Raw genomic sequence first — 114,552 nt, 5'->3', positions numbered from 1 at the left:
ACCGTGACAAAATTGCCCAAAGAAGCTTGGTATATCAAGGTTTTTATTTGTCCAATAGTTGGACTATTCAGGAAGTTTCTCCATGCCTTCTCCTGCTTTTTTGCATGGAACTGGGAAAAAGAGCATAGAAATGGAGCAAAAAGGCGGTGAAATCCATGATGGCAAAGGTATTTTCCCTGCTTTTTGTCCTGGCTCTGTGCTTTGGCGCGGCCGGAGGCAAGTTGGAGCAGGTATCGGCGGCGCTTCCCCAGGGAGCGGCAGGAGGGGTGGAGCTGGCGCTCTCCATCGGCGGGACGATGTGCGTATGGTCGGGAATTTTAGAAGTGATGGATCAGAGCGGGCTGACCGAAAAGGTCTCCCGGCTTTTGTCCCCGGTGATCCGGGGCATTTTCGGCAAGGCGGCCCAGGACAAACAGGCCCGTCAGGCCCTGAGCCAGAACATGGCGGCAAACCTTCTGGGGCTGGGCAGCGCCGCCACTCCGGCAGGACTGCGGGCCGCCCGGCGCTTGGCCCAGACTGGCGGCAGGCCGGACCATTCCGCGGTTTTGCGGCTGATGGTGCTCAATTCCGCTTCCCTCCAGCTGATCCCCGCCAATGTGGCGGCGGTGCGGGCGGCAGCAGGCAGCGTCCAGCCTTTTGCCATTCTGCCCGCCGTGTGGCTGGCCTCCCTGGGTTCGGTGTGCGCCGCCCTGGCCGTTTCCGCCCTGCTGGAACGGGTGTGGCGCCCATGACCGCTCTTCTCATCCCTCTGCTGGCCGCCGGTGTGATGGTCTACGGTCTTTTTCATGGCTGCGATGTATACGCCGCCTTTCTCAAAGGGGTGCGCCAGGGTCTGGACACCCTGCTTTCCATCTTTCCCGCCCTCTTGGCCATGCTCACCGCTTTGGCCATGCTGCGGGCCAGCGGCGCTGTGGAGGCGCTGTCCCAGGCCCTGGCTCCTTTGACAGAGGCCCTGGGAATCCCTGCCCCCTGCCTGCCCCTGGCCCTGCTGCGGCCCTTTTCCGGCTCGGGGGCGCTGTCCATCGGAAGTGACATCATCCGCAGCCAGGGCCCTGACAGCCTGGCCGGATTGACGGCGGCGGTGATGCTGGGCTCCAGCGAGACCAGCATTTACTGCATCGCCCTCTACAGCGCCGCCCTGGGAATCAAAAACACCCGCTGGGCCCTTCCGGCAGCCCTGGCGGGTGATCTTGCAGCCTTCTTTCTCTCGGCCCTCAGTGTGCGGTTATTCCTTTTGTGAGAAGCGCTCCAGCGCCTCGTTGTAAATGCTGTTTTTGGGCACTCCCAGCTCTTTTGCCGTCTGTTTGACGGCCAGGCTGATGGAAAGCCCCTCTTCCAGAAGCTCCCCTACCCGATCCATGGGGTCGATGGCAGGCTCCTTTTCCTCTTCCTCCTGCTTGCCTCCCAGGATGAGCACAAATTCCCCCCGGGGCGGCTCTTCTGTATAATGGGCGATGGCTTCCGAAAGGGTGGTGCGCCACACCTGCTCATGGACCTTGGTGATCTCCCGCACCAGGGCAATGGGACGCTCTCCCAGAGTTTTGTAAAAATCCTCCAGAGTGCGCAGCAGCTTGTGTGGGGCCTCATAAAAGACCATGGTGCGCTTTTCCTCCCGGATGTCCTCCAGATGCTCCCGGCGGCTTTTTTTGTTCACCGACAAAAAACCCTCAAAGCAAAAGCGGCCGCAGTCCATCCCGGCGATGGACAGAGCGGCGATAAGGGCGCAGGGCCCGGGCACCGCCACCACCTGGATGCCCTCCCGGGAGCAGATGTCCACCAGATCGCAGCCGGGATCGCTGATGGCCGGGGTGCCGGCGTCGGTGATCAGGGCGCAGCTCTCCCCCGCCAGGATACGCTGGGCGATCAGCTGGCCTTTCATCTTCCGGTTGTGCTCGAAATAGCTGATCTGAGGCTTTTTGATGCCGAATTTATTGAGCAGCTTGGCCCCCACCCGGGTGTCCTCGGCGGCGATGAAATCCACCTGGGACAACACCTCCTGGGCCCGGGGAGAAAAGTCCCCCAGGTTGCCGATGGGGGTGGAGACCACATACAATGTTCCTGCCATACGCTATTCTTCCTCCATGACGCCGTAGATCCGGCGGTATTCTTGGGTGTATTCCCCCATTTCATCCCGCAGCACAAGGGGCGGGAGAAACTGACTTTCTCCCCGGCCCCGACGGGCCATCACCAGGGCCAGCTGGGCTTCTTCTCCCGGTTTCCCGTGGACGAAGCGCACCTGCCGGGGGGAAAATCCATTTTCCTGCAAAAGCTCCACCGCCCGGAAAAAATGCCGGGCCGGCCAACAGAAATAAAACCGCCCCTTTTGTCCCAGCATCCCTTTGACCCCCTGAAAAAAAGGTTCCGGGGAACCGCTTCGGGCCAGGCGGCGTCGCTCATCGGGAGAGGAGGGTCCGGGGACGGCATAGGGAGGATTGGAAATGCACACATCATAATGGAACCCGGCAGGGCGAAAATCTGCCGCATCCCCCTGGAAAAACTGCCCTCTTTCCCAAAGGCCGCAGCGGGCGGCGTTCTCCCTGGCCTGCTCCAAACTCCGTGGGTCCAGCTCCAAGGCGTCCAATGTGGCCCCCGGATGCTTCAATAAAGTCAGCACCCAAAGTCCGCCCTGGCCGCAGCCCAGCTCGATGGCCCGTTCTCCCAGGCGAAGGGTGAGGAAATCGGCCAGAAGCACACTGTCCTGGGTCAGCCCCAGCCCGCCTTTTTGCTGAAAAATACGGTATCCGCCCCGCAGCTGCACCTGCTTCATATCCTTCCCCCTTTCTTCTGATTGAAGTATTGTACCATGATTTTTAAAAAAGGAGAATAGCCTTTCTCTCCCTGGGCACAATAGGGAAAACACACAAAGGATGGATCAGGATGCCACGAAACAAAAAACTTGCGGCGGCTCTGGCCGTTATTTTTCTTTTGAACATCGCCCTCATCGCCGGTTTTCAGTGGCTGGGCATTTCCTCCCAGGCCGCCGTCTACCAGCAGGGCTCCCAGGGGGAGACGGTGCGGCAGATCCAGGAAAAGCTGAAACGGTGGGGCTATTATGACGGTGCGGTGGACGGCGTCTACGGCAGCGGCACACGGAAGGCGGTGGAGTATTTCCAGCGGAAAAACGGCCTGACTGTGGACGGCATCGTGGGCCCGGCCACTCTCCAGGCCCTGGGGATGTCCTCCGGTTCCTCTTCGGGCAGCGAATCGGGCCGGGACAATGACCTGTATCTTCTCTCCCGCATGATCTCAGCCGAGGCCCGGGGAGAGCCTTACACCGGCCAGGTGGCGGTGGGGGCGGTCATCCTCAACCGGGTGCGCCACCCCTCCTTTCCCAATACCATCGCCGGCGTGATCTATCAGCCGGGAGCCTTTTCCGCACTGAACGACGGTCAGTTTGATGAGCCCATCGCCGAAAGCGCCCGCAGGGCCGCCCAGGACGCCATGAGCGGCTGGGACCCCACCGGCGGCGCCATCTATTATTATAACCCCCAGAAAACCACCAATCAGTGGATCTATTCCCGCCCGGTGATCGCCCAGATCGGCGACCATGTTTTCGCCAAATGATCCCCTTTGCCGTCCGGTATCCGGGCGGCAGAGCGCTTCGGAAAAGTGTCAAGAGCCACTTTTCCGAGTTTTGCAAGGGTCTGCGGCGAGCCGCCGCTCCCGTTCCTCTCTTTGCCATGGTAGGTTGTATCGACCAAGTCGAAGAAAGGTTGCCTGCCCAGGCACTGGGCTCACCGGTTTTTACAGATTGATGAGGTAGAAAAGCAAACTGTTTGTCTAATCAGATCGGTTTTTCCACAGTCTGTGCCGCCTGGTGTCCGGGCGGCATTTTTTTGCCATTTTTCCGCCTTGGGCGAAAAATCTTCGGAGGGCGCTTTTGCATCGGTTTCCCTTCTTGACACCGTCCCTGGCAGGATATAAAATATACATGGTATTTTGCCTTTTCTTCCGCCTTTTTTGGTGGATGCCCATAAAACAACGGAACCATGGCCCTGTCCAGCGCAATTTCTTTGCGCTGTTTTTGTGGTTGCCCCCTTTGGGTTTTCGGGAGAGGTTATGCCGAAATATAAGGAAAAGGAGGGAGCGTCTTTGCCTACCAACCCAGGTTTTTATATCGTTTTTGCTCTGATCGCCATTGTCCTTTGCGCCGCAGGCTTTTTCACCGGCGCCATTTACCGTAAAAAGATCGCCGAAAAGGAGATCGGCAGCGCCGAAGAGGAAGCCACCCGCATTCTGAACGACGCCATCAAGGCCGCCGAGACCAAGAAGCGGGAAGCTGTGGTGGAAGCCCGTGAGGAAGCTTTCAAGATCCGCACTGAGACCGACAAGGAACTGAAAGAGCGCCGCAGCGATGTGCAGAAGCAGGAACGCCGGGTTCAGCAGAAGGAAGAACAGCTGGACCGCAAATATGAAAGCATCGAGAAAAAAGAAGAAAAGCTCACTCAAAAACTGAAAAAAGCCGACGAATCTCTGGAAGAGATCGACGAGCTGAAGAAAACCCAGATGGCCGAGCTGGAAAAGATCTCCGGCTTCACCGCCGAAGAAGCGAAAAATTTCCTTCTGGCCAAAGTGGAAGAAGAAGCCCGTCACGACACCGCCCTCAAACTGAAGGAGCTGGATCAGCAGCTGAAGGAAGAGGGAGAGCGGAGAGCCCGGGAGGTCATTGCCCTGGCCATCCAGCGCTGCGCCGCCGACCATGCCAGCGAAGTCACCGTTTCGGTGGTGCCCCTGCCCAATGACGAGATGAAGGGCCGGATCATCGGCCGGGAAGGCCGGAACATCCGTGCTCTGGAAAACCTCACCGGCGTGGATCTGATCATCGACGACACCCCGGAGGCCATCACCCTGTCCTCCTTCGATCCGGTGCGCCGGGAGATCGCCCGCATTTCTCTGGAAAAACTCATTGCCGACGGCCGTATCCATCCCACCCGCATCGAGGAAATGGTGGAAAAGGCCAAGGCCGAAGTGGCCGCCACCATCAAGCAGGAAGGCGAGCGGGCCATGTTCGAAACCGGCGTCCACGGTCTGAACCCGGAGCTGGTGAAGATTCTGGGCCGGATGCGCTACCGCACCAGTTACGGCCAGAATGTGCTGAACCACTCCATCGAAGTGGCCCATATTGCCGGGCTGCTGGCTGCCGAGCTGGGTGCTGATGTGACCCTGGCCAAGCGGGCCGGTCTGCTCCACGACATCGGCAAGGCCATCGACCACGAGGTGGAAGGTTCCCATGTGGCCATCGGTGTGGACTTGGCCAAGAAATACCGGGAAAATCCCGAAGTCATCCACGCCATTGAAGCCCACCATGGGGATGTGGAAGCACGCACTGTGGTGGCTTGCCTTGTGCAGGCAGCCGATGCCATCTCCGCCGCCCGTCCCGGCGCCCGGAGAGAAAATCTGGAAGCCTACATCAAGCGTCTGGAGAAACTGGAAGAACTGGCCGAGAGCTTTGACGGGGTAGAGACTTCCTACGCCATCCAGGCTGGCCGTGAAATCCGCATCATCGTCAAGCCGGAGATCGTCAAGGACGACGATATGCTGCTTCTGGCCCACGACCTTTCCAAGAAGATCGAAGCCGAGATGAGTTATCCCGGCCAGATCAAAGTCCATGTGGTGCGGGAAACCCGGGCCATCGACTACGCAAAATAACATTTTCGAACCTAAAACCGGCTCCTTCGGGAGCCGGTTTTTTTGCGTCAAAAAACACATCAGGCAGTTGACTTTTCTTTAATGAAATAGTATATTAAAAATATAGCAACATTCGGAGGTGATGTGCTATGAAAAACACCAGCAAGCGCACCCCTCCGCTGCTTCAAGGAGCCCTGGCCCTGACGGGTTTGATCCTGCTTATTTTGGGCGGCTTCTCCCTGTGGCAATGGTATCGCACCCGCCCTCTCCAGGCCGCCCTGGACTCTTTCACTGCGGAAACGCCCCTGTCCTTCCGTATGTCCTATCCGCCTTTCAAGGTGGATATTCAGGATTTCTCACCGCAGGCACGGCAGCAGCTGGAAACGCTGGCGAAAAGCTACCGGTTTCCTCTCATCGTGAAAGCCCAGCCGGCCGGCGGATGGAGCCTGTCTTTTTCCGCTCCCCAAGGCGATGTGTCCATTACCCCCTCCCAAGTGGTGTTTCATGGGGAGGACGGCACCCTTTTGCGGGTGGAGTATTTTTTCTATGATAAAAAAGCCTTTTCCCGGGTATATGATGAAGTGGAGCGCCTGATTGACCAAGCCGCAGCAGAAATGGAAGCAGCGTAACGGTATCTCAAACAGAAAAATAAGTGACACCCTTCCATGGAGGTGACAGACGATGAAAAATCGCAGCAACCGCACGCCTCCCCTTTTCCGGGGTTTGGTCATCGTTGCAGGATTTCTCCTGCTGGTCTGGGGCGGTTTTCATTTGTGGCAGTGGGTCAAGCTCCGGCCTCTGAGAGCCGCCCTGGATTCTTTCACCACCGAATCCACCATGAAACCGATCTCTATTTATCCCGTCACCATCCAGCCCCAACAGCTCACTCCGAAGGCACGGGAACTGATGGTGCAGTTTGTCAAAAGTCTTGGCTCACCTATTATCAACAATCAGCCTTATGGTGGCGGATGGACTTTCAGCTATGCCGCTCCACAAGGCCAGGTGAGCATCGATGGCAACATAGTGGTTTTCATAATGGACGATGGTTCCCGATTGCAGGCCCGCTTCTACCGTTCCGATAAAGAAATTTACAAGCAGCTGGATGAGGAAATCGGCCGCCTGTTTGACGAAGAGGCAAAAAGCCAGGGACTGGATATCTCCTGATTTTCTGCAAAAATGCACAGTTTTCCCTGGGGAATTTCTCTATTCCCCAGGGATTTTTTCTGTCTCTGCCCCTTTCTTCCCATCCGGCCCATGGTATAATAACTGTGGAGCGGCTGTGATAGTCTCTCCCACAAACAGAAAAGGAGAAGATGCCTTATGATGAATCCCGATCGGGTGAAAGCCCTGAAAGAAATGGTGGCCTCCCAGCGTGAGCTGATGTTCGCCGCCGAGCGCCATATTTGGAAGCATCCCGAAACCGGTTACCGTGAGTGGAAGACCCACGAATATCTGGCCGCTGAATACCGGAAGCTGGGTTATGAACTGGTGGAAGCGGGCAACATCCCCGGTTTCTATACCGATATCGATACCGGCAAGCCCGGCCCCAAACTGCTGATCATGGGCGAGCTGGACAGCCTGATCGTCTCCACCCATCCCGAGTGTGATCCGGAGACCGGCTATGTCCACGCCTGCGGCCACCACGCCCAGTCTGCCGCCCTGCTGGGCATCGCTGCTGCGCTGAAGCAGCCCGGCGCTCTGGACGGCATGAGCGGCTCCATCCGCCTGATGGCCGTGCCCGCCGAAGAACTGATCGAAATCGGCTACCGGGCCAGCCTGCGGGAACAGGGCATCATCAAATATTTCGGCGGCAAAGTGGAGTTCATGTACCGCGGCTTTATGGACGACTGCGACATCGCCCTTCTGGTGCACACCTCCAACAGCGAGCACAAAGGCATCGGTGTGGGCGTGGGCAACAACGGCTGCCTGACCAAGAACATCAACTACGAAGGCGTTTCCGCTCATGCAGGCGGCGCACCTCATCTGGGCGTCAACGCTCTGTATGCGGCCAACCTGGGCCTCAACGCCGTCAACGCTCTCCGGGAGACCTTCCAGGAGAAGGATTACATCCGCTTCCATCCGGTGATCACCAAGGGCGGCGGCGCAGTCAACGCCATCCCCAACGATGTGCGGGTGGAAAGCTATGTGCGGGGCGCCAGCATCGAGGCCATCGTCTCGGCCAACAACCGGATCAACCGGGCTCTGGCCTCTTCTGCTGCGGCCATGGGCGCCAATGTGCATCTCCAGGACTTCCCCGGCTACTGCCCCCTGTACAACGACAAGAATCTGTATCAGCTGACCGTGGATGTGGTGAAGGAAGCTTTTGGCGAAGAATGGATCCAAGAGGACACCAAGTGGGGCACCGGCTGCACCGACATGGGTGATATTTCCTGTGTGATGCCCACTATCCAGCCCTATTGCTCCGGCGCCTGCGGCGTGGGCCACGGCTCCGACTACGGCATCAGCGATCCGGAAACCGCTCTGGTGGTTTCGGCCCAGTACCAGGTGCTGATGGCCGAGGCTCTGCTGAGTAACAACGCCGAGATGGCCCAGAAGGTCATCAAGGAAGCCGATCTCCTTTATCCCGACAAGAAGGATTACTTCGCCGCCGTGGACAAGATCTTCCTGGACAAAAAGGCCGTCACCCAGAACGAGGACGGCACCATCACTCTGGACTTCCAGAATATCTAACAAAATTTCATCGCAAAAGCGGGAGCATCATGCTCCCGCTTTTTGCAGATTGATGATATAAGCTTTGTTTTCTCAAATGTCCCCATTGCGGCTGCGACCAGTTTTGATTTTGGGCGGTTTCACCAGATTTTCCGGGGGAATTTCTCCATCCTCACCCCTGCATTTTTTTCGCAAGGGGCAGTATAATAAAAAGCGGAACAAATACAAAGGGGCGCGCCCCGGGAAAAGGAGAAGATCAAAATGATAAGCACCGAACGGGCAAATCAACTGAAAGAGATCGTGGCTTCCCAGCGGGAAGTGATGTTTTCCGCCGCCGATTACATCTGGAAGCATCCGGAGACCGGCTATCGGGAGTGGAAAACCCACGCCTACCTGGCCGAAGAATTCAAAAAGCTGGGCTATGAGCTGGTGGAAGCGGGGAACATCCCCGGTTTCTATACCGACATCGACACCGGTAAACCCGGCCCCAAGCTGCTGATCATGGGCGAGCTGGACAGCCTGATCGTCTCCACTCACCCCGACTGTGACCCGGAGACCGGCTATGTCCACGCCTGCGGCCACCACTGCCAGGTTTCTGCCCTTCTGGGCATCGCCGCCGCGCTGAAGCAGCCCGGCGCCATGGACAACATGAGCGGCTCCATCCGCCTGATGGCCGTCCCCGCCGAAGAGCTGATCGAAATCGGCTTCCGGGAAGAACTGCGCAAGCAGGGCGTCATCAAATACTTCGGCGGCAAAGTGGAGTTCATGCACCGTGGCTATATGGACGGCTGCGACATCGCCCTTCTGGTCCACACCGGCGTCGGAGATCATCCCTCCATCGCCCTGACTCCGGGCAACAACGGCTGCGTCACCAAGAACATCAATTTTATAGGCGTTTCGGCCCATGCCGGCGGCGCTCCCCATCTGGGCGTCAATGCCCTGTATGCAGCCAGCCAGGCCATGAACGCTGCCAACGCTCTCCGGGAGACCTTCCAGGAGAAGGACACCATCCGCTTCCATCCCATCATCACCAAGGGCGGCGGCGCTGTCAACGCCATCCCCAACGATGTGCGCATGGAAAGCTATGTGCGTGGCGCTTCTTTGGAAGCCATCAAGGAAGCCAACACCAAGATCAACCGTGCGCTGGCCGCTTCGGCTGCCTCCATGGGCGCCAATGTGGTGCTGAAAGACCGTCCGGGCTACACCCCTCTGGAAAACGATGAGCAGCTTTATGACCTGACCTGCGAAATCGTCAAGCAGTGCTTCGGCGAGGACGCTCTGGTCAAGCGGGGCCGCAGCACCGGCTGCACCGATGTGGGCGATGTGTCCGCCGTCATGCCCACCGTCCAGCCCTATGCCTCCGGCGCCTGCGGCGTGGCCCACGGCTCCGATTACCGCATTGCCGATCCGGAATCCGCCCTGGTCATGTCCGCCCAGTATCAGGTGCTCATGGCCGAAGCTCTGCTTTCCAACAACGCCGAGCTGGGTAAAAAGATCATCCAGAACGCCAAGCTGCGCTTCTCTTCCATGGAAGAGTTCTTCCATGCCATCGACGAGCTGTTTTTGGACAAAGAGGCCGTCAAACAAAACGAGGACGGCACCATCACTCTGGATTATCAGAACTAACAAACAAGCAAAAAGGACTGGGAATTTTCCCAGTCCTTTTCAGTGTGTCGAAAAAGTGGCCAAAGCCACTTTAGGGGGTTTTGCAAGGGTCTGCATGCAGCCGATTGACCGCTTTTCGTGGCCAATCGGCCACACTTGCCCCTTGAGAAGTGCAAAAAGCGCCGCACAGGTCACTGTTTTTTGCGAATTGGTGAAGGGAAGGGCAGCCAGCCCCTTTCCACCATGCAAGCTTTTCGACAGTTTTGTTTATCCGTTCTGCCGGCGGGCCTGCTCCTTCTCACAGGCCTGCCGGAAACACTGGCACATTTCGGTGCCGATGTATCCCTGGTCCTTGCAGTGAGGGCATTCGTAGGGCGGTTCCAGATAATCCTCCCCATGGCCCAGGCGAAGGAGGATCTGTCTGCGCCGGACCAAAAGCCGGTTGTTTTCCTCCCGCAGCCGCTGCACTTCTCCCGGTTCCTCCCCCAGGGCCGCCCGGGCCGCCCGGCTGGCGCACAGCCGCAATTCCCGTTCGTTCTGGGCAAACTCCCCGTCTTTTCGCAGTCCTTCCAGCCGGGCTTGCTGAAGCTGCTGCCGCTGAAGGCGCTTGCGTTCAAAGGCCTTTGTGACAGCGGCTACCACACCGCTTTCAAACTCACCCCGGCTGTGGACAGGCTGAGGCGAGGGGGCATTTTGCCGGGCCGGTGCGCTCTTTCCTTCGCCCTTTTCCACTTCATCCCGGGTCTTGTAGCCCGCCGTTTTCCAGCTTTCCAGAATACTGTCCAGATAGGCCCATTTCAGCCCGCCGGTGCGCAGCACCGTCCGGTCATAGGCCAGGGCAATGAGATCGTTGTCATAGCCGTGGGAAATCCACTTGTCCACCATCAGCTGTTCGCTTTCCGACAGCTTCCGGTCCCGGATGCCGAACAGGCTCATGATCTCCCCCTGGCGGCTGTGGCGGCGCTCCAAAGCAGCCAGGTATTCCTCGGCCTGGGCGTAGGTCTCCACGCCGTCCTTCTGCCACCGGTAGGCCTCCTGCTCGAAAAACCGGGAGGAAAGCCGGTTCCGTCCGGCGCAGTAGTTGATGAGCAGCATCAGCACCTCAGCGGGCATCCCCAGGCCGCTGTACACCGAATAGAGGATCTCCAGTTCGCTTTTGCGCAGCATCCGCCCCAGGGCGCCTTCATAATATTGGCACAGGCCGGAAAAAGCCTGATCATGCTGCCGGGCTTCCTTGATCTCTCCCGGGTCCCACTGGATTTCTTTCCGGGGTTTTTGCGGGCCTTCACTGTCGCTGCACACCCCGTAGAGCACCAGCAGACTGCGTGCCTTTTGCAGCCGGGTTTCGTCCAGCCCCAGCTGCCGGGGCTCCGGCAGAGCGCAGCCCTCGCCCCGGGCGGCAATATAGCAGAACAGCAGCGCCATATCCGGGTCCTTCACCGCCGCTACCTGGGCGCAGGCCTTGCGCACATCCTGGCGGATACGCAAAATCGGTTCCATGGCATCCTCCTTTCCCCACGGAAAAATGCCCTGCCTCTTTTGGAAAAAGAGGGGGCACTTTTTGGGGGTATTTTGTCTGAAAATATTATAGCAATTCTCTCCCGCCGGGTAAAGATTTATATTTTTCCCGAAAGGGTGGTGCTTTTTCGCTGTTTCTCTGCTATAATTAGTGTGTTATGGCCCTCCGGCCATGATACCTCCATTTTTTACGGCCCTTTCCTCTTCCCTTCGGGGGAGAAGGGAAGCACGGCCGACGGGGCTTTGTCCCCATCCCTGTGAAAAATTTCATACAGGAGGCGATCCCCATGGATGTATGCGCCCTGATCTATAACGATCCCGCTGATCTTTCCTCTCAGGCTGAGATCTTGTCCCGGCCCGCCTGCTCTTACCCGGTGACTCTGGCCAAAGCCTTCGGCTGTCAGCAGATCTATCTGGCGGGCCAGGCTTGCAGCGGTCTGGATGTTCCCGCCCTGGAAACCGATTTTTCCGGTGAGCCCTCTCTGTTTTCCCAAGTGGATGGGGCACAGCAGGGGCTGGTGTTTTTTGAATGTCTCCCCGCTTTGACCCGGGGCACTCTGGGCAAACTGATGGAGCAATCCTGCGGCCTTCTGGCTGACGAAAACCACCATCCCATGGCCCTGTATGCCCCTTGGGATGTATTGCAGCGCCTGTCTGGCCGCCGCATCACCCTGGTGGACGAGCTGCGGGCTCTGGGCCCCATGCTCACCGAAGTCTCCCTCTCTCCGGAAGACGGCTGCGCCATACAGAACGGCCTGGATGTGTACCGCTGTCAGGAGCTTCTCCGCCAGCGGATCAACCGGTCCCATATGGAAGCAGGGGTGATCATCGTCGACCCCGCCACTACACATATTTCTCCGGATGCTCTTCTGGAAAGCGGCAGTCTCATCATGCCCGGCTGCTATATCTATGGCCGCAGCCACATCGAGGCCACCGCCAAAGTGGGCCCCAACGCCATGATCGTGGACAGCGTCATCGGCTGCGGCGCTTCGGTCAACTCCTCCCAGGTGATCGAAAGCACCATCGGCGCCCAGACCACCGTCGGTCCCTATGCCTACATCCGCCCCGGCTGCGATGTGGGAGAAAAGGTGCGCATCGGCGACTTTGTGGAGCTGAAAAAGGCCAAGATCGGCACCGGTACCAAAATCGCTCACCTGTCCTATCTGGGTGACATCGAGCTGGGTGAGCGGTGCAATGTGGGCGGCGGCGTCATCGTGGTCAACTACGACGGCAAGAAAAAATACAAAACCATTGTGGGCGACGACAGCTTCATCGGCTGCAATGTAAACCTGATCTCTCCGGTGCATCTGGGGGATGATACTTATATTTCCGCCGGCTCCACCATCACCGACGATGTGCCCGCTGAGGCTCTGGCCATTGCCCGGGCCCGCCAGGTGAACAAAGAGGAATGGGTCCGCCGCCGCCGGGAAAAGGGCCTGCTTTAAAAGTGTGATTTATTATTTTGAAATTCTATAAAAAGGGGAATGTGCTATGATTCCGCACGGCAACAGCATCAAGATCTTCACCGGAAACTCCAATCCCAAGTTGGCTTCCGACATCTGCACCATGGTGGGCGTGCCTCTGGGCGACGCCAGCCTGAAACGCTTTTCCGATGGAGAGATTTCGGTCTCCATCAATGAGTCGGTGCGGGGCACCGATGTGTTCCTGATCCAGTCCACCTGCGAGCCGGTGAACGATCATCTGATGGAAATGCTCATCATGATCGACGCTCTGCGCCGGGCTTCTGCCGGCCGTATCACCGCCGTTATGCCCTATTTCGGCTATGCCCGTCAGGACCGGAAGGCCAAGGCCCGCGATCCCATCTCCGCCAAGCTGGTGGCCGACCTGATCACCGCCGCCGGCGCCGACCGGGTGTTGACCATGGACCTGCACGCTGCTCAGATCCAGGGCTTCTTCAACATCCCTGTGGATCATATGCTGGGCTCTTCGGTGCTGATCCCCTATTTTGCCAAGAAATTCGGCATTGGCAATCCGGATGTGATGATGGTTGCTCCCGACCTGGGCAGCGTGGGCCGCGCCCGGAAGTTCACCGAAAAGCTGGATCTGCCTGTGGCCATCATCGACAAGCGCCGTCCCCAGGCCAATGTGTCTGAAGTGATGAACATCATCGGCAATGTGGAAGGCAAGACCGTCATCCTGGCCGACGATATGATCGACACCGCCGGCACTCTGTGCAACGCCGCCAAGGCTCTGGTGGAAATCGGCGGCGCCAAGGAAGTTTATGCCTGCGCCACCCACGGCGTGCTCTCCGGCCCGGCCATCCAGCGGCTCAATGACAGCGTCATCAAAGAAGTGATCCTGCTGGATACCATCCCCCTGCCTGAGCACAAGAAGAGCGACAAATTCAAGGTGCTCTCCGTGGCCGAGATCTTCACCGAAGCCATCAAGCGCATCTATGACGAGTCTTCTGTGTCCGATCTGTTCAACTAAGCCCCTGCGAGGTGTATCCCCATTTTCAGACGAAAAAAAGAAACCCCTCCCCAAAAGGCCGACTATCTCATCGTCGGCCTGGGGAATCCGGGGCGGCAATATGAGACCACCCGCCACAACGCCGGTTTTATGGCCCTGGACCTTCTGGCCCGAGAGCTGGGTGTGGATCGGATCAATCAGGCCAAGCACCGGGCTCTCTACACCTTTTGCCAGAAGGATGGCAAGACCCTGCTTCTGGCAAAGCCCCAGACCTTTATGAACCTGTCGGGGGAAGCGGTGCGTGATCTGGCTCAGACCTTCCAGGTGCCCCCGGAGCACATCGTGGTGCTTTATGACGACATCAGCCTGCCTTCCGGACGGCTGCGGGTGCGCCGCAGCGGCTCGGCCGGCGGTCACAACGGCATCAAAAACATCATCTACCAGCTGTCCTCCGATCAGTTCCCCCGGGTGAAGATCGGTGTGGGCGCTCCCCAGAAAGGGGAGGAGGATCTGAAAGATTTTGTGCTGGACACCGTGGATTCCGATGCCTATGAAGGGATCAAGCGGGCCCCGGAAGCCGCCCTTACCCTGATCTTTCAGGGAGTGGACGCCGCCATGCAGGCGTTCAACGGCGCGCCTCCCGCCCCCAAAGAATGAGCAGAACGCAAAATTTGACATTTTTCACACCCCCGTTCCTTTGGGAACGGGGGATAGCCTTATGGAGAAAAACATGAAAGAACTGCTGCAAAGTCTCAATGCTCTGCCGGAATACAGAGGGCTGAAACAGGCCCTGGATGAGGGAAAAAAGACCGTTTCTCTCTACGGTGTATCCCCGGTGCACAAGGCTCATTTTGCCGCCGCCCTGCAAAAAGACACCGGCCGGCCGGTGGTGATGGTCAGCCGGGATGAAGAAAGCGCCCGGCGGCTGGCCGGGGATTTTTCCCATCTGTCCGGCCTGCCTGTCTCCCTGCTGCCCGGGCGGGAATATGTGTTCCACAATATGGAAGGCGCCTCCCGGGACTACGAACACCAGCGTTTGGAGGCCCTTTATACCTTTTCCCATGGAAAGCACCCGGTGATGGCGGCATCCATCGAAGGACTGATGATGGCCTGCATCCCGCCGAAAGCCCTGGAGCAGGCGGCCATCTCCCTGGAGCTGGATGGGGAAGTGCCCCTGGAAGAGCTGGAGCAGGCTCTGGTGGGAGCAGGCTATACCCGCTGTCTTTCGGTGGAAGGAAGCGGCCAGTTTTCGGTGCGGGGCGGTATTGTGGATATTTTCCCCGCCGGGGCCACTTTGCCGGTGCGGGCGGAATTTTTCGGAGATACCGTGGACTCTCTGGGCCAGTTTGATCCCCAGAGCCAGCGGCGGCTGCAAAATGTGGAAAAGGTACTGGTTCTCCCTGCCCGGGAAACCCTGCCCCAACTGTATGAGGGGGGAAAGGAAGGGCTGGCCCAGCAGCTTCTGAAGCTGGCTGGGCACAAAAACACCGCCCCCGCCTTGCGGAAAAACCTGGAACAGGACGCCCAGCGGCTCCAGCAGGAAGGACTGTTTCCGGCCTGCGACCGGTATCTGCCCCTGATCTATCCCGGCCTGCCCACCGCTCTGGACTATCTGCCGGAAAACACCCTGGTGATTCTGGACGATACTCCCGCTCTGCGGGAAGGGGGGAGCGGTTTTGCCTTCCGGGTCAGTGAGGATGTGGCAAGCCTTCTGGAACAGGGATGCCTGATCCCTTCCCACTGCACCTTCTCCCTCAGCTTTGAGCAGGCTCTGGCCCGGCTGGAAAGCCTGGGACTGGTGGCCATGGACTCTTTCCTCACTTCCTCCGGCGGACTGTCTCCCGACGCCATCTTTTCCCTGACGGCCAAGCAGCTGCCTCCCTACGGCGGCAGTCTGGAAACCGCTCTGGGGGATATCCGCACCTACCTTTCCCTGGGCTACCAGGTGTGCGTCCTCACCGGCGGCCCCCAGCGGCTGCAAAACATGGCCCGGCTTCTGGCGGAAAACGATGTTCCCTACACCACCGATTTTTCGGAGCGGGATCATGTGTGTCTGCTGGAAGGGTCTTTATCCGCCGGGGTAGAGTATCCCTCCATCGCCCTGGCCATTTTGTGCGACGGAGCCATTCTCCAGCGGCGGCGGGACAGCGCCCCCCGGAAAAAGGCCAGCAACCGGGACCGGGTCAAATCCTTCAGCGATCTGACCCCGGGGGATTATGTGGTCCACGAGCACCACGGCATCGGCCGGTTCGTGGGCGTGGAGCGCATCCAGAGCGACGGAGTCACCCGGGATTATCTGAAGATCGCCTTTGCGGGCACCGACTTTCTCTATGTGCCTGCCACCGCCCTGGACCTGGTGAGCAAATACATCGGCGCTCCGGAGGATGCCAACATCCGGCTCAGCAAGCTGGGAGGGACCTCCTGGGCCAAAACCAAGGTGCGGGCCAAGAAGGCCGCCCGGGATCTGGCCGACCAGCTGATCAAGCTCTATGCCGCCCGCCGCAGCACCCCGGGCTTTGCTTTCCTGCCCGACGACGACTGGCAGCGCAGCTTTGAAGAGGCTTTCCCCTACGAGGAGACCGAGGACCAGCTGACCTGCACCCGGGAAATCAAGAAAGATATGGAACAGCCCCATCCCATGGACCGGCTGCTGTGCGGGGATGTGGGCTTCGGCAAAACCGAAGTGGCTTTCCGGGCCATTATGAAATGCGTCATGTCGGGAAAACAGGCCGCCGTGCTGGTGCCCACCACCGTTTTGGCCCGGCAGCATTTTCTCACCGCCCTGTCCCGTTTTTCCGGCTATCCCATCAAGATCGACACCCTCAGCCGCTTCCGCACCCCCAAAATGCAGAAGGAGACTCTGCGGATGCTCCATTCCGGGGAGATCGACATCGTCATCGGCACCCACCGGATGCTCCAGAAGGATGTGCACTTCAAGGATCTGGGCCTTTTGGTGGTGGACGAGGAGCAGCGCTTCGGCGTGTCCCACAAGGAACAGATCAAGGAAATGGCCCATCAGGTGGATGTGCTCACCCTCACCGCCACCCCCATTCCCCGTACCCTGAACATGGCCCTGTCGGGCATCCGGGATATGTCGGTGCTGGAGGAGGCCCCCCACGACCGGCAGCCGGTGCAGACCTATGTGCTGGAATACGACCAGGGAGTGATCTGCGACGCCATCCGTAAGGAGCTGGCCCGGGGCGGACAGGTGTATTACCTGCACAACCGGATCGATTCCATGGACAAAGTGGTCTCCTTCCTTCAGCAGCAGTTCCCCGATGCCACCATCGGCATTGCCCACGGCAAAATGAGCGAGCACGAACTGTCCTCGGTGATGACCCGCACCTACAACGGGGAAGTGCAGATCCTGGTGTGCACCACCATCATCGAAACAGGCATTGACATCGCCAACGCCAACACCCTGGTCATCGAGGACGCCGACTATATGGGCCTGGCCCAGCTTCATCAGATCCGGGGCCGCATTGGCCGCTCTCACCGGCGGGCCTATGCCTACCTCACCTACCGGCGGGGGAAGGTGCTGTCGGAGATCTCCCAGAAGCGGCTTTCGGCCATCCGGGAGTTTGCCGAGTTCGGTTCCGGCTTCAAGATCGCCATGCGGGATCTGGAGATCCGGGGCGCAGGCAATGTGCTGGGGGCCGAACAAAGCGGCCATATGCTGTCGGTGGGCTACGATCTGTATCTGAAGCTGTTGGAAGAGGCGGTGGCAGAGGCCGGAGGCCAGAGCCGTCCGGCTTACACCGAATGCAGCGCAGACCTGCTTGTCAGCGCCTCTCTGCCCCAAAGCTATGTGCCCGATTCCGGCCAGCGGGTGGATCTTTACCGGCGCATCGCCCTCATCCGCAGCCGGGACGATTACGACGATATGGTGGATGAGATGCTGGACCGGTACGGGGATGTGCCCAAGCAGGCCATGAACCTGTTGGAGATCGCCCTGCTCCGGGCCCATGCCGGTCAGTGCGGCATCAGCGAGATCAACCAGCGGGAGGGCCGGTTGATGTTCTCCTTCTCTCCCCGGGACATTGCCATCGCCGGCATCCTTTGCTCCCATCCTTCCTTCAAGGGCCGGATGCTGCTTTCCGCCGGGGCCGCCCCCTATCTGTCTTTGATGATGGGCAAAACCCAGAACCCCCTGGAAGAAGCCAAAAAGGTGGTCTCGTCCTTTTTCGAGCTATATCAGGAACAAAACCGTGATACCATAGAGAAAAACAGCCCCACGGAGGATAAAAAATGAGGAAATACCGGAATATTCTGTGCTGTCTTGTGGCGCTCTGCCTTTTGGGCGGCTGCTCCCCCAGCCCCACCGCCGTTGTGGTGGGAAAAAACAAGGTGGATGCCGCTGAACTGGCTTTTTATCTGGAATACAACCGTCTCAATCTCCAGTCCCAGGACGGAAGCACCGAAGAGGAGGACGCCGACCCCTCCCTGGAGGAAGCCAAGGAAGCCGCTCTGGAACAGATCGTCACCGCCGAGATCGTGCGGCAGCAATGCGACAAGCTGGGCCTGGATCTTTCCAAAGAGGAAAAAGAGGATCTGAAGCAGAACAAGGACGAGCTGATCGAAGCCCAGGGCGGCACGGCGGGATACCTGAAATACCTGCGTCAGGCCGCTATGGCCGACCGGGTATATGACAAATTCCAGGAAAACACCCTTTACTATGACAAGCTGTATGATCACATGGTAGGGGAAGGGGGAGAGTATTCCTTCTCCGATGTGGATCTGCGGCAGTTTTTCTCGGAAAATTATGCCACCGTGCAGTATATCCGCCTGGCCTTTTCTTCCGCCCCTGAGCGGGGCATGGACCGGGCCCAGACCATCCTGGATCAGGCCCAGGTGCCCGGCGCCGATTTCACCCAGATGGTGGCCCTCTACAACGACGACCCCTATATGACGGAAAATGTGCAGGGCATCGTCATGACGGCTTCCCAATGTGCAAATTCCCCCCAGTTTGAAACGGTTTTTGAGCTGGAAGAAGGGGAGATCACCGGTGTGCTGGTGGGTACCGATGGCTATTACATCGTCAAGCGTCTGCCCCTGGCTGTGACCTATTACGACGAAAACCAGGAAGCCATTTTGCAGGAGGCCCGGGATGTGCAGTTCAATGAGCTTCTGGAAAAGTGGACCGAGGAAGCCAGCGTGCGCACCACCGACATCTATAAAAAGATGGATTTTGGCAACCTGTGGGACTATGTAGAGTAGTTTCAAGCCGCCCTTTTGGGGCGGCTTGCGTGTATCGAAAAAGTGGCTCAATGCCACTTTTTCGAATTTTTGCAAGGGGCTGTATGCACGCCTTTGGCGCACGCTTGCCCCTTGAGCGGTGCAAAAAGCCACGCACAGGTCGCGGCTTTTTGCGGATTGTTGAAGGGTAGGGCAAACCGTCCACTTCAACCACATGGGTTTTGACAGCCTGGAGCCGCCTCTTTTGAGGCGGCTTTTTTCTTGACAGCGCGGTCTACACATGGTAAACTAAAGCTACACAATGTAGACCAAGGAGGTTTTATCCATGCCCGATCTCACCATGGGGGCCATCGAGTCCCGCTTTGCCGATATCATCTGGAACAACGAACCCATTTCCTCCGGCCAGCTGGCCCAGGAGAGCCTGCGGCTGCTGGGGTGGAAAAAGAGCACCTCTTTCACGGTGCTGCGGCGTTTGTGCGAAAAGGGGATCTTCCAAAACCAAAAGGGAACGGTGACCTCTCTCATGTCCCGGGATGCCTTTTACGCTGCCCAAAGCGAAAAATTTGTGGAGGATACCTTCCAAGGCTCCCTTCCTGCTTTTCTGGCCGCCTTTTCTTCCCGGAAAAACCTGACACCGGAGGATGTGGAGTACCTGCGCCGCATGGTGGATGAATACCAGGAGGAGTAAACATGGCATCCTTTTTCTCCCAGCTGCTTTCCATCAGCCTGGCCGGAGCCGGCGGGGCCCTGGCCGTGATGGTGCTGCGCCTTTTTCTCAAAAAAGCACCCCGGTGGTGCACACTGCTGCTGTGGGCTTTCGTGGCCCTGCGGCTTTGGTGCCCTTTTACTCTGGAGCTTCCTTTTGCGCTGGCCCCATCCCCTTGGGCCCCATCGGAAAGGGAAGGGGCCATAGCCCAGCCTTCGCCCTTTTCCCCGGAAAACATCAATGGCATTCCGGATGTGACCTTTGATGTGCCATCTGCCACAGAAACTCCAGGGAAAAATGCCCCTTCCCCCATGACGGCCGCCTTTTTCCTGTGGGTGGCCGGATTGGGCGTGATGGCCGGTTACACCCTCTTTTCCTTCCTGGCGCTCCGGCGCAAATTGGGGGAAAGCGTAGTCTGGAAGGAAAACATCCGGCTGTGCGATCATTTGCCGTCCCCCTTCCTGCTGGGACTGTTCCGTCCGAAAATCTATCTCCCCTCCTCCCTCCCAACCGGGGACATTCCCTATGTGGTGGCCCATGAGCAGACCCATCTGAAAAGCCTTGACCATGTGTGGAAGCTGCTGGCCTTTCTTATTCTGGCCGTCCATTGGTTCAATCCGGTGCTGTGGCTTGCCTATCTGCTTTTTTGCAGGGATCTGGAGTTTTTCTGCGATCAGCGGGTGCTGGACAAACTGGGAACAGAACACAAAAAGGGATATTGCCAGGCTCTGATCCGGTGCAGCGTTCCGGGAAAATTCACCGCTCCCTGTGCCCTGGCCTTTGGGGAAAGCTCTTTGAAAAGCCGCATCCGGCAAGCTCTTCATTACCAAAAGCCCGCTGGCCGCTGGTACTTCCTGGGGGCCACCGCTTGCCTGCTGGCCGCCCTGTGCCTGTTTACTGCGCCCAAGGGCGCCCCAAACCCGGAAGATTCCGCCGTCTTGTCCCATTCTGGGGAGCAATATGTCTTTTCCTCTTCCCAGGACACCGCCCGCCTGACCCTCTTCCCGGACACCAAAGAATTTACTTTCTCTCCCAGCTTTTTATCCTCTGCCCTCTACACCGGCCGCTACCAGGAGCAGAAGGACGCCATCACACTGGAAAGCGCCCAGGGAACGGTCTACCGATTCCTCCCGCAGCAGGGCGGTCTTGTTTTCCAGGCGGAAGGCTCCGATCCCATGCCGTCCTTTCGCTACTCTCCCGGCGCTGCTCTTTCCTCCGCCGTGCCCGACGGCAGCCTGTTTGTCCCTGAAACCTGGACGCCCTATATGGACCAGGCTCTTCTGGATGTGGATGGGGACGGCGTCAAAGAGGTCTGCTATCTGTGCTGCGGTCCCACTTCCGGACTCTTTACCTTCGCTCTGGCCGCCTTGGAAGAAGATAAGGTGGAATATTTCAACATCTATTCCTGTGATTTTGCCATGTTCTCCTTCGGGGAAAATCGTGAAACTCCCATGGTGCAGGCCGTGTCTCAAGATGGCTCCGTATCCTTTTTCACCATCGCTTCTCAGGGAAAGGATCTGCTGCTGATGCAGGGTGATCAGTCTTTGTCTCTGTGGGGCGATGCCAAGGATCAGGGAGTGGATTCCCCTCATCTTTCCTATTGTATCCGCCGATAAAAACAGCCCCTTGGCATAAACACGCCAAGGGGCTTTATACTATCTGTATTAAATTTGCAAAACATCAATCAATGTGATCGGTATAGCCCTTTTCCTTGCGGAACTGTTTCCAGTCTTCCAGGCTTTCCCGCAGCAGCTGGGTGCAGTTCAGGCCATAGGGGCACTTGCTTTCGCAAGCGCCGCAGCGGCGGCAGTTTTCCACCTTTTCCATCTCCTTGCACCATTCCTCGGTCATGTACTGCTGCCAGGGAGAGCGGCGCAGCAGCTGGGGCAGGCGGGCGATGGTGTTGATCTGGATGCCTTCCCGGCAGGGCATACAATAGCCGCAGCCACGGCAGAAGTTCCCGGCCAGCTCCTTCCGGTCCTTTTCGATGACGGCCTGAAGCTCGGGGGTCATGGTGATTTCCTGCTGGGCGCAATCCAGAAATTGCTGCAATTCCTCTTTTTTCTGGATGCCCCAGATGGGCACGGCGTTGGGAATCTGCTGGAAGAAGGCATAGGCCGCCTGGGCACAGGTGATCAGGCCGCCGGACAGGGCCTTCATGGCGATAAATCCCACATCCAGCTTGCCGCACAGGTCGATGAGATCGATGTCCTCCTGGGGAGAAATGTGGGACACAGGGAACTGAACGGTGTCGTACAGGCCGCTCTTGGCTGCCGCTTCGGCCACCGGACGGCGGTGAGAGGTGATGCCGATAAACCGGCACTTGCCCTGCTTCCGCGCCTCTTCCAAAGCGGCATGGATGCCGTCGGGATCCTGGGGATCGGGGAGGGAAGCGATGTTGTGCAGCTGGAGAATATCCACATAATCGGTGCGCAGGTTTTTCAGGCTGGTGTCCAGATCGTCCAGCACCTGCTGTTTGGTCTTGCCCTGGCTTTTGGTGGAGATCACAATGGAGCTGCGGCGGTCATGGAAGGCCGCACCCAGCTTTTCCTCGCTGTCGGTGTAGGCCCGGGCGGTGTCGTAATAATTGATGCCAGCGTCATAGGCCATGTGCAGAAGCTCCACGGCGCTCTTCTGATCGATACGCTGGATAGGCAGGGCGCCGAAGGAATTTTCGGTGACCATCAGGCCGGTGCGCCCCAGTTTTTTCATCTTCATAGACCATCTCTCCTTTTCTGCTGTCCGGGTTTTAAGCCCGGTTTCTTCTGGATGTTGATATTATATCACCTTTTTGACCGGGAGGAAATGGGCAAGAAAAAAGGCGTGCCCCATGTGGGACACGCCTTCTGGCGCTTATACCAGCTTTTCAAAACTGGATGCAACGGCCGAGGCATTGCTGCCGATGACCATGCACACATAATTGCCTTCGGTGCGCACCACAGCTTTTTTGGCGATCTCATACTGTTCCGGATCGTATTGCTCAAAGGTGCGGGCAATATCATCGGCCCGCTGGCGCAGAGCTTTTTCCACGCTGGCTGTGCTGCCGCCGTCCTTCACCTGAAATACGGCGATCTCGGTGGCTGTGGTACCCATGGCCGGGCCTTTGATACAGTAGCTCTCCATCTGGGACAGGTCAATGCCGCCATAGAGAGTGCCCACCATGCCGTTATAATCGGCCAGGTCGCCCATGGAATGCTGGCCCAGCAGGTTGGAGACCACCTGACTGGCGGTCAGGGCAGGCTGAGGCTTCTCATCCGGTTTTTCCGGCTGCTGGGGCTGCTGAGGCTGCTGGGGCTGGGTTCCTCCCCCCTGGGAAGGCTGGCTGCTGCCCTGGCTGGAAGAGCTGCCGCCGCCCTGGGGCTTTTGAACCGAAGCAGAAGTATTTTCCGAAGATGTGTTGTTCTGTCCCTGATTGGACACCGGTGTATCGCCGTCGGAATTTTCCGGCTCATCTGTGGGGGCCTGGGTATCCTCCGGCTCCTTCTCCTCCTCAGGCTCCTTGTCTTCCTCCTGCTCCAGTTCCTCTTCCTGCTGCTCCTGCTGGTTTTGCTCCTCGCCCTCGTCTTTGGGGGCATCGGATGTGCATCCCTGCAAAGGGATCATCAGCGCCAGCATCAGCGCCATAATCCATGTCCATCGTTTCATCTGTGATCCTCCTTGGTTCCAGAAATTTTTTCTGGCCTTTGGACGAAGAAGGACAGAAAAAAGTTCCCCTTTTCCCATTCTTTTTTCAGAAAGAGGAAAAAGGGGAACAACGATTTTTACCAGCCGTAGGTGCGATAACCGGAGGGACTCATAAACTGATTGAACAGGGGGCTGGTGATGGACACTGCCTCCAGGGCAAATTCCAGAATAAAGCCGCAAAGCACGGCGCTCACTGCCAAAGAAAGGGCGAAGAAGAAAAGGGAGCACCAGCAAAAGCGGCCGCCCTGGGCGGGAGCACACAGATGATGCACCGTATGGAACATCAAAAGAATCCAGCTGAGGAAAGCCAGCATGACCAGGGCCGCCGACACCCACAGGGAAACATAGAGCAACGGGATGGCAATGATCAGCAAAACAGAGGGCAGAATGGAATTAAGAACCACAGTGAGGAATGCGCTTTGCAGATCCATGGGGCCTTTGACGGTCTTCCCCAGCAAAAACAGACCCAGGGCAAAGACCACCATCACACCCAGCGGCAGCAGAACGCCGCCCAGAATGGCCCGGGGCAGATCCAGAGTGATCTGGCCGCCGGCTCCGGCGATGGACAACACAGACGACAGCTGATTGAGATAATAAGCCAGCTCCCGCAGCCCCTGGCACAGCCCCAACACAAAGAAAGCGGCCGAGGAAACCAGGGGCAGGATCAGATAGAGCAGCCCCAGCGGCAGATCGTGATGACGGCAGGCGGTTTCTATCGTCTGGGCCGGCGCGCGGAAATAGGCCTTGAAAAAGGGAATGAAGTTTTCAAAGGCCAGAGTCAGCCGGGAAGGATACCGGGGCGCAGGCGCCGGCTGAGAAAAGGCGGGGTCAAACTCCGGCGGAGGCGCCTGGGCGGTGTTTTCTTCCCTGGGCTCATCCGGCTGGGAAGGGGAAGGCTCTCCCTCTTTGGCCCGGGGCTCCATGGCCTCGGGGTCGATCTGAGGGGCCAGGGGTCTTTCTTCCGGCTCTGGCCGGGGCATATTGGCCTCTGCCTCCTCCTGTTTCTTTTGATGTTCCAGCAGAACGCTCTGAGGACAGGTGCAGCTTTCCCCTTCCGCCAGAGTGCGTCCGCAGTAAGGACAGATATTTTCCATAAGGAACGCTCCTTTCCAGGTGCTTTCCAAAAAAGAAAAGCAACCCTTGCTTTTCTTATTATAATAAATTCCAGCGTTTCAAATCAAGAATAAGCTGTGAAACCCCTATGAAAAAACCGTGAACGAGGGTAGTTTTTTGGGAAATCCCCCCTCCGGCTCTTGCTTTTGACAAAGGGAAATGATATACTATGTATGTTTTATCCGTAGAGTGTAACGCTGAGAGTGGGGTGACCCACTCTTTCTTATTGAAAAGACCAAAATAGGAGGGATGGATATGCAGACAAAGGTGCTGCTGGAAAAGGTGAATGCCATGTGCCGTGAGCCTGTGGCCCATCGGGGCCTGACGCTATGGGATGTGACTTTCGAAAAGGAAGGGCCCCGTTATCTGCTCACCGTGGTGGTGGATAAGGAAAGCGGTGTGGACATCGAGGACTGCGAATATGTCAGCCGGGCCATCGATCCTCTGCTGGATGCGCCGGAATTTAACAGCCTGCCCCCCTATACCCTCTGCGTCTCCTCCGCCGGCATGGAGCGGGCGCTGCGCCGGCCGGAACACTTTCAGTGGGCTCTGGGCCGCCGGGTGGAGCTTTCTTTCTATAAGCCCCATGACGGCCAGAAAACCAAAGTGGGCGTTTTGGAAAACTATGACGGCGATTCCCTGACAGTGGACGGGGTCTGTTATCCCATGGGGGATGTGGCCGGCTGCCGGGAATATTTTGATTTTACATCCATCAAAGGTTGAAGGAAAGAAGGAGAAGGCAGAAATGAACGCTGAACTGATGCAGGCCCTGACCGATCTGGAAAAGGAAAAGGGCATCAAGAAAGATTATATGCTGGACCGCATCGCCCAGGCTCTGGCCGCCGCCTACAAGGCCATTTATAAAAAGGATGCCCAGAGCGCCGCTTTGGACAATGTGTTTGTGGAGATCCACCCGGAAACCGGCGCCATCGCCATGCACGCTGTCAAAACCGTGGTGGACGAAGTGCTCAATCCGGCCACCGAGATCTCTCTGGAGGAAGCGCTCCAGCACTCTTCCAAGGCCTCTGTGGGCGACGAGATCCGCATCGACATCGACGCCAGCAAATTCGGCCGCATCGCCACCCAGACGGCAAAGCAGGTGATCATCCAGGGCATCCGGGAAGCCGAACGGGGCATGGTGGCCGATGAGTTTGCCTCCAAAGAGCACGAGATCTTAAACGGCACCGTCACCCGCATCGATCCCCGCTACGGCACGGTGATCCTGGAATTGGGCACCGGAAGAGAAAAGACCGAGGCCATCCTCCCTGCGGCCGAACAGGTGAAGAACGAGACCATCCGGGAAGGCCAGCGGCTGAAGGTCTATCTGGTGGAAGTGCGCCGGGGCGTCAAAGGCCCTCAGATGATCATTTCCCGTACCCATCCGGGACTGGTCAAGCGGCTGTTTGAGCTGGAAGTGCCCGAAATCCACGACGGCACCGTGCTGATCAACTCCATCGCCCGGGAAGCGGGCAGCCGCACCAAAATCGCCGTATCCAGCACCGATGAAAATGTGGATCCCATCGGCGCCTGCGTGGGCCCCCGGGGCTCCCGTGTGGCCGGCATCGTGGAAGAGCTCCAGGGCGAAAAGATCGACATCATCAAATATTCCGACGACCCGGTGCAGTTTGTGGCCGAGGCCCTGTCTCCTGCGGATGTGCTGCTGGTCACCCCCATCGCCGACGGCAAAAGCTGCAGCGTAGTGGTGCCTGACGACCAGCTGTCCCTGGCCATCGGCAAGGAAGGACAGAATGCCCGTCTGGCCGCCAAGCTCACCGGCTGGAAGATCGACATCAAACCCCAGTCCCAGGCCCTGGAAAAGGCCCTGGCCGACGCCGCTGCGGTGGCCGAAGGAACGGAAGAATAAAAAGCAAGACCTCCCGGGATTGTCCCGGGACAGAAGACAGGAGGAGGGTATCATGCCAAAAAAGATCCCGGTGCGCCAATGCGTGGCCTGCCGTCAGCAAAAGGAAAAACCCCAACTGGCCCGGATCACCCGCACGCCCCAGGGAGACATCATCTATGACCCCAAGGGAAAAGCCCCCGGCCGGGGCGCCTATCTGTGCAAAAGCGTCTCCTGTCTGGAAAAGGCCATCAAGAGCCGGGCGCTGGCCCGGGCACTTGACTGCCAGATCCCCGATGAGGTCTATGACACCTTGCGGCAGCAGCTGATGGAGGAAGGGGCCCAGGATGGAAAATAATCTTTTGGCCTTTATCGGCCTGATGAAAAAAGCGGGCAGCCTGGCCATCGGCGGCGAAAACGCCTATGATGCCGCCCGCACCCACAAGGCACGGCTGATGGTGCTGGCCCAGAACGCCGGAGACAACACCATGGGCCAGGCCCGGGCCGTGGCGAAGCAATACCAGGTGCCCCACATCACCCTCCCCTGTTCCAAAGAGGAACTGGGCGGGGCGCTGGGGATGCGGGAATGCGCGGCCTTTGCCGTCACCGACACCGGTTTCGCCCTGTCCCTGTGCCGCAAATGCCAGATGGAAGAGACCGCCCAGGCCCTCTCAGAGCGCCTGGCCCGGGAGAAAAAACGGAAACAGAAGAAGATCGACCGGGCCCAGGGCAAAGGCGCCGGTTCTCACAGACGCAAAGGGGGAATATAACCTATGATGATAAAATACCGGGTAAGTGATGTGGCCAAGGATTTTGGCCGCCCCAACAAGGAGATCGCCGAGATTCTGGGCGATTATCTTCAGGCGCCCAAAAGCAATGCCCAGGCCCTGAAGGAGCCGGAGCTGGATGTGATCTTTGAATACCTGACCCAGAAAAACCAGGTGGAGAGTCTGGATCAGGTCTTTGCTCCCGCCGCCGAAGCCGCCCTGAAGCGGCGCCAGGAATCGGAAAAGCGCATCCTGGAAAAGCAGCAGAAGGAGCAGCCCAAGGCCCAGAAGGCCGCCGAGCCGCAGAAGCAGCAGGGGAAAGTTGTCATCGAACAGCAGCCCACTTCCTCCACCAAAGGCCCCCGCACCACCCGTGTGGACACCCGGGGCAACTCGGTGGATCTTTCCAAATACGATGAGCGGATGGATCAGCTGGTTCCCGAGCGGGCCCAGAAGATCAACAACACCCCCCAGGGCAAGCAGAAGATCAAGCGCCAGGCCGACCGCCGGGGCTTTGTGAGCAACAAAAAGCGTCAGGAGGAGCAGGAGCGCCTGCGCCGCCTGCAGATGCAGGAAAAGGCCAAAAAAGTGCAGCTGAAGGTGCTCATTCCCGATGAGATCAATGTGGGCGAGCTGGCTGTGCGGCTGAAAAAGACCGCCGCCGATGTGATCAAGCAGCTGATGAAGCTGGGCGTCATGGCCAATGTGTCCCAAAGCGTGGACTTTGACACCGCCAGCCTTGTGGCTGAGGAATTCGGCGCCAAGGTGGAGCACGAAGTCATCGTTACCATCGAGGAAAAACTCATCGACGACAGCACCGACGACGAAAAGAACCTGCAGCCCAGACCTCCTGTGGTTGTGGTTATGGGCCATGTTGACCACGGCAAAACCTCCCTGCTGGACGCCATCCGTCATGCCCATGTCACCGAAGGGGAGGCCGGCGGCATCACCCAGCACATCGGCGCTTACCAGGTGCAGCTGGATGACCGTCTGATCACCTTCCTGGACACCCCCGGCCACGCCGCCTTTACCTCCATGCGGGCCCGCGGCGCTCAGGTCACCGATGTGGCCATTCTGGTGGTGGCCGCCGACGACGGCGTCATGCCCCAAACAGTGGAAGCCATCAACCACGCCAAAGCCGCCGGTGTGCCCATCATCGTGGCGGTGAACAAGATCGATAAAGAAGGCGCCAACCCCGACCGGGTGCTCCAGCAACTCACCGAGTATGAACTGGTTCCCGAAGAGTGGGGCGGCGATACCATTGTGTGCAACATCTCGGCCAAGCAGAAGATCGGCATCGAAAACCTTTTGGAAATGGTGCTGCTCACCGCTGACATCCAGGAGCTGAAGGCCAACCCGGACCGCCGGGCCAAGGGCACCGTCATCGAAGCCAAGCTGGACCGGGGCCGCGGCCCTGTGGCCACCATCCTCATCCAGAACGGTACCCTGCACACCGGCGATATCGTCATCGCCGGCAAGACCGTGGGCCGTGTGCGTGCCATGACCGACGACCGGGGCCGCAAGCTGGACAGCGCCGCCCCTTCCATGCCGGTGGAGATCATCGGCCTTTCCGAAGTGCCGGATGCCGGCGATCTGTTCTACGCCGTAGAGGACGAGCGCATGGCCCGCGAGCTGGCCGAACAGCGGAAGAACGAGGAAAAAGACGAAAAGGCCAAGATGCAGGAAAAGGTCACCCTGGAAAACCTGTTCAGCCACATCAAGGAAGGGGAAGTCAAGGACTTCAACATCATCGTCAAGGCCGATGTGCAGGGCAGCGCCGAAGCGGTCACTGCATCCCTGCGCAAGCTGTCCAACGAGGAAGTGCGGGTGCAGGTCATCCATTCCGGCGTAGGCGGCATCAACGAATCCGATGTAATGCTGGCCGCCGCCTCCGGCGCCATCATCGTGGGCTTCAATGTGCGTCCTGAACCGGCTGCCGCCGACAGCGCTTCCCGCCAGGATGTGGAGATCCGCACCTACCGGATCATCTACGACTGCCTGGAAGAGATCGAATCGGCCATGAAGGGCATGCTGGCTCCCAAATTCCAGGAAGTGGTCATCGGCCACGCCGAAGTGCGCCAAACCTTCAAGGTTTCCGGTGTGGGCACCATCGCCGGCTGCTATGTCACCGACGGCAAAGTGCAGCGGGCCGCCCAGGTTCGCATTGTGCGTGACAACATCGTCATCCACGAGGGCGTGCTGTCCACTCTCCGCCGCTTTAAGGACGATGCCAGAGAAGTGGCCTCCGGCTATGAATGCGGCATGAGCTTTGAAAAATACAACGACATCAAGGAAGGCGATGTGATCGAAGCCTTCGTGATGGAAGAGATCAAGCGGTAAAAAAACCGTTTTACACCCATCCCCGCGGGATAATTCTATCCCGCGGGGATACTGGAAAGAGGGGACTTTTCCCCGGAAATCTTTATCTTTACAGGAAAGGGGGCTTTTTTATGCCTTCCAACCGAATCGGCCGTATCAACGAAGAAGTGATGCGGGAACTGGCCCGGCTGCTGCCCACCGTCAAAGATCCCCGTCTGGGCGGCGGACTGCTCAGCATTATCCGGTGCGAAGTGACCAATGACCTGCGCTGGTGCAAGGTCTATCTCAGCACCTTGGGCCAATTTGATGAAAAAGAACTGAAAAAGGGCCTGAAATCCTGTTCGGGCTATCTGCGTCGGGAGCTGGCCCACAGCCTGAGCCTGCGCTATACGCCGGAGCTGGTGTTTGTTCTGGACGACTCCATCCAGGAGGGCGCCCACATCAACCAGCTGCTCCATCAGCTGCCCGAGCTTCAGGAGGAACGCCATGACGACGCTGACGCTGAATGAAGCCGCCGGGTTTCTCCGGCAGGGGGATGATTTTCTCATCCTCACCCATGGTCGTCCCGATGGGGATACCGTGGGTTCGGCCAGCGCCCTGTGCCGTCTGCTGCGGGGACTGGGAAAGCAGGCTTTCCTCCTGCCCAATGAGGACCTGACACCCCGATTAGGCTTTTTTTGCCAGGATCTGCTGGCGCCCGACAGCTTTGTGCCCGGGGCCGTGGTAGCCGTAGATGTGGCCACCCGGGAGCTTTTGTGCAAAAATGCCGCTCCCTTTGCAGAGCGGGTGGATCTGTGCATCGACCACCACCCCTCCAACACAGGCTACGCCAAAAATACCCTGCTGGAAGCTGGCTGTGCGGCCACCGGAGAGCTGATCTGGCTGCTGGGGGAAACGCTGGAATATTCTCCTGCCCCCTTGTTCTGCGATGCAATTTACACCGCCATTTCCACCGATACCGGCTGCTTCTGCTATTCCAACACCACCCCCCAGACCCACCGGATCGCCGCTTTGTGCATGGAAAACGGGGCGGATTTCTCCCGCCTGAACCGGCAGTTTTTTGAGACAAAAAGCTGGAAGCGCATCCAGGTGGAAAACCATGTATTCCAGAACATCCGGCTGTCGGCCCAGGGAAAGATCGCCGCGGTATGCCTGACCAAGGAAGCCCTGGACCGGCTGGAAGCCACCAAGGACGAGCTGGACAACCTGTCGGCTCTGCCCCGGCAGATCGAAGGGGTGTGCTGCTCCATTTTGCTCAGCCAGGTGGGCCCGGGCCGCTTCAAAGGCTCGGTGCGCACCGATGCGCCGGTGGATGCCTCCCGCCTGTGCGCCCGTTTCGGCGGCGGCGGTCATGCCCGTGCGGCTGGCTGCACCCTGGAAGGGGAGGGGGAGGACTGCCTTTCCCGGCTGGTGAAAGCCGCCCAGGAGGAACTGGGTTATGTATAATGGCATCCTGCTTTTGAACAAGGAGCCGGGTTTTACTTCCCATGATGCGGTGGCCAAGCTGCGGGGCATCCTGCGCTTCCGCCGCATCGGCCACGCCGGCACCCTGGACCCCATGGCCCAGGGGTTGCTGGTGATGCTGCTGGGGAAGGCCACCCGGGCCAGCGAATACGCTTCCGGCGCCGAAAAGGAATATATCGCCGATTTTATACTGGGAGTTGAAACTGACACCCAGGACACCACCGGCAATGTTTTGGCAGAAGCGCCGGTGGATGTGACAGAGACGCAGCTGCGGCAGGCCCTCTCTTCCTTTGAAGGAGGATACGATCAGGTTCCTCCCATGTACTCCGCCATTCAAAAGGACGGAGTGCGGCTTTACGACCTGGCCCGCAAGGGAAAGGAAGTAGAGCGGGAGAGCCGGTTTATCGCCCTGCCTCTGCTGGAGCTTTTGTCTTTTGAGGCGCCCCGTGGGAAACTGCGGGTGCGCTGCTCCAAGGGCACCTATATCCGCACTCTGTGCCACGACCTGGGCCAGCGCCTGGGCTGCGGCGGGGCCATGAGCGCCCTGACCCGGGTGCAGGCCGGGGATTTTTCTTTGGAAAACGCTCTGACCCTGGGAGAAGTGGAGCAGCTCACCAAAGAAGGAGCATTGCAGCAACACATCCTGCCGGTGGACAGGCTCTTTGCCTCCCTGCCGGCTGTCACACTGACAGAAGAAGGGGCCAAGCGGGCCCGCAACGGCGCCCATGCCGCCCAGAAGCATCTGCTCACCGGGGAGATCCCCCCGGTGGACTCCCTGTGCCGGGTGTATACGCCGGAAGGGAAATTTCTGATGACTGGCAAAGGCGGTCTGCTGGACATGGGGCCGCCTGCTATTTTCTGCCATAAAATCTTTGGGGAATGAGGGAACGGTATGTCCCGCCAAGAGAAAGTGATCTATGCCCTGGGCTTTTTTGACGGGGTACATAAAGGCCACCAGGCCATTTTGGAAACCGCCCGGCAGCTGGCCCGGGAAACGGGGATGCGCCCGGGGGTATTTACCTATGAAAACCACCCCCAGAGCGTGGTAGGAGGCAGCGCACCGCCTCTTCTCACAACGCCGGAGGAACGGCGGGCCCTGTTTGCCCATTATGGCATGGAGGAGATCGTCATGATCCCCTTTGATGCCCATTTTTCCGCCCAAACCCCGGAGGAATTTCTCCGGATGCTGATAGAGGATTACCGCTGCGGCGGCCTGTGCTGTGGGGATAATTTCCATTTCGGCGCCAAGGCGGCGGGAAACGCCTCTTTGCTTCTGGAGCTGTGCCAGAAACTAGGGCTTTTTTGCCGGGTGGCATCGCCGGTGCTGGAAAAGGGCAAAACGGTCAGCTCCACTTTGATCCGCACCCTTCTGCGGGAAGGGGATGCCCAGGAGGCCTTCCGCTGCCTGGGCCGGCCCTTTTCCCTGGCCGGGGAGATCGTCCACGGCGACGGGCGGGGCCACCGCCTGGGGATTCCCACCATCAACCTGACCCCGCCGGAAGGGGCTTTATGGCCCCGGGTGGGAGTCTACGCCACCCTGACCCAGATGGAAGACGGAGAGACCTGGCCCTCCCTCACCAATGTGGGGATGCGTCCCACCTTCCGCACCCAGGGAGAGGCCACCATGGAAACCCACCTCACCGGCTTTCAGGGGAACCTGTACGGCCGCCGGGTGCGGGTATGGTTCTGGGCCTATCTGCGGGAAGAGCAGAAATTCGAAAACGCCACCCTTTTGGTGGAGCAGATCGCAAAGGACACCAAACGCACCCAGCAGCTGCTCCAATCCTTAGACCGGAGTGATATCTATGACCTTCCTTAATGACCTGTGGGCTTCCTTTCAGATTTTTGCCGGCAACTTTACCGACCGCTATGGTCTGTGGGTCAACGGCCTTCTCCTTTTGTTGGTGCTGGCCGCTGTGGGGCTCTTCCTGTGGCGCAGCATCCGCCTGGGACGGCGGGTGCGCCACACCGAAGCCCACCTCAACCTGCCGGAGCCTTCCAAAACCCAAAGTGAGGAATGGTGCCGCAGGCTTTCCCAGGCGGTGAGCTTTCCCACCGTCACCGGGGACAAAGAAGCCATGTCCCGGTTCCGCAGCTGGCTGAAGGAAAGCTTCCCTCTGGTTTTTTCCCGGCTGCGGGTGCTTCCCTGCCCAGGGGATGGGCTTCTGCTCCAGTGGCGCTGTCCGGAGAAAGGGGAAAAGGGGCCGGTGCTGCTGTGCGCCCACATGGATGTGGTGCCCGCAGAGGGTCAGAACTGGACCCATCCTCCTTTTGAAGGGGAAATCAAGGAAGAGACCGTCTATGGCCGGGGCGCTCTGGATTGCAAAGGCACCCTTTGCGGCATTCTCCAGGCCGTGGAAGAACTTTTGCGGGATGGATTTACCCCGGGCCGGGATGTGTATCTGGCCTTTGGCTGCGACGAGGAGACCGGCGGCGCAGAAGGAGCCGCTCACATCGCCAAGCAGCTGAAGATGCGGGGGCTGCACTTTGACCTGATCCTGGACGAGGGCACCCCCATCAGCACCGCTCACCTGGGGAAAGAAAACTTCCCTGCCGCCCTGCTGGGCGTGGCGGAAAAAGGCCAGGCCACCTTTCGGCTCACCGCCCGGCAAAAGGCCGGACACGCGGCCATGCCGCCCCAGCACACGGCGGTGGGGTATTTGTCCGAAGCCATCTGCCGCATCGAATCAGCGCCCCTCCACAAGCGGCTGCTGCCGGTGATGCAGCAATGTCTGCTGCTTTCTGCCCCGGCTATGGGGAGTTTGCAGCGGGCCATGGTGGCCAATCTCCCCTTTACCCGTCCGCTGCTCTTCCGGGGCACCCGGCACAATCTGCAGCTTTCCGCTTTGTTCCATTCCACCTTTGCTGCCACCTGTCTGGAAGGGGGCAGCGCCCCCAATGTGCTGCCGGAAACGGCTTCTGCCCTGGTCAATGCCCGTATTCTCCAGGGGGACACCGGGGAAAAACTGCTGGAATATCTGCGTTCTTTGCTGGATGATCTGCCAGTGACCGTGGAAATGGTTTCCTGTCAGGACCCCTCTGCCATCACCGATACCGCCGGCATGGGCTATCAGCTGGTGAAAGGCGCAGTGGAAGAGACCTTCGGCCGTCTGCCCTGCATCCCCACCATCATGCCTGCGGGCACCGACACCAAGCATTATCAGGAACTTTCCCATCACATTATCCGCTTTATCCCTCTGGCGGTGAGCGATGCCACGCTGGGAGCCGTCCACGGCCCCGATGAGCATCTGCCCTGCCGCAGCTATACCGCCGGAGTGATCTTCTATGAGAACCTTTTGAAAAAATTATGAGAAAAAGACGAAGAAACAAACGCCCCGCCACTCTGTTGAGCCTGGCCTGCCTTGTGGCCGCAGCGGTTTTTTACGGAGGGATGCAGTTTTTGCCTTCCTCCACACCCCAGACCCCCGATGGAGAGCTGGCGGTGCATTTCATCGATGTGGGCCAGGGAGACGCCATCCTGCTCTCCTGCGATGGGGAGACCGCCATTGTGGATGCAGGTACGCCCCAATGTGAAGAAGATCTTCTTTCCTATCTCCAAAGCCAGAACATCGGCAAACCCAAGTATATTTTTGCCACCCATCCCCATGCCGACCACATCGGCAGCATGGCGGCGGTAGTGGACACCTTCGGCTGCGACAATTTCATCATGCCGGAGATGGTCAGCTACACCCAGACCTTTGAAAACATGCTGGCCAGTGTGGAACAGGCCGGGTGCCAGACGGCCTACGGTGTGGCCGGGGACACTTTTGCGCTGGGAGATGCCCAGCTGAAGCTTCTGTGGCCCTCCGAGGGCTTTGACACCTCTGATCCCAATGAAATTTCCCTGGTGCTCCAGGTGACCTATGGAGAATATTCCTTCCTGCTCACCGGCGATGCAGGCGAAACGGCCGAAGAAGGATTCCTTTCTCAGGTGCAGCCGGTGACAGTGCTCAAAGCCGGACACCATGGCAGCGATACTTCCAGCACAGAAGCCTTTTTGCAAAAGGCCCAGCCGGAATATGTGGTCATCAGCGTGGGGGCCGGCAACAGCTACGGCCATCCTTCTCCTGCCATGCTGGAGCGGCTGGATGAAAGCTGCCAGGTGCTGCGCACCGATGAAAAGGGCTCCATTGTCTTTACGGTGAAGGAGGGCCAGCTTCATGTGTCTGCCGCCCGCTAGCTATGTGCTGGACCGGCTGGAAGGGGATGTGGCCGTGCTGGAAGGGCAGGGCCGCACCTGGGATGTACCCGCTTCCGCCCTGCCGCCTGATGCTCAGCCGGGGGACACCCTCCGGTGGGACGGGACCCATTTTCACCGGGACACGCAGGACACCCTGGCCCGAAAAGGGCGCATCGACAGCGCCATGAGCCGGCTGTTTGGCAAAAAAGATCGTTGAGACCCCTTTTTCTCCTTGACAAAGAGAGAATAGCGTGGTACAGTAAACCCACAATCAAACAAGAAAAGACTTTGACAGAGACAGTACGCTTTGGCAGGAACGGCCCAGCGAACCGGGGACAGTGGGAGCCCGGTGCAAGTAATCCATAGCGGAAGATCCCTCTGGAGTCGCAGGCTGAACAGGGTTTCTCCCTTAGTAAGTGATGCCGGTTTCCCGCCGTTATCCGGGGCGCATATGTTGGTATGTTGTAATGGGTGGTAGAACGAAAGCAAAGCCTTCGTCCCGTTTCATACGGGTCGAAGGCTTTTTTGTTTCCCCTTTGCACATGACCGGAAAGTGAGGAAAAGAACATGAACGCTGAAACAGTCAATGTGAAGTTTGCAGACAGTCTGAAAAACTGGAACAAAGGGGAACGGTTGGAGGTGCCTTTGGTGCTTTCCCGGGAAAGCCGGGAACAGATCGCCCTGTTTGGTCTGGAGCCTTTTATCGACCAATGCCGCCAGAGCCTGGAAGGGATGCTGGGGCTGCGTGGATTCCAGCTGGCTCCCTGCGGCGGCCGGGGCCCCCGGGGCGAAAGACGGCTTTCCTTCCGCCTGGGCGAGCGGGAGGGCTATGTGCTCCTTTCCCCTCTGGAGGGCTGAGTCTCGGGACTGGTATTCTCTGCAGACTAACAAAAATGATATCGCAAAAGAGAGCGGTTTGCCCTATTCCTAATCGAGGTGCAAAAAGCTGCGACCTGTGCGCAGCTTTTTGCACCTCTCAAGGGTCAAGTGTGCGTAAAATCGTGCACGCAGACCCTTGCAAAACTCGAAAAAGTGGCGTCTTCCACTTTTTCGACACGCTCAAAGAGGGTGCTTTCCCAAAGAAAGCACCCTCTTTTCCTGATTGGTTACCGTCCGGCCCGGATGACCTGACCGGCGCAGGTTCCGTTGTAGATATTGTCTTCCACCACTTTCTGTCCGGCGATATACACCGCTTTTATTCCCTGGTTGGGCACGGTGGTATGATAATCGCTGGGACAGCCGATGGTAAGGGGATCAAAGACCACCAGATCGGCATCAAAACCCTCCCGGAGCAGGCCCTTGTTTTTCAGACGGAAAAACTGAGCAGGCAGGGAAGTCATGCGCCGGATAGCCTCTTCCACTTCCAGCACGCCCAGATCCCGCACATACCGGCCCAGGATCTGGGGGAAACTGCCCACGATCCGGGGATGAGTGATCTGTCCCGGCATGACCCCGCCGCCGTCGGTGCCCACCATGGTGCGGCGGTATTGCAGCACCCGGATCACATCCTTTTCACTCATCATGAAATAGATGCCGTCGGTGTCGAAGTTGTCCTCCAGCAGCAGATCAAAGGCGGCGTCAAAGGGATCTTTTCCCCATTTTTCCGCCAGCTCCGCCACCGTCAGCCCTTCCACCTCGGGATGGTTGGGGCTGCGGGAAATCAGCGTCCCGGCAAAACCGGCATTCTGGAAATTGCTCTCTTCCAGGGGATTGACCTGCTCCATGGCCTTCCGGATCTCCTGGCGGGCGTTTTTGTCCCGCAAAAGCTCCAGGGTATGGGCCCGGCCCTGGGCCTGGAACTTCTGAGGGATATAGACCCCCAGATAGGTGGCGCTGGCGGTATAGGGATACTGATCCAGCTCCACTTCCATCCCTTCCCGGTTGGCCTGCTCGATGAGGGGCAGGGTGAGGGTGGTCTTGTCCCAATTTGCACGGCCTTTGGCCTTATGGTGGGAGAGAAGGGCCCGGCAATCGGCTCTGCGGGCCACTTGGATCATATCCTTCACCGATTCCACCAGACGCAGGGACTCCGAACGCATATGTACGCTGAAGGACCGGTCATACCGGGCGGCCACCCTGGCCGCTGCCACCAGCTCATCCAGATCGGCATAGCTTCCCGGAGGATAGATCAGGCCGAAGCTGACGCCCATGGCCCCTTCCTCCATGGCCTCTTTCAGCAGGCCCTCCATGTGATCCAGCTCTTTCTTTGTCAAAGGCCGGTTCTGATTTTCCCCCTGGCAGACGATGGCGCGAATGGAGCCGTGGCCCACATACTGGGCCATATTTACTCCCAGTTTCATGCTTTCCAGCTGAGAAATGGTCTTTCCATAGCTGGAAAGATAGCCCATGGAGCCAGCAGGCCGCCCCAGCTTTTCCTCCTCATGACGAAGGCTGGCCTGATCCCGGGGGGCATTGGATGTGCCGCAATGACCGCTGATATCGGTGGTGATGCCCTGACCTGCCTTGTTGTGGCTTTGAGGGTTTCCGAACACCGTCACATCGGCATGGGAATGGGCATCGATAAAGCCGGGGGTCACATAATGGCCCTGGGCGTCCAGCACCTCCTGGGCCTGGGCCTCCGGGGGAAGGAGACCCACAAAGGCAATCTTTCCATCCTTCACCGCCACATCGGCCCGGAAAGGCGGGTTGCCCGTGCCGTCGATCACTTGGCCGCCGCAGATGATCCGATCATACATGGTTTTCTGCCACCTCTTTCTTATAGAATAAAAGGAATGTACTTACCAGGGGAGAATCTCATCTCCCTTGACCAAAAAGGCCTTGTCCGACACCTGGGCCAGAGGCGTATCCGACCGGGAATCGGAGTAAAACTCCAGCATATGAAAATCCGGGGCATATTCCCGCAGGCGGCGCACCTTCTCCGGCCCCCAGCAGTTTTCCCCGTGGATGACGCCGGTGTGCTTGTCCATGGGGGTGCCCATCAGCTTCTGCACCGGCAGGGTTTCAAAGACCGGCGCCAGGAGAAACTCCGGCGAGGCCGAAATGATCACATCCCGGCTGTGATCCTTTGGGAGATACCAGCTTTTCAGGTTTTTCCGGTGGCTCTTCCAGAAGTCGGCCACCGCCTTATCCACATCCTTCACATGGCGGAGATAGCCGAAAAGATGGGATTTGAACCGGGTCTTGGTGCAGATTTTCAGGCCGAACAAAGCGCCCCAGAACAGGATGGCCGGCAAATGCAGCCAGGTTTTAGGGTAATGCCCCAGGCACCAGAAGGTAAAGTGGGTGCTGCTGTCGCCCCGGTAAACGGTGTTGTCAAAATCATATCCGATGATATCCATAGTGTCCTCCCATTGATGGATGTCACCATTGTAGCACGGATCGCGCCAGGGGACAATGGGCCTTTATTCCGCCCCTTCTCCCCGAAGGAAGGGAGCACACAATATGGCAAAGTCCTCCCAGGCCGAAAGGGGAACGGTGCCCTGGCCCAAAGCATCGCTGCCGCCCCCTTTCCCCTGATGGGCAGGGAAAAATTCCTTCAAGGCCCGGCCCAGGGGCATCATCTTTTTGCTCTTCTTCTGGGCGGCCATGACCCCCAGGCTCTCGCCCTCTGCAAAGCCCAGGGCCACAAAGCGGACGCCCCGGTGCAAGAGATCATCGCACAGCGCCTTGCCGTCCTTTTTGTCCCAGCCTTCCAGCAGCTGAAGTACCGCCGGGAATGCTTCCTGCTCCGATGCCTTGCGCAGCAGATTTTCCGCTGTCTGCTCCAGAAGCTGCCGCCTCAGCTTCTGGACACTCTCTTCCAGCACAGGCAGGCGGTGCAAAGCGTCGGCGATGTGCTTTTCGCAATCCTCCGGGCTTTCCTCATCGGTGTATTTTCCCAGACGGAGGGTGCGCAGATCCTGCTCCAAAGCAAAGTCATGGGCTCGCTGTCCCGCAGCAAAATAAAGCCGGTAGGCTCCCCGCACCATTTTGCTGCCCACAAACCGTACCGGTCCCACAAGGCCGGTGGAAGGACAGTGGGTGCCGCCGCAGGCGTTGCGGTCAAAGCCCTCTACCTCCACCAGGCGGATGCGCTCATGGGGAGTGATCTTGCCCCGCACATCCATCTGCGCGGCCTGCTCCGGGGTATAATACCGGCAGAAAATGGGCAGATCGGCCTTTACGATTTCCTCCACCCGGCGCAAAAGAGCCAGAAGCTCCTCATCCTCCATAGGACGCTGAAACTCGATGTGGCCCCAAGGGTCCTCCATCCGGGCGATGATGGTGGGGTTCTGAAACATCTGCCAGGCAGCGGCCGAGATCAGATGCTGGGCCGTGTGATGCTGCATGTGGGACAGACGGGTGCACAGATCGATGCGGCAAAGCACCTCATCTCCCTCCGGGGCCCGGGGAAGGATGTGACGGATCTCTCCCTCTTCTTCATACACATCCAGCACCGGGATTCCTCCGATGGTCCCCTCATCACATTTCTGTCCCCCTCCCCGGGGAAAGAAGATGGTCTGATCCAGAATCAGGCAGAATTCTTTTCCCTGAGGGCGGCACTGCTGCACATGAGCCAAAAGCCCCCCTTGCAGGGGAGCATCATCAAATATACGCTTTGTCATATCTCTCTCCTGTTTCTCTATCTGTATTTTTAAAGCAGCTGGGTGTCATTGATTTGCAGCTGGAACTGAAGCCCCAGAAACTCGGCAGCCTTGCGGCACATGAGCATCCGGGTGAGGAAAATTTCAAAATAATCCATCACCGCGCTGATTGCAGTGTCGATTTTCAGAGACAGGGTGATGGTCTTGCGGTCAGGGCTGATGGAAAGCCCGGAGGTATACACCGCATAATTGACCCGATCATGAATGTCGGTGGCCACGGTGCGCACAGCCCGTACCCGGGAGCGGCGCACATCGCTTTTGTCTGCCAGGATCAGGGCGGCGGACACCGGCGTGACAGCGGTACCGGTTCCTTCGTCGTGGTTGCCGATGGCGCAGATCACCTGGGCGATGTCCGAAGGGTCCATTCCCAAGCCCTTGAGGATCTGAAAGGCCATAATGGCGCCGGTCTGGGCATGGGAAGCCCGGTTGACACAGTTGCCGATGTCATGGAGATACCCGGCGATCCGGGCCAATGTAATGGTGTGTTCATCATAGCCCATCTGCATCAGGATCTGGGCGGCGGTGGCCGCACAGATGCCGGCGTGGGCAAAACCGTGCTCGGTAAAGCCGATGACGCCCAGGGCGTTGTTTCCCATCTGGAGATAGGTCTGCACCTCTTTATTTTCACGGATGTCTTCAAATGTAAGTTTCAAGCAAAAACCTCCTTTGGCCCCGAAGGCCGGGGCATCCAGAGTTATTGTACCATAGAAATCCCCCGGAGAAAGGGCAGGTTTTGTAAATTTCCCGAAAAGGCGGTAAAAGTGTCCAGTTATACTTTACTCCAAAGGAAGGAGAAACTGTGGAAAAAGCTGATTTTTTTCTCCTTTGCTATCCTCTTTTCTGGGAAAGGTATATAATGAATGTAAAGATTTCTGAGAAGGGATGAGGGAGATGGGAGTAAAAAAAGGCCGTATTTTTTACGGCTGGTACATCGTGGCCGCCGGATTTTTGGTGATGTTCTGTTCCATCGGCATCGTCAACAACTGCTCGGGGCTTTATATCAAGCCGGTGTGCGACGATATGGGCTTTTCCCGGGGGGCCATGGGGGTCAACATGACCATTCTGTCGGCCTGTCAGATGATCGTGGCGCTGTTTGGCGGAAAGATCTTCGTCCGCTTTGATGTGCGCAATATCATGCGCATCAGCTCCATCGCCCTGGCGGTGAGCTATTTTTCCTATTCCTTTGTCCAGTCTTTGCCCATGTATTACGCTTTGTCGGTGGTGCTGGGCTTTGCCATGGGCGGCATTGCCGCCATGCCCCTTTCCATCCTCATCGGCAACTGGTTCCGGGAAAGACGGGGCTTTGCCATCGGGGTGGCCTTTATGGGCAGCGGCATCGGCGGAATGCTTTTCAACGCCCTGGCCGGTCAGCTGATCACCACGGTGGGCTGGCGCCAGACCTATCGGGTGCTGGGAATCATCGCCTTTTTGATTCTGGTGCCGGTGTGCTGGCTGGTGGTGCGCACCCGGCCTTCCGACCTGGGACTTTTGCCCTATGGCCAGGAAAGGGAGAGCAGCACCGCGTCCTTTGACGACCGGGGCATGACGGTACAGGAAGTGGTGCACACCGGCCGCTTCTGGGCCTTGTGTCTGGTCACCGCTTTGGGCAACATCAGCCTGTGCGCCCTCAATCAGAATGTGACCCCCCATCTCTCCGATGAAGGATACAGCCTGCAAACCGCCGCCAATATTTCCGCCGTCATGCTGGGCGGACTGGCCTGCGGCAAAATGTTTTTGGGCTGGCTCTATGACAAGCTGGGAGCCCGCCGGGCCACGCTTCTGGCCAACTGCTGCACCGTTCTGGGGGTAACAGGCGCCTTTTTCTGCCGCTTCCCTGTGATGATCGCCGCCATTGTGGCGGGATTTTCCCTGGGCAACGCCTTCGGCTCGGTGGCCAACCCCATCATTGTGCAAAGCATCTACGGCCGGAAAAATTACAGCGCCATTCTGGGTCTGGTCACCGCCTGCAACAACCTGGCCGGTGTGTTTACGCCGGTGATGATCGGTTCGGTCTATGACTATTTCGGCTCTTACAGCCCGGCCTTCGGGGCCATGATGCTCATTTCTTCCTGCTGCACCCTGGGTTACTTTATCCTGCTGGGCAAACGGGTGGAATACGATTAAACCAGGTGTTGACAAAGTTTCTTCCTTTTTGTATACTCAGAACACAACGAAACAAAAGGCAGGCCTCCATCGCCGGATGGGGGCCATGGGCGCCAGGCTTTCCATCGTAGGCCGTTGAAGATGGAAGGCTCTGGCGTCCTTTTTTGCAAGCAATGGAGGGAAAACGATGGACAAACACAGTGCAAAGCGGGAGTTTGCCCGGTATGCCAGCCTGAATATGCTGGGGATGCTGGGGATCTCCTGCTATATCCTGGCGGACACCTTCTTCATTTCCCGGGCCACCGGGGCCCAGGGACTGGCCGCCCTCAACCTGGCTTTGCCGGTTTACAGCCTGATCCACGGCCTGGGGCTGATGCTGGGCATGGGCGGCGGCATCCGCTATTCCATCGGCAGGGGACAGGGGGACAAACAAAGCGGCGACGGCGCTTTCACCCAGGCGTTGTGCCTGGCCCTTTTCCTGGGCGCGCTTTTTTCCATTACCGGTCTGACCTTCGCCCGGCCCCTGGCCCAGATTTTGGGCGCCCAGGGGGAAGTGCTGCAAATGAGCAGCTCCTATCTGCGGGTGCTCATGGTCTTTGCCCCGGCCTTTATGCTCAACGATGTCTTTACCTGTTTTGTGCGCAATGACGGCGATCCCCGCCGGGCTATGGCCGCCATGCTGGGAGGAAGCCTGTCCAATATCCTTTTGGACTACATCTTCATTTTCCCCTGCGGCCTGGGGATGTTCGGCGCCGCCCTGGCCACCGGCGCCGCCCCTCTGATCGGCATCGCCATTCTGTCCCCCCACTGGCTGAGCAAAAAGAGCGGCTTCCACTTTTGCTGGCAGGAAGGGAAAAAAGCTCCCCTTTTGCAGTTGGTTTTGCTGGGCATTCCCTCTTTGGTGCCCGAAATTTCCTCCGGTGTGGTCATCGCCGTGTTCAACACCATCCTCCTGTCTCTCCAGGGGGATGTGGCGGTGGCAGCCTATGGTGTGGTAGCCAATCTATCGCTGGTGGCGGTGGCCGTGCTCACCGGCCTTTCCCAGGGAATGCAGCCCATTCTCAGCCGGGCCTATGGCGCACGGGACAAGGACAATCTGCGCCATATTCTCTTTCTGGGGCTCATTTGGTCTCTTGCAGCCGCCTTGCTGATGGAAGGGGTTCTCACCCTGGGCGCCCAACCCCTCACCGGGGTATTCAACAGCGAAGGCAACGCCCTTTTGCAGCAAATGGCCTCCTTTGGTCTGCGGCTCTATTTTATCGCCCTGTCCTTCGTGGGCATCAACACGGTGGCCTCCACCTATTTTGCCGCCACCCAGCGGGCGATGCCGGCCCATGTGATCTCCTTGTCCCGGGGACTTGTGCTCATCGTGCCCATGGCCTTTTTGCTCTCTAAACTGTGGGATCTCACCGGGGTCTGGCTCACGTTCCCCGTCACCGAAGGGCTGGTGGCCCTGTTTTCTGTCACTTTACTGTGGAAAGGAAGGGACAGCTTCCCCCAGGAATAACAAAAAGGAGAGGGAAATCCCTCTCCTTACCGTGTCGAAAAAGTGGCTTCGGCCACTTTTTCGAGTTTTTGCAAGGGTCTGCATGCAGCCGATTGGCCGCTTTCCGTGGCCAATCGGCCACACTTGACCCTTGAGAAGTGCAAAAAGCCACGCACCGGTCGCGGCTTTTTGCCAATCAATAGGTGCAGGGCAAACCGCTCCTTCTGATCAGATCCGCTCCCTGATCATTTAAAAGCAAAGACCTCTTTATCCTTTTTGTTATATTATAATCAGTTTCTCCTGATGGTGATAAACATACTCACAAGTTTCACCGATGTGCACATCCTCTTCCAGGCTGATGCGCACCACCTGATCATCCCACTCCGGCACTTTTCCCCGCACATTCAGCTCCAAGGCGTGGCTGGAATGGAGACCCACCGGGTATTCTCCCCGGGGATAGATGCTGTCCTGGTGATCATAGCGGCCTATGATGGGGCCGGGGCCATGGCCAAACACGCCCAGGCCGTGGCAATAAAGCTGGGGACACAGCCCCTCGGCCTTGCCTTGGTCCACCGCCTTGTGGAACACCTGATTTCCCGGTATGCCGGAGAGGAAATGGCTGCGTGTGATGTCCTGGAACCGGCTGCACTGGGAGAAAAGCTGCTCCAGTCCCTGGGGCGGGACGGTTTCACCGGGGCGGCGCACATAGGCCATCCACTGCTTGTCGGTGAGCACCGGGATGTATTTCAGCATGACGCCGATGTCGCAATGGAGCAGATCCCCCGGCTGAATAACCCCTTCGCTTGCAAGGCTCTCCAGCCCTTGGCGCTGCAGGTCCACATCGGGACCAAACCAGAAGTCCAGCTGGCAGGCGGCCATCACATGGCGCATAAACCATTCCACATCCTGGGTGGTGGTCTTGCCCGGTGTGATCACATCAGGGGAATATGCGGCCTTGATGATGTCCTCGGTGACCTCCACCAGGGTCTCCATCACTTTGTGTTCTCCCGCTGTCATAGTCTCCAGGAAGCGGGTGGACAGTCTCCCCGCCGAGCACAGCCGGTTTCTCCAGGGAGCAGGCAGCTCCTCCTCCAGCATCTGATAGAGCCCTGCGGAAAGGCCATCGCAGAAGCCGCCGGCCTGGGGCGCCATATTGACGCCGATCTGCTGGGGGTCGTACTGTTTCAGCAGCCGGGCAAGGCCCTGGCACAGGGTTTCATCCCCTTCTTTGGAGGGGGTATAGAACTTGGCCATCACCTGGGAAGGCATACCCCAGCTGAGTGCGCGCACCTGATCCCCTTGCCGGAAAAACAGCAGAGCGGTCTGGCGGCGGGCGGTGCGCCGGTCCCAGGTCATCAGAGCCTTCATGGCCGGGTCCTCGTTGTTCTCCTGGGCCAGCACCAGCCAGCAAGAAAGCCCGGTCTCCTTCATCAGATCTGGCAGCAGGGCCAGACGCTCTTCCAGCAGCTTTTCCTCCAATGCCGCCTGCTTTTCCAGGGGAAGCAGTCCCCGGCTCTCCAGCTTTTCCAGAATACGGCCGATCACAGGATGATCCATCACGATTCCTCCTTCTCTCTTTCTCCCAGGGTGACGCTGGCTTCAAAGCAGCGCCGCCCCCTTTTTTTGCCGCAGATATAATAGGTGTCTTTTCCGGTCTGTCCCAGGAAAAGTTCCATGGTTTCTCCCAGCCGCAATTCCTCATGGTAGGAAATGGCCATGCGGCAGATGGAGCGTTTGCACAAAACCTCCGGCGGCAGCACATCACAAACCAGATCGGCATAGCAGGCGTTGTTCAGATGCCCATTCCGGTCGGTGCGGGAATAGGCGGCGGTATATTCCCCGGTGGACTGAAGCTCTGCGCTCCGGGGGATGGACAGATCCAGGGTACGGTTTGCTTCCTCTGAAAAGGGGAAGGCCAGTGCCTCAGGATGAGCGCGGAGAATATGCCGCTGCTTCACATCGATGAGCACCCACCGGGCATCCACCCGGCAGACCTCCCGGCCCGCTTCGTCGGTGATGGTGGTAAAGCGGCGATACACCGCCCGCTGGGGAACGGCAGGCTCGGTGACAAGGCGCAGATGGCTTCCGGCGGCAATGGGATGGACATATTCCAACGCCAGTTTGGCCAAAAGAAAAGCCGTGCCGGTTTCCTGGAATCGGTCTGCGGTCAGGCCTTCGGCATCACAATGGTCGGTGCTCACCTGCTGCACATGGCGGAGAATGGCTCCCACCGGCCATTCATCGTGGATATCACATTCATATTGCTGTGCAATGATCTCTTTTTGGTATGGCATGATAGAACTCCTTTGTGCAAAGGGCCTGTGGCCCGGTCTGATGTCATTATACTCTTTTTTCTCCCCCAGGGCAAACGGCTTGTCAGCCAAAGGGGAGCAGGATATAATAAAAGAAAAAACATTCCCCCAAGGGAAAAGGAGAACGATCATGGAGGAAATCACCATTGTCCAAGGGCTCCAGAATGCCCCTTTGGCCCGGCCCATCCGGGAGGAAATCTTTTTGCAGGAACAGGGCTTCAGCACGGAATTTGACGAAGAAGAAGAACGGGCCTGGCATCTGCTTTTGTTTTTGGATGGCGAGCCGGTGGCCACCGGCCGTCTGTTCCCCAAGGATGGGGAAGATGGGGTCTATGTGATGGGCCGGGTGGCAGTGCGCAAACCCTACCGTGGCCGCCATCTGGGCCAAAAGGTGGTACGGGCTTTGGAGGAAAAGGCCCGGCAGCTGGGAGGAAAGGGCATCTGCCTGGGCGCCCAGACCCATGCCCAGACCTTTTATGAACAGCTGGGCTACCATCCCTGTGGGGAAGTGTTTTACGACGAACACTGTCCCCACATCCCTATGGAAAAGTCCCTATGAGCTGTCTGGAAGCGGTATTTTCCCAAAGCGCCGCCGGAACCCTGGCCTATGCCATGGCCGCTTCAGGGAAGGATCACACCCTGGCCAGTGCCATTGGCGTGATCTGTTCTCCCGGGGAAGAGCCCCTTTCTTCCGCAGAACAGGAAGTTTTGCTCCGTAAGGAAGAAGCAAGACGGCAGGCGTTGTGGAAAAAGGCCGTCCCGTTGGCAGGGGACCGGCGGAACATCTGCCCCCTCTCCCTGGCCCTCACCATGGGGGAGATCGACGAAGAGGGAGCCGGCCCCAAACGGCAAAAGGTCCTTTCCCGCCTGATGAACATCTTCCCCCAGGGGAAAGATGTGGCCGAAGAGCTGATCCTCCAAAACCAGAAGAGCCTGTGTGCCCTGAAAGAAGGCGCCAAAGCCGGTCAACCCATCCGGGTATGGGTCAGCCAGAACCCAGAGGAGCTTTGCGCTTTTCACTGGCTGATGGAACAGCTGGAGCCCTTTTCTCCCCAGGTGGATGCGGTATGGCTGCCCCCGCTTCTCCAGGGAGATGCCGGAGCTTTTGCTCCCACCGGCTGGGGTGAAGTGCCGCCCTGGCTCTGGGGATCGCTCTCTCAGAAAACAGAAGCGATGGAACCCTGGCAAGGGGCGGCTTTTTCCCGAAAATGGAAAGGGCTGAAAAAAGAAAACGCCCCGCTGCGGGGTGTCATCGCCGGGCAGCTTTTCAGTCTGCCGGAAGATTTTTACGATGGTTTTCTCCGCCAGGAGCTTTTTAAACTGCCGGAGCGATTCCAGGAAGCTCTCCTGATCGGCCGGCTTCTGGGGCAATATCCCACGGGTATGGGGGATACCTTCTGGGCCCTGCGTGTGGAAGAGTGGATCGCCCAGGGCCGCCTGGAGCCTGTGACCGTGCCGGAAGAGGGAAGCCCCCTCTATCACCGCACACTGGCAAAAAAAGCGCAGAGCCTTTGACGGCTCTGCGCTTTTTTACTCTTCTGCCTGAGGGAGATAGGACAAAGTCAGGTAATCCTCATCCAGGCACACCGCCGCCTGGGCCCCTTCCTTCTGGAACAGGATCCCTTCCCGTCCCTCCAGCAAAATGGTTTCCCCGGTCTCCTCATAGCCGGCGCTTTTCAACGCATCCTGCACCCACTGGCTGGCTCCGGCCGGCAGAAGCCCGGCGTCATACCATTCAGTGGCATAGCGCTGCCCCTCCGGCCCTGTCAGAGGCAGAAACCGGGAAGGCGCCATTCCTCTTGTGAAAAAGAGCATCCGACATCCCAGGCTCTGGCAGAAAGCCGCATAGTTTTCCGCCCCGCTGGTCTGCTGCCACAGCCCTGCGGTGAGAGAGGGGAGACCGGTATCTCCTTCCTTTTCCCGCAGCACCAGAAGCAGGCACTGACTTCCCCGCAAATCGGCAAAAAGGAGGGACCATACTCCATTTCCCCGGCTTTCCTCCACCAGGGTATATTGCTGATAGGCCAATACCCGCTCATATTCCTTCAGGCCTTCTTCCAGCGTTTCTTCCTCCCAGCCCGTCAGAGTATGACGGTACAGGGACAAGGGCCGCCCTTGGTATTCTCCCTGGCCGGAGACCTGGCTGTTTTCCACCACAGGGAAAAACTCCGCGGCCTGGGGGATGGTGCGCGCTTCCCCGTAAGCGGACAGCCCCGCCACCGATACCGTTGCAAGGGGAAGCGCCCGCTGGAACATCACGGCAGCCTGAGCCCGGGACAGGGGATAATCCGGCCGGAACAAACCGTCGGAATAGCCCTGGATCAAACCGATCTCCACAGCCTTTTCACAATAATACCGGTCTTCTGCGTTCAAAGAGACCAAATCGGGAAAGCCGCTTTCCTCCCAGGTGTCCGAAGGGGTAAATCCCAGCAGCCGCAGAAGCATCCGCACCATCTCCAGCCGGGTGAGCTTCTGGTTGGGGCCGTAGTCTGTGCCGTAATCCTCCGGCTCTATGATCTCTTCCACCAGCAGCTGCCGCACATATTTGGCCGACCAATGGCCGTTCAGATCGGCAAAATCGCCCTTTCCCGTCTGAGGCAGGGTATAGGGCAGCTGGCCCACGGCCTGGGCGGTCATTTTGGCCCCTTCTCCCCGCTTGACCCAATCCCCCGGCCGGAAGGTGCCATCGGGAAAGCCGCCGATCAGCCCCCGCTGAGCCATTTCCTCCACCGCCGGTGCAAACCACTGATCCTGCACATCGGAAAAAGATGCATGACTCCCCTGGGGCAAAAAGGGCAGAAGCAGACATACCGCCAGCAAAAAAGCCGGCAGCCTTTTTCTTCTGTTTGTTCCCATCTGGTCATTCCTCCTGTTTTGAAACTCCCCTTATGGTATCATAAAACGCAAAAAAAGAAAACGCCCCGGCGAAAGCCGGGGCCCAGACTGTCGATAAACCGATATAGCCAGAGGAAAGGATTTTCTTTACCTCTTATCAATTCGCAAAAACCGGCGACCTGAGCGTCGGTTTTTGCACCTCTCAAGGGGCAAGTGTGGCCGATTGACCGCTAAAATTGGCCAATCGGCTGCATGCAGGCCCTTGCAAAAATTCGAAAAAGTGGCGGAAGCCACTTTTTCGACACGCTCCGCCCCGGCGAAAGCCGGGGCCATTTCTTACTCTTCCGCCTGCCAGAGGGTAAACCCTTCTTTGATGGTGGAAAGCACCTTGATGCCTTTCAGCTCCATGGGATCCACTTTCAGCGGGTCTTTGTCCACAATCATCAGATCGGCCCATTTGCCCTCTTCCAGGGAACCCTTGGTCTTTTCTTCGAAATACTGGTAGGCTCCGTTGATGGTCACGGCCTTCAAAGCCTCCAGCACCGGAATGCGTTCCTCTTCTCCCATGGTGACGCCGCCTTTGCTCTGACGGCACACGGCGCACCACACAGTGTGCCACATATCGGGAGGAACCACCGGAGAATCCTGATGGAAGGTAAAGAGCACACCCTTTTCCAAAGCGGTATGGGTGGGGCTGATCTTCATGGCCCGCTCGTCCCCGAAGTTTTTCCGGTGCACATCACCCCAATAATAGGTGTGGGCCACAAAGAAGGAAGCGATCATCTGCAAAGCGGCCATCCGCTCCAGCTGATCGGCCCGGACGGTCTGGGCGTGGACCATCACCGGACGGATGGACTCCTTCTGCCGGCAAGTGCCCAGTGCTTTTTCATAGGCGTCGACAAACTGCTGGGATGCAGCATCGCCGTTGCAGTGAGCCAGAAGCTGTATGCCCCGGCGAAGAGCTGTGGAACAAAATTCCTCTACCGCCTGGTCGGTATAGATGGGATAACCCTTATAGCCCTCCTTGCCTCCCAGATAGGGCTGTGTCATCCAGGCGGTACGGCCCTGAGGGGACCCATCCAGAAAGATTTTGTAGCCTCCCAGCCGCAGATTCCGCTGATAGGTGCGGTACTGGGCATATTGATCCATCAGTTCTTCGTTGTTTTTCAGATCGGCATAGGCCACCACATCCATTTCCAGCAGGCCGCTTTTGGCGGCGTTTGACAGAAACTCAAAATCGGCCTGGTTCACCTTGCCGTCCTGACAAGTGGTGATGCCGTTGCGGAGATAGACCTGCTGGGCCTTTTTCAGATTGCAAAGCCGCTGCTGCTGGGTGGGTCTGGGGATCTGCCGGGTGCGCTGGATCAGGGCATTTTCCTCCAGATAACCGGTGAGATTTCCCTCTTCGTCCCGGCCAATGCGCCCTCCCGGAGGATCGGAGGCATTGCAGCCGATGGACAGCTCCCGCAGACCAAGGGTATTGGCCACTCCCATGTGCCCCGAGGAATGGGTGATGAGCACCGGATGATCCCCCACCAGGGCATCCAGCTGCTTTGCCGTGGGATGGCAGCCGCCGGGCAGATCGTTGTGGTCATAGCCCGAGCCGATGATCCACTTTCCCGCTTCCAGATTGTTTTCCTCCGCCCACTGGCGCAGCCGCTCTCCAATCTCTTCCACGCTCTGGCAGCCGGAAAGATCGGCATAGTTCATGGCATCGGCCACATGGGACAGGTGGCTGTGGGCATCGATAAAGGCCGGCATCAGCGTCCGCCCCTTGAGATCCACCCGCTCTGTCCCTTCTTCGGCCAGGCTCTCCGCCGTTTTGAGGTCTCCGCAGAACACGATCTTGCTGCGGCGCACCAGCAGGGCTTCGGCATAAAGAGGCTCGGCCATGGTGAGGATGGGGCCGCCATAATAAAGAATATCCTTCAATTTCGTTCACTCCTTTGCTAGGAAAAGCCTAGGCCAGCTCCAAAAGCACCGGGCAATGGTCGCTGCCCAGCACCTGGGAATGGATCTCTGCTGTTTCGATCCGGTCTTTCAGCTCTTCCGATGTGAGAAAATAATCGATACGCCATCCGGCGTTGTTTTGCCGGGCATTGAACATATAGCTCCACCAGGAATAAGCCCCCACGGCATCGGGATGAAGAAAGCGGAAGGAATCCACAAATCCGCTTTCCAGAAGCTCTGTCATCTTCTGCCGCTCTTCCGGGGTGAAACCGGCATTTTTCACATTGGTACGGGGATTTTTCAAATCGATCTCCTTGTGGGCCACATTCATATCCCCGCACACCACCACCGGCTGCTCTTCCTTGAGACGGAGCAGATACTCCCGGAAGGCATCCTCCCACTCCATCCGGTAGGGAAGGCGTGTCAGCCCCCGCTGGGAATTGGGAGTGTACACATTCACCAGGAAAAACGCCGGAAAGCGGCAAGTGATCACCCGGCCTTCGGTGTCATGCTCCGGCCGCCCCAGGCCATAGGTCACATCCAGGGGCTCTTCTTTGGTAAAGACCGCCGTGCCGGAATAGCCCTTCTTCTGGGCGCTGTTCCAATATTGAAAATAGCCGGGGGTATCCACCTCCGCCTGTTCTTTCTGCATCTTGGTCTCCTGGATGCAAAAGATATCGGCCTTACTTTCCTTGAAATAATCCAAAAACCCTTTTCCCAGACAGGCCCGCAGGCCGTTTACATTCCACGAGATCAGGCGCATAAGCTCTTTCCCCTTTCCCGGCGGCCAGGCCGCCCTTTTCCGTTTTCTTATTATAGCACAGGAAGGAGAAGGATTTCCCACAGTTTAAAGAATGTTCACAGAAAAATTTGGACAAAATTTTTATGAATGAGCAAAAGAAAAGCCCGGCAACAATCTGCCGGGCTCCGAAAAAAATTATTTTCTTGTGGATCAATAGGCCAGAATCAGCCCCCGGTCCCCTGCATAGAAGGAGGCCAGGCCCCGCATTTCCAGCACGCTGATCTTGGCAAAGGGGTAACGGCGCTGGCAGGCCTTGCGCAGCATTTCGGCGTCTTCCGGGTTGTTGCACTGGCTGATCACCAGATGCCGTCCCTGGGTTTCTCCCCGCTCGCCCACCATTTCCACCAGCCGGTTGAGGGCCTGGGTCATGCCCCGCACCTTCTGATAGACCTTGATGTTGCCGTCTCCGTCCTCGCCGCAGAGGGGATGGATGTTGAGCATGGTGGCCATCATCCCCACCGCCCGGTTCATCCGTCCGGCGCTGACCAGGGTCTCCAGCGAACCGATGAGGAAATAGAGGGTGTGGCTCTTGCGGAATTCCTCGATTTTTTCCACGATCTCCTCAAAAGGCAGGCCTTCCCGGCACAGTTCGGCCAGCTTGAACACCATCAGGGCCATGCCGGAAGAGGCGCTTTTGGAATCCACCACATGGATCTTCACATCGGGATTTTCTGCCCGGGCCATGTCGGCTGCCATGCAGGCGGTGGAATAGGAAGCGCTGAGCCGGGAGGAAATGGTGACCACGAAGATCTCCTCGGCGCCCTGCATCTCTTTCAGATAGGCGGCAGGGGAGGGACAGGAAGAACTCCACTGGCCCTTGATCTCCCGGGGTTTTTCCACGAAATACCGGGCCGGGGTGGGTTCCAGATCCAGATAGGACAAACCGCCGGGGCCGTTGATGGACATGGGGACCACTCCATATTCAAAAGCGGTCTCCCCAGAGAAAAAGGCCTGGGTCACATCGGAAGAACTGTCGGAGAGGATTTTGTATTTCATGGGAAACGCCTCCTGCAAAAAAGGATTGATAAAATTCCGCTTGTTTGTTATGAGTATACACGAATCTAGTTATAAATACAAGATGTCCCGGATACTCTGTGAAAAAATTTAAAATCCTCCCCCCATTTGAAACGAATTTGTGAACTTGATTTTCAGTCCTTGACATTTTGAAAGTTTGTGATAGGATTGACTTAGCACTCGGGGATGAAGAGTGCTAACGCACCGTAAGGCAATGAAAAAAGGCGGTGTTTTGGATGGACCTGTCGGAGCGCAAGAGGAAGATCCTCAAAGCGATCATTGAAAATTATATTGAAACCGCCGAACCGGTGGGCAGCAAATTGCTGGCCGCCGCGGCCAAGGGATCGGTTTCATCGGCCACCATCCGCAACGAGATGAGCGAGCTGGAGGAAATGGGCTACATTGAAAAGCCCCACACCTCCGCCGGCCGGGTGCCCTCTCCTCTGGGCTACCGGCTGTATGTGGATGAACTGATGAACCGCTGCCGCACCACAGCCCGGGAGATCGAGCAGATGCGAAGGGCGCTGGAAAACAAGATCCAGGAGCTGGACGACACCATGGAAGAGGCTTCGGCCATTCTTTCCGAACTCACCGGCCAGCCTACCGTTTCCCTTTCTTCCCGCCACAACCGCCGCCAGGTCAAGCGCCTGGAACTCATCCCCATCGCCGAAAGCAATTACGCTCTGGTGGCGGTGACGGTACCCCCGGCGGTGAACAACAAGGTGGTACACCTTTCCCAGGCTCTGGAGCCGGAGGAAATCGACGCTTTCTGCCGGGCCGCCAATCTGGTTCTGGCAAAAGAAGGCGGCTCTCTGCGGCTGGAGGAGCTGGGGCAGTCGGTGCCGCCTGGTTCCCCCCTTTATCAGCTCATTGCCCAGGCAGCGGAATTTGTATGGCAGATCGAGCAGCCTTCCGATGCCTATGACATGGTGGTCAAAGGCGTCTCCCGGCTGCTGGGCAATCCGGAATATTACGATGCCCAGAAGGCTCAGCCCTTGCTGGAGCTTTTGGGTGACAAGGAAAAGGTATTCGGCCTGGCCCGGGATTATAAACCCCAGATGCTCAACATCCGCATCGGGCCGGAAAACGGCCAGGGGCCCATGGAGGATGCCAGCTTCGTCTTTACCTCCTACGATCTGGGGGAGGATGTAAGCGGCATCATCGGAGTCATCGGCCCCACCCGCATGGATTACAGCAAAATCGCCTCCCGGCTGCTGCTTCTCAGCCGGACGCTGGGAGGACTGATGCCCATCCGTTTCCCTCAGGAACAGACCGGGCCGGATAAAAAAGACCAATAAACAGCAAACAACGAGCCCATAAGGGCAGATAGGTGGAACAGCATGGACAACATGGAAAAAGAAAAGGAAACACAGCAGACAGAAGCTGAACAGGAAGAGTGCTCCTGTCCGGAATGCCAGCAGGCCCCGGAGGCAGAATGTGCCCAACCCAAAGAGGACTGGAAGGAGCAGTATCAGCAGCTGAACGACAAATATATCAGGGTGCTGGCGGAATATGATAATTACCGCAAGCGTTCCCAAAAGGAGCGGGACAGCGTCTTTTCCGATGCTCAAGCCATGACAGTGGAAAAACTTCTGCCGGTTCTGGACAATCTGGACCGGGCACTGGAGCAGAAATGCGCCGACGAAGAATACCAGAAGGGTGTGGAGCTGATCGCCAAACAGTTCAAAGAGGCCTTGGAAAAGATGGGCGTCACCGAGATTGCCGCCCAGGATCAGCCCTTTGATCCCCGCTTCCACGACGCCGTCATGCACATCGAGCAGGAGGGCCTGCCGGAAAACACCGTTTCCCTGGTGATGCGCAAAGGCTACATCATGGGAGAAAAGGTCATCCGCCACGCCATGGTGCAGGTGGCCAATTAAAAGCCCCTTTTCAATATGTCAAAAAGGCACTGCCTTTTTCATAACAAAGTCAAAATAAACTCATATAGTTTGGAGGAATACACTATGTCTAAAATCATCGGTATCGACCTTGGTACAACCAACTCTTGTGTGGCCGTCATCGAAGGCGGCGAACCCAATGTGATCCCCAACGCCGAAGGCGCCCGGACCACGCCCTCCGTTGTGGCATTTTCCAAAACCGGCGAGCGCATGGTAGGCCAGGTGGCCAAGCGCCAGGCCGTCACCAACCCCGACCGCACCATCATCTCCATCAAGCGTGAAATGGGCACCGATCACAAAATCCATATCGACGGCAAGGATTATTCTCCCCAGGAGATTTCCGCTATGATCCTCCAGAAGCTGAAGGCCGACGCCGAAAGCTATCTGGGCTCCCCGGTGACCCAGGCGGTCATCACCGTGCCTGCCTACTTCACCGACAGCCAGCGCCAGGCTACAAAGGACGCCGGCAAGATCGCCGGCCTGGAAGTGCTGCGCATCATCAACGAGCCCACCGCTGCGGCCCTGGCCTATGGCGTAGACAAGGAAAACGAGCAGAAGGTCATGGTATATGACCTGGGCGGCGGCACCTTCGATGTGTCCATCCTGAACATTGGCGACGGCACCGTGGAAGTGCTGGCCACCGCCGGCAACAACCGTCTGGGCGGCGACGACTTCGACCAGCGGATCATCGACTGGATCGTCTCCGAGTTCAAGAAGGAGCAGGGTGTGGACCTGTCCGGCGACCGGATGGCCATGCAGCGCCTGAAGGAAGCTGCCGAAAAGGCCAAGATCGAGCTGAGCGGCATGCTCAATGCCAACATCAACCTGCCCTATATCACCGCCGATGCCACCGGCTCCAAGCATCTGGACATGACCCTGTCCCGGGCCAAGTTCAACGAGCTGACTGCCGATCTGGTGGAAGCCACCACGGGCCCTGTGAAGCAGGCCATGTCTGACGCCGGCCTGAGCGCAAACGATCTGGCCAAGGTGCTGCTGGTGGGCGGCTCCACCCGTATCCCCGCCGTGCAGGATGCCGTCAAGAGCATCACCGGCAAGGATCCCTTCAAGGGCATCAACCCCGATGAATGTGTAGCCATGGGCGCTGCCATCCAGGGCGGCGTGCTGGGCGGCGAGGTCAAGGATCTGCTGCTGCTGGATGTCACCCCCCTGTCCCTGGGCATCGAAACCCTGGGCGGCGTTTGCACCCGGATTATCGAGCGCAACACCACCATTCCTATCACAAAGAAGCAGGTCTTCTCCACCGCCGCCGACGGCCAGACCTCGGTTGAGGTCCATGTGCTCCAGGGCGAACGGGAGATGGCCGCAGACAATAAAACTCTGGGCCGGTTCCATCTGGACGGCATCCCTGCCGCTCCCCGGGGCGTGCCTCAGATCGAAGTGACCTTTGACATCGACGCCAACGGCATCGTCAATGTGTCCGCCAAGGATCTGGGCACCGGCAAGGAGCAGAAGATCACCATCACTTCTTCCACCAACCTGTCCAAGGAAGACATCGACAAGGCTGTGAAGGAAGCCGAGCAGTTTGCCGAGCAGGACAAGAAGCGCCATGAAGAGATCGACATCCGCAACAACGCGGAGAACCTGGTCTATTCCACCGAAAAGAGCCTGAAGGACCTGGGCGACAAGGTGACCGAGGAAGAGAAGAAGCCCATTGAAGAGCAGGTGGAAAAGGTGAAGGAAGCTCTGAAGGGCGAAAGCGTGGAAACCATCAAGCAGGAGACCGAAGAGCTGACCAAGCGGTTCTATTCCATCGCCGAAAAGCTGTATAAGGACGCCGCGCCTCAGGAGGGCCAGCAGGCCGGGGCACAGTCCGATGCAAACAATGCCGAGGGCAATGTGTATGACGCCGACTACAAAGTGGTTGACGAGGACGAAAATAACAAATAAGCAAGGGATGATAGCCTGTCGGGCGGCCGCAATGGCGGCCGCCTGACGGTGGTTTTGCCAAAGGAGAAAAATTCTATGCCCGAAGAGAGAAGAGATCTCTACGAAGTGCTGGGCCTGCAGCGGGGCGCTTCGGAGGATGAGATCAAAAAAGCATACCGCAAGCTGGCAAAAAAATATCACCCGGATTTGAACCCCGGCGACAAGACCGCCGAGGAAAAGATGAAAGAAGTCAACGCCGCCTATGAGATCCTCTCCGACCCGGAGAAAAAGGCCCGGTACGACCAATTCGGCCATGCCGGGGTGGACCCCTCCTATGGGGCCGGGGCCGGATATGGCGGCCAGTACACAGGGTTTGAAGATTTTGACCTGGGAAGCATTTTTGACAGCTTTTTCGGCGGCAGCCAGCAGGCCCGCCGCACCAGCCCCCGCCGTGGGGAAAACATCCAGGTCAGCCTGAACCTGAGTTTTGAGGAAGCGGCCTTCGGCTGCGAAAAGAAGATCACCCTGACCCGGGTGGAGAAGTGTCCTGACTGCAACGGTTCGGGAGCCAAGCCGGGCACCTCTGCCGAGACCTGCCCCGACTGCCATGGCACCGGCCAGGTCAAGACCACCCAGCGCACGGTGTTCGGCGTCTTTTCTTCCTCCAGCCCCTGCCCCCGCTGCCGGGGCACAGGCAAGATCATCAAGGAGCCCTGCAGCACCTGTCATGGGGCGGGTACTGTGCGGAAAAGCCGCACCCTCACCGTCAAGATCCCGGCGGGCATCGACCACGGCCAGACCATCTCCATGCGTGGGGAAGGGCACATGGGCCAGAACGGCGGCCCGGCGGGGGATGTGTACATCACCGTCAGCGTCAAGCCCCATCCGCTGTTCAAGCGCCGCGGGCAGGATGTGATGATCGAAATGCCGGTGACCTTTGTCCAGGCCACCCTGGGCGCCGAGCTGATCGTGCCCACCATCGACGGCAAGATCTCTTACAATATGCCGGAAGGCACCCAGCCGGACACCATTTTCCGCTTGAGGGGGAAGGGCATTCCCAATGTGAATGGCCGTGGCCGGGGCGATCAGTTTGTCAAAGTGAAGATCGAGATCCCCCGCAATCTGACCAGCGAGCAAAAGGACATCCTGTGCCGCTTTGACGACAGCGCCGAGGAGGCCCAGTACAAGGAGAAAAAAGGCTTCTTTGAAAAAATGAAAGACCTGTTCAAATAACCGGGTAAACAAAGGCCTGGGACGGATTCCGTCCCAGGCCCTTTTTGTGTGTGGTTTTCAGGCAAACTTCTTTTTTATTGTGCCATTTGTTCTGCTACTTCCAAAAGTTTCTGGCTGATCCGTGTCTGCACCTCGATATAGTACGCCGTTTCCGCCGTGTTCAAATCTTTATTTTCCCACGCTTCAAAGGCTTCCATTGTCTCTGTATATTGGCTCATATAATCGGCATAATCGGCCAGCAATGTCAAATCGGTTCCATCCGACTCGGCATATTTCTTCATAAATGCGATGTATTCATCAAAAAATGCCTCGTAGGTATCCATTGCTTCTTTAAATTCCGGGTGCATGCCATCAATCAGTTCCGGCGTTTCCGGTGCAGAAGGCACAGGCTCGCTGGAGGATTGGTCATCTTCCTCTTCCGGTGTTGCAGAAACATCAGGCTCATTGGATTCGTCAGCAGAAGGAGCATTACCAGAAGTTACATCATTTTTCTCCCCGGAAGCAACCAAAGAAGAAGACAAATCATCAGAAGGGGCCGAATTGTTGCCGCCGCCTGCGACAGCGCCAGCCGCAATCAGGACAATAATAAGCCAGAACCACCATTTTTTATAGATTGGCTTTTTATTTTTTGCCCCGCACGACGGACATACCTTTGCTTTCTCCGGAAGTGGATTGCCGCAATTCTTACATACACTGATTTTGGACTTTTTCACCATTACTCTCTCCCTTTTTTAACAGTTATGACCATTTTCCCAAAATTGTTTTCTTTTGGGCATCAAACTCGTCCTGGGTCAATATCCCTTCATCCAACAGGCCTTTCAATTCCCGCAGTTGCTCCACCATGCTCTTGGAGGCGGCGGGATTTACAGTTTCCTGAATCCCCTGCGCCATTGTATTTCCCAAAGCCACGCCAGCTCCCAGTCCTGCCAGACCACCTTCCTGTTTGGAGGCATCCCGCATTGCTCTTGCGGTCTGATACTGCATAAAGGATGCCATATCCTGCTTTGCCATACCAATCCCGGATTGCTCATCGATCAGCTTTTCGACCTCATCGGGCAGGGAGATATTTTCAATGAGAATATCACTGAACTGCACACCGATTTCCGCAGCCTGTATGTTTAATCTCTGTTGAAGCTCTCCGGACAGCTTTCGGTATTCCGTGGCCAGATCAAGCACAGACATCTCGCTTTCACCTACTGCCACAGAAAAGGTCTCTGTGACCATGGAAGAAAGATATTCCACAATATCATAGGTCATCACAATTCCCTTCGTCCCAAATATCTCCCGCATAAAAGTTGGAACATCGGTGATGCGAAAAGCGAATTTGCCAAAAGAGCGGATACGAACCATATTAAAGTCCTTATCGCGCTTCATAATGGGGTTTTTAGTTGCCCACTTATTGTCGATAAACTGTCTGGTGCTCACAAAGTACACATCGGCAATTACCGGGGAAACAAACAAATAAGGGAATGCCTTCAGGCTGGACAACACCGGAAAATTATTTGTTGTCAGCGAATAGGTCCCAGGCGGTAGAATATCGGCAAGTTTCCCGCCTTTCAGAAAAACAGCACTCTGGCTTTCCCGAACAATCACCTTGGAACCCTGTTTCAGTTCATTGTTTCCGCTTTCGCGCTGATATTTGGAAACAATCAGCTTATTGCTCTCGTCCACATATTCAATTACATCAAGGAATTGATCTTTTACTGCATCCAACAGTCCCATATAATCACCACCTCTTACTGACGCAGCGGCAAATCAAACTGATCTTTGAAGGAACCGGCCGCAATCAAAATGATGTCAATGACCCATCCAATCCCAAACAAGCCGCCTGTAAGCAGGTAGAGGATGCCGCTTCCAATCTTCCCCACATAAAACCTGTGTGCACCAACCCCTCCTAAAAAGATACAAAGCAACAGTGCAACCATCTTATTTTTGCTACTGACTCCCGGCACTACAACTGGATTGGAAACGGTTTGATTGTTGATGATAACCTGCGGTTGGACAACGGGCTGACCTGATGGAGGCGCTATTGTTGCAGCATTGGAGGTGTTTTCCTCTTTGTACCCGCAATATCCACAACTGCCATTTTCCATTGGTGCTCCGCATACCGGACATTTTGCTGCCATGGTTGATTCCTCTCCCTATCTTAAAAATTGGAAAATACTCTCGCTGAGAGTACAAATGCAGAATGGTGTAGTTTTTGGCAAACTATCCAAATGAAAGAAAGCGCTAGACTTTTAGGCATTTCCAATATATAATGGTTTCCGACAGGAAGAAAATCCCGTTTTGCAAGAAGGTACACCTTTTTGTAAAAAATTTTGTTCCTATTTGATCATTTTTTGCCCCTCTCCCAGCGTTCCGCCCGGTAGCGGAAGGTGGAGAGGGGCATTTTGCATAGTCTGGCAGCCTGGGTGCCGGTAATCTCGCCCTTTTTCCATTTGCTGAGCGCCTCCTCAAACCCAGAGGGCAGGGGAGTGGCCGGGCGGCCCAGGTGTACGCCCCGGGCCTTGGCTGCGGCGATGCCCTCGGCCTGGCGCTGACGGATATTGACCCGCTCGTTTTCCGCCACAAAAGACAATATCTGCAGCACAATATCGCTTAAAAAGGTGCCCATCAGGTCCTTGCCCCAGCGGGTGTCCAGAAGGGGCATATCCAGCACCACAATGTCCACCCCTTTCTCTTTGGTCAGGATGCGCCACTGCTCCAGAATGTCCCCATAGCTCCGCCCCAGACGGTCGATGCTCTTCACATAGAGCAGATCGTCTTTTTTCAGCTGCTGCACCATTCTTTCATACTGGGGCCGGTGAAAATCCTTGCCCGACTGCTTGTCCACAAACAGGTTTTCCCGTTGGACGGAAAGCCCCTTCAGGGCCAGCACCTGCCGCTCCTCATTCTGCTCTTTTGTGCTCACCCGGATGTATCCATAAATGTTTCCCATCCCTCTTTGCTCCTTTCTGCCTTTTGTTTTCAACATGATAAACTTTCCGAGGCGTTTTTGTCGTAAAAATACGCAGAAAGGTATAAAAACGCCTATTCCCCTTGACAAAACAGGTATTTTATATTATGATATGACCTGTTACCGATTTGTAATCAAAACACACCGATTTGTAATCTTCGGATTTTGACTATCATTTTTACGAAAGGAGGCCTGCTTCTTGAAGATCAAGAACATGGGATCTCTCAAAAGCAGGGTCCGCAGGCAGCAGGTGAAATGCAGGACCCATCTGGAGCGTTTGTGCCGCATCGGCGCCAATCGTCCCGGCGCCCAAAACGGCAAGGAACTGGTCCGCACCCTGGCCGGCAAAACCGCTCAGGCTGCAGAAGGGATGTTCCATCTGGCGGGTATGGCCGGCGTCATGGTGGGAGAAGGACTGCAAAAGACCTTCGGCCGCACCGTCTCTCACCTGGCTCAGCAGGGCCATAGCGTCCTGGGCCGCCTGGAAGAAGCCCGTACCCAGTATCTCCTCTCTGCCCGGAAGGAAAAACGCAGCCGCGTGCCGGCCTGTGCCTTCCTGGCCACCGCCACCATCATGCTCTTCTCTGCCACCTATTTCGGCATTGGCGTGGAAGTATGGCTGGACGGCCAGTCCCTGGGCTTTGTGTCCAGCAAAGAGGATATGGAAGCCATTATCAACAAGGTGGAAGAACGCACCGGCGGCTATCTGGGCCATCCTTATACCCTTTCTGCCGATCTGACTTATTCCTTGGGCTATATGCAGCCTGACCGGCTGCTGGACGAAACAGAAGCCGAAGAAGCGCTCTTTGCCCAGGTGGAAGAGGTCTCCACCCAGTATGTGCTGTCGGTGGACGGCCAGGTCATCGGCGTCAACCCCAGCAAAACCGCTTTGGAACTGCTGAAGCAGCGGCTGCTGGCCTCCCAGGTGGGGCAGGATGAAAACGCCCAGGCGGAATTTGTTCAGGAAGTGACCATCGAGCAGATGACCGTTCCCACCAGCGCTGTCAATTCCATTGAAGAGATCGAGCTGGCGCTCTCCGGTGAAAAAAGCGGCACCAAGGTTTATGCGGTGCAGCAGGGAGACACCCTCAGCCAGATCGCCGAAAATTACGGCATGACCCTGGAGCAGGTGCAGGGACTCAATCCCCACATCGATCCGGCCCGTATCCATGTGGGCGAGGAGATCACCTTGCAGAACAGCCAGCCTCTGCTGTCGGTGAAAAAGACCACCACAGTGGAATACACCCAGGCAATCGCCTATGAAAGCGAAGTCCAGTACAGCGACGAGCTGTATGAAAACGAAAGCAAGATCGTCACTGAAGGGCAGAACGGCGTGGCCCAGGTGGTGGCCAATGTGGTCAGCATCGACGGTGTGGAGCAGGAACGCACCATCCAGAGCTGGGAGGTCGTTCAGCAGCCCCAGAACGAAGTGAAGGTGGTCGGCACCAAGGAGCGTCCCACCACAGCTGCCAAGGGCTATTTCATTCAGCCTTTCCGCGGCATTCTCACCTCTCCCTATGGCTACCGCAGCCGCGGCTTCCACACCGGTGTGGACTGGGCCGGAACCAAGGGCAGCCCGGTGGTGGCCGCTGACGGCGGCACCGTCATCCAGTCCGGCTGGAACGGCGGCTATGGCTATTGTGTCATCATCGACCACGGCAACGGTCTCCAGACCCTCTACGCCCACAACAGCGCATTGTTGGTGCGGGTAGGGGAAAAGGTGGCCCAGGGCCAGCAGATCGCCAAGCTGGGCTCTACCGGCAACAGCACCGGCCCCCATTGCCATTGGGAAGTACGGGTGAATGGTTCTCCGGTGAACCCCATGCCCTATCTCTCCTAGTGTTGTTTTCCCAAACTCAAAACGGACGCCTTCCCGGCGTCCGTTTTTCTCATTTCAAGGAGGGTGCATCCATGGATCAACCAGCACCAAACAAAGAAACTCTGCGGCAGCAGATGGAAGAACACATCTGGCAGCTTCTTCGTTCTTTCCGGGAAGAATATCACCTGCCCCCGCTCTGGCGGCGGCCTCTCATCGGATTTGCCTCAACAGACCATCCCGGCTTTCTCAAATTGCGTCAGGCTGTACTGCCGGACCATGCTTTGCCCCAGGATATTCTCCCCGGCTGCCGCACAGCCGCAGTTTGTTTTCTTCCTTTTTCCCTGGAGGTGATACAAAGCAACCGGGAAGGACGCTATGCCTCCCCTCTGTGGGTGATGGCTTACCAGCGCTCGGCCCAGGTTTTGGCCCCTGTGGGCCAGCTGATCCAGACGATGGTGGAAAAAGAGGGTTTTCAGGCCGTCATTCCCGGAGACACCGGCTATGCTGCCCCAGGGCTATACAAAAGCCGCTGGTCTCACCGACACATTGCCTTTCTGGCCGGCATGGGCACCTTTGGAAAGCACAACCTGCTCATCACCACCAAAGGCTGCTGCGGTTACTACACCTCTTTGGTGACCACCCTTCCCCTGGCCGGAGACCCTATCCCAGACAAACAGGCCTGCCTTTTTTACCAGGGAAAAGACTGCGGCCTGTGTATCCAGCAGTGTGTGGGGGGCGCTTTGACAAAGGAGGGCTTCTGCCGGGAAAAATGCTATGCCATGTGCATGGAAAACCAACCGGTACAGCAAAAAAGGGGCCTGGTCCTTCCCGCCGATGCCTGCGGAAAGTGCGCCGTTTGTCTGCCTTGTTCCTTTGCTTCCCCCTGTGCGGAAAAATAAAAAGCCGCCGAGATATTCTCGGCGGCTTTTTTATGGAAGGTTTCTGGTTTTTCTTACTTCACATCGGCCCAGGAAGTGATCTCACCGGTGTAGATGCCCTTGATGGAATCGGTGGAGATGTCATCCAGGCTGTTGTCCTTGTTCACCACGATGGCGATGCCGTCCATGGCGATCTGGGTGGCTGTCAGTTCGGACAGTTCGGTATCCTTCAGCTCACGGGAAGCCATGCCGATGTCGCAGGTGCCTTCGATGGCGCCAGACATACCAGCACTGGAGTCACTCTGCTGGATCTCAATGGTGGCATTGGGGTTGACCTTCTCATAAGCTTCCTGGAGCTTTTCCATGATGGGGGTGACAGAGGAGGAACCGGCTACCACGATCTTGCCTTCGGGCTGGGTGCCTTCGAAAGCGGCAGCGGCATCATCCACAGGGATGTAGCCGTCGGCCACCACTTCCTGGCCTTCCTTGCTCATGATGAAGTTGATGAAGTCCTGGGCCACCGGGCTGGGATCGCCCTTTGTGGCGATGTTGAAGGGACGAGCCACTTTATAAGAACCATTCTTCACATTCTCTGCGCTGGCTTCGGCGCCGTCCACCTTCAGGGCCTTGACAGTGTCATTGAGGGAACCCAGGGAGATATAGCCGATGGCGCCCGGATTGCCGCTGACCTGAGTCATAACCGCTTCGGTCTGGTTGGCTACCACGGCCTCTTCGGTGGTCTTGTCCTCGCCGTCCTCTTCCACACCGGTCAGTTCCACAAAGGCGCTGCGGGTGCCGGAACCGTCTTCACGAGTGACTACGGTGATGGCGTCATCGCCATTGTTGCCGCCGCCACCGTTGCCGCTGTCAGCTTCGTCCTGAGCGCAGCCAGCCAGCAGGGAAGCGGTCATCAGACCAGCCAGAATCAGAGAAAGTTTCCGTTTTGTGTTCATTTCAGTTTCACCTTTCGTTTTCACTTTATATTGTCCGTTCGCTACGGCCATATAGTAAAACAAGTTTGTAAAGTCGTAAGCCGCCATGGGTAAAATGAAAGTAAAATGGTCTCTTGCACTGTAAAGTCCCCTGTGATAAGATGCCCCCAAAGGAGGAACGCCTGATGAAAGCCATGAAATGGATCATTCCTGCCCTTTTCCTGGGTCTTGGGATGCTGGGTCTTTGCTTTTTTCTGGACACCCGGCCTGTCCCGCCCCCTGCTTCCCCTGTAAAAGAGGAAGAAAAATCCCCAAAGGCCGAAACGGAAAACGAAACGACAGACACACCCTCACCGGACCCTCCTTTGTCTCCGGCCCAACAGCGGCTTTCGGAAATGACTCTGGAAGAAAAGCTGGGGCAAGTCTTTTTGGTCCGCTGTCCTTTGGCCGAAGAGCGTCCGGAAGTGGAGGCCCTGGCCCCTGGCGGCGTGCTGCTCTTTGGCCGGGATTTTGAAGGAAAGGACGCTGCCCAGGTGAAAGCGGACACCGAAAGCTGGCAGCAAAATGCCAAAACGCCCATTCTCTTTGCCGTGGATGAAGAAGGTGGTACGGTGTGCCGCGTCAGTGGAAACCCAGGGCTGCGGGCGGAAAAATTTCTCTCCCCCCGGCAGGCCTATGCCCAAGGAGGCTGGGAAAAGGTAGGGCAGGACACCCGGGAGAAAAGCGCCCTTCTCAACGCTTTGGGCATCCGGCTCAACCTGGCTCCTGTGGCCGACCTCTCCGATGATCCCCAGGACTTCATCTATTCCCGCAGCTTTGGCGGGGATGCAGGACAAGTCGCCCAGTTTGTGCGGCAGGCGGTCACCTGGGCCAGGCAGGAAGGGGTGGCCTCGGCCCTGAAGCATTTCCCCGGCTACGGCAGCAATGTGGACACCCACACCGGCCTCAGCTGGGACAGCCGCACCCTGGAAGAGCTGGAAAGCCGGGATCTGATCCCCTTTCAGGCGGGTATCCGGACGGGAGCCGCCTGCGTGCTGGTCAGCCACAATGTGGTGGATGCTTTGGAAAGCGGCGTCCCCGCCTCCCTTTCTCCCCAGACCTACCGGTACCTCCGGGAGGAAATGGACTTTTCCGGCGTAGCCATCACCGACGATCTGGTGATGGGGGCCATCCAGGATTACTGCGGCGGAGAAAGCGCTGCTCCCCAGGCCCTGACGGCCGGGGCCGATCTGCTCATCGTTTCCGACCTGCCCGCAGACTACGCCGCCCTGCGCCGGGCGGTGGAAGAGGGCCGGGTCTCCATGGAGCGGCTGGACGAGGCGGTTTTGCGGGTACTGGAATTGAAAGCGCAGCTGGGGCTTTTGTCATAACCATTGTTCCCCGTTCCATGGTTTTCTATGCCTCCTATGAAAAAGAGATGGGCCGGACTGCACTTTTATGGTATACTATTTTACAGCCATTTTCCCCTCCCCTGCGGGGGGCCGGGGAAAACACAGCCCATCATCCCCACCCCGGAAAGGCGGAACAACATGAAAAAACAAATCCTGGCGGCCCTGGCTCTTCTTCTTTTTTTGCTCAGCGCCTGCCATCGGGAGGAGCTGCAAAAGCAGCAAGAGCCTCCCCAGGAAGATTCTCCCCAGCTGGAAGAAAATCCCCAAGAGCAGGACAATGGCATCACCGCGACTGAGGATGTGTCCTCGGGAGAAGAGAACGCCCAGGACGGCACTTTGCTTTTGCGCTATTCTCTTTCCTCTCCCCAGGTGCTCTATCAGGGAGAGCCCATGATGAACATTGGCAATTACTACGATAACAATAAAGAAAAAGCCCTGCTGTCCATCACAGAAGAGCTTTTGCCCATGGCCCGCCAGCGGCAGCAGGCCGGGGACTTCCTGGGCAATTTCCAGTGGGACGAGGAATTTGCCGTCATGCGCAACAAAGGCAGCTACCTCTCCATCCGCCGGGACCGGAGCCAATACACCGGCGGCGTCCATGGCTCCCTTCAGATCATGGGGGACAACTGGCTTTTCCGGGAGGGGGACTGCTATCTGCTCTCCCTGACCGATATCCTCCCCGGCGCGGAAGACCCCCGGTCTCTGGTGATGGAACAGGCTTTGGAGCAGGCCAGGCAGCAGGAAGAAGCCCAGCCGGGCCTGTTTTACGAAAACTATCAGGAGACCATGGGGGATGTGTGGCAGGAGGACTGGTACCTGACCGAAGAAAGCCTGGTGGTGGTCTTTCAGGAATACGCCCTGGGGCCCTACACCTCAGGCCCCATGCTTTTCGAGATCCCCTTCACAGAGCTGGGAGACAATCTGACGGAGGAACTGCGGCCATGAGTTTGGAAAAAAACAGCATACACGAAGGAATCATCACCGGCTATGAAAGCGGCGGTATGGGAGTATGCCGCCTGGACGGCCAGGTGGTGTTTGTGGAACGGGGCGTGCGGGGAGACCGGTGCCGTCTGCGCATCGTCAAGGCCCTGAAAAACAAAGCCTACGCCCGTATCGAAGAACTGCTGGAGCCTTCTCCCCACCGGCAGGAGCCAGATTGTCCTGCCTTTCCCAAGTGCGGCGGCTGCGACTTCTGGCACATGCAATACGAAGAAGAGCTGTTCGCCAAGCGCCAGCGGGTGCAGGATGCCTTAGAGCGGCTGGGTGGCCAGAGTGTTCCGGAGCTGGAAATCGTGGGGGGCGAAAACTTCCATTACCGGAACAAGGCCATGTACCCCTGCGCCATAGAAGAGGGGAGACCGGCGGCCGGCTTTTACCGGCGGCGCAGCCATCAGGTGATCCCTCAGAAAAACTGTGCCATCCAATCCCCCCTGGCCGATCAGCTGAAAGAGGGGGTGCTCCGGTGGGCGGAACGCTGCGGCGCTTCCATCTACGAGGAAGAAACCGGCCGGGGCCTTCTGCGCCATATCTATGTGCGCACCGGAAAGCAGGGCGCTTTGCTCACATTGGTGGTCACCTCCTGGAAGGTGCCCCAGCCGGAAAAGCTCGTCGCCCTTTGCCGGGAAAGCTGCCCCGCTCTGGTGGGCATCGTGCTGAACAAAAACACCCGTCAGACCAACCGGGTGCTGGGGGAGGAATGCCGCACCCTTTGGGGCGAAGGGCGGCTGAAAGACAGCCTGTGCGGTGTGGAGTTTTCCCTTTCCCCTCTGTCTTTTTACCAGGTCAACCAGCCCCAGGCCCAGCGGCTCTATGAGCAGGCGGTGGAATATGCCGCCTTTTCCCCTGAGGATACTCTGCTGGATCTGTATTGCGGTACGGGCACCATTACCCTGGTGATGGCCCGGCACTGCCGGGAAGCGGTGGGGGTGGAGATCGTGCCCCAGGCTGTGGAGGATGCCCGGGAAAACGCCCGGCAAAACGGCATTACCAACACCCGCTTTCTGTGTGCCGATGCAGGACAGGCGGCCCAGCAGCTTCTGGAAGAGGGATTCCGTCCCACAGTGATGGTGGTGGACCCTCCCCGGAAGGGCCTAGACGAAAAGGCCCGGGAGATTCTGCTGCGCATGCATCCCCGCCGGGTGGTCTATGTTTCCTGCGACCCGGCCACCATGGCCCGGGATATCCGCCAGCTGACAGACGGGGGCTACCGCCTGGAAAAGGTCCGGGCTTTTGATCTGTTCCCCCGCACCGCCAATGTGGAGACGGTAGTCTTGCTTTCCAAGGGAGAGGTCGAGTCGAAAAAGATTCGGGTTGAGTTCTCTTTGGAAGATATGGATATGTCCGAATTTCAGGATGGGGCAACCTATCCGCAGATTAAGGAGTATGTTTTGGAGCATACCGGATTGAAGGTGTCCAACCTCTATATCTCACAGATTAAAGGGAAATGTGGGATAGAAGTTGGCAAGAATTACAATCTGCCGAAATCCGAAGATTCCAGACAACCCCAGTGTCCGCCGGAAAAAGAGAAAGCAATCCGAGAAGCATTTGAATATTTTAGGTTGATTTGATGGTGAGTGTGATGGGCAAATTAGAGATTCATTTTGATGAAATAGATACAGCAATTTCTGTCATGCGTGAGGTCGCAGCTTGGGGACGGGAACAAGGATACCGTGTATGGCTCGATGAATGGCTGACAAAGGAAGAATTGGTTACTCCCGATGCCCAACCAGAGAATTTTTGCATTGGAACGATTGAAGGAGAAATTATAAACAGAGGTTACTTACATGGAAATTAGAGAATACAAAACATATAACGAGCCGGAGATCCTACGACTGTATGCAAGTGTAGGCTGGACGGCCTATACTGACCACCCAGAGGTATTGCGGCAGGGGGTTGAAAATTCTATGCTGACCCTTGCAGCTTACAAGAATGATCAACTTCTTGGAATCATTCGCACCGTGGGCGATGGGCATACCATTGTGTTTGTTCAAGATATTTTGGTGTACCCGGAGCATCAGCGAAAAGGTATCGGCACCGCACTTCTGCAAGCCATTTTGGATAGGTACCACTATGTGCGACAGATCGAGTTGGCAACGGACAATACAGAAAAAACCATTGCATTTTACAAATCTATGGGTTTCAAAGAAATGTCCGAAATCGGTTGCTGTGGATTTATGAAAGTGTGATCATTTCAATAAAAACCGCTGTAATTTTCATCCCCATGCAGGATGGAAGTTGCAGCGGTTTTGTGCTTTTTGGATATTATTATTGGCGAATTGCAAAGTCAGATACGCAGTATCCAGCAGGAGAAAATATCCGGTGATAACATTTATCGGTTCTTACTGGCATTTGATGAAGTCTACCATTCCGCAACAGAAGCGGAACAGAAAGAGTTTATGAAAGCCTTTATCGAGCGAATTGAGATGTTCCCGGAAAAGAGAAAAGACGGTAGCTGGATAAAGAAGATTGTGTTCAATTTCCCGGTCCCTGTGAATGGGCAGGAAGTGAAAGAGTTGCCCTTGGAATCTGGGACAACGCTCGAGACGGTGGCTCTTTTGGTGAGGGCCTGAGGCTTTCTGTTCAGATGGGAATGATCTTCCGTCCTTTTCCCTGGCATAGCTTACCGTATAAGCCGTCCCACCGGTGTTTTTGTATTGATAGCACAGACAGACGGAAGAAAAATCCACCAAGTAACGATTTCTTTGATAATAGCAGCCCACACCATAAGCCTTTCGGGTATAGATTACCTGGGAGGCTCTTTTTTTCTGCTCTTCGTGCCGCCGGATGTCCTCCTGGGTCCATCCTCCCTCCCGCACATAGGGTCTGGGAAAAGGCAGAACCAGGATCAGGCGGATGTGCGGATATTTTTCTTCCAGCTTCAACACGGCCTGGGCCGCAATGGCGTCAAAGCCCCGGGCGCCTCCTGCGGCAAAATAAACATACCCTTGCCGGATCAGCTGTTCGGTTTTTTCCAACACTTTATGGAATAGGAGTTCTGGGCTTTCTTTCAATTCTCTGTGCCCTGTAAAGCAGGCCATCTTGTCCGGCAATGCCATAAAATCACCTCTATTACATATAATTATATTATATGTAATAACTGGTTTTGTCCAGTAATACCTCTGTTTAAAATAGAAGCAGGACGGAGGTGGCTTGGTGAAAAAGGATATCAACATCACGGTGGGCAAAAATATACGCACATACCGAGAACACTATGGATATACTCGCGAAAAATTTGCTGAGCTGCTGGGTGTCAGTGCAAAGTTTTTGTATGATTGCGAAGTAGGCAGTGTGGGGGTTTCTCTTTCCACTTTGAAGCGAATCTGCGAAGTGCTGGGGATTTCCGCCGACCGGCTGCTTTGGGAGGAAAAAACAGAAAAAGTGGAGCTTTCGGAGCAGCTTTCCCATATCCCTCCCCAATATCTGGACAAGGTCCAGGAACTTCTTCTGAAACAGCTGGAGATCCTGGCCCTGGCCGACCAAGGCACCAAAAAGAAAACAAGAAGCTGAAAGCGCCCTTTTCCGGGCGCTTTTCTTTTTTCAAAAATCACAATAGGAATTGCATCCTCCAGAAATATCCTGTATGATATTGTTAAGAAATAGGGTGTTTTTTCACACAACACCCAAGGAGGAATGCGACATGACCAGAAAACCTCTTTGCATCCGTTTCCTTTGTTTTTTGCTGACCCTTCTGCTGCTCTGTCCCATGATTCTGCCAGGGCTCCCGGCCCGGGCCGCTTCTTACAGTGCGGAAAAAGCCCTGGCCTACGCCAAGGCCCACTGGAATGACGGCCAGGGGCTGTGCGCCGAGTTTGTGGCCCGGTGCGCCATCGCAGGCGGCGCCAACATCTCGGTGATCAAAACCACCACCAGCTGCTATAACGCCATTTCCAAGGCCACCGGCGTATCCGGTCAGACGCTGCGCCTGGCCTCCGATGGCTATGCCTACAAAAAGGACAACAGCAGCATCCTGGCCCCTGGCGATGTGGTGCTCCAGTGGTGCAACACCCATCAGAAAGGCCCTCACATCCTGCTGTGCGGCGGCTATGACAGCAAAGGCCGGGCCACCTTCTATGCCCACAACGCCGCTATGAACAACCAGCCCTACCGCCTGAGCGTGAACACCGCCTACGAACACACCCTGGATTGTGATATGGGAGCAAAGGTGCTCCATCTTTCTTCCGGGGGAACGACCACGCCCGAGACCCCGGTGGAAGTGAAATTTCTCTCCACCACCGACCCCAACTACACCAGCAAGTATTTCGTCACCGAAACCAATGCCTGCCCGGTGATCCTGTGCAAAAAGACCGCCGGAAGCCATGTGTCCACCGCCGGCATCCGCATCTACCAGGAAAACGATCTGGTGGATGAATTTGAAATGAATGTGACCAATGTGTCGGACAGCCTGGATAAGTTCCACATCTGGTTCGACTTGAACGAGGAATGCGGCATCACATTGCAGCCCGGCACCACCTACCGGTATGTCTTTTTCGTCACGGTGAACGGGAAAGAATATGCCGGAGCGCCTTTGTATTTCACCACCTTGGGAACCAGCATCAAGCCTGTTTCCGTGCTTCTCAACGGAAACGGCGGCTCGGTGTCGCCCGGTTTCATCTCGGTGACGCTGGGAAAAACCTATCCGGCCCTCCCCACACCGGTGCGGGACGGCTACATCTTCACCGGCTGGTATACCGGCACTTCCTCCAGCGCCCAGCGGGTTTCTGCCGGAGATGCGGTGCCCGCCACGCCCCCATCTTCCCTCTATGCCCATTGGGAGAAAATCCCTGTTGTAGATTACACCGTTACCCTCCATGTATATGTGGATGGGAAAGAAACCGATGTGAGGGAATATGAAAATGAAAGCCCCAATTTCCGCATGAATCTGGAGGGGGCCATTTCCGGCTGTATCCTGGATGGGGCGGAATCCAACTTCGCCTTTACCCGGGAAGGGGATACCCTGATCTTCCAGGGGATCACCGGCCCCTGTACCATCACGGCTTATTTTGTCTCCCAGGAAGAGGAGGAAGAGCTTCCCTCCGGCCTGCTGCAAAACTTCGTCTATGACAACTGGGCCTGGGAAGGCTATGGCGATGTGGTTTCCGATCAGTGGTTTTATGCCAATGTGCGCTCCGCCACCCGGTTGGGGCTGATGCAGGGGGCCGAAAAAGGCCGCTTCTATCCCAGCAATCAGCTGACAGTGGCCGAAATGCTGGCCCTGGCCTGCCGGGTCCATCTGCGCTACCACACCGGCGAAAGCGATCTGCCCAGCACCGGCAGCGGCCCCTGGTATCAGAAATATGTGGACTACGCCATGGAAAACGGACTGATCGACCGCTATTATGCCATGAATGCCCCGGCCGACCGGGACCTGTTTGCCCTGGTGTTCAGCCGGGTGCTGCCCCAGAGCGCCCTGGAAGAGCGGAATCCGGACATCTCTTTTGCGGACATTTCTTCCTGCCAGAATCCCCAGGCGGTCAGACTGCTGGGGAAGGCGGGGATCATCGTGGGAAGCATCACCGAAAAAGGCCGGGTCTACCAGCCTGCTTCTCCCATTCTCCGCTCGGAGGCCGCGGCCATCCTCACCCGTATCGCCGACCGTGACCTGCGCCAGATCATCTGAATATGCTGCCCCTCCGCTTTCCGGAGGGGCAACTTTTTTCCGGGAACTTTTCTCTTCCCTTTTCGTCTAATAAATCAGAAAAGAGGTGTTCTCTATGAATCTTGCAAAGAAACGGATACTGGCCCTGATGGGCTGCGCCCTTTTTCTGGCCCTGGCCGCAGGTTTCATTTTCTTTTTCCGGGGCCGCTCGCCTTCGGATGCCTACGCCCTTCAAAAGGCCGATTATCCCCAGATGGCTTCCCACCCCAAAGGCAGCGCCTCCTCCCGGAAATGGGATGCCTGGCAGGAATCTCTCCAGGCTCTTCAGCCGGAAGAGGGCTATGAGCAGGGGATGGAGGGATTTTTTCAAAAAAGCATCCCTCTGTTTCTCCAAAACGAAGAGGGAGAAAACCAGCTGTATTCCCCTTTGAATGTGTATATGGCTCTGGGGATGCTGGCCGAAACCACCGGTGGAGAAAGCCGGGCGGAAATTCTGGCTGCACTGGGGCATGATTCCCTGGAAGACCTGCGCACCCAGGCCCGGAAGGTGTGGGAAGCCCACTACCGGGACGACGGCCTGGTGACCAGCATTCTGGCCAGCTCCCTGTGGCTGGACGAAAGCCTCCCCGCGGAGGAGGATACTCTCAAACAGCTGGCCCAGACCTATTATGCTTCTTCCTATCAGGGAAAAATGGGAACGGAAAAAATGAACCGGGCCATCGGCAGCTGGATCGACGAGCAAACCGGCGGCCTGCTCTCCCAGATGACCAAAAACATTTCCTTCAGCCCCCAGGATGTGCTGGCCCTGGTGACCACGGTGTATTTCAAAGCCCCTTGGGCACAGGAATTTGACCCATCCAGCACCACCTCCGGCACCTTTTATGGCTTGGAGGAAGAACTTCCCGCCCAGATGATGCACGACACCTATACGGGGACCTATATCTGGGGAGATCACTTTTCCGCCGTGGGGAAAGCCTTGGAAAGCAGCGGGGGAAGTATGTGGTTTGTGCTTCCCGACGAAGGGATAACGCCCCAACAGCTGCTGGAAGACCCCCGGACAGCGGCGTTTCTCTCTGCGCCCCAGGCATGGCCAGAGGGGAAGGACATCACCGTCCACCTGACATTGCCCAGGATAGACATTTCCTTTCAGACCGACCTGCTGGATAAACTGGAAAAGCTGGGTATCACCCAGGTGCTCTCCCCGGATACCGCTGATTTTTCCCCGCTCACCTCCCAGGAAGGGCTTTGTCTCACCCAAGCCCAGCACAGCGTGCGGGTGAAAGCCGATGAGGAGGGAGTGGCTGCGGCGGCCTACACCACCATGGCCGCAGGCGCCGGAATGCCCCCGGAAGAAGAAGTGGAGTTTGTGCTTAATCGGCCTTTCCTTTTTGTCATCACCAGCAATGACGGTCTTCCCCTTTTTGTGGGTGCGGTATACCGGCCCTCCTGATAAATAAAATATGGCCTGCCCTCGCATAGAGGGCAGGCTTTTTTTCTTTTATATGTCCATAAGCAAACTTCCCGAAGGCCAGTCCTGGCAACTGGCAAGAAAAATTTTGTTTCTCCCCCTAGGATTTTTCTCCGGCCTTTGGTACACTGTAAGAGCGCAAGCAACAGAACTTCCATTGGAGGAATGCTATGAACCTTTCCATCGAAACAGGGATCCCGGCACTGACGGTATTTTTGCAGGGACTTTTCAGTTTCTTTTCTCCCTGCGTGCTGCCCTTGGTGCCTTTGTATGTAAGTTATCTGGCAGGCGGGGCCAAGACAGGGCCTGACGGCGCCCTCTCCTATCCCCGGGGAAGGGTGATGATCAACACCTTCTGCTTTGTGCTGGGGGTCAGCTTTGCCTTCTTTTCTCTGGGGCTGGGCTTTTCCGCCCTGGGCCGGTTCTTCTCGGGAAACCGGATGCTCTTTGCCCGCATCAGCGGTATTCTCATGATCTTCCTGGGCATTTATCAAACAGGTTTCCTGGGCAAAAGCCAGAAACTGGAGCAGGAAAAGCGGTTTCACCTCCGGCTGGACAAACTGCCCATGAACCCTTTTGTGGCCTGGCTTCTGGGCTTCACTTTCAGCTTTGCCTGGACCCCCTGTGTGGGCCCGGCCCTGGCCAGCGTGCTTCTGATGGTCTCCACCGCCGCTTCTCCTGCCTCCGGCTATCTTCTCATCGGAGTCTATACCCTGGGCTTTGTCATCCCCTTTCTCCTGGTGGGTCTTTTCACCTCCCGGGTGCTGGAGTTTTTCAAGCGCCACGGAAAAGTGATGGCCTATTCGGTGAAGATCGGCGCTGTGCTCATGATCCTGCTGGGTGTGATGACCCTCACCGGCTTCATGAACGGCATCACCGGCTATCTTTCTTCCTTCACCGGCAGCAGCACATCCCAGACCCAGCAGCAGGCTGCATCCCAGGAACAGGAAAAAGAAGAGGAGGCCGGAAATGCGGCAGAAGAGGAGAAAGAAAACCAGGATTCTGCTGCTCGGGAACTTCCCGCTGCCCCGGATTTTACCCTCACCGATCAAAATGGCGTGCGCCATACCCTGTCTGACTACAAGGGGAAAGTGGTATTGCTCAACTTCTGGGCCACCTGGTGCGGTCCCTGTAAAATGGAAATGCCCGATCTTCAGGCGGTGTACGAGGATTACGGCAAAAATCAGGAAGATGTGGTGATTCTGGGCGTGGCCAATCCCAAGACTCCCTCCCGGCCTCAAAATTCCGATGTGACCACAGAGGAAGTGGCGGCCTTTCTTCAGGAGGGAGGATACACCTATCCCACCGCCATGGATGAGACCGGCCAGGTTTTCCTGCAATACGGCGTCTCTGCCTTTCCCACCACTTTTATGATCACCCCGGAGGGAAAGGTCTATGGCTATGCCACCGGCACGCTGACCCGAAGTACAATGGAAAATTTTATCTCCCAGACCAAACAGGCCGGGGAAAAATAAGAAAAAGAGAGAGTGGGGGAGAATGTTTTATTTGCTTTTGGCGGTGTGCTCCAGCGCCTCCATCGCCCTTTTGTTCAAGGTGGCTGCCCGGGTGGGGGCCAGCGGCAGCGTCATCACCACCGTCAATTATCTGACGGCGGCTATGTGTTCCGGGGCCATGGTGCTTTATCAAGGACCGGATCTGTTCCTTCCTGACCTGTCGGCCTTCCTGGGCTCCCTCAGCGGAAAAACCCCGGAAGGCAGCATGGCTTTGGCCATCTGGCTGGGATGCTTTACCGGCGGGCTGTATCTGGTGAGTTTTCTCGCCTACCAGCGGGCCATTCACCAAAGCGGCGCTTCCCTTGCGGGAATGTTCAGCAAGCTGGGCATCCTGCTGCCTATGCTGGTATCGGTGGTGGCCTGGAAGGAATATCCCACTCCCATGAAATGGGTGGGCATCCTGCTGGCCTTGGGTTCTATTGTGCTTTGCAATCTGGGAGGCGAACGAAAAAGCGGCGGTATGCTGTGGCTGCTGCTTACCTTCCTCTTTTCCGGACTGGCCGAGTTTATGACCAAGATCTATGAGCGCTATGGCCTTTCCGATTACCAGAACCATTTCCTTTTGGTGATCTTCCTGGTGGCGCTTCTGCTCAGTCTGCGGACACTGGTGCAGAAGCGGCCCCGCTGGGATAAATTTTCCATTTTTCTGGGGGTATGCATCGGCGTGCCCAATCTGCTCTGCCCCTTCTTCCTGCTGCGGGCTCTGGCGGCGCTGCCCGCCGCTGTGGTGTTCCCGGTGTACAGCGCCGGCTCTGTGGCGGTGATCCTGCTGGGAAGCCTGCTGTTTTTCCGGGAAAAGCTGAAAAAAACCGAGCAGGCCGCTGCACTTCTGACCCTGTGCGCCATGGTGCTCATCAACCTGTAACGGCGGCTTCTTGCTGAAAGAAAAAAAATCCGGTATACTATACCATAGAAGGCTGAAATACTGCCCCCTTTTCCACCATGGGAAAGGGGGCATCATTCAAAAATATCAAAAGAAAGATTGGTAAAAAAACAAATGGAATTTAAAGAATTTGACCTGGCGCCGGAAATCCTCCAGGCCATAGAGGAAAAGGGCTACACGGCCCCCACTCCCATTCAGCAGCAGGCCATTCCCGCCCTGCTTTCCGGCCAGGATCTTCTGGGCTGCGCCCAGACGGGCACCGGCAAAACCGCCGCTTTTGCCCTGCCCATTCTGCAAAAGCTTTTTGCCAGCTGGGACTACAAGCATCAGATCCGGGCGCTGATCCTGACCCCCACCCGGGAACTGGCTCTGCAAATCCACGAAAACTTCCTGGACTACGGCAAGCATCTGCCCCTGCGGTGCTGTGTCATCTTCGGCGGCGTCTCCCAGAATCCCCAGACCCAGCAGCTGAAAGAAGGTGTGGATGTTCTCATCGCCACCCCGGGACGGCTGCTGGACCTGATGGGCCAGGGCTTCATTTCCCTGAAACACACGGAATACTATGTGCTGGATGAGGCCGACCGGATGCTGGACATGGGCTTTTTGCCCGATGTACGCCGCATCACCGGCAAGCTTCCCCAGAACCGGCAAACCATGCTGTTTTCCGCCACCATGCCTCCGGAAATCGCCCGGCTGGCTCAGAAATTGCTCCACAGCCCTGTGGAGATCAATGTCTCCCCGGTGTCCCGTCCGGTGGAGCTGATCGCCCAGCGGGTCTACCTGGTGGACAAGGGCAACAAATCCAAACTGCTGGCCCATCTGATCCACACGCTGCCCATTCCCCAGGCTCTGGTGTTTGTGCGCACCAAGCATGGGGCCGACCGGGTGGTGCGCCAGCTGAACCGGGAGGGCATCACCGCCCAGGCCATCCACGGGGACAAAACCCAGAACAACCGTCAGCGTGCGCTGCAAAATTTCAAAGACTGGAAAATCCAGGTTCTGGTAGCCACCGACATTGCCGCCCGGGGCATTGACATTGAGGAAATGCCCTATGTGATCAACTACGATATGCCCTCGGAACCGGAGACCTATGTGCACCGCATCGGGCGCACCGGCCGGGCCGGCGCGGCGGGCACTGCCATCTCCTTCTGCGACGAAGAGGAAAAGGCCATTTTGCGGGATGTGGAAATGGTCATCGACAAATTGCTGGACATCGATTACGACAATCCCTATCCCCTGGGGAGCTATGTGCCCGACCCCAATCAACCGAAAAATCCGCCCCGGCCCCGGAAAAAGGGCAGCGGCGTCACTCCCAAAGCCCCCCGCCGGAGCAAGAAGGAAGAAAAGCCCGCCCCCGCCGGAGAGCAGGCTTCCGCCCCCACAGAAAAGCAGCCGGAAGGGGAGCCGTCCCAGGCGCCCAAGCGCCGCCGCAGAAGAAGACGGAGAAAGCCCTCTTCTGCCCCTTCCACCCCCAACCAGGAATCGTAACATGGAAATCATCACCCTCCCACGCCTGACCCTGCGGCCCTTTCGCCTCACCGATGGGCAGGAGCTTTGGCAGCTTCTGAACCAGGAGGCGGTACTCCGGGAGTGGGGAAGGGCGGAAAGTCTGGAGGAATGCATCCATCTCAGCCTGCTGTGGGAGAAGGCCGGGGACATCCGGGCCTGTTGTCTGGGAGACCAGGAAGTCCCCCTGGTGGGCCAGCTGCGTCTTTGCCCTCTTCCCGAACGGGGCAAAGGGGTGCGGAAGCTGAGCTATGCCTTTCACCCCGCCCATTGGGGCCATGGCTATGCTCTGGAAAGCTGCCGTGGGCTGCTCCGGTATGGGTTTGCAAATCAGCAGATGAGGCAGGCCGTGGCTTTCTGCGGCTTTTCCAATGAGCCCAGCATCGCTCTTCTTGAGAAGCTGGGCATGAGACGGCAAAAAGAGCCCCGCCCGGGGCTTTTTCTCCGGGAAGGGCAATGGCAGGCAGGCTGGGAATACACCCTTTCCCGCCGTCAATTTGAAAGGAGATGGAAACCATGAAAACCACCCTCATCACCGGCGGCAGCCGGGGTATTGGCCGGGCCTGTGTGCTGGCCTTTGCCCAGGCCGGCTGGCAGGTGGCCTGGTGCTACCGGAAGGAAAAGGAGCAATCCCTGGCCCTGGAGCAAGAGCTGAAAAGCCGGGGGCTTTCCGGTCTGGGTTTCAAAGCCGATGTGGCCGACTCCGGACAAGTGGAAGCCCTGTTTTCCCACATGGAGCAGGTTCTGGGGCCGGTGGATGCCCTGGTATGCAACGCTGGAGTGGCCTATCAGGGTCTTCTAAGCGATATGACCGATGAGGACTGGCGTCGGGTGATGGGGGTGGATCTGGACGGGGTCTTTTACTGCTGCCGCCGGGCCATTCCCTCCATGATTCGCCGGCAAAAGGGCAGCATCCTCACCATTTCCTCCATGTGGGGCCTGACAGGCGGCAGCTGCGAGGCGGCCTATTCAGCCGCCAAGGCGGGAGTCATCGGCCTGACAAAAGCTCTGGCCAAGGAACTGGGCCCCTCCGGCGTGCGGGTCAACTGCATTGCTCCTGGGGTGATCCATACCCAGATGAACGGCAATCTGACCCAGGAGGACCGGCAGATCCTGGCTGATGAAACGCCCCTCTGCCGCCTGGGAACGCCGGAGGAAGTGGCGGGGGCCGCCCTTTTTCTTTCCCAGGAGGATGCCAGTTTCATCACCGGCCAGGTGCTGGCGGTGGATGGCGGCATCGCCATATCATGAAGCACTTTCAAAAAGGCTCTCCCCAAAAGGGAGAGCAGCGTATCGCAAAAGTGGCCCAGGCCACTTTTGCGAGTTTTGCAAGGGTCTGCGTGCACGGCCATGGCGCACACTTGCCCCTTGAGAAGTGTAAAAACCGACGCACCGGTCGCCGGTTTTTACGGATGAATGAGGGGCAGGGCAAATGGTTCCCCTCCATCGAACAAGTTTTTTGACAGTCTGAGGCTCTTCCCAGAAGGGAGGGCCTTTTTTGATCTGTTCTTCCAGCTGCGCTCCCTCGCCAAGCAATCCCGCAACATCCGGTTATATGCCACAGAGCAAAAAAAGGACGGAAACAACGCCAGACTGCGTCACTTTCCCAAAGCCCCTTTTTCAACCTTTTCCGCAAAGAAAAGCCGGTATAATGAGAGCAAAACCGGAAAAAGCGGAGGGATGGACATGGAAAAACGAAAACGGGCGGAAAGAGCCCTTCCCCTGGGGGACAAGCTTCGCCGGTGGGGTGCGGACCCACGGCTGCGATGGGCGGTGTGCCAAGGAATCCTGGCCGGGGGCGGGTATGTTTTTACATCGGCTGCTCTTTTCGGCCAGGCCCATCCCTTTGCCCTGGCCTTCGGCGCGGCCTTCTGCGGCGGGAAGTGGGGCTTCGGCGCCATATTGGGAGCCTTTGCAGGATATGCTCTTACCTTGGGCAGCAATGGTCTTCACTACTGCGCCTCCCTTTTGGTGTGTGCCGCCTGTGCTCTGGTCTTTTCCAGCACTGGCTCCGACGGTCTGCGCCCTCTGATGCCTTTGTGCACCGCCTTCACTCTTTTGTGCACCGGCAGCGCCCTGCTCATGACTCAATTTACCCCTGAGGGCCTGGCCCTCCTTCTGGGAGAAGCCGGAGTGTGCGGCGCCATGGTTTATCTATATAGCCTTGCAGCCCGGCCTTCTCCTTCTCCCGGAAAGGGACAGGCTCTGCTGCTGGCCGGACAGGGAGCGCTGCTGCTCTCCTTTCTCTTGGCTCTGGAGCCCTGGCGGGTGTTTCACACCCTCTCCCCGGCCCGGGCCATCGGCCTGCTGGCTGTGATGACGGCGGCCTATTGTGCTCCCGGAGCCGGAGGCGCTGGAGCGGGAGTGGCCTTTGGCGCAGCCTTTGATCTTTCCGGCGGCATGGAGCTGCACTTTACCGGCCTGTATGGGGTGGCCGGGCTGATCGGCGGGCTGTGCCGGAAAAAAGGCCGGTTGGGCTTTGGTGTGGCCTTTGTACTGGCCCACTGCGCCGCCACCCTCTGGGCCATCCGCTCCCCCCAGGCGGCCTCCGGCCTTTATGAGTGCTTCTGCGCCTCGGTATTTTTCCTGGTGCTTCCCGACGGGCTGCTGGCCCGGGTGAAAAGCTCCTTGGGAAATGGCGAAGCCCAGTCCTTTGCCCCGGCCGGCCCGGGACAGATGGGAAAATACGCCCAGCAGAAGCTGCGCCAGGCCTCCCGGGCTTTGGAAGCCCTGGCCCTCAGTCTCACCGATGTGCCGGTAAAAAACCAGGAGGACATCACCCAGGTATTCCGCCGAAGCGCCGACAAGGTATGCCGGTTCTGTCCGGTGCGGGAGGCCTGTTGGGACAAAGAGTATGTGTCCACCATGGGGGTGATGAACGATGTGACCCAGCCCTTGCGGAAAAAAGGCAAGATCGAAGCAGAAGATTTTCCTGCCTACTTTGCCGCCCGGTGTCTGGAGATCCATCGGTTTGCCCAGGCGGTGAGCCTGGAATACGCCGCCCTGCTGCGCCGCCGGGGCGAACTGGCCCGCCAGGGAGAAAACCGCAAGCTGCTGCGTCGGCAATACGAAGGGGTGGGCGGGCTGCTGCGGGATATGGGGGCCACTCTGCTGGAGGGACCGGAATACTACCCCGCTTTGGAAAACCGGGCCAAAAGCGTGGCCGAAGCCTATTTCCGCCGGCCTGCTGTGGCTCTTTACACAAACCAGGGGCGGATGCGCTGCGAAGTGCGGGTGGCCGCCCCGGAAGATCTGCCCGAAGATCATAGTGCTTTTGTCCGCAGCCTCTCCCTGGCTCTGGGCCGGGATTTCTGCCCGCCGGAGCCGGTGGAGGAAGACAAAGGCACTCTGGTGCGGTGTGTGGAGCGGCAGCAGTTTGCCGTTTCTGTGGCAATGGCCCAGCGGAAAAAAGAGGGGGAGACGGTAAACGGCGACCAATACATGGATCTTACTACCGACGACGGCCGCCACCTGACCATGCTGGCCGACGGCATGGGTTCGGGAGAAGGCGCCGCCCAGGTGAGCCTGGAAACCCTGTCTCTCCTTTCCCGCTTTGCCCAGGCGGGCTGCTCCCTGTGGGAAAGTGCCCGTGCTGTGACCCCTATGCTCTCGGCCCGTCTGGAAGAGAGGGGCTTTGTCACCCTGGATCTGCTGGAAATCGATCTGTATTCCGGCCGGGGCGCCGTGACCAAGTACGGCGCCGCCCCCACCTGGCTTTTGTCCGGGGGACGGGCCCGGAAATTTTCTTCCCGGGCCTTGCCTGCCGGTCTGGAAGGAGGCGAAAGTCCGCCGGAGCCGGAATATTTTCAGCTGAAAGATACCTGCACCATCGTCATGCTCAGCGATGGTGCAGCCGAGCCCATCGACGGTCAATGGCTTTTGGATGCCTGCCGCCGTCTGCCCTCCCCCCAGGCCCTGGCCCAGGAAGTCATCCAGGCCGCAGAACAGGGAGAGCGTCCTCTGGATGACCGCACGGCGCTGGTGATCTCCATCCGGCATATCCCCAAGGAACCGGTATAAAGATGCCATGATGGGGCCACACTAAAAAAAGACGCCATGGCGTGAAGGAGGAATGACAGATGGTGAAAGGCGCAGCTCGTCGGGCCGTGATCGTTCGCCCCGCCGACACACAGCATTTTGAACAGGCCATCTTCATCGTGGCCGAAAGCGAAAAGGGAGGCATGACCCAGGGGCAGCTTTTGCAGGAAGCCCAAAGGCTGACCGGCTGTTACGCCCCTGCACAAAAACTCCAGCGCATCAAAGTCCCTGCGGCCTTTGCCGCCGGTATGGCTTCTGCCGGGGGATTGTGGATGCTGGGCACGATGCTTTTTTGAAAAACAGGAGCAATGAATGGTTTTGGCCGTCTTGACCCCGGAGGGACAATTTCCCTCCGGGGTTTTTCTTTGTTTTGGGGAAAAATCTGTGAATACCATTTGCACTTTTCCGGAAGATTGAATACAATAGAAGAAGGAAAACCATCGAAAAAAGGAGAAAAGATGAAACAGAAAAATTTTCTGCGCCTGATGGCGCTGCTTTTATCCCTGGCCGTTTTTGCCGGGTGCGCCCTTCAGAAGGTCCCTTCGGAAAACAGTGCTTCTCCCCAGGAAGAACAGCAGGAAGAGCAGGAGGAGCCGCTCCCTCAGCAGCCGGAACCGGTGGAAGAAGCCTCCGCCACGCTGGTGGCCGTGGGGGACAATCTGCTCCACAACACCATTTCCTGGGATGCCCAGCAAAGCGACGGCAGCTATGATTTCACCCCGGTCTATCAGCCGGTAAAGGACCTGATCCAAAGCGCCGACATCGCCTTTCTCAACCAGGAAGTGCCCCTCAACGGCACCGTGGGCCGCTATCCCAGCCTGGACGCACCCCAGCAGGCCGCCGACGCCATTGTGGACTGCGGTTTTGACATTGTCAACGAAGCCTCCAACCACTCTCTGGACAAGGGGATCGACGGGCTGATGAATACCCTCAGCGCCTGGAAAGCCCGGAATATGCCGGTGATCGGCGCCTTTTCCACGCCGGAAGAGGCGGCCCAGCCCTGCATTCTGGAGAGGAACGGCATCACCTTTGGCTTTTTGGGCTATACATACGGCACCAACGGCATCCCCATCCCGGAGGGGAAGGAATATGCCGTTTCTCTCATTGACAAAGACAAGATCGCCCAGGATATGGCCGCTCTGCGTCCCCAGTGCGATTATCTGGTGATCTCCATGCACTGGGGCACCGAATACCTGCTGGAGCCCACCCAGGAGCAGCAGGAGCTGGCCCAGTTTGTCTGTGACCAGGGAGCCGACCTGATTCTGGGGCACCATCCCCATGTGCTGGAAAATGCCCAGTGGCTTACCCGGGCCGACGGAGGCCAGACCTTCTGCATCTACTCCCTGGGCAATTTCGTCTCTTCCCAGAACACCAAGGAAACCATGCTGGGTGGCATGCTCAGCCTGACCGTTCACCGCCGCACAGACGGCACCGTGGAAACCCTGGCTCCGGGAGTTCTGCCCATCATCACCCATTTTGAAAACGGAGGCAAAAACTACCGGGTCTATCCTCTGGAGGATTACACCCAGGATCTGATCTCTCTCCACGCGGTGAAAAAGTATGACAGTCCCATCACTCTGGATTATTATAACGGCCTCGCCCAGCAGGTACTGGGAGAATTTTTGCAGACAAAGGAGAGTTTCGCGTGCCATCCATAGGAAATATCTCTTTCGAAACCCCTCTTTTGCTGGGCCCCATGGCCGGGGTCACCGATTCGGCCTTCCGCTCCATCTGCCGTAAAGAGGGCGCGGCGGGATGCTATACCGAAATGGTCAGTGCCAAGGCCTTGCTTTATCAGGACAAAAAGAGCCGCCAGCTGCTGTTCATCGCTCCGGAGGAACATCCCTGCGGCGTGCAGATCTTTGGTTCCGAGCCGGAGGTCTGCGCCCAGGCGGCCCAGCTGGCCCTGGAAATTTCCGGAGCCGATTTTGTGGACATCAACATGGGCTGTCCCATGCCCAAGATCACCGGCAACGGAGAGGGCAGCGCGCTGATGCGCAACATTCCCCAGGCGGAAAAGCTGATCCGGGCGGTGCGCCAGGCGGTGCAGGTGCCGCTGACAGTGAAATTCCGCAAGGGCTATGAAGCAGATGAGGACACCTGTGTGGAATTTGGCCGCATGGCCCAGGCCTGCGGCGTGGATGCCGTGTGCGTCCACGGCCGCACACGGCAGCAGATGTATGCGGGAAAAAGCGATCTCTCTGCCGTTTTGCGGGTGAAGGAAGCCCTGAGCATCCCGGTGATCGCCAGCGGAGATATGTTCACCCCGGAAGACGCCCAGCGTGCTTTGCAGGGGGGCGCCGACTTCGTCATGGTGGCCCGCGGCGCCCAGGGGGACCCCCAGGTCTTCCGCCGGATGAAACGGGCCCTGGAGGGCCTTCCCCCGGAAAAGGAACCTGCCCTTTCGGAGAAAATCGCCCTGATGGACGAGCACATTGCTCTGATGTGCCAGCGGAAGGGGGAAAGCCGGGCCATGCCCGAGGCCCGCAAGCATATTCTGTGGTATCTCAAGGGCGTGCGGGGTGCCAAACCCTTTAAACTGGAGTTCAGTCATGTCAACACCCTGGCCCAGTTCCGGGCGCTATGCCGGAAAATGGAAGAGCAGCTGGGATAAAACAACGGGGGAAGGAGGGACGCCTGTGAATGAGCATATGGTCATCAGCAGGGCCAAACAGGGAGATCACCGGGCTTTTGAAGCCCTGGTCACCGAATACGAGCAAAAAGTATACAGCCTGGCCTATCACTATGTAGGCAGCGAACAGGACGCCATGGACATCTGCCAGGAAGTATTCCTGCGGGTCTACCGCTTCCTGCCCCAATTCAGCGGAGAAAGCCGGTTTTCCACCTGGCTCTACCGGGTGACCTCCAACGCCTGCAAGGATTTCCTGCGGAAAAAAGGCAGTCGGATGGAAGTCTCCCTTTCCCAGGAGGGTGAAGAAGAGGACTACACCCTGGAGGTTCCCGACCTGCGCTATCACCCAGAAAATGTGATGGAGCAAAAGGAGATGCGCCGCCAGATCGAAGAAAGCCTGCACCAGCTTTCCCCCGATCACCGGGAGATCCTGGTGATGCGGGATGTGTTGGGGCTGAGTTACGAGGAGATTGCAAACAGCCTGGATCTGGAAGAGGGCACGGTGAAATCCCGTATTTCCCGGGCCCGAGAAAAACTGCGGATCAAACTCACCGAAACAGGGAACTTTTTCGGAAAGAAAAAGTCTAAAGGGAAGAAAGGAGGGAAACCATGACGGGCTGTGAAAAATACATCCAACAAATGAACCGGTATCTGGACGGTGACCTGCCCGCTTCCCAGATCTCCGATCTTCTGGAGCACCTGGAATCCTGCCCCTCCTGCCGCAATCGTTTTGACGCTTTGAAGATCATCGCCTTTGAAATGCGGCATATGCAGAAGCAGCCGCCGGCCTCCCTCCATGAGCATATCATGGGCGCTGTGCGCCGCACCCCTCAAAAGCGAAGCCAATCCTATCTTCGCTCTTTCGGCATGCTGGCGGCCTGCGCCGCTCTGCTGGTGCTCACATTGCAGCAGGGATTTTTCCGCACCATGGGGGACTATCTCTTTCCCCAGGATGGCGTCTATTCCGGCGGCGCAATGGAGGATACCACCGGCCAGGCGGCAACGGGCAGCACCCAGGATTCCCTGAACCAGGAAAGCAATCCGGAGACCGAAACCGACCTGCAAACGCCGGCCGATGCCCAGGATCAGGCAGAGGATACCGGGGATGTCTCCCAATACGGCATAACAGCCGGAGCCAATGAAACCGGCTCTTCCGGTTTGCAGATGGAGGGCCGCAGCCAGACAGTACCGGCAGACAGTGAGACAAATTCTTCCACACCCCGAACAGAGGAAGTCCCCGCTTCCCTGGAGCCTTCCGAATCTTCCCAAGGCGCATCCAATGTGACAAACGGGCCGGAGACCGACAGCACAGAGTCCAGCCAGGGCGATGTGCAGCCAAACACGGCTGACCTTGACAGTTCTTCCGATGCTTCCGGGAAATCCACATCCAATTTCATGGTGCCTTTTCTGGACACCGATGAAGTCTTTGCCTTTTACTGCGTAGCTACCGGCAAAGGTGAGATTCCCAATGCCTTTGAGGAAGACGAAATCGTCCGCTATCCGGACAAAAACTGCGTCTATATCTATGTATCCACCCAGCATTTCACCCAGACCGGCTGTGAAAACCTGCTGCGGTTGGGCGGCTTTACCATTCATAACCCCATCAATCTGCCAAAGACCGATGCCGGTATGCCCTATGGCCTGGTGGTCATCTACCAATACCAGCAGCGGTAAAAGTTTTTTTACAAAACAGAAAGCCATGGAAAGAACTTCTTTCCATGGCTTTTTCTATTTCCCGGGTTTTTCTTTTCCTTTTTGGGTGATACTACCCAGTATGAAACATGGAGGGAAAGGAGAAACGCCAATGGAAAAATCCCTCACTTCCTCTTTGGAAAAAAACATCCGACTGTTCCAGGAGATCTTCCAAGGGGACAGCACCATTATCTGCCGCCGTTTTGTGTCCGCCGGAGCTTTGCCCCTGGAGTGCTGTATTTTTTACTGCGACGGTATGGTAAATAACCAGATCATCAACGAAAATATCCTGCGCCCTGTCACCTTATGGGACAGAAACCAGGAAACCACTCTGGAAGATACCCTGAAAACAGTGCTTCAGATCAACGAAGCCAAACAAAGTGGGGATGTATCCTCCATGGTGCGGGATATGCTCTATGGAGACACCCTTTTTCTGTGCCAGGGAAGCGATCAGGCCCTGATCCTCAACACCAAAGGCTTTTCCATGCGTTCCATTGCCGAGCCCCAATCGGAACAGGTGCTGCGGGGACCTCGGGAGGGCTTCACCGAAGGTATTCTGATGAACATCTCCATGATCCGCCGGAAGATCCGCTCCCCCCATCTGAAATTCGAATTTTCCCAGGTGGGCGAAGAAACCAAAACCACCCTTTGCATCTGCTATGTGGAAGGGGTGGTGGAACCCCGGGTTCTAGAGCGGCTGCGCCGCCGTTTGAGCAAAGTGAAGATCGACGGCGTGCTGGATTCCAACTATGTACAGGAATTTATCCGTGACAGTCCCCGCTCTCCCTTTAAAACGGTGGGGGGCACAGAAAAGCCCGATGTGGTGGCTGCCTGCCTGCTGGAAGGCCGGGCGGCCGTGCTGGTGGACGGTTCCCCGGTGGTGCTTACCATGCCCTATATCTTCATGGAACAGTTCCAATCAGGGGAGGATTACTATGTGGGCTGGCATTTTGCCGCCATTTCCCGGCTGATCCGTCTGGCCGGCTTTCTCTTTGCCATCTCGGTGGTGCCCGCCTATATCGCCTTGATCACCTATCACCGGGAAATGCTCCCCGCCCCATTGCTCTTCAGCATTTCCGCCGCCCGGGAAGGGGTCCCTTTCCCCACTCTACTGGAGGGAATCGGCCTTCTCATCGCCTTTGAGATCCTGCGGGAGGCGGGCGAGCGCACCCCGGCGGGCTTTGGCCAGACCCTATCCATTGTGGGAGGCCTTGTGCTGGGCCAGGCGGCGGTGGAAGCCCGGTTTATCAGCGCTCCCATGGTCATCGTGGTGGCCTTTTCCGGCATCACCGGCCTGATGCTCCCCCGGCTGAAAGGCCCTGTCATCTGGTGCCGCCTGGGACTGATCTTCCTTTCGGCCTGGCTGGGACTTTACGGCCTGTTCGTGGGGCTTTTGTGGCTGCTGCTCCATTTGTCCACCCTGCACTCCTTCGGGGTGCCTGTGCTGCGGGAAGCAGCGCCGGGCGGCCGCGGACAGGAGGATTCCTATTTCCGCACCCCCTGGCAAAAAATGCGCCGGGCCGGCCGGTTCATTGCGGAGGAAACCAATGAAGAATAAACTTTGTGCTGTTCTTTTGTCCCTGGCTCTGCTCTTTACCGGCGGCTGCTGGGATTATCAGGAGCTGAATACCCTGACCATTGTCTCGGGCATGGCCCTGGATGTGAATCCCGAGGGCCAGACCCTGTTCACCGCCGAGCTGGCCCATGTGGAAAGCGGCCAGAAAGATGTGGAAAGCCGTCTGGTAGAGGGGGAGGGCCCCAGCTGCATAGCAGCCAGCCAGGCTGCAGCGGGAAACACCGGACGGCGGCTTTATCTGGGCCACACCCAGACGGTGGCTGTCAGCGCCGAGCTGGCCAGCCGCGGGATGGAGCAGGTGCTGGATTATCTGGGGCGCCAGCACGATATGCCTTTGTCCCTGGCCCTGGTGGTATCCCGGGAGGGCACAGCGGCAAAACTGCTGGAAACGCCCCCTGTCACCGAAATCCTGGCAGGCTATGAAATTGCCATGCGGGCCTCGGAAGAGGGCCAGCAGGGGCCTTATATGCCCTTTTATCAGTTTTGCAGTGAAGTACAGGAAAAAGGCATCGACCCCTACCTGCCTGCGGTAGCAGCCGGGGAGGAGGGCACCTATTCCCAGGGAGCGGCTCTTTTCCAGGACGCCCATCTGGTGGGTTTTCTGGATGAAGAGGAAACCGACACCCTGCTGATGCTCCGGGGCAAAAAGCCCTCGGGAGCCATCACCGTCCTCCGAACCCAGGAAGAGGGGGGGAATGTGACTTTCACCTTGGACACCTGCCGCCTGACTCTTCATACCGCCCTGACGCCCCAGGGGCAGGTGCAGGGGACGCTGTCCCTGCAGGCCGAGGTGATGGTCAGCGAGCTGGCGGGGGATCAGCCCTTGCTTTCGGAGGAAGGGCGCCGCCAGCTGGAGAGCTTGTGCAGTGCAGAACTCACCCAGCGTGGACAGGCGCTATTACAAAAGCTGCAAAAAGAATTTGCCTGCGATCCCCTGGGACTGGGTCGGGATCTGAGCTGGCGGCAGCCCACAGAGTGGGAACAGATCAAAGACCAGTGGCACACATTCTTCTCCCAGGCCGATCTGAATCTTTCGGTACAGGTGCAGGTCACCGGCACCGGCCGGATGTATCTGCCGGCGGCCAGAGCAAATTAGGAGGCGCTATGGAAGTTTTACTGTCGGTGCTGTTATTCTATCTGTTTTTCGCCTTTTTGGACCAGAATCTTTGGAAAAAGAAAGGGAAGGCCCTCTTTTGGTACGGCCTGTTCTGGCTGGGAAACCTGGGGGCTACGCTGGCAGCGGCCTGGGGCGCCCATCTGCCTTTTCCCGCTCAGCGGGTGGAAGCATTTCTCCGGGCTCTGCCCGGACTGTGGCGGGGGGCGGGCGTATGAAAAAAGCCACAGTTTCCGGGCGGGGGTATTTTTCCCTGCTGGTGCTTTCCATGCTGGGCAGCGTCTCCCTCATTAGCGGGGCCAGCGAAGGGGGACGGGATACCTGGATCACCATTTTATTGGCCGCCCTTTTGTATCTGCCCCTGCTTTTCTGCACCTTATCTCTGCTTCCCGGCGAGCGCAGTGTGGAAGGGGTCTTTTCCCGGTGTGCCGGAAAGGTGGCAGGACGCCTGTTTTGCCTGTTCTACGGCCTGACGGCCTGGTATCTGGCCGCCGTCACCACTGGGGTCTTTGTGTTCTTCCTGTCGGAAACCACCTTGTGGGCCACGCCCCGCCCTGTACTGGCCCTGATGATGGGCTGCACCCTCTTCTTTATGGCCCGGGCGGGCTGCGCCGCTCTGGGGCGGACCGGCGAAATGCTGCTGCCCATTGTGATGGCCTTTGTGCTTTTGTCGATGCTGGTCACCCTGCCCCAGTGTGACTTCCGGGCCCTTCTTCCCTTGCAGGAAAAATGGAACAATCTGTTTCAAGGCACCTTTACCGCCCTGATCCTCTCTTTTGCCGAGTGCTTTTTCCCGCTTATTGTGCTGGGCGTCTGCCTGACGGAGGAGCCGAAACGGCGAAAAGGGGCACTGGGTGCAGTGTTTCTCACCGCCCTCACTTTGTGCTCAGTGTTTATCAAAAACCTGGCCGCTCTGGATTATCATGCCGTTTCTTCCTATTACTTTCCTTCCTTTGCCGTGGCCAGTCTGGTGTCCCTGGGTTCCTTTTTTCAGCGGTTTGAAATTTTTGTGGCGGTGAATTTTCTCTTCTGCCAGTTCTGCAAGGCAGGTCTTTGTATCCTCTTTGCCCAGAAGGCCCTGGCTCCGGTATTTTCCTGCCGGGAAAAGATGCTGACCATGCCCCTGACGCTGTCAGCCGTCAATCTGGCTCTGCTGTTTTTCACCAGCGAAATGGAGCTTTTCACCTTTCTTGGCCTGGAAAAATATATTCTTGCACCGGCTCTTCTTCTTTTCCCCCCTCTTTTGGCCCTGGGGAGGTTCTGGCGCAGCTGCCGTGCCTCCTTGCAAAAGAAGCGGTGATGCCCTATAATAAAATGAAAATCCAGAGGAAAAGGGGAAAAGCCATGACGCTGCGCCATTTCCGCATTTTTGCCGCGGTATGCAAAGAGGGCGGGGTCACCAAAGCGGCCAAAAGTCTGTATCTGGCCCAGCCTGCGGTGAGTCTGGCGGTGCGGGAGCTGGAGGAACACTATGGTGTGCGTCTGTTTGACCGGATCGGCCGCCGCCTCTATCTTACCCAGGCCGGCAAAGAATTTCTCCGCTACACCGAACGAATCCTGGCCCTGTGCGACGAACTGGAGACCGGCGCCCGGCAGTGGGGCGACCGGTCCCCCTTACATATCGGCAGCAGTATGACCATCGGTACAAAACTCCTGCCCGCTTTGGTGCAGGACTTCCGCCGCCGCTATCCCTCGGTGAGAGTGACGGTGGAAATTCAAAATTCCGGGGTCATTGAAGAAAAACTGCTGGAAAATGCCATGGATTTCGCCTTGATCGAAAGCGCCCCCCGCAGCGGGAAGCTGGTCTGCCGCCGCTTTTCCGGCGACCGGATGGTGGCCGTCTGTTCTCCCAAAGACCCCCTGGCCAAAAAGCAGGGAGTGACCCTGGCCCAGCTGATGACAAAGCCCCTGCTTTTGCGGGAAAAGGGCAGCGGCACCCGGGATCTGTTTGACAGCGTGGCCCGCTCCCACAATCTGACGGCGGAACCCATGTGGGAAAGCGTCAACACCCAGGCCCTCATCGAAGCGGTGGCCATGGGGCTGGGTGTATCGGTGCTGCCCTGGCGGCTGGTGCAGGACAGCGTAGGACGGGGACTTTTGCAGGTGGTACCGGTGCAGGATGCCCTCTTCCGAAGGGATTTCAACATTCTTTATCACCCCGACAAATACCAGACCAAGCCGGCCCGGGATTTTCTGGCCCTGTGCCAGGAGGCCGGAGAAGAGCTGGAAGAATAAAAAAGGACAGGCGTTGCCTGTCCTTTTTTATTACCGAACCTGGCCCGAACCCAGGATCACATACTTATAGGAGGTCAGCTCCCGCAGACCCATGGGGCCCCGGGCATGAAGTTTCTGGGTGGAGATGCCGATCTCCGCTCCCATGCCGAACTCACTGCCATCGGTAAAGCGGGTAGATGCGTTGATATAGACGGCGGCCGAATCCACACTGCGGGCAAAGCGGCGGGCCGCTTCTTCATTGCGGGTGACGATGCATTCGCTATGGCCGGTGGAATAACGGCGGATGTGGGCGATGGCCTCATCCAGACCGTCGATCACTTTGCAGGAGAGGATATAGTCGTTGTATTCCGCAGCGTAGTCCTCCAAAGTGGCCGGAGCAATGCCGGGGAGAATGGCCACAGTGCGGGGACTTCCCCGCCACTCCACCTTGCATTCATCCAGCTTCTGTTTGGCCCGGGGCAAAAACTCCTCTGCCACATCCTGGTGCACCAACAGGCTTTCGGCGGCGTTGCACACCGAAGGCCGGGAGCACTTGGCATTATAGAGGATTTCCACCGCCATATCCAGATCGGCGTCCTTGTCCACATAAATATGGCAGTTGCCGGTACCGGTTTCGATCACCGGCACTTTGGCGTTTTCCACCACCGAGCGGATCAGTCCTGCGCCCCCCCGCGGGATAAGCACATCGATATACCCCCGCAGACCCATCATCTGCTGGGCGGTCTCCCGGGAGGTATCGTCCAGCAAAATGACACAGTCGGGGCACAGGCCTTCCTGTTCCAGGGCGCTGCGCATCACTTTGGCCAGCTGGGTATTGGAGAAGAAGGCTTCCTTGCCGCCCCGGAGGAATGCGGCGCTGCCGGCCTTGAAGCAAAGGACGGCGGAGTCCACCGTCACATTGGGCCGGGCTTCATAGATGATGCCGATGACCCCCATGGGCACCGACACCTTTTCAATGACCATGCCGTTGGGGCGATGGATGGTCTCCAGCACATTGCCTGTGGGATCGGGCAGCTGGGCCACCTGACGGGCCCCTTCCGCCATGCTGCGCACCCGGCCTTCATCCAGCCGCAGCCGGTCGATCATGGTGGGGCGCACGCCGTTTTCCTGGGCCGATTCCACATCCCGGGCATTGGCCGCCAGGATGGCAGGGATGTTGTCTTCCAGGGCCTGGGCAATGGCCAGCAAGGCCCGGTTCTTTTGTTCGGTATCGTAAAGAGCCAGCTGCCGGGCTGCTTCTTTGGCCCGTCCCGCCAGCTGGTGCAGATGATCGGTCATAGTTGCAAAACCTCCTGAGAGATGGATTATTTGGCGGGAAGGAACAGCGAACCCACCGGAATGCCATCCAGCAGATCATAAAGCAGATTGGGGTCGCTGCCATTGATGATGGCCATGGGAATGCCGTGGGAAGTGGCGATCTTGGCGGCCTGGATCTTGGTGCTCATGCCGCCGGTGCCCAGTCCCGAGCCAGAACCGCCGGCAATGCTCTCAACATGGCTGTCGATCTGATGAATCACCGGGATCAGGGGAGCCTTGGGGTTTTTCCGGGGATCTTCGGCATACAGGCCGTCGATATCGGACAAAATGATCAGCCCATCGGCGCCGGTGAGCACGGCCACCATGGCCGACAGGGTATCGTTGTCACCAAACTCCAGCTCTTCGGTGGAGACAGTGTCGTTTTCATTGACGATGGGGATGGCCCCCATGGAAAAGAGCCGCTCAAAGGTGTTACGGGCGTTCTGGGCCCGGTTTTCCAGCTCGATTACATCCCGGGTCAGCAGCACCTGGGCTACTTTGTGGCTTTTTTCCAGAAAGAGCTTGTCATAAAGATACATCAGCTCACACTGGCCCACAGCGGCGGCGGCCTGCTTGGAAGGGGTGTCTTTGGGACGGCAGGGGAGCCCCAGCTTGGCCACTCCCACGCCCACCGCTCCGGAGGAAACCAGCACCACCTCCCGGCCGGAATTTTTGATATCGGAAAGCACCTTGCACAGCCCTTCGAACCGGCGGATATTGATCCGTCCGGTTTCATAAGTCAATGTGCTGGTGCCGATTTTTATCACAATGCGTTTGGCCCTGGACAGCGTATTCAAAAAAAGACCTCCCGGCGCCTTTGGCGCGATGATTTTATTTCATCTTACTATACCAAAGAATTGCTCCTTCGTCAAAGGAAAATGGCATCAAAAAGGACGGCTCAAAGCCGCCCTTTTTTGTGCGTAAATTCCTGCTATATTTTGCGTTTTTTCGCCATGTGGATGGCCATGCCTTCCAGATCCTCCACAGCTTCGGTGACCGCTTCCACATAAGTGGGGTGGGGACGGATGACGGCAGCCAGCTGCTTCTGGGAAAGCCCGTTGACAATGGCGGTGGCCAGCTCGCCCACCATATCGGTGGCCCGGGCGCACATCAGCTGCGCCCCTACCAGCCGGTCCCCTTCCTCGTCATAGACCAGCTTGATAAAGCCCCGATCCTGGAGGGAGAGCATGGATTTGCCATTGGCCATCATGGACGCCTTGCTGGTCTTGACCTTCATCCCCTGTTCCTTGGCCTGGGCCTCTGTCAGGCCCACCGAAGCGATCTCCGGGTTGGTATAGATGCAGTCGGGGATCACATCCAGGCAAATGGAAGGCTCCTTGCCCAGCATATTCTCCACGGCCACAATGCCCTGGGCCGATGCCACATGGGCCAGCTGCACGCCGGGGATCACATCGCCGATGGCATAGACATTTTCCCGGTTGGTGCGGAAATGCTCATCCACCACAATGGCGCCCTTTTCATCCTGTTCCACCGAAAATCCCGGACCGAACAGGTCTTTGGTATTGGGGCTGCGCCCGGCGGCCAGCAGCACGCCGTCGCCTTCCACGCTCTTATATTCTTCCCCGTCCAGATACCAGCATTGCAGCTTGCCTTCGGGGCTTTGGGTGATCTTCTTCAGCCGGGCCTTGTGGACAAATTCCACCCCCCGCTTTTTCAGCACCATGGTCAGATTCTGAGCCAGCTCCTTGTCCACCTTGGGCAAGATCCGGTCCCGGGATGCCATCAGGGTCACTTTCTTGCCATAGGCGTTATAAAGGGAAGCAAACTCCATGCCGATGACCCCGGCCCCGGCCACGATCAGGTGGTCATAGAGGGTGTCCATGCTCAGCAGCTCATCGCTGGTGATGACGCCCGGCAGATCCATCCCCTCCACCGGCGGGCTGGAAGGCACGCTGCCTGTGGCGATGAGGATGTGCTCTGTGTGAAGGGTTTCCTTTTCGCCGTCGTCCAGGGGAGAAAAGGAAACGGTGTGCTCATCCAGGATGGTGCCGGTGCCCCGGAGATGGGCAATGCCATTGCTCCTAAACAGCTGTTCCACGCCGCCCCGTAGCTTGCCCACCACTTCTTCCTTCCGGGCCTGGATCTTGGCCGGGTCCAGCGTCACATGATCGGCATGCAGGCCCAGAGTTTCAAAGTTATGTACCGCTTCGTGATAAAGCTCGGCGGCATGGAGCATGGATTTGGTGGGGATACAGCCCCGATTGAGGCAGGTGCCTCCCACATCCCGGTTTTCAATGACGGCGGTCTTGAGCCCCAGCTGAGCCGCCCGGATGGCGGCCACATAGCCTCCCGGCCCGGCGCCGATGACCACCAGCTGATATTGTTGATCCATCTGGCTTTCCTCCCGTTCTCACAAAAATAAAAGAGGGCGGGGGCCTGTATGACCTCCGCCCCTGGGATTTTAAAAATCCTCCCCTTCCAGCAGAGAGCAAAAGTCCCGGCCCATCTGGCCGTCCATCTCATAGCCCAGTTCTCCCCCTTCTTGCGGCAAAAGAGGCCGTATGGCCTGCAAAAGAGCCACAGAGGAGTAGGGGAGCCCCATGAGGGCCTGTTCCAACTGAGGGAAACATTCCGAGTCCATGGCATCGGAGAAAATGCGGGCTTTCTCCACCCGTCCGCCGTTGATGCCAAGGCAGATCTTCACTCCGCCCCAGGGGAACCGGCCGGCGATCTCCTTGTCAAAGGGGATCTTTTTCCCCAGCCGCCACTGGAAGGAAGCATATTTTTCTTCCAGGGCCTCCAGGGCCTTTTGATCCAGATCCTCTTCCCGCAGCCTTTCCACAGGGCCGCCGTAGACCTTCTCAAAAGCCCCTTCCAGCCGCTGCTTCATGGTTTCCACCGTGATGTCCCGGGAAAACTCCCCCAGGTTTGCCACACGGCTGCGCACCGAACGCACTCCCTTGGATTGAAGCTTGTCCGGCTGCACATTGAGATAGCGGCCCATGGTGCTCATGTCCACATTGATGAGGATGGTTCCATGGTGGTAGGCGTTCTTCCCTTTTTTATAAAAGGCGTTGCCGGAAAACTTCCGTCCCTCCACCAGTATGTCATTGCGGCCCGACCGTTCCACAGTCAGACCAAAGCTGGTGGCCGCCTCCTCTATCACCTGGGTCTGCCGGGCCACATCGTAATCGGCCCGGGGAACAAGGAAGGTGAAGTTCAGGTTTCCCAGATCATGGAACACGGCACCCCCGCCGGAGAGACGGCGGGCCAGATGCCCGCCGTCTTCTTCCAGCTCTTTCACCCGGCATTCCTGCCAGGCGTTCTGATTTTGTCCGATCACCACCGTCTGCCGGTTCTGCCACAGATACAGAGTGCAGCATTCCGGCGGATTGCTTTCCATCAAAAGCTCTTCCAGCGCCAGATTATGATAGGGGTTTACAGAAGCGGTGGTAATGAGCCGGGTATGCTTGATCATTTGTCAAAATGATAGCAGATCACCGGCGTACGGGCGGCCTTCACCTCGTCGGGACGGCGAATGACGGTTTTCACCGGCAGCTCGTGCATGTGCTCCGGATTTTCTTCCGCCATGGCATGGATCCGCTTGAGGGCGGCCACCACTTCGTCCAGAGTGGTTTTGCTTTCGGTTTCAGTGGGTTCCACCATCAGATCTTCCGGCACGATGAGGGGGAAGTACATGGTGGGGGGATGGATGCCCTCGTCCAGCATGGCCTTGGCGATGTCGGTGGCGGTGACGCCCTTCTCCTTGTGCATCTTATCCAGGGTGATGATGAACTCATGCATGCAATGGCCCTTGGTGGCAATGTCATAGGTGTCCGACAGCTGGTGCATCATATAGTTGGCGTTGAGCACCGCATTGCGGGAAGCCTCGGGGATGCCCTTCTGGCCCAGGGTGAGCACATAGGTGAGGGCCCGGACCACCACCAGGAAGTTGCCGTAAAAGGCCTTCATCCGGCCGATGGACTGAGGCAGATCGTAGTCCATGGTATACCCATTCTCGCCGGCCACCGCATGAGGCTTGGGCAGGTAGGGGGCCAGCAGCTTTTTGCAGCCTACGGCGCCGCTGCCCGGTCCGCCGCCGCCATGGGGGGTGGAGAAGGTTTTGTGCAGATTGAGATGCACCACATCAAAGCCCATATCGCCGGGGCGTACCTGGCCCATGATGGCGTTGAGGTTGGCGCCGTCATAATAGCAAAGGCCGCCGGCATCCTTGATGATCTTGGTGATCTCCAGAATATTCTTATCGAAAATACCCAGGGTGTTGGGGTTGGTCAGCATCAGGCCGGCGGTGTCTTCGCCCACCGCTTCCCGCAGCTTATCCAGGTCAATGCCGCCTTCCTCATTGGAAGGCACATTGACACAGGTAAAGCCAGCCATCACCGCCGTGGCGGGGTTGGTGCCGTGGGCGGAGTCGGGGACGATGATCTTGGTGCGCTTTGTGTCTCCCCGCATTTTGTGGTACTGCTTGATGAGCAGCACGCCGGTGAGCTCGCCGTGAGCACCTGCAGCCGGCTGGAAGGTCATTTCATCCATACCGGTGATCTGGCACAGATACTCTTCCGCCAGGGCCATCACTTCCAGGCAGCCCTGGACGGTGTGCTCCGGCTGGAGGGGATGGACGCCGGTGAAACCGGGCAGAGAAGCCATCTCCTCATTGATCCGGGGATTGTATTTCATGGTGCAGGAGCCCAGGGGATAGAATCCGTTATTCACCCCGTAGGTCCGCTCGGCCAGTTTGGTATAGTGGCGGCTGATATCGGTCTCGCTCATCTCCGGGAGATGGGGGGCCTGCTGCCGGGTCAGGGAAGCGGGCAGCTGATATTCCGGCACATCACAAGGGGGCACCTGAACGCATTTGCGCCCGGCCACGCTGCTTTCAAAAATCAGATTCACTTCCCAGCCACCTCCTTGAGGGTTTCTGCCAAGGTGTCGATCTCTTCCTTGGTGTTCATTTCGGTGACGCACCAGAGGATCTGGCCCTTTTTGTCACCGGTGAGGGGCAGTCCGCCCAGGATGCCCTTTTCTTCCAGCGCCTGCATGACCTTCTGGGGGCACACCGGGCAGGAGGTGACAAATTCATGGAAGAACTCGCCCTGATAAACCATTTCAAAACCGGGGATGGCCGAGATCTGCTGGGCGGCATAGTGGGCCTTGGACAGGCACAGGTTTGCCACATCCCGCAGGCCTTGGGGGCCCATGGCCGCCAGGTACACCGAGGCGGTGAGGGCGCACAGAGCCTGGTTGGAGCAGATGTTGCTGGAGGCTTTCTCCCGGCGGATATGCTGCTCTCTGGCCTGGAGGGTGAGGACGAAGGCCCGGTTGCCCTCGGCGTCGGTAGTTTCGCCCACGATACGGCCGGGGATCTTGCGCATCATCTTTTCCGAGCAGGTCATAATGCCCAGGTAGGGTCCGCCATAGGCCAAAGGCATACCCAGAGGCTGGCCTTCGGCGGTGGCCACATCGGCGCCGCACTGGCCCGGGGTGGCCATCACCCCAAGGGCGATGGGATTGCAGCCCATGATATATTTGGCGCCCTTCTCGTGGACGATCTGGCCCAGCTCCTCACAGTCCTCAAACAGACCGTAATAGTTGGGCTGCTGCACATAGAAGCAGGCGGTGGTGTCGTCCAGCAGTTCTTTCAGGGCTTCCTTGTCGGTTTTGCCGTCTTTTTCCGGCACGATGACCAGTTCGGTATTTGCCGCCTGGCAATAGGTCTCCATCACCTGGATGGTGTCGGGCTGGGCGGTGGCGGACACCAGTGTCTTGGTGCGCTTCCGCTCCCGGCACATGGCGGCCCCTTCGGCGGCGGCTGTGGCGCCGTCATACACCGAAGCATTGGACACCGGCATATCCATCAGCTGGCACATATCGGTCTGGTATTCGAATATGGCCTGGAGCACCCCCTGGCTGATCTCTGCCTGATAGGGGGTGTAGGAGGTGACGAACTCCTCCTTGGCAGGAATATATTTCACAATGGAGGGGATATAGTGGCGGTAGGCGCCGGCCCCGCGGAACACCGTGGGGAACACCTTGTTTTTCCCGGCCAGCTTCTCCATCTTGCTCCGCACTTCCATCTCCGACAGCCCTTCCGGGATCTGGAGAGGACCCTGGAGCTTCACCGAAGAGGGAATGGCATCATAGAGCTCGTCCACCGACGAAAGCCCCATAGCCTGCAACATGGCCTGCCGCTCCTCCATGGTGGAAGGAACATAAGAGCCCATGTTATGCCTCCTCTTCCAGCAGCTTCTCGTATTCTTCCGGTGTGAGCAGTTCTCTCTTTGCGGTCACATTGCTGATCTCAGCCAGCCATACGCCATAGGGATCGCCGTTGACATCCCCCGGGGAATCCAGAGCGGCATCGTTGACAGCGGAAACTTCGCCGGTGGCAGGGCTGATGATGTCGGAAACGGCCTTCACCGACTCCACATCGCCGAAGGAGCCTTCGGCCTCCACCTGATCGCCCACTTCGGGCAGGTTGATGAACACCAGGTCGCCCAGCTGCTCAGAAGCATGCTCGGTCAGGCCGATCTTCATTTTATCGCCGTCGATCTCCACCCATTCATGGGAAGCCGTATACATCAGATTCTTGGGAACACTCATGGTTAAACTCTCCTTTTTAAATAATTGGAATATAAAGTGAATTTGTCTTTTTGAAAGGTTATGCTCTGTTATAAATGGGGGTAGCCACTACAACGGCCTCCACCCGGCGGCCGCGCACATCCACTTCCACCTTGGTATCCACCGCGTTATAGGGCAGATCCACAATGGCGGTGGCATAGGCGCCCTTCAGATAAGGACAATGGGTGCCGGAGCAGGTGAAGCCCACCTTTTTATCTCCCACATACACATCCTGGTGCTCCCGGGCAATGCCCCGCCCAGTCACTTTCAGGGTGCACATCTTCCGGGTGACTTCGCCCCGTTCTTCCAGGGCTTTTTTGCCGATAAAGTCGGGCTTTTTCATCTTGACGCAGAAGCCCAGGCCGGCTTCGATGGGGGTGATGGTGTCGTCCATCTCATGGCCGTACAGCGGCATGCCTGCTTCAAAGCGCAGGGTATCCCGACAGCCCAGGCCGCAGGGGAGCAGACCAAATTCCTTGCCGGCCTCCAGCAGCGCGTTCCAGATATGGGCAGCATCTGCCGGTGCGCAGTAGATCTCATAGCCGAACTCACCGGTGTAGCCGGTACGGGAAACCAGGCATTCCTTCCCAGCCACGGTGCACTTGGGCACAAAGGTATAATACTTGGTGGGCAATGTGCTCTCGTCAGCCAGTTTGCGGATGATGTCCAGGGACTTGGGACCCTGGAGGGCTACCTGGGCCACATCGTCGGAAATGTCTTTGAATTCCACATCGCCGAAAAGATGGCTGCGGATCCATTCCACATCCTTTTCATGGTTGGCAGCGTTGACCACCAACAGGATATGCTCTTCATCGGTTTTATAAACCAGCAGGTCGTCCACAGTGGTGCCATTTTCATAGCACATGGTGGTATATTTCACCTGACCGTCCACCATGTTGCCGCACTGGTTGGTCACCAGCATCTGCACATTGGCCATGGCGTCCTTGCCGCACAAGGTCATTTCCGCCATGTGGGACACATCAAACAGACCGGCCTTTTCACGCACGGCCATATGCTCGGCGATGACGCCGGCCTCATACTGTACCGGCAGCAAAAAACCGGCAAAGGGAACGATCTTGCCTTTGGCCGCCAGATGGCAGTCATACAAGGGGGTTTTTTGTTCCATAGAGATCTCCTTCTTTCTTTCTGACAGAAGTGGCGTATGCTCTCTGACCATCGCCGGAGAAATCCTCCGGACTACCTTTATTATATCAAATGCGCAATAATAATCAACCGCCTTCCCATCAGCAAGATTCACTATCTTTCGCATGGGATTGTTGTGATTTTAACGAAAATTCGTGGGAAAGTTTAAAATATAACGATTGTTTTTGAGATGCTTTTTTAAATATGCATAAAAATTTCGGAGTTTTTTTGCTTTGCGCTAAAATATTTAAATGGCAAAATTGAAAGAAAAATAAAGATCTTTCTTAAATATAGATTTTTTCTATAACAGAATCTTGCTATTGGCAGGTTTGTTTTCCAAAGTTTTTTATCCAAAAAGTCGAAGAAAAAAGATTGAAAAAGGATACTTTTAGTCATTTTAACAAGAAACATCCAGGCGCATTCGTAAAAGTATCCAGCAACTTCGGCACACTCCCATCCCGGCCTGCTTTTTTCCAGACAAAAACGCGCAAAAAAGCCCCGGCGGGAAATCCCGCCGGGGCAAAACCCGATCCAATATTGAATACAGGGAAAACCTTAGATCAGGCCTTCAGCCATCATGGCCTCAGCGACCTTCTTGAAGCCGGCGATGTTGGCGCCAGCCACCAGGTCATAACCCATGCCGCATTCCTCAGCAGCCTTGGCGGATTCGTCATGGATGTTCTTCATGATGGTGTGCAGCTTGGCATCCACTTCAGCGGGCTCCCAGCTGTAACGCATGGAGTTCTGAGCCATTTCCAGAGCGGAAGTCGCCACGCCGCCGGCGTTGACAGCCTTGGAAGGAGCAACGATCTTCACATTCTTCTGGAGGTATTCCAGAGCTTCGTTGGTGGTGGGCATGTTGGCCACTTCGATGTAGTACTGCACGCCGTTGTCCACCAGCTGCTTGGCTTCGGTCATGCCGATCTCGTTCTGATAGGCGCAGGGCATAGCGATGTCAACCTTCTCGCCCCAGACCTTGGCGCCGGGAACGAACTTGACGCCGAACTTGTCGGCATAGTCCTGAGCACGGTCGCGGCCGGAAGCACGCATCTCCAGCAGATAGCTGATCTTCTCAGGAGTGACGATGCCATCGGGATCATAGCAATAGCCGTCGGGGCCGGAGATGGTGACCACCTTGCCGCCCAGCTGAGCGACCTTTTCGCAAACGCCCCAGGCCACATTGCCGAAGCCGGAAACGGCAACGGTCTTGCCCTTGATGTCGTCGCCGAAGTGCTTCAGCACTTCTACCAGATAGTACACAGCGCCGTAGCCAGTGGCTTCGGGACGGAAGTAGCTGCCGCCGTAGGACATGCCCTTACCGGTGAGAACGCCGTTCTCCCAGCAGCCCTTGATGCGCTTGTACTGGCCAAAGAGGTAGCCGATCTCACGGCCGGCCACGCCGATATCACCGGCGGGAACATCCACATCGGGGCCGATGTGGCGATACAGCTCGGTCATGAACGCCTGGCAGAAACGCATGATCTCAGCGTCGCTGCGGCCGCGGGGGTCGAAGTCGCTGCCGCCCTTGCCGCCGCCGATGGGCAGGCCGGTCAGGCTGTTTTTGAAGGTCTGCTCAAAGCCCAGGAACTTCATGGTGTCCAGCTTGACGGAAGGATGGAAGCGCAGGCCGCCTTTGTAGGGGCCGATGGCACCGTTGAACTGGACGCGATAGCCCCGGTTCACATGAGTCTCGCCCTTGTCGTCAGCCCAGGTGACCCGGAACTCGATCACGCGGTCGGGCTCGCACATTCTCTCCAGCAGGCCGGCCTTCTCATACTCGGGATGCTGCTCCACGATGGGCTCGATGCTCTTGAAAACTTCTTCCACAGTCTGCAGGAAGAGTTCTTCGCCCTCATTGCGGGCCTTGACCTCGTCCAGGACTTTCTGCATATAAGCGTTCATTTTAACTGCCTCCTCATAGGTTTAAAAAATCTTTGGAGCCTAGTATTCTACCGTAAATATCTTAAAGCGCCCAGGGTAAAAAGTCAAGAACAGGCTTATTAAATATCATTAAGAATTTGTAATTGAGCAAATCAATTTTATGCAGGGTGCACAAAAACCCTTCATCCTGGAAAGAAGGATTTTTTGCCGGGCGGACACAGGAAGGGGGGAAACCAAAAAAATTTTGGAAAAACAGCAAAAAAGCGAATCAGACCCCCGTTTCTCCCGGTTCATTTGAATAAAAATGGCGGAAAACTGTCCCTTTTTCAGCTCTCCTTGTACCGAAGAGAGTGAAAAGGGAAAAGATTGGTAAAAGTCCATAAAAAGAGATGGAGGAAACAGGCGCTTTGCACAAGATGAACCAACCGGTGCTGCCGCCGATTGCGAAGAGGAAAGGGGTTTGTTATAATAAAGGGAAATTCCAAAGGGAAAGAGGAAGATGCGATTATGACACGCGCTTATGAAAAACTGTTGGAGTATGTGAAGTTTGACACGGCCTCCGATGCCGCTTCCCCCACCGTGCCCAGCACCATGAAGCAGAAGGATCTGGGCGAATACCTGGTGAAAGAGATGCAGGCCATGGGCATCCAGGACGCCGAAATGGATGAATACGGCTATGTCTATGGCTCCATTCCCGCCACTCCCGGTTATGAAAAGGCCCCCAAGATCGGCTTTTTGGCCCATATGGACACAGTGGCCGATGTGCCCGCCTGTGAAAATCCCCGCATCGTGGAAAAATACGACGGCAGCGATGTAGTTCTCAACGAAGAGCACAATGTAGTGATGCGCATGGCCGATTTCCCCAGCCTGGAGCAGCTCATCGGCGACGACATCATCGTCACCAACGGCCTGACCCTGCTGGGCGCCGATGACAAAGCCGGCATCGCCGAGATTCTCACCGCCGCCGAACACCTGCTGAACGACCCCTCCATCCCTCACGGTGAAGTGAAGATCGCCTTTACTCCCGACGAAGAGATCGGCCGGGGCCCCGACCATTTTGACATCAAGCGCTTCGGCGCCGATTTTGCCTACACCATCGACGGCGCTTTGCTGGGCGGTGTGGAATATGAAAACTTCAACGCCGCCAGCTCCAAAGTGACGGTCAGCGGCCAGAGTGTCCATCCCGGCTCTGCCAAAAACCAGATGAAAAATGCCAACTACATCGCCATGGAGTATAACTCCCTGCTGCCCCAGGAGCAAAAACCGGAATACACCGAAGGCTATGAGGGCTTCTATTTCCTGCACGGTATGGAAGGCTCGGTGGAAAAGGCCACCCTCCACTATATGCTGCGGGATCACGACGCCAAGAAGTTTGACGAGAAAAAGGCCATGATGGACAAGGCCGCTGCTTTCATCAACGAGAAATACGGCGCCGGCACCGTTACAGTGGAAACCACTGATATGTACCGGAATATGCGGGAAAAGATCGAGCCTCAGATCCATCTGGTCCACGCCGTCATGGACGCCATGCGGCAGCTGGGCGTGGAGCCTGTGGTTTCCCCCATCCGCGGCGGCACCGACGGCAGCAAGATCACCTATATGGGTACTCCTTGCCCCAACTTCTGCACCGGCGGCACCAACTTCCACGGCCGTTTTGAAACGGTTTCCATCCAGGCCATGGACAAGATCGTGGCGCTGATCGAAAAGATCCTGACAAACTACGCCGAACAGAGCAAGAAATAAACGATACACACCAAAAAAGCGGGGCTTCGGCCCCGCTTCAGACTGTCAAAAAACTTATCTAACTAGAGGGAACTACTTGCCCTACTTCTCATCAATCCGCAAAAAGCCGCGACCTGTGCGTGGCTTTTTGCACTTCTCAAGGGGCCAGTGTACGCCAAAGGCGTGCATGCAGCCCCTTGCAAAAACTCGAAAAAGTGGCCAAACCCACTTTTTCGACACGCTCAAGCAGGGCTTCGGCTCCGCTTTTTGTTTGTCCCAAAGGCGGCCTTTGCCCCCTGCCTCCGCTTGCGGGAAAACCGGGGGCTATGATACAATGAAGCCATCTGGAAACAACATCGGAAGGAGGAGAGCAGATGGAAAAGAAAGGCTATACCGGCACCCGCTCCAAAAGCAGCAGCAGCTTCATCTGGGAGATGATGGATGGCAGCTGGAAATATTTCTGGGGCTGTGTTGCAGCCATGACCGGCGGGGTGGCCTTTTCCTTTTTGTCCCCCGCCCTGGTGGGCTTTATCATCGACTCGGTGATCGGCACCGAACCCATCGTTCTGCCCGGTCCCCTTGCCTCCTTTGTGGAAAATCTGGGCGGGCGGCAGTGGCTTTTTGACCACATGACCCTTCTGGCCGGGCTGTTTCTTATCATCGTAGCCCTTTCCGGCCTGTTCAACATGCTGCGCCAGTATCTGGCCGCAAAGCTCAGCGAAAGCCTGGCCTTTGGCCTGCGCCAGCGGCTGTTCGACCACATCCAGCATCTGCCCTATGCCTGGCACATGAGTGTGCAGACCGGGGATATCATGCAGCGGTGTTCCTCCGATGTGGACATGGTGCGCAATTTTGTGGCCGGACAGCTGGCCGATCTGCTGCGTATCCTCACCATGCTGGTGGGCGCCTTTGCCCTGATGTTTTCCATCAATGTACCCCTGGCCGGGGCCGCTGCGGTGAGCGTGCCCATCGTCATGGGCTATTCCGGCGTCTTTTACCGGTATATCAGCCGCCGCTTCCTGAAAGCCGACGAAGCCGAAGGAGAACTGACCGCCATGACCCAGGAAAATCTCACTGGCGTACGGGTGGTTCGAGCCTTTGGCCGGGAACGGTACAGTCTGGACCGCTTCCAGGAGCAGAACCAGGAATTTTCCCGCCGGTGGATCAAGGTGGGAAACCTTCTGGCCATTTATTGGAGCCTGGGCGATCTGATTGCCGTGTGTCAGGGCGCTCTGGTGGTGATCTTCGGCGCTTGGCTGGCGGTCCATGGCCATATGACCAGCGGCGCCTTGGTGACCTTTATCATGTACAACGGCCAGCTGGCCTGGCCCACCCGCCGCCTGGGACGGATCATCGGGGAAATGAGCAAGGCGGGCGTCTCCATCGGCCGTCTGCGGGAGATCCTGCTGGCCCGGCCGGAAGAAGATTCCCCAAACGATCAGATTTTCCCCATCCAGGGAGCTATCGCCTTTTCCCATGTGAATTTTTCCTACGGAAGCCATCCGGTGCTCACCGACGTGTCCTTCTCCGTGTCGCCAGGGGAGACACTGGCCATTCTGGGGGCTACCGGCAGCGGAAAAAGCACCCTGATGTATTTGCTCACCCGCCTGTATGAACTGCCGGAAAAAGGCGGCAGCATCACAGTGGATGGGGTGGATATCCGGCAGATCCAGCGGGATCATCTGCGGAAAAACATCGGCCTGGTGCTTCAGGAGCCCTTCCTGTTTTCCCGCACCATTCTGGAGAATCTGCGCCTGGCCGCTCCCGATAAAAGCCAGGAAGAGCTGCAGCAGGCTGCGGAAACCGCGGCGGTACACCAGTCCATTCTGGGTTTTGCCCAAGGATATGACACCATGCTGGGCGAGCGGGGCGTCACCCTTTCCGGCGGCCAGCAGCAGCGTCTGGCCATCGCCCGCACTCTGGCCGGCGCTCCGCCGGTGCTTGTTTTTGACGATTCCCTCTCCGCTGTGGACACCGAAACCGACGAGCGCATCCGAAAGGCTCTCAAGGCCCGGAAAGAGAAGGCCACCACCATCCTGATCTCCCATCGGGTGACCACATTGATGGAGGCCGACCGTATTCTGGTGCTGGAAAAGGGGAGAGTGAAGCAGATCGGCACCCACCAGCAGCTGATCCGGGAAGAAGGCCCCTATCAGCGGATCTTCCAGCTTCAGAGCCTGGCGGCCGAAGAGGCGGAAAACGAAAGCGAGGTGGGCAAATGAAACAGAAAGAAGAATACGGCTACCCCACATCCTTTGATTTTGCCCAGTGGAAAAAGCTGTTCCGCTACATCCGGTTTCTCAGAACGCCCTTTGTGCTTCTTTTGTTTGCGGCCATGGCTACCGCTCTTTTCGACGCTATTTTCCCCTATTTCAGCCGGTACGCCATCGACCACTTCATTGCCCTGCAAACCACCGAAGGTCTGGGTGTTTTTGCGCTGCTTTATGCCCTGGCCGCCGGTTTGCAGACCGGCGCCAATGTGATCTACTGTCAGCAATGCATCGTCATTGAAATGAAGGTGGGCCAGGCCCTGCGGGACGCCTGCTTTGAGCACTTGCAAAAGCTGCCTCTGTCTTTTTTCAATGTGACCCCGGTGGGCTACCTGGTGGCCCGGGTGATGAGCGACACAAACCAGCTGGGCTCCATCTTCTCCTGGCGGCTGGCGGAGTTTGTGTGGAACGGCTGTTATCTGGTCTTCGTGGTCATCTCCATGTTCCTGCTGTCCTGGCGCCTGGCGCTGCTGGTGCTTATCGTGGTGCCGCCCATCGCCCTGGTGTGCTCCTTTTTCCAGCGGCGGCTGCTGCGGGCCAACCGGCGGGTGAGAAGAGCCAACTCCACTCTGACCGCTTCCTTCAACGAGAATATTTCCGGCGCCAAAACCATCAAGACCCTGGCAGTGGAAGACACGGTGTGCCGTGAATTCCGGGAAATCAACCTGGATATGCGCCGCAAGGCCATGCATGCCAAAACCCTTCACGCCCTGTTCCAGCCCCTGGTGATGTTTCTGGGCTCTGTGTCCCTGGCCCTGGTGATGGCCGCAGGCGGCGTGATGGTGGGTCCCTGGGGCATTCCTCTGGGCACCCTGGCTGTGTTCATCTCCTACACCATGAACATTGTGGAGCCCATCCAGATGGTGGTCAGCGTTCTGGCCGACGCCATTGCGGTGCAGGCCAATGTGGAGCGGGTCAACCGGCTGCTGGAAACCGTCCCTGCCATTCAGGACCCGCCCGCCATCCAGGCAAAATACGGGGACATCTTCCATCCCAAAAAAGAAAACTGGGAAAGCATCCAGGGAGACATCACCTTCCAGGATGTGACCTTCCGCTATCCCGATGGGGAGGTCAATGTGCTGGAGCATTTTGACCTGCACATTCCCGCCGGCTCCACCGTGGCCATTGTAGGGGAGACCGGCGCAGGGAAATCCACTCTGGTGAACCTGGCCTGCCGGTTCTATGAGCCCACAGAAGGGAAAATCCTCATCGACGGGGTGGATTACAGAGAGCGGAGCGTGGGCTGGCTGCACAGCAACATCGGCTATGTGCTCCAATCTCCCCACCTGTTCACCGGTACCATTGAGGAAAACATCCGCTACGGCAAGCTGGACGCCACCCGGGAAGAGATCCAGCAGGCCGCCAAAATGGCCTGTGCCCACGATTTTATCATGGCTTTGCCCGGCGGGTACCAGGCCCAGGTGGGCGAGGGGGGCAGCCAGCTGTCCACCGGCCAGAAGCAGCTGATCTCCATCGCCCGGGCCATTGTGGCAAATCCCCGGATCTTTGTGCTGGACGAAGCCACATCTTCGGTGGACACCGAAACCGAGGCACTGATCCAGCAGATCATCGGCAAGGTGCTGGAAAACCGCACCTCTTTCCTCATTGCCCACCGACTGTCCACGGTGAAAAATGCCCATGTGATCCTGGTGGTGCGGGATGGGAAGATCATCGAGCGGGGCACCCACGGAGAGCTTCTCCGAAAGCACGGCTACTACTATTCCCTCTACACCCGTCAGTTCCAGGAAGAACGGTTCCAGAATGCATTTTGAAAAAGGAGATTTTCCCATGAGCAAAATTGGTATCATCTGCGCAGTGGACCGGGAGCTTTCTCCCTTTCTGGAAAAACTCCAGCCACAAGCCCTTCCCACCCAGGCCATGCTCACCTTTTATCAGGGAAGCCTGGGGGATCATCAACTGATTCTGGTGCGCTGCGGCGTATGCAAGGTCAACGCCGCCATTGCTGCCCAGGCCCTTATCGACCGGTTCCAGGTGGACCTTCTCATCAACAGCGGCACAGCCGGCGGCATCGACCCTTCGGTGCAGCTGTTTGACACCGTTGTTTCGGAAAAGATCGCCTATCACGATGTGGCCCCCCACATCCTCACCCAATACCATCCTTTTATGGAAAGCGTCTATTTCCCGGCAGACCCCCGGCTGCTTTCTTTGATGCGCCAATGTGCCCCCCAGCTGCCCAACACTCTGCGTTTCGGCGCCACCGTCACCGGGGAGCAGTTTATCGACACCGGTATGCGGGAGGAGATCGACCGGCAGTTTGCCCCTCTCTCCGCCGATATGGAAGGGGCGGCCATCGCCCATGTGTGCCATGTGAACCACATCCCCTTTCTGATGATCCGCTCCATCACCGATACCCCCACCCACAGCGGCATGGACCATTTTGAGCAAAACTGCGAAAAGGCCTCCGGCCTTGCCTGCGAGGCCACCCTGGTTCTCATTGGAAAAATTCCCTCCCAGGGCATCTGAAAACATAAAAAAATCCCCCGACCCCGGGGGGATTTTTTCGTGTTCAGACTTTGTTTGCATACCACAGATAGGTCATCTGCTGCAAAAGCCACAGGCCGCCCACCACCAAGGCCCAGACAGGCTGCACCAGCTGGAAGCAGGAAAGCAGGCACATACCCACCATCACCAGAAGAAACCCTTTGCCGGTGGCCTGGAAAGCCCGGTAACTGCACTGGCCCATCTTCTGCCGTTCCGCTTCGTCACAGCTTTGGTACCAGTCCTTCTGAAAGCGGCTGCTGAGGGGATCTCCCTGTTTTTCCGGGAAGATAAACTTGGTGCGCTGCACCGCTTTTACCTCCAAAACAATGAGCAATGTGAGATAGACGATAGCCAATCCCATGGACCACAGTATGTTTTGCGTCTCTGCCGAATAAAAGCTGATGGTGATGGCGATGAAAAACAGGGGAGTGGCCCCGCCGGAGCAGAGCATACACCGCCCCAGAATCCGGTTGCACCGCTGGAAAACCTCATCATCCTCTCCGGTCTGAGCGATCAGCTTTTTCGTCTTTCCATACAGCACCCATCCCAGAAACAAAATGACGAAACCGGGGAGGAACCACCATATTCCCAGCTGCTGCACCAGCATTTTCCCCTGGTTCAGCACATTTTCCAAAGCATCGCCGTTGGCGGCCGCACAGTAACCGGCTACGCCGCCCAGCAGGGCACACAGCAATATGGTGCCCAGAAATTTTGCCGTGGATTTTCCACTTTGCTTTTCCCGCTTCATTTCCCTTCCTCCTCTGTGAGATAAAATACCTGCTCCACCGGCACCTGAAACACCTGAGAAATACGCAGGGCCAGGGTGATCGAAGGGTTATAATCCCCCCGTTCGATGAGGCTGATGGTCTGCCGGGAAGCCCCTACCAGGCTGCCCAGCTGCTGTTGGTTGAGCCCCTGTTTGGCCCGCAATTCTTTGAGCCGATTCTGAAGCCCCATGGACACCCTCCCTTGTGACTTATTTTCTTGTCATAATGACAACCATCTTTGTCATATCCAGCATACCATTGACAAGGATCTTTGTCAAGCATAAAAAATCCCGGAGGGACATTCCTCCGGGGTTTTTTGGTTTATTTACCAGCCGGTTCCCACCAGCTGCCCCTGCCACCCATCAGGGGTTCGGGTAATATAGCCGCAGCGGAAGTATTCATAGGCTCCCTGGGGCACATCGCTGTCCATGCCCCGGTATTCCTGGGTATTTCCTGCCATGGCAAACTGCATGGCCCGCTGATTTTCCGGCACAAATACCGTGGTCAGATAGAAGGGAAGGGTGTTTTCCGGCAGATCGTCAAACTGCGCTCCCCCTTCCAGGGCCGATTCCACCTGGCAGCGGACAAAGGTATAGGCTTTGGAACTGCCGGAAGAAGCCTTCAGATGAATGCTTTCAAACCGGGTGCAAAATTCCTCTGCTGCCTGAAGGGCATCCTGGCCCCGATCGGGGATGCGGACGGCATCCTGCTGTTGGTAGCCGCCGCCCAGGGCGAAAAACTCTTCCTCATCCAGCCAAAGGCGCAAAATTCCATAGGGTGTTTCCAATCCCCTGGACCACAGCCACCGCTTTTCCTCCCCTTCTTCTGCCAAAAGCAGAGGGGAGTCCTGAAAGGCGGTAAGGGTCGCATCGCCGCTTTTCAGAATAACCGAATCCCCTGCCGGGGTTTCGTCCGGCTCTTTTGCTGCCCCGAAGGGCATCTGGAGAAGGCTGTTATAGCAATATTCCCCATTGACCTCCCAGCCGCCGGTATAAGTTCCCGCCGCTTTCCCTTGCTGGAACAAGGTCAGCTGAATGTCCTCTTTTCCGATTTCCACCAGGCTGCCGAGCATTTCGCCTCTTTCCAGCAGGTCAATGGAGCGGGCATACTCTTCTCCCTCACCGCCGGTGAGAAGGGCATCCAGAGTCAGTTCAGTGCGGTTTTCCAGGGAGAGGGTATAGGTCTTGCCCGCCTCCCACGCTTCTCCCTCCAGCTCGTGGATGCTCATGGACATATCCCCATCTTCCAGCCGCCCGGCGATGTGGATGTTCCATCGTTCTGCCGGATAATCTTCCGGCAAGGTAAAGAACACCTGGTCACCTTCCCAGGCAAGGCTCTTTTCCAGATCGTCCAGGGCTTTTTCCTCCGAAACGCTGCCTGCACTGGGGTTGAGGGTGCAGGCGGCCAGGGCCAGGCAGACCAGCAGCCCGGCAGGCACGGCGGACCATCGGCCCCCGGGGCGGAAGCGCAGAATATTTTTGATCCTGCGCCGGGCATCGCCTTCCCCAAAATGAATGGGGGAGGGGAGGGGGAAATGGTAATGGGATGCAAAAGACAAAAGCAAGGTGCCATAGGCTTTGGGGCTGCCCCCTTTTCCCAGCACATACTCATCACAGCTCATCTCCATATCCCGTCTCATCAGATAAAAAGCCAGCCAGCACAAAGGGTTGAACCAGTGAAGAGCCAGCAGGCAAAAGGCCAACAGCTGGAAAAAGGGATCCTGCCGGCGAATATGATGCTGTTCATGCTGGAGCACATACCGCAATTCCCCACCCTCCAGCCAATAGGGCACATAGATCCGGGGACGGAATGCTCCCAGAATAAAGGGAGATGCTACCTTTTCACTGCGCCACACATTGCCTTCCAGCCGTGTGGCGGCAAAAAGGCGCCGCCGCAGACCGATATAGCGGAAAATGGCGATGGAAAAAAACACCGCCGCCCCCACGATCCATAGGGCCGCTCCCGCCGTCTCCCAGGAGAACCGGGGCGCAGGGCCGATTCCCTCCAAGGCGGCCTGAGGAACCGCCGGCCCCTGATCCATGGCAGAAGCCGCCCCGGAAGAGGGAAGTGGAGAATAGGAGATATACTCCAGGCCGCTGACACCGGAAGCCATGGACGATTCCGCCGGCCGCAGGGGCTGCAAGGCGAATACACTGAACACCGAGGACAGGCTCACCGGGCACAAAAGACGGAAAGCCACAGCCAGCCACAGCAGATAGGAGTACTTTTTCGGGGTCCTCCGCAGCAGCAGCCGGAAAAGCACAATAACAGCAATGACCACGCCGCCGGCTGCACTCATGTTGAGCACTTTCACGAAGATCTGTTCCATATTAACCCTCCTTATGCTGGTCGATGAGCTGCTTCAGTTCCTCCGCTTCCTCCCGGGACAGGGTCTTTCCCTTTAAAAAGGACACCAGAAAACTGGGCAGGGAGCCGGAAAAGGTCTGTTCCACAAACTTTTCACTTTCCTGGGTCTGTACCTGCTGCCGGGGCACCAGGGAGGTGACCAGGCTGTCCTGGTTCTGGGCCAGGCCTTTCTGGCACATCTTTTTCAGCATGGTATAAGTGGTGGATTTCTTCCACCCCAATCTTTGCTGGCAAAGGGTGACCAGCTGGGATGAAGAGAGAGGTTCACTGTCCCAGATCACTTCCATAAACCGAAAGTCACTTTCACAAAGCCGCTTGTGTTCCATTCGTTCACCTCCTGGGTCTATAATCATAAACCACTTTTCTTGTGCTTAGTTTATAATAATAGACCACCTTTGTCAAGAAAAAACTCTGCCCTTTTGAACAGAGTTTTATATACTGAAAAAGCGGCAGGGAGCCCCTGCCGCTTTTTATTTACAGTCCCACTTCTTCCATGGCGTCGATGCGCAGACCTTCTTCTGTTTTTACAAACTGGATCTGGCTGCGGCGGAGAGACTGGTAATTCATATAGTCCACTGTGACTGTCATCCGGTTTCCGTCGATCTTCAGGATATCAAGGGTATCCGGGGCCCACTGCTTATCCAGCGCCCCGCCCACGCCGATATCGATGCACAGTTTCCCATCCTCTTCCCGGTACCGGGGATATGTTCCTTCAAAAGCGCCCTGATAAAATTGCTGCTGGGCATATTCCGGAGTGAAAACCTCCTCCGTCAGATCCCGCAGCGCCTGGAGGGTATTGATCTCCCCATCGGTCACCGGCACAAAACACTGTCCATTTTCATCGGGCTCGTAGGGGGCGTTGGGAGCGGTGGCCAGACCGGCTCCCATGAAAATATCTTCGATCCGCCGCTCTTTTTCCATAATCTCCTCAATATTTGCATCGATTTCCTTCACCAGCTCCACATCGGAAGGCACTTTTTCTTCTTGTTCCTCCTGTTTTATGCCTTGCTGCGGTTTTTCTTCGGCCGCTTCCTGCCTCTGGCAGCCAGTCCACAAAACAAGGGTCAGAAGCATACACAGTGTGAGGCAGATCTTATTCATGACCGTTCACCCCTTTGTATTCCAGATATGCCCATTCCTTTCTTTTAGTATATCACAAAATCATCCCTCATTTCTCTGAAGAAAGGCTTTGGCCGCTTTCTTCAGATCTTCTATCAGCTCCTGCAAAAGGGGAGACCACTGGGTTTGCAGGAGGCATCTCAAACATCACAAGCAGCACTGGGATCAGAATGGCAGCTGGAATCCATCCCATCAGCAAAGATGCAAGCAGCCAAAGCTTCATATTATTTTTTCATCTTCCATACCACCTTTGCCAAAGCATTTTCGTATTTTCTTCCATTATAGCATGGAGAAAACCTCTTTGGCCAGACGGCCCAATTTTTTGCATAAAAAATCGGAGCAAGTGGTTTATCACTTACTCCGAGATGGTTGCGGGGGCAGGATTTGAACCTACGACCTTCGGGTTATGAGCCCGACGAGCTACCGAACTGCTCCACCCCGCGATATTCTGTTTGTTTGGTACTTGATTAGTATAGCACAAGGGGCGTCCTCTGTCAAGAGATATTTTTCCTTCCCCCTGGATTTGAAGCCAGGGGGGAAGGAACGGGGAGTTACCAAGCTGCACAGGCTCCTTCGCAGCGGGGCTCTGTGCCGCCAATGAGTGTACCGTAGGGGGTACGCAGGATCATCTGTCCTTTGCCGAAACCGCCCCGGTTGGTATCAAAGACGATTTTATGTCCGCGCTGGGCCAGAGAATCTGCCAGATAGGTGGAAAATTCCGTTTCCACATGAATTTCTTTTCCGGCCGTCCACAGCCAACGGGGAGCATCGATACAGGCCTGGGGGTTGAGACCGCAGTCGATGAGCTTGGTCATCACCTGTACATGGGCCTGAGGCTGCATAAAGCCGCCCATCACCCCGAAGGGGCCCACCGGTTTGCCGTCTTTTGTGAGGAAACCGGGGATGATAGTGTGATAGGGACGCTTGCCCGGTGCCGCGGCATTGGGGCTTTCCGGATCCAGAGAGAAACCCTTGCCCCGGTTTTGCAGAGCAATGCCTGTGCCGGGCACCACCACGCCCGAGCCAAAACCGGCGTAATTGCTCTGGATGTAGGAGATCATGTTGCCTTCGTTGTCCGCCGCGCACAGATAGACGGTGCCCGGATTTTTGGGATTGCCCGGCGCCGGTTCGATGGCGGTCTGGCCGATGAGCTTCCGCCGGGCGGCAGCATATTCCGGGGAGAGCATTTCCTCCGGGGATACTTCCATATACCGGGGATCGGCAATATAGCGCAGGCCATCGATAAAGGCCAGTTTGGTGGCTTCAATCTGCCGGTGTACACCCAGAGGATCGTCCAGGGAAGAGGGTTCAAAGCCATTAAGGATGTTGAGGGCCATCAGGGCAATGATTCCCTGGCCGTTGGGAGGCAGCTCCCACACCTCATAGCCATGATAGGGCACGCTGAGAGGCTGTACCCACTGGACTTCATGCTCCATCAGATCCTCTTTTTCCAAAAAGCCGCCAAATTTATGAGAGGCCGCCACGATCCTGTCGGCAATCTCCCCCTGATAATAGTCTTTGGCCTGGGTCTTGGCAATGGCCTCCAGGGTGTCCGCCAGATCGGGATTGCGGAACAACTGTCCCGGCCGGGGCGCTTCCCCTCCCGGCATAAAAATACGGAACCATTCGTCAAACTGCGGACCGCAATCGGTGTTTTCCCGCATACGGGATGCCATGCTATTGATGCTGCTCCAGGTGATGGTGCACAGGGCCTGGCCTTCCCGGGCATAGGATATGGCAGGGGCCAGCACTTCGGTGAGGGGCAGACGGCCAAATTTTTCATTGATGGCTGCCCAAGCGGCAGGAGCACCAGGCACGGTCACCGGCTCAAAACCATAGTGGGGCATCTCCTTATAGCCCTTGTCCCGCATTTTTTGCAGATCAAAGCCACGGCCCATGACGCCAGTGGAGTTCATGCCCTGCAATTTGCCTCCATTCTGGGTAAAGATGGCAAATGCATCGCTGCCTGCGCCATTGGTCTGAGGTTCCAGAACCACCAGACAGGCTGCGGCGGCGATGGCCGCATCGAAGGCGTTTCCTCCTTTTTTCAGCATATCCACCCCGGCCTGGGCCGCCAGATGGTTGGATGTGGCACACATTCCCCGGGCGGCATAGGTGACATACCGTCGGGAGGGATAGGGATAAAGCGCGGAAGTCTCCATGTTGTTTCCCCTTTCAAAAGAAATCTGTTGATATTATACCATGACGCCAATGCGGCATGGTATATTGGCCATGTTTTCGGTTGTCCCCCAAGGGACGAGAAAACGGCCGCAAAATCAGTATCATAGCCGCTTGCGGCTATGATACCATGACGCCAATGCGGCATGGTATATTGGCCATGTTTTCGGTTGTCCCGGAAGCGGGACGAGAAAACGGCCGCAAAAATCCGGTATAATAACCGCTTTGCGGTTA

The 114,552-nt window shown here is 57.3% G+C and carries 104 protein-coding genes, 1 tRNA gene and 1 pseudogene; 67 read left to right on the top strand and 39 right to left on the bottom strand.

Going from position 1 to position 114,552, the window contains the following annotated elements:
- The first annotated feature begins 155 nt into the window (after positions 1-155).
- Positions 156-731: a nucleoside recognition domain-containing protein gene (locus H6A25_RS02585; protein WP_204750454.1), complete on the top strand. Its 576-nt coding sequence runs from the start codon at positions 156-158 to the stop codon at positions 729-731.
- Positions 728-1,240 carry a nucleoside recognition domain-containing protein gene (locus H6A25_RS02580; RefSeq protein WP_204750453.1) on the top strand — a complete coding sequence of 171 codons (513 nt, stop codon included), beginning with the start codon at positions 728-730 and terminating at the stop codon, positions 1,238-1,240. Before H6A25_RS02585 ends, H6A25_RS02580 begins: the two co-directional genes overlap by 4 nt.
- On the opposite strand, the gene rsmI is transcribed toward H6A25_RS02580, so the two are convergent.
- The gene (rsmI, locus tag H6A25_RS02575) at positions 1,226-2,065 is read right to left on the bottom strand and encodes a 16S rRNA (cytidine(1402)-2'-O)-methyltransferase (RefSeq protein WP_204750452.1); all 840 of its coding nucleotides are present in this window, start codon (positions 2,063-2,065) and stop codon (positions 1,226-1,228) included. The two genes, H6A25_RS02580 and rsmI, sit on opposite strands and share 15 nt — an antisense overlap.
- A gap of 3 nt (positions 2,066-2,068) precedes the next feature.
- The gene (locus tag H6A25_RS02570) at positions 2,069-2,767 is read right to left on the bottom strand and encodes a tRNA1(Val) (adenine(37)-N6)-methyltransferase (protein WP_204750451.1); all 699 of its coding nucleotides are present in this window, start codon (positions 2,765-2,767) and stop codon (positions 2,069-2,071) included.
- 110 nt (positions 2,768-2,877) lie between these two features.
- Between H6A25_RS02570 and sleB the strand changes: the two genes are divergently transcribed.
- From sleB to H6A25_RS02540, 6 genes are all read left to right on the top strand, one after another.
- The gene (sleB, locus tag H6A25_RS02565) at positions 2,878-3,564 is read left to right on the top strand and encodes a spore cortex-lytic enzyme (RefSeq protein WP_204750450.1); all 687 of its coding nucleotides are present in this window, start codon (positions 2,878-2,880) and stop codon (positions 3,562-3,564) included.
- A 495-nt stretch (positions 3,565-4,059) separates the two neighbouring features.
- On the top strand, positions 4,060-5,649 hold the full coding sequence (gene rny, locus H6A25_RS02560; RefSeq protein ID WP_204750449.1) for a ribonuclease Y: 1,590 nt from the start codon (positions 4,060-4,062) through the stop codon (positions 5,647-5,649).
- A gap of 128 nt (positions 5,650-5,777) precedes the next feature.
- Positions 5,778-6,257: a hypothetical protein gene (locus tag H6A25_RS02555; protein ID WP_204750448.1), complete on the top strand. Its 480-nt coding sequence runs from the start codon at positions 5,778-5,780 to the stop codon at positions 6,255-6,257.
- 52 nt (positions 6,258-6,309) lie between these two features.
- Entirely contained in the window at positions 6,310-6,792 is a 483-nt protein-coding gene (locus H6A25_RS02550; protein ID WP_204750447.1) for a hypothetical protein, read from the top strand.
- A gap of 156 nt (positions 6,793-6,948) precedes the next feature.
- Entirely contained in the window at positions 6,949-8,319 is a 1,371-nt protein-coding gene (locus tag H6A25_RS02545; RefSeq protein ID WP_204750446.1) for an amidohydrolase, read from the top strand.
- A gap of 240 nt (positions 8,320-8,559) precedes the next feature.
- The gene (locus H6A25_RS02540) at positions 8,560-9,924 is read left to right on the top strand and encodes an amidohydrolase (RefSeq protein WP_204750445.1); all 1,365 of its coding nucleotides are present in this window, start codon (positions 8,560-8,562) and stop codon (positions 9,922-9,924) included.
- Positions 9,925-10,170: 246 nt separating this feature from the next.
- Here the strand turns inward: H6A25_RS02540 and H6A25_RS02535 are convergent, their stop codons facing one another.
- On the bottom strand, positions 10,171-11,403 hold the full coding sequence (locus H6A25_RS02535; RefSeq protein WP_204750444.1) for a DnaD domain protein: 1,233 nt from the start codon (positions 11,401-11,403) through the stop codon (positions 10,171-10,173).
- A 305-nt stretch (positions 11,404-11,708) separates the two neighbouring features.
- On the opposite strand from H6A25_RS02535, the gene H6A25_RS02530 reads away from it, so the two are divergent.
- The 7 genes from H6A25_RS02530 (at position 11,709) to H6A25_RS02500 (ending at position 21,369) form a co-directional block, all read left to right on the top strand.
- A complete protein-coding gene (locus H6A25_RS02530; RefSeq protein WP_204750443.1) occupies positions 11,709-12,866 on the top strand; it encodes a DapH/DapD/GlmU-related protein in 1,158 nt (385 codons plus the stop codon).
- 46 nt (positions 12,867-12,912) lie between these two features.
- Positions 12,913-13,872, top strand: a complete 960-nt coding sequence (locus tag H6A25_RS02525; protein ID WP_204750442.1) for a ribose-phosphate diphosphokinase — start codon at positions 12,913-12,915, stop codon at positions 13,870-13,872.
- Positions 13,873-13,887: 15 nt separating this feature from the next.
- The gene (gene pth, locus H6A25_RS02520; protein ID WP_345941570.1) at positions 13,888-14,508 is read left to right on the top strand and encodes an aminoacyl-tRNA hydrolase; all 621 of its coding nucleotides are present in this window, start codon (positions 13,888-13,890) and stop codon (positions 14,506-14,508) included.
- A gap of 61 nt (positions 14,509-14,569) precedes the next feature.
- On the top strand, positions 14,570-18,103 hold the full coding sequence (gene mfd / locus H6A25_RS02515; protein ID WP_243423188.1) for a transcription-repair coupling factor: 3,534 nt from the start codon (positions 14,570-14,572) through the stop codon (positions 18,101-18,103).
- Positions 18,100-19,068, top strand: a complete 969-nt coding sequence (locus tag H6A25_RS02510) for a peptidylprolyl isomerase (RefSeq protein WP_204750441.1) — start codon at positions 18,100-18,102, stop codon at positions 19,066-19,068. Before mfd ends, H6A25_RS02510 begins: the two co-directional genes overlap by 4 nt.
- A 304-nt stretch (positions 19,069-19,372) precedes the next feature.
- A complete protein-coding gene (locus H6A25_RS02505) occupies positions 19,373-19,735 on the top strand; it encodes a BlaI/MecI/CopY family transcriptional regulator (protein ID WP_204750440.1) in 363 nt (120 codons plus the stop codon).
- Positions 19,736-19,737: 2 nt separating this feature from the next.
- On the top strand, positions 19,738-21,369 hold the full coding sequence (locus H6A25_RS02500; protein WP_204750439.1) for a M56 family metallopeptidase: 1,632 nt from the start codon (positions 19,738-19,740) through the stop codon (positions 21,367-21,369).
- 64 nt (positions 21,370-21,433) lie between these two features.
- On the opposite strand, the gene H6A25_RS02495 is transcribed toward H6A25_RS02500, so the two are convergent.
- From H6A25_RS02495 to H6A25_RS02485, 3 genes are all read right to left on the bottom strand, one after another.
- Entirely contained in the window at positions 21,434-22,471 is a 1,038-nt protein-coding gene (locus tag H6A25_RS02495; protein ID WP_204750438.1) for an aldo/keto reductase, read from the bottom strand.
- A gap of 135 nt (positions 22,472-22,606) precedes the next feature.
- Entirely contained in the window at positions 22,607-23,398 is a 792-nt protein-coding gene (locus H6A25_RS02490; protein ID WP_204750437.1) for a DUF4358 domain-containing protein, read from the bottom strand.
- 116 nt (positions 23,399-23,514) lie between these two features.
- On the bottom strand, positions 23,515-24,531 hold the full coding sequence (locus tag H6A25_RS02485) for a hypothetical protein (protein WP_204750436.1): 1,017 nt from the start codon (positions 24,529-24,531) through the stop codon (positions 23,515-23,517).
- 274 nt (positions 24,532-24,805) lie between these two features.
- Here H6A25_RS02485 and rimP point away from each other — a divergent pair, with 274 nt between their 5' ends.
- The 13 genes from rimP (at position 24,806) to H6A25_RS02420 (ending at position 35,978) form a co-directional block, all read left to right on the top strand.
- Positions 24,806-25,273, top strand: coding sequence for a ribosome maturation factor RimP (gene rimP, locus H6A25_RS02480; RefSeq protein WP_243423186.1), 468 nt, complete (start codon positions 24,806-24,808; stop codon positions 25,271-25,273).
- Between the two features lie 22 nt (positions 25,274-25,295).
- Entirely contained in the window at positions 25,296-26,414 is a 1,119-nt protein-coding gene (gene nusA / locus H6A25_RS02475) for a transcription termination factor NusA (RefSeq protein ID WP_204750435.1), read from the top strand.
- A 52-nt stretch (positions 26,415-26,466) separates the two neighbouring features.
- Entirely contained in the window at positions 26,467-26,748 is a 282-nt protein-coding gene (gene rnpM / locus H6A25_RS02470) for an RNase P modulator RnpM (protein WP_204750434.1), read from the top strand.
- Positions 26,738-27,160: a L7Ae/L30e/S12e/Gadd45 family ribosomal protein gene (locus H6A25_RS02465; RefSeq protein WP_204750433.1), complete on the top strand. Its 423-nt coding sequence runs from the start codon at positions 26,738-26,740 to the stop codon at positions 27,158-27,160. The genes rnpM and H6A25_RS02465 overlap by 11 nt, the downstream gene beginning before the upstream one ends.
- Before the next feature lie 3 nt (positions 27,161-27,163).
- Positions 27,164-29,497 (top strand): translation initiation factor IF-2, encoded by a 2,334-nt coding sequence (gene infB, locus H6A25_RS02460; protein WP_204750432.1) that lies wholly within the window; start codon positions 27,164-27,166, stop codon positions 29,495-29,497.
- Between the two features lie 110 nt (positions 29,498-29,607).
- Positions 29,608-29,985, top strand: a complete 378-nt coding sequence (gene rbfA / locus H6A25_RS02455; protein ID WP_204750431.1) for a 30S ribosome-binding factor RbfA — start codon at positions 29,608-29,610, stop codon at positions 29,983-29,985.
- The gene (locus H6A25_RS02450; protein WP_204750430.1) at positions 29,963-30,922 is read left to right on the top strand and encodes a DHH family phosphoesterase; all 960 of its coding nucleotides are present in this window, start codon (positions 29,963-29,965) and stop codon (positions 30,920-30,922) included. Before rbfA ends, H6A25_RS02450 begins: the two co-directional genes overlap by 23 nt.
- Positions 30,915-31,823: a tRNA pseudouridine(55) synthase TruB gene (truB, locus tag H6A25_RS02445; protein WP_204750429.1), complete on the top strand. Its 909-nt coding sequence runs from the start codon at positions 30,915-30,917 to the stop codon at positions 31,821-31,823. The genes H6A25_RS02450 and truB overlap by 8 nt, the downstream gene beginning before the upstream one ends.
- Before the next feature lie 9 nt (positions 31,824-31,832).
- The gene (gene ribF, locus H6A25_RS02440) at positions 31,833-32,759 is read left to right on the top strand and encodes a riboflavin biosynthesis protein RibF (RefSeq protein WP_204750428.1); all 927 of its coding nucleotides are present in this window, start codon (positions 31,833-31,835) and stop codon (positions 32,757-32,759) included.
- Complete coding sequence (locus tag H6A25_RS02435; protein WP_204750427.1) at positions 32,746-34,251, top strand: M20/M25/M40 family metallo-hydrolase; 1,506 nt, start codon at positions 32,746-32,748, stop codon at positions 34,249-34,251. Before ribF ends, H6A25_RS02435 begins: the two co-directional genes overlap by 14 nt.
- An 80-nt stretch (positions 34,252-34,331) precedes the next feature.
- Entirely contained in the window at positions 34,332-35,120 is a 789-nt protein-coding gene (locus H6A25_RS02430; RefSeq protein ID WP_204750426.1) for a ComEC/Rec2 family competence protein, read from the top strand.
- On the top strand, positions 35,101-35,337 hold the full coding sequence (locus H6A25_RS02425) for a DUF3006 domain-containing protein (RefSeq protein WP_204750425.1): 237 nt from the start codon (positions 35,101-35,103) through the stop codon (positions 35,335-35,337). The genes H6A25_RS02430 and H6A25_RS02425 overlap by 20 nt, the downstream gene beginning before the upstream one ends.
- 350 nt (positions 35,338-35,687) lie before the next feature.
- Positions 35,688-35,978: a hypothetical protein gene (locus H6A25_RS02420; RefSeq protein WP_204750424.1), complete on the top strand. Its 291-nt coding sequence runs from the start codon at positions 35,688-35,690 to the stop codon at positions 35,976-35,978.
- A 248-nt stretch (positions 35,979-36,226) separates the two neighbouring features.
- Here H6A25_RS02420 and H6A25_RS02415 read toward each other — a convergent pair whose 3' ends face one another.
- From H6A25_RS02415 to H6A25_RS02400, 4 genes are all read right to left on the bottom strand, one after another.
- Positions 36,227-37,816, bottom strand: a complete 1,590-nt coding sequence (locus tag H6A25_RS02415) for an N-acyl-D-amino-acid deacylase family protein (protein WP_204750423.1) — start codon at positions 37,814-37,816, stop codon at positions 36,227-36,229.
- A gap of 42 nt (positions 37,817-37,858) precedes the next feature.
- A complete protein-coding gene (locus tag H6A25_RS02410; protein WP_204750422.1) occupies positions 37,859-38,419 on the bottom strand; it encodes a haloacid dehalogenase-like hydrolase in 561 nt (186 codons plus the stop codon).
- A 63-nt stretch (positions 38,420-38,482) separates the two neighbouring features.
- Positions 38,483-39,685: an alanyl-tRNA editing protein gene (locus H6A25_RS02405; protein ID WP_204750421.1), complete on the bottom strand. Its 1,203-nt coding sequence runs from the start codon at positions 39,683-39,685 to the stop codon at positions 38,483-38,485.
- A 29-nt stretch (positions 39,686-39,714) separates the two neighbouring features.
- Positions 39,715-40,377 (bottom strand): HD domain-containing protein, encoded by a 663-nt coding sequence (locus H6A25_RS02400; protein WP_204750420.1) that lies wholly within the window; start codon positions 40,375-40,377, stop codon positions 39,715-39,717.
- A 238-nt stretch (positions 40,378-40,615) separates the two neighbouring features.
- Between H6A25_RS02400 and H6A25_RS02395 the strand changes: the two genes are divergently transcribed.
- Entirely contained in the window at positions 40,616-41,848 is a 1,233-nt protein-coding gene (locus H6A25_RS02395; protein ID WP_204750419.1) for an MFS transporter, read from the top strand.
- Positions 41,849-42,014: 166 nt separating this feature from the next.
- Positions 42,015-43,334, top strand: a complete 1,320-nt coding sequence (locus H6A25_RS02390) for an MATE family efflux transporter (RefSeq protein WP_204750418.1) — start codon at positions 42,015-42,017, stop codon at positions 43,332-43,334.
- Between the two features lie 258 nt (positions 43,335-43,592).
- On the opposite strand, the gene H6A25_RS02385 is transcribed toward H6A25_RS02390, so the two are convergent.
- Together H6A25_RS02385 and H6A25_RS02380 are read right to left on the bottom strand one after the other, a co-directional pair.
- On the bottom strand, positions 43,593-44,870 hold the full coding sequence (locus H6A25_RS02385) for a M24 family metallopeptidase (RefSeq protein WP_204750417.1): 1,278 nt from the start codon (positions 44,868-44,870) through the stop codon (positions 43,593-43,595).
- The gene (locus H6A25_RS02380; protein WP_204750416.1) at positions 44,870-45,607 is read right to left on the bottom strand and encodes an acyl-[acyl-carrier-protein] thioesterase; all 738 of its coding nucleotides are present in this window, start codon (positions 45,605-45,607) and stop codon (positions 44,870-44,872) included. The genes H6A25_RS02385 and H6A25_RS02380 overlap by 1 nt, the downstream gene beginning before the upstream one ends.
- A gap of 148 nt (positions 45,608-45,755) precedes the next feature.
- On the opposite strand from H6A25_RS02380, the gene H6A25_RS02375 reads away from it, so the two are divergent.
- Both H6A25_RS02375 and H6A25_RS02370 read left to right on the top strand, forming a co-directional pair.
- A complete protein-coding gene (locus H6A25_RS02375) occupies positions 45,756-46,184 on the top strand; it encodes a GNAT family N-acetyltransferase (protein ID WP_204750415.1) in 429 nt (142 codons plus the stop codon).
- A complete protein-coding gene (locus H6A25_RS02370) occupies positions 46,181-47,140 on the top strand; it encodes a DUF3658 domain-containing protein (protein WP_204750414.1) in 960 nt (319 codons plus the stop codon). The genes H6A25_RS02375 and H6A25_RS02370 overlap by 4 nt, the downstream gene beginning before the upstream one ends.
- A 15-nt stretch (positions 47,141-47,155) precedes the next feature.
- Here H6A25_RS02370 and H6A25_RS02365 read toward each other — a convergent pair whose 3' ends face one another.
- From H6A25_RS02365 to H6A25_RS02350, 4 genes are all read right to left on the bottom strand, one after another.
- A complete protein-coding gene (locus H6A25_RS02365; RefSeq protein WP_204750413.1) occupies positions 47,156-48,481 on the bottom strand; it encodes an S-layer homology domain-containing protein in 1,326 nt (441 codons plus the stop codon).
- A gap of 315 nt (positions 48,482-48,796) precedes the next feature.
- Positions 48,797-50,392 carry an amidohydrolase gene (locus H6A25_RS02360; RefSeq protein ID WP_204750412.1) on the bottom strand — a complete coding sequence of 532 codons (1,596 nt, stop codon included), beginning with the start codon at positions 50,390-50,392 and terminating at the stop codon, positions 48,797-48,799.
- 28 nt (positions 50,393-50,420) lie between these two features.
- The gene (locus tag H6A25_RS02355) at positions 50,421-51,173 is read right to left on the bottom strand and encodes an exodeoxyribonuclease III (protein ID WP_204750411.1); all 753 of its coding nucleotides are present in this window, start codon (positions 51,171-51,173) and stop codon (positions 50,421-50,423) included.
- Positions 51,174-51,362: 189 nt separating this feature from the next.
- Complete coding sequence (locus H6A25_RS02350) at positions 51,363-52,208, bottom strand: DegV family protein (protein WP_204750410.1); 846 nt, start codon at positions 52,206-52,208, stop codon at positions 51,363-51,365.
- 254 nt (positions 52,209-52,462) lie between these two features.
- Here H6A25_RS02350 and hrcA point away from each other — a divergent pair, with 254 nt between their 5' ends.
- The 4 genes from hrcA to dnaJ all read left to right on the top strand — a co-directional run bounded on the left by hrcA (position 52,463) and on the right by dnaJ (position 57,244).
- The gene (gene hrcA, locus H6A25_RS02345) at positions 52,463-53,524 is read left to right on the top strand and encodes a heat-inducible transcriptional repressor HrcA (protein WP_204750409.1); all 1,062 of its coding nucleotides are present in this window, start codon (positions 52,463-52,465) and stop codon (positions 53,522-53,524) included.
- Positions 53,525-53,566: 42 nt separating this feature from the next.
- Complete coding sequence (locus H6A25_RS02340) at positions 53,567-54,106, top strand: nucleotide exchange factor GrpE (protein ID WP_243423185.1); 540 nt, start codon at positions 53,567-53,569, stop codon at positions 54,104-54,106.
- Positions 54,107-54,190: 84 nt separating this feature from the next.
- Positions 54,191-56,032: a molecular chaperone DnaK gene (gene dnaK / locus H6A25_RS02335; protein ID WP_204750408.1), complete on the top strand. Its 1,842-nt coding sequence runs from the start codon at positions 54,191-54,193 to the stop codon at positions 56,030-56,032.
- Between the two features lie 75 nt (positions 56,033-56,107).
- Complete coding sequence (dnaJ, locus tag H6A25_RS02330) at positions 56,108-57,244, top strand: molecular chaperone DnaJ (protein ID WP_204750407.1); 1,137 nt, start codon at positions 56,108-56,110, stop codon at positions 57,242-57,244.
- 74 nt (positions 57,245-57,318) lie between these two features.
- Here the strand turns inward: dnaJ and H6A25_RS02325 are convergent, their stop codons facing one another.
- The 4 genes from H6A25_RS02325 to H6A25_RS02310 all read right to left on the bottom strand — a co-directional run bounded on the left by H6A25_RS02325 (position 57,319) and on the right by H6A25_RS02310 (position 60,182).
- Positions 57,319-57,960, bottom strand: a complete 642-nt coding sequence (locus H6A25_RS02325) for a DUF6591 domain-containing protein (RefSeq protein WP_204750406.1) — start codon at positions 57,958-57,960, stop codon at positions 57,319-57,321.
- A gap of 22 nt (positions 57,961-57,982) precedes the next feature.
- The gene (locus H6A25_RS02320) at positions 57,983-58,966 is read right to left on the bottom strand and encodes an SPFH domain-containing protein (protein WP_204750496.1); all 984 of its coding nucleotides are present in this window, start codon (positions 58,964-58,966) and stop codon (positions 57,983-57,985) included.
- Positions 58,967-58,980: 14 nt separating this feature from the next.
- Complete coding sequence (locus tag H6A25_RS02315; protein WP_243423183.1) at positions 58,981-59,370, bottom strand: TM2 domain-containing protein; 390 nt, start codon at positions 59,368-59,370, stop codon at positions 58,981-58,983.
- A 206-nt stretch (positions 59,371-59,576) separates the two neighbouring features.
- On the bottom strand, positions 59,577-60,182 hold the full coding sequence (locus tag H6A25_RS02310; RefSeq protein WP_204750405.1) for a recombinase family protein: 606 nt from the start codon (positions 60,180-60,182) through the stop codon (positions 59,577-59,579).
- Positions 60,183-60,399: 217 nt separating this feature from the next.
- Between H6A25_RS02310 and H6A25_RS02305 the strand changes: the two genes are divergently transcribed.
- Together H6A25_RS02305 and H6A25_RS02300 are read left to right on the top strand one after the other, a co-directional pair.
- The gene (locus H6A25_RS02305; RefSeq protein WP_204750404.1) at positions 60,400-62,040 is read left to right on the top strand and encodes a peptidoglycan DD-metalloendopeptidase family protein; all 1,641 of its coding nucleotides are present in this window, start codon (positions 60,400-60,402) and stop codon (positions 62,038-62,040) included.
- A gap of 71 nt (positions 62,041-62,111) precedes the next feature.
- On the top strand, positions 62,112-62,918 hold the full coding sequence (locus H6A25_RS02300) for a hypothetical protein (RefSeq protein WP_204750403.1): 807 nt from the start codon (positions 62,112-62,114) through the stop codon (positions 62,916-62,918).
- A gap of 53 nt (positions 62,919-62,971) precedes the next feature.
- On the opposite strand, the gene H6A25_RS02295 is transcribed toward H6A25_RS02300, so the two are convergent.
- On the bottom strand, positions 62,972-63,850 hold the full coding sequence (locus H6A25_RS02295) for a substrate-binding domain-containing protein (protein ID WP_204750402.1): 879 nt from the start codon (positions 63,848-63,850) through the stop codon (positions 62,972-62,974).
- 164 nt (positions 63,851-64,014) lie between these two features.
- On the opposite strand from H6A25_RS02295, the gene H6A25_RS02290 reads away from it, so the two are divergent.
- From H6A25_RS02290 to H6A25_RS02265, 6 genes are all read left to right on the top strand, one after another.
- A complete protein-coding gene (locus H6A25_RS02290; RefSeq protein ID WP_204750401.1) occupies positions 64,015-65,199 on the top strand; it encodes a glycoside hydrolase family 3 N-terminal domain-containing protein in 1,185 nt (394 codons plus the stop codon).
- A 159-nt stretch (positions 65,200-65,358) separates the two neighbouring features.
- Positions 65,359-66,165 carry a DUF3298 and DUF4163 domain-containing protein gene (locus H6A25_RS02285; protein WP_204750400.1) on the top strand — a complete coding sequence of 269 codons (807 nt, stop codon included), beginning with the start codon at positions 65,359-65,361 and terminating at the stop codon, positions 66,163-66,165.
- Positions 66,162-67,787: a 23S rRNA (uracil(1939)-C(5))-methyltransferase RlmD gene (gene rlmD, locus H6A25_RS02280; protein WP_204750399.1), complete on the top strand. Its 1,626-nt coding sequence runs from the start codon at positions 66,162-66,164 to the stop codon at positions 67,785-67,787. Before H6A25_RS02285 ends, rlmD begins: the two co-directional genes overlap by 4 nt.
- Positions 67,787-68,014, top strand: coding sequence for a hypothetical protein (locus H6A25_RS02275; RefSeq protein ID WP_204750398.1), 228 nt, complete (start codon positions 67,787-67,789; stop codon positions 68,012-68,014). Before rlmD ends, H6A25_RS02275 begins: the two co-directional genes overlap by 1 nt.
- The gene (locus H6A25_RS02270; protein WP_204750397.1) at positions 68,004-68,405 is read left to right on the top strand and encodes a GNAT family N-acetyltransferase; all 402 of its coding nucleotides are present in this window, start codon (positions 68,004-68,006) and stop codon (positions 68,403-68,405) included. The genes H6A25_RS02275 and H6A25_RS02270 overlap by 11 nt, the downstream gene beginning before the upstream one ends.
- 42 nt (positions 68,406-68,447) lie before the next feature.
- Positions 68,448-68,789 (top strand): hypothetical protein, encoded by a 342-nt coding sequence (locus tag H6A25_RS02265; protein WP_275951869.1) that lies wholly within the window; start codon positions 68,448-68,450, stop codon positions 68,787-68,789.
- 45 nt (positions 68,790-68,834) lie between these two features.
- On the opposite strand, the pseudogene H6A25_RS02260 reads toward H6A25_RS02265, so the two are convergent.
- Positions 68,835-69,257 (bottom strand): annotated as a pseudogene (locus H6A25_RS02260) (SLOG family protein); the annotation flags it as partial.
- A 115-nt stretch (positions 69,258-69,372) separates the two neighbouring features.
- Between H6A25_RS02260 and H6A25_RS02255 the strand changes: the two are divergent.
- From H6A25_RS02255 to H6A25_RS02165, 19 genes are all read left to right on the top strand, one after another.
- Positions 69,373-69,726, top strand: a complete 354-nt coding sequence (locus H6A25_RS02255; RefSeq protein ID WP_204750396.1) for a helix-turn-helix domain-containing protein — start codon at positions 69,373-69,375, stop codon at positions 69,724-69,726.
- Between the two features lie 130 nt (positions 69,727-69,856).
- Entirely contained in the window at positions 69,857-71,836 is a 1,980-nt protein-coding gene (locus tag H6A25_RS02250; RefSeq protein ID WP_204750395.1) for an S-layer homology domain-containing protein, read from the top strand.
- Between the two features lie 94 nt (positions 71,837-71,930).
- Positions 71,931-73,265: a serpin family protein gene (locus H6A25_RS02245; RefSeq protein WP_204750394.1), complete on the top strand. Its 1,335-nt coding sequence runs from the start codon at positions 71,931-71,933 to the stop codon at positions 73,263-73,265.
- A gap of 188 nt (positions 73,266-73,453) precedes the next feature.
- Positions 73,454-74,758 (top strand): cytochrome c biogenesis protein/redoxin, encoded by a 1,305-nt coding sequence (locus H6A25_RS02240; RefSeq protein WP_204750393.1) that lies wholly within the window; start codon positions 73,454-73,456, stop codon positions 74,756-74,758.
- Positions 74,759-74,780: 22 nt separating this feature from the next.
- Entirely contained in the window at positions 74,781-75,662 is an 882-nt protein-coding gene (locus tag H6A25_RS02235) for an EamA family transporter (protein WP_204750392.1), read from the top strand.
- 132 nt (positions 75,663-75,794) lie between these two features.
- Positions 75,795-77,168 (top strand): DEAD/DEAH box helicase, encoded by a 1,374-nt coding sequence (locus H6A25_RS02230; protein WP_204750391.1) that lies wholly within the window; start codon positions 75,795-75,797, stop codon positions 77,166-77,168.
- Between the two features lies 1 nt (position 77,169).
- Positions 77,170-77,706, top strand: a complete 537-nt coding sequence (locus H6A25_RS02225) for a GNAT family N-acetyltransferase (RefSeq protein WP_204750390.1) — start codon at positions 77,170-77,172, stop codon at positions 77,704-77,706.
- The gene (gene ymfI / locus H6A25_RS02220) at positions 77,703-78,437 is read left to right on the top strand and encodes an elongation factor P 5-aminopentanone reductase (RefSeq protein ID WP_345941569.1); all 735 of its coding nucleotides are present in this window, start codon (positions 77,703-77,705) and stop codon (positions 78,435-78,437) included. The genes H6A25_RS02225 and ymfI overlap by 4 nt, the downstream gene beginning before the upstream one ends.
- A 435-nt stretch (positions 78,438-78,872) precedes the next feature.
- Positions 78,873-81,206 (top strand): SpoIIE family protein phosphatase, encoded by a 2,334-nt coding sequence (locus tag H6A25_RS02215; protein WP_204750388.1) that lies wholly within the window; start codon positions 78,873-78,875, stop codon positions 81,204-81,206.
- Between the two features lie 59 nt (positions 81,207-81,265).
- On the top strand, positions 81,266-81,520 hold the full coding sequence (locus H6A25_RS02210; RefSeq protein ID WP_204750387.1) for a hypothetical protein: 255 nt from the start codon (positions 81,266-81,268) through the stop codon (positions 81,518-81,520).
- A gap of 162 nt (positions 81,521-81,682) precedes the next feature.
- Positions 81,683-82,882: a CapA family protein gene (locus H6A25_RS02205; protein ID WP_204750386.1), complete on the top strand. Its 1,200-nt coding sequence runs from the start codon at positions 81,683-81,685 to the stop codon at positions 82,880-82,882.
- Positions 82,870-83,838 (top strand): tRNA dihydrouridine synthase DusB, encoded by a 969-nt coding sequence (dusB, locus tag H6A25_RS02200; RefSeq protein WP_204750385.1) that lies wholly within the window; start codon positions 82,870-82,872, stop codon positions 83,836-83,838. Before H6A25_RS02205 ends, dusB begins: the two co-directional genes overlap by 13 nt.
- A gap of 25 nt (positions 83,839-83,863) precedes the next feature.
- A complete protein-coding gene (locus tag H6A25_RS02195; RefSeq protein WP_204750384.1) occupies positions 83,864-84,469 on the top strand; it encodes a sigma-70 family RNA polymerase sigma factor in 606 nt (201 codons plus the stop codon).
- Positions 84,466-85,530 carry an anti-sigma factor family protein gene (locus H6A25_RS02190; RefSeq protein WP_204750383.1) on the top strand — a complete coding sequence of 355 codons (1,065 nt, stop codon included), beginning with the start codon at positions 84,466-84,468 and terminating at the stop codon, positions 85,528-85,530. The genes H6A25_RS02195 and H6A25_RS02190 overlap by 4 nt, the downstream gene beginning before the upstream one ends.
- Before the next feature lie 130 nt (positions 85,531-85,660).
- Positions 85,661-87,106, top strand: a complete 1,446-nt coding sequence (locus tag H6A25_RS02185; RefSeq protein WP_204750382.1) for a spore germination protein — start codon at positions 85,661-85,663, stop codon at positions 87,104-87,106.
- On the top strand, positions 87,096-88,220 hold the full coding sequence (locus tag H6A25_RS02180) for a Ger(x)C family spore germination protein (protein WP_204750381.1): 1,125 nt from the start codon (positions 87,096-87,098) through the stop codon (positions 88,218-88,220). The genes H6A25_RS02185 and H6A25_RS02180 overlap by 11 nt, the downstream gene beginning before the upstream one ends.
- Positions 88,221-88,228: 8 nt before the next feature.
- Positions 88,229-88,456, top strand: coding sequence for a hypothetical protein (locus tag H6A25_RS02175; RefSeq protein WP_204750380.1), 228 nt, complete (start codon positions 88,229-88,231; stop codon positions 88,454-88,456).
- Positions 88,453-89,538 (top strand): GerAB/ArcD/ProY family transporter, encoded by a 1,086-nt coding sequence (locus tag H6A25_RS02170; protein WP_204750379.1) that lies wholly within the window; start codon positions 88,453-88,455, stop codon positions 89,536-89,538. The genes H6A25_RS02175 and H6A25_RS02170 overlap by 4 nt, the downstream gene beginning before the upstream one ends.
- Before the next feature lie 44 nt (positions 89,539-89,582).
- The gene (locus tag H6A25_RS02165) at positions 89,583-90,473 is read left to right on the top strand and encodes a LysR family transcriptional regulator (protein ID WP_204750378.1); all 891 of its coding nucleotides are present in this window, start codon (positions 89,583-89,585) and stop codon (positions 90,471-90,473) included.
- A 30-nt stretch (positions 90,474-90,503) separates the two neighbouring features.
- On the opposite strand, the gene H6A25_RS02160 is transcribed toward H6A25_RS02165, so the two are convergent.
- The 9 genes from H6A25_RS02160 to gdhA form a co-directional block, all read right to left on the bottom strand.
- Entirely contained in the window at positions 90,504-91,751 is a 1,248-nt protein-coding gene (locus tag H6A25_RS02160) for a glutamate-5-semialdehyde dehydrogenase (RefSeq protein ID WP_204750377.1), read from the bottom strand.
- A 26-nt stretch (positions 91,752-91,777) separates the two neighbouring features.
- The gene (gene proB / locus H6A25_RS02155; protein ID WP_243423179.1) at positions 91,778-92,566 is read right to left on the bottom strand and encodes a glutamate 5-kinase; all 789 of its coding nucleotides are present in this window, start codon (positions 92,564-92,566) and stop codon (positions 91,778-91,780) included.
- 134 nt (positions 92,567-92,700) lie between these two features.
- Entirely contained in the window at positions 92,701-94,122 is a 1,422-nt protein-coding gene (lpdA, locus tag H6A25_RS02150) for a dihydrolipoyl dehydrogenase (protein WP_204750376.1), read from the bottom strand.
- 69 nt (positions 94,123-94,191) lie between these two features.
- On the bottom strand, positions 94,192-95,208 hold the full coding sequence (locus H6A25_RS02145; RefSeq protein WP_204750375.1) for a lipoate--protein ligase: 1,017 nt from the start codon (positions 95,206-95,208) through the stop codon (positions 94,192-94,194).
- Entirely contained in the window at positions 95,205-96,644 is a 1,440-nt protein-coding gene (gcvPB, locus tag H6A25_RS02140) for an aminomethyl-transferring glycine dehydrogenase subunit GcvPB (protein WP_204750374.1), read from the bottom strand. Before gcvPB ends, H6A25_RS02145 begins: the two co-directional genes overlap by 4 nt.
- Positions 96,641-97,972, bottom strand: coding sequence for an aminomethyl-transferring glycine dehydrogenase subunit GcvPA (gcvPA, locus tag H6A25_RS02135; protein ID WP_204750373.1), 1,332 nt, complete (start codon positions 97,970-97,972; stop codon positions 96,641-96,643). Before gcvPA ends, gcvPB begins: the two co-directional genes overlap by 4 nt.
- 1 nt (position 97,973) lies before the next feature.
- Entirely contained in the window at positions 97,974-98,351 is a 378-nt protein-coding gene (gene gcvH, locus H6A25_RS02130) for a glycine cleavage system protein GcvH (protein ID WP_204750372.1), read from the bottom strand.
- A 58-nt stretch (positions 98,352-98,409) separates the two neighbouring features.
- The gene (gcvT, locus tag H6A25_RS02125; RefSeq protein WP_204750371.1) at positions 98,410-99,495 is read right to left on the bottom strand and encodes a glycine cleavage system aminomethyltransferase GcvT; all 1,086 of its coding nucleotides are present in this window, start codon (positions 99,493-99,495) and stop codon (positions 98,410-98,412) included.
- Positions 99,496-100,067: 572 nt separating this feature from the next.
- A complete protein-coding gene (gene gdhA / locus H6A25_RS02120; protein ID WP_204750370.1) occupies positions 100,068-101,414 on the bottom strand; it encodes an NADP-specific glutamate dehydrogenase in 1,347 nt (448 codons plus the stop codon).
- Positions 101,415-101,900: 486 nt separating this feature from the next.
- Between gdhA and pepT the strand changes: the two genes are divergently transcribed.
- The 4 genes from pepT to mtnN all read left to right on the top strand — a co-directional run bounded on the left by pepT (position 101,901) and on the right by mtnN (position 107,869).
- Positions 101,901-103,136 carry a peptidase T gene (gene pepT, locus H6A25_RS02115; RefSeq protein ID WP_204750369.1) on the top strand — a complete coding sequence of 412 codons (1,236 nt, stop codon included), beginning with the start codon at positions 101,901-101,903 and terminating at the stop codon, positions 103,134-103,136.
- A 353-nt stretch (positions 103,137-103,489) separates the two neighbouring features.
- Positions 103,490-105,337, top strand: a complete 1,848-nt coding sequence (locus tag H6A25_RS02110; RefSeq protein ID WP_204750368.1) for an ABC transporter ATP-binding protein — start codon at positions 103,490-103,492, stop codon at positions 105,335-105,337.
- Positions 105,334-107,157, top strand: coding sequence for an ABC transporter ATP-binding protein (locus H6A25_RS02105; RefSeq protein ID WP_204750367.1), 1,824 nt, complete (start codon positions 105,334-105,336; stop codon positions 107,155-107,157). Before H6A25_RS02110 ends, H6A25_RS02105 begins: the two co-directional genes overlap by 4 nt.
- 16 nt (positions 107,158-107,173) lie before the next feature.
- Complete coding sequence (gene mtnN / locus H6A25_RS02100) at positions 107,174-107,869, top strand: 5'-methylthioadenosine/S-adenosylhomocysteine nucleosidase (RefSeq protein ID WP_204750366.1); 696 nt, start codon at positions 107,174-107,176, stop codon at positions 107,867-107,869.
- A gap of 43 nt (positions 107,870-107,912) precedes the next feature.
- On the opposite strand, the gene H6A25_RS02095 is transcribed toward mtnN, so the two are convergent.
- The 8 genes from H6A25_RS02095 to H6A25_RS02060 form a co-directional block, all read right to left on the bottom strand.
- The gene (locus H6A25_RS02095) at positions 107,913-108,635 is read right to left on the bottom strand and encodes a DUF3169 family protein (RefSeq protein WP_204750365.1); all 723 of its coding nucleotides are present in this window, start codon (positions 108,633-108,635) and stop codon (positions 107,913-107,915) included.
- Complete coding sequence (locus tag H6A25_RS02090; protein ID WP_204750364.1) at positions 108,632-108,844, bottom strand: helix-turn-helix transcriptional regulator; 213 nt, start codon at positions 108,842-108,844, stop codon at positions 108,632-108,634. Before H6A25_RS02090 ends, H6A25_RS02095 begins: the two co-directional genes overlap by 4 nt.
- 135 nt (positions 108,845-108,979) lie before the next feature.
- Positions 108,980-110,983: a M56 family metallopeptidase gene (locus H6A25_RS02085; protein ID WP_204750363.1), complete on the bottom strand. Its 2,004-nt coding sequence runs from the start codon at positions 110,981-110,983 to the stop codon at positions 108,980-108,982.
- 1 nt (position 110,984) lies between these two features.
- Complete coding sequence (locus H6A25_RS02080; RefSeq protein WP_118425295.1) at positions 110,985-111,347, bottom strand: BlaI/MecI/CopY family transcriptional regulator; 363 nt, start codon at positions 111,345-111,347, stop codon at positions 110,985-110,987.
- Between the two features lie 148 nt (positions 111,348-111,495).
- Complete coding sequence (locus tag H6A25_RS02075) at positions 111,496-112,122, bottom strand: hypothetical protein (RefSeq protein ID WP_204750362.1); 627 nt, start codon at positions 112,120-112,122, stop codon at positions 111,496-111,498.
- A gap of 67 nt (positions 112,123-112,189) precedes the next feature.
- Positions 112,190-112,363, bottom strand: coding sequence for a hypothetical protein (locus H6A25_RS02070; protein WP_204750361.1), 174 nt, complete (start codon positions 112,361-112,363; stop codon positions 112,190-112,192).
- A gap of 143 nt (positions 112,364-112,506) precedes the next feature.
- Positions 112,507-112,583, bottom strand: a tRNA-Met gene (locus tag H6A25_RS02065).
- A 108-nt stretch (positions 112,584-112,691) separates the two neighbouring features.
- A complete protein-coding gene (locus tag H6A25_RS02060) occupies positions 112,692-114,302 on the bottom strand; it encodes a gamma-glutamyltransferase family protein (protein ID WP_204750360.1) in 1,611 nt (536 codons plus the stop codon).
- Positions 114,303-114,552: the final 250 nt, after the last annotated feature.

This window comes from Intestinimonas butyriciproducens (assembly GCF_016901775.1).
In the GTDB taxonomy this organism is placed as follows: Bacteria; Bacillota; Clostridia; order Oscillospirales; family Butyricicoccaceae; genus Pseudobutyricicoccus.
The sequence above is the reverse complement of the archived record's forward strand: the minus strand, read 5'-3'. Positions and strand labels throughout refer to the sequence as shown.

What these genes read in the sequence shown, in the direction of transcription:
- H6A25_RS02325 (WP_204750406.1), bottom strand. Translation starts at nt 57,960, where the DNA reads ATGGTGAAAAAGTCCAAAATCAGTGTATGTAAGAATTGCGGCAATCCA.
- H6A25_RS02085 (WP_204750363.1), bottom strand. Translation starts at nt 110,983, where the DNA reads ATGGAACAGATCTTCGTGAAAGTGCTCAACATGAGTGCAGCCGGCGGC.
- H6A25_RS02390 (WP_204750418.1), top strand. Translation starts at nt 42,015, where the DNA reads ATGGACAAACACAGTGCAAAGCGGGAGTTTGCCCGGTATGCCAGCCTG.
- H6A25_RS02505 (WP_204750440.1), top strand. Translation starts at nt 19,373, where the DNA reads ATGCCCGATCTCACCATGGGGGCCATCGAGTCCCGCTTTGCCGATATC.
- H6A25_RS02375 (WP_204750415.1), top strand. Translation starts at nt 45,756, where the DNA reads ATGGAGGAAATCACCATTGTCCAAGGGCTCCAGAATGCCCCTTTGGCC.
- H6A25_RS02320 (WP_204750496.1), bottom strand. Translation starts at nt 58,966, where the DNA reads ATGGGACTGTTGGATGCAGTAAAAGATCAATTCCTTGATGTAATTGAA.
- hrcA (WP_204750409.1), top strand. Translation starts at nt 52,463, where the DNA reads ATGGACCTGTCGGAGCGCAAGAGGAAGATCCTCAAAGCGATCATTGAA.
- rlmD (WP_204750399.1), top strand. Translation starts at nt 66,162, where the DNA reads ATGAGTTTGGAAAAAAACAGCATACACGAAGGAATCATCACCGGCTAT.
- truB (WP_204750429.1), top strand. Translation starts at nt 30,915, where the DNA reads ATGTATAATGGCATCCTGCTTTTGAACAAGGAGCCGGGTTTTACTTCC.
- mfd (WP_243423188.1), top strand. Translation starts at nt 14,570, where the DNA reads ATGGAGAAAAACATGAAAGAACTGCTGCAAAGTCTCAATGCTCTGCCG.
- H6A25_RS02170 (WP_204750379.1), top strand. Translation starts at nt 88,453, where the DNA reads ATGAAAAAAGCCACAGTTTCCGGGCGGGGGTATTTTTCCCTGCTGGTG.
- H6A25_RS02585 (WP_204750454.1), top strand. Translation starts at nt 156, where the DNA reads ATGATGGCAAAGGTATTTTCCCTGCTTTTTGTCCTGGCTCTGTGCTTT.
- H6A25_RS02230 (WP_204750391.1), top strand. Translation starts at nt 75,795, where the DNA reads ATGGAATTTAAAGAATTTGACCTGGCGCCGGAAATCCTCCAGGCCATA.
- H6A25_RS02165 (WP_204750378.1), top strand. Translation starts at nt 89,583, where the DNA reads ATGACGCTGCGCCATTTCCGCATTTTTGCCGCGGTATGCAAAGAGGGC.
- H6A25_RS02235 (WP_204750392.1), top strand. Translation starts at nt 74,781, where the DNA reads ATGTTTTATTTGCTTTTGGCGGTGTGCTCCAGCGCCTCCATCGCCCTT.
- H6A25_RS02540 (WP_204750445.1), top strand. Translation starts at nt 8,560, where the DNA reads ATGATAAGCACCGAACGGGCAAATCAACTGAAAGAGATCGTGGCTTCC.
- H6A25_RS02300 (WP_204750403.1), top strand. Translation starts at nt 62,112, where the DNA reads ATGGATCAACCAGCACCAAACAAAGAAACTCTGCGGCAGCAGATGGAA.
- H6A25_RS02545 (WP_204750446.1), top strand. Translation starts at nt 6,949, where the DNA reads ATGATGAATCCCGATCGGGTGAAAGCCCTGAAAGAAATGGTGGCCTCC.
- H6A25_RS02570 (WP_204750451.1), bottom strand. Translation starts at nt 2,767, where the DNA reads ATGAAGCAGGTGCAGCTGCGGGGCGGATACCGTATTTTTCAGCAAAAA.
- H6A25_RS02535 (WP_204750444.1), bottom strand. Translation starts at nt 11,403, where the DNA reads ATGGAACCGATTTTGCGTATCCGCCAGGATGTGCGCAAGGCCTGCGCC.
- H6A25_RS02370 (WP_204750414.1), top strand. Translation starts at nt 46,181, where the DNA reads ATGAGCTGTCTGGAAGCGGTATTTTCCCAAAGCGCCGCCGGAACCCTG.
- H6A25_RS02490 (WP_204750437.1), bottom strand. Translation starts at nt 23,398, where the DNA reads ATGAAACGATGGACATGGATTATGGCGCTGATGCTGGCGCTGATGATC.
- H6A25_RS02070 (WP_204750361.1), bottom strand. Translation starts at nt 112,363, where the DNA reads ATGAAGCTTTGGCTGCTTGCATCTTTGCTGATGGGATGGATTCCAGCT.
- infB (WP_204750432.1), top strand. Translation starts at nt 27,164, where the DNA reads ATGATGATAAAATACCGGGTAAGTGATGTGGCCAAGGATTTTGGCCGC.
- H6A25_RS02275 (WP_204750398.1), top strand. Translation starts at nt 67,787, where the DNA reads ATGGTGAGTGTGATGGGCAAATTAGAGATTCATTTTGATGAAATAGAT.
- rny (WP_204750449.1), top strand. Translation starts at nt 4,060, where the DNA reads ATGCCGAAATATAAGGAAAAGGAGGGAGCGTCTTTGCCTACCAACCCA.
- H6A25_RS02205 (WP_204750386.1), top strand. Translation starts at nt 81,683, where the DNA reads ATGAAACAGAAAAATTTTCTGCGCCTGATGGCGCTGCTTTTATCCCTG.
- mtnN (WP_204750366.1), top strand. Translation starts at nt 107,174, where the DNA reads ATGAGCAAAATTGGTATCATCTGCGCAGTGGACCGGGAGCTTTCTCCC.
- H6A25_RS02185 (WP_204750382.1), top strand. Translation starts at nt 85,661, where the DNA reads ATGGAAAAATCCCTCACTTCCTCTTTGGAAAAAAACATCCGACTGTTC.
- ribF (WP_204750428.1), top strand. Translation starts at nt 31,833, where the DNA reads ATGTCCCGCCAAGAGAAAGTGATCTATGCCCTGGGCTTTTTTGACGGG.
- H6A25_RS02495 (WP_204750438.1), bottom strand. Translation starts at nt 22,471, where the DNA reads ATGAAGATGAAAAAACTGGGGCGCACCGGCCTGATGGTCACCGAAAAT.
- H6A25_RS02215 (WP_204750388.1), top strand. Translation starts at nt 78,873, where the DNA reads ATGGAAAAACGAAAACGGGCGGAAAGAGCCCTTCCCCTGGGGGACAAG.
- H6A25_RS02550 (WP_204750447.1), top strand. Translation starts at nt 6,310, where the DNA reads ATGAAAAATCGCAGCAACCGCACGCCTCCCCTTTTCCGGGGTTTGGTC.
- H6A25_RS02285 (WP_204750400.1), top strand. Translation starts at nt 65,359, where the DNA reads ATGAAAAAACAAATCCTGGCGGCCCTGGCTCTTCTTCTTTTTTTGCTC.
- rsmI (WP_204750452.1), bottom strand. Translation starts at nt 2,065, where the DNA reads ATGGCAGGAACATTGTATGTGGTCTCCACCCCCATCGGCAACCTGGGG.
- rimP (WP_243423186.1), top strand. Translation starts at nt 24,806, where the DNA reads ATGCAGACAAAGGTGCTGCTGGAAAAGGTGAATGCCATGTGCCGTGAG.
- H6A25_RS02075 (WP_204750362.1), bottom strand. Translation starts at nt 112,122, where the DNA reads ATGAATAAGATCTGCCTCACACTGTGTATGCTTCTGACCCTTGTTTTG.
- H6A25_RS02510 (WP_204750441.1), top strand. Translation starts at nt 18,100, where the DNA reads ATGAGGAAATACCGGAATATTCTGTGCTGTCTTGTGGCGCTCTGCCTT.
- H6A25_RS02465 (WP_204750433.1), top strand. Translation starts at nt 26,738, where the DNA reads ATGGAAAATAATCTTTTGGCCTTTATCGGCCTGATGAAAAAAGCGGGC.
- lpdA (WP_204750376.1), bottom strand. Translation starts at nt 94,122, where the DNA reads ATGGATCAACAATATCAGCTGGTGGTCATCGGCGCCGGGCCGGGAGGC.
- H6A25_RS02425 (WP_204750425.1), top strand. Translation starts at nt 35,101, where the DNA reads ATGTGTCTGCCGCCCGCTAGCTATGTGCTGGACCGGCTGGAAGGGGAT.
- H6A25_RS02435 (WP_204750427.1), top strand. Translation starts at nt 32,746, where the DNA reads ATGACCTTCCTTAATGACCTGTGGGCTTCCTTTCAGATTTTTGCCGGC.
- H6A25_RS02365 (WP_204750413.1), bottom strand. Translation starts at nt 48,481, where the DNA reads ATGGGAACAAACAGAAGAAAAAGGCTGCCGGCTTTTTTGCTGGCGGTA.
- H6A25_RS02485 (WP_204750436.1), bottom strand. Translation starts at nt 24,531, where the DNA reads ATGGAAAATATCTGTCCTTACTGCGGACGCACTCTGGCGGAAGGGGAA.
- H6A25_RS02225 (WP_204750390.1), top strand. Translation starts at nt 77,170, where the DNA reads ATGGAAATCATCACCCTCCCACGCCTGACCCTGCGGCCCTTTCGCCTC.
- H6A25_RS02310 (WP_204750405.1), bottom strand. Translation starts at nt 60,182, where the DNA reads ATGGGAAACATTTATGGATACATCCGGGTGAGCACAAAAGAGCAGAAT.
- H6A25_RS02340 (WP_243423185.1), top strand. Translation starts at nt 53,567, where the DNA reads ATGGACAACATGGAAAAAGAAAAGGAAACACAGCAGACAGAAGCTGAA.
- H6A25_RS02110 (WP_204750368.1), top strand. Translation starts at nt 103,490, where the DNA reads ATGGAAAAGAAAGGCTATACCGGCACCCGCTCCAAAAGCAGCAGCAGC.
- H6A25_RS02290 (WP_204750401.1), top strand. Translation starts at nt 64,015, where the DNA reads ATGAAAGCCATGAAATGGATCATTCCTGCCCTTTTCCTGGGTCTTGGG.
- H6A25_RS02450 (WP_204750430.1), top strand. Translation starts at nt 29,963, where the DNA reads ATGACGACGCTGACGCTGAATGAAGCCGCCGGGTTTCTCCGGCAGGGG.
- H6A25_RS02355 (WP_204750411.1), bottom strand. Translation starts at nt 51,173, where the DNA reads ATGCGCCTGATCTCGTGGAATGTAAACGGCCTGCGGGCCTGTCTGGGA.
- H6A25_RS02250 (WP_204750395.1), top strand. Translation starts at nt 69,857, where the DNA reads ATGACCAGAAAACCTCTTTGCATCCGTTTCCTTTGTTTTTTGCTGACC.
- H6A25_RS02410 (WP_204750422.1), bottom strand. Translation starts at nt 38,419, where the DNA reads ATGGATATCATCGGATATGATTTTGACAACACCGTTTACCGGGGCGAC.
- H6A25_RS02080 (WP_118425295.1), bottom strand. Translation starts at nt 111,347, where the DNA reads ATGGAACACAAGCGGCTTTGTGAAAGTGACTTTCGGTTTATGGAAGTG.
- H6A25_RS02105 (WP_204750367.1), top strand. Translation starts at nt 105,334, where the DNA reads ATGAAACAGAAAGAAGAATACGGCTACCCCACATCCTTTGATTTTGCC.
- H6A25_RS02530 (WP_204750443.1), top strand. Translation starts at nt 11,709, where the DNA reads ATGGATGTATGCGCCCTGATCTATAACGATCCCGCTGATCTTTCCTCT.
- H6A25_RS02395 (WP_204750419.1), top strand. Translation starts at nt 40,616, where the DNA reads ATGGGAGTAAAAAAAGGCCGTATTTTTTACGGCTGGTACATCGTGGCC.
- gdhA (WP_204750370.1), bottom strand. Translation starts at nt 101,414, where the DNA reads ATGAACGCTTATATGCAGAAAGTCCTGGACGAGGTCAAGGCCCGCAAT.
- nusA (WP_204750435.1), top strand. Translation starts at nt 25,296, where the DNA reads ATGAACGCTGAACTGATGCAGGCCCTGACCGATCTGGAAAAGGAAAAG.
- H6A25_RS02295 (WP_204750402.1), bottom strand. Translation starts at nt 63,850, where the DNA reads ATGAACACAAAACGGAAACTTTCTCTGATTCTGGCTGGTCTGATGACC.
- H6A25_RS02145 (WP_204750375.1), bottom strand. Translation starts at nt 95,208, where the DNA reads ATGATCAAGCATACCCGGCTCATTACCACCGCTTCTGTAAACCCCTAT.
- H6A25_RS02175 (WP_204750380.1), top strand. Translation starts at nt 88,229, where the DNA reads ATGGAAGTTTTACTGTCGGTGCTGTTATTCTATCTGTTTTTCGCCTTT.
- H6A25_RS02580 (WP_204750453.1), top strand. Translation starts at nt 728, where the DNA reads ATGACCGCTCTTCTCATCCCTCTGCTGGCCGCCGGTGTGATGGTCTAC.
- H6A25_RS02095 (WP_204750365.1), bottom strand. Translation starts at nt 108,635, where the DNA reads ATGAAGCGGGAAAAGCAAAGTGGAAAATCCACGGCAAAATTTCTGGGC.
- H6A25_RS02525 (WP_204750442.1), top strand. Translation starts at nt 12,913, where the DNA reads ATGATTCCGCACGGCAACAGCATCAAGATCTTCACCGGAAACTCCAAT.
- H6A25_RS02380 (WP_204750416.1), bottom strand. Translation starts at nt 45,607, where the DNA reads ATGCCATACCAAAAAGAGATCATTGCACAGCAATATGAATGTGATATC.
- ymfI (WP_345941569.1), top strand. Translation starts at nt 77,703, where the DNA reads ATGAAAACCACCCTCATCACCGGCGGCAGCCGGGGTATTGGCCGGGCC.
- H6A25_RS02160 (WP_204750377.1), bottom strand. Translation starts at nt 91,751, where the DNA reads ATGACCGATCATCTGCACCAGCTGGCGGGACGGGCCAAAGAAGCAGCC.
- H6A25_RS02180 (WP_204750381.1), top strand. Translation starts at nt 87,096, where the DNA reads ATGAAGAATAAACTTTGTGCTGTTCTTTTGTCCCTGGCTCTGCTCTTT.
- gcvPA (WP_204750373.1), bottom strand. Translation starts at nt 97,972, where the DNA reads ATGGGCTCTTATGTTCCTTCCACCATGGAGGAGCGGCAGGCCATGTTG.
- H6A25_RS02060 (WP_204750360.1), bottom strand. Translation starts at nt 114,302, where the DNA reads ATGGAGACTTCCGCGCTTTATCCCTATCCCTCCCGACGGTATGTCACC.
- H6A25_RS02190 (WP_204750383.1), top strand. Translation starts at nt 84,466, where the DNA reads ATGACGGGCTGTGAAAAATACATCCAACAAATGAACCGGTATCTGGAC.
- H6A25_RS02210 (WP_204750387.1), top strand. Translation starts at nt 81,266, where the DNA reads ATGGTGAAAGGCGCAGCTCGTCGGGCCGTGATCGTTCGCCCCGCCGAC.
- H6A25_RS02270 (WP_204750397.1), top strand. Translation starts at nt 68,004, where the DNA reads ATGGAAATTAGAGAATACAAAACATATAACGAGCCGGAGATCCTACGA.
- H6A25_RS02420 (WP_204750424.1), top strand. Translation starts at nt 35,688, where the DNA reads ATGAACGCTGAAACAGTCAATGTGAAGTTTGCAGACAGTCTGAAAAAC.
- H6A25_RS02405 (WP_204750421.1), bottom strand. Translation starts at nt 39,685, where the DNA reads ATGACAAAGCGTATATTTGATGATGCTCCCCTGCAAGGGGGGCTTTTG.
- H6A25_RS02240 (WP_204750393.1), top strand. Translation starts at nt 73,454, where the DNA reads ATGAACCTTTCCATCGAAACAGGGATCCCGGCACTGACGGTATTTTTG.
- dnaK (WP_204750408.1), top strand. Translation starts at nt 54,191, where the DNA reads ATGTCTAAAATCATCGGTATCGACCTTGGTACAACCAACTCTTGTGTG.
- H6A25_RS02090 (WP_204750364.1), bottom strand. Translation starts at nt 108,844, where the DNA reads ATGGGGCTTCAGAATCGGCTCAAAGAATTGCGGGCCAAACAGGGGCTC.
- H6A25_RS02245 (WP_204750394.1), top strand. Translation starts at nt 71,931, where the DNA reads ATGAATCTTGCAAAGAAACGGATACTGGCCCTGATGGGCTGCGCCCTT.
- H6A25_RS02385 (WP_204750417.1), bottom strand. Translation starts at nt 44,870, where the DNA reads ATGGATCATCCTGTGATCGGCCGTATTCTGGAAAAGCTGGAGAGCCGG.
- H6A25_RS02430 (WP_204750426.1), top strand. Translation starts at nt 34,332, where the DNA reads ATGCAGTTTTTGCCTTCCTCCACACCCCAGACCCCCGATGGAGAGCTG.
- H6A25_RS02350 (WP_204750410.1), bottom strand. Translation starts at nt 52,208, where the DNA reads ATGAAATACAAAATCCTCTCCGACAGTTCTTCCGATGTGACCCAGGCC.
- rbfA (WP_204750431.1), top strand. Translation starts at nt 29,608, where the DNA reads ATGCCTTCCAACCGAATCGGCCGTATCAACGAAGAAGTGATGCGGGAA.
- rnpM (WP_204750434.1), top strand. Translation starts at nt 26,467, where the DNA reads ATGCCAAAAAAGATCCCGGTGCGCCAATGCGTGGCCTGCCGTCAGCAA.
- pepT (WP_204750369.1), top strand. Translation starts at nt 101,901, where the DNA reads ATGACACGCGCTTATGAAAAACTGTTGGAGTATGTGAAGTTTGACACG.
- H6A25_RS02415 (WP_204750423.1), bottom strand. Translation starts at nt 37,816, where the DNA reads ATGTATGATCGGATCATCTGCGGCGGCCAAGTGATCGACGGCACGGGC.
- gcvH (WP_204750372.1), bottom strand. Translation starts at nt 98,351, where the DNA reads ATGAGTGTTCCCAAGAATCTGATGTATACGGCTTCCCATGAATGGGTG.
- H6A25_RS02500 (WP_204750439.1), top strand. Translation starts at nt 19,738, where the DNA reads ATGGCATCCTTTTTCTCCCAGCTGCTTTCCATCAGCCTGGCCGGAGCC.
- H6A25_RS02555 (WP_204750448.1), top strand. Translation starts at nt 5,778, where the DNA reads ATGAAAAACACCAGCAAGCGCACCCCTCCGCTGCTTCAAGGAGCCCTG.
- dnaJ (WP_204750407.1), top strand. Translation starts at nt 56,108, where the DNA reads ATGCCCGAAGAGAGAAGAGATCTCTACGAAGTGCTGGGCCTGCAGCGG.
- sleB (WP_204750450.1), top strand. Translation starts at nt 2,878, where the DNA reads ATGCCACGAAACAAAAAACTTGCGGCGGCTCTGGCCGTTATTTTTCTT.
- H6A25_RS02315 (WP_243423183.1), bottom strand. Translation starts at nt 59,370, where the DNA reads ATGGCAGCAAAATGTCCGGTATGCGGAGCACCAATGGAAAATGGCAGT.
- gcvT (WP_204750371.1), bottom strand. Translation starts at nt 99,495, where the DNA reads ATGGAACAAAAAACCCCCTTGTATGACTGCCATCTGGCGGCCAAAGGC.
- H6A25_RS02265 (WP_275951869.1), top strand. Translation starts at nt 68,448, where the DNA reads ATGGAAGTTGCAGCGGTTTTGTGCTTTTTGGATATTATTATTGGCGAA.